Source organism: Erwinia sp. 198, assembly GCF_003937915.1.
GTDB classification, from domain to species: domain Bacteria; phylum Pseudomonadota; class Gammaproteobacteria; order Enterobacterales; family Enterobacteriaceae; genus Erwinia; species Erwinia aeris.
In genome coordinates this window covers 51,631-165,402 of the sequence record NZ_RHUM01000008.1, presented here as the reverse complement: position 1 = coordinate 165,402, position 113,772 = coordinate 51,631, and the positions used below count along the sequence as shown (strand labels likewise).

At 53.7% G+C, this 113,772-nt stretch carries 112 protein-coding genes, 1 other RNA gene and 4 pseudogenes (1 of these 117 only partly in view); 49 read left to right on the top strand and 68 right to left on the bottom strand.

The genetic code is table 11. The features are described from left to right. Window positions 1-29, bottom strand: the 5' end (the start) of a protein-coding gene (locus EGK14_RS13015; protein ID WP_125289524.1) for a bifunctional tRNA (adenosine(37)-C2)-methyltransferase TrmG/ribosomal RNA large subunit methyltransferase RlmN. The gene continues 1,132 nt to the left of window position 1, outside the view; only the first 29 of its 1,161 coding nucleotides appear in the window; the start codon lies at window positions 27-29; the stop codon falls past the left edge of the window. 180 nt (window positions 30-209) lie between these two features. Then, window positions 210-641, bottom strand: a complete 432-nt coding sequence (gene ndk, locus EGK14_RS13010; RefSeq protein WP_125289523.1) for a nucleoside-diphosphate kinase — start codon at window positions 639-641, stop codon at window positions 210-212. A 274-nt stretch (window positions 642-915) separates the two neighbouring features. On the opposite strand from ndk, the gene sseA reads away from it, so the two are divergent. Further along, window positions 916-1,761: a 3-mercaptopyruvate sulfurtransferase gene (sseA, locus tag EGK14_RS13005; protein WP_125289522.1), complete on the top strand. Its 846-nt coding sequence runs from the start codon at window positions 916-918 to the stop codon at window positions 1,759-1,761. 128 nt (window positions 1,762-1,889) lie between these two features. Here sseA and sseB read toward each other — a convergent pair whose 3' ends face one another. From sseB to trmJ, 5 genes are all read right to left on the bottom strand, one after another. Next, on the bottom strand, window positions 1,890-2,645 hold the full coding sequence (sseB, locus tag EGK14_RS13000; protein WP_125289521.1) for an enhanced serine sensitivity protein SseB: 756 nt from the start codon (window positions 2,643-2,645) through the stop codon (window positions 1,890-1,892). A 47-nt stretch (window positions 2,646-2,692) separates the two neighbouring features. Beyond that, window positions 2,693-3,976, bottom strand: coding sequence for an aminopeptidase PepB (gene pepB, locus EGK14_RS12995; RefSeq protein ID WP_125289520.1), 1,284 nt, complete (start codon window positions 3,974-3,976; stop codon window positions 2,693-2,695). 130 nt (window positions 3,977-4,106) lie between these two features. Continuing rightward, on the bottom strand, window positions 4,107-5,288 hold the full coding sequence (locus tag EGK14_RS12990; protein ID WP_125289519.1) for an IscS subfamily cysteine desulfurase: 1,182 nt from the start codon (window positions 5,286-5,288) through the stop codon (window positions 4,107-4,109). Window positions 5,289-5,400: 112 nt separating this feature from the next. Further along, window positions 5,401-5,898, bottom strand: a complete 498-nt coding sequence (gene iscR / locus EGK14_RS12985; RefSeq protein WP_125289518.1) for a Fe-S cluster assembly transcriptional regulator IscR — start codon at window positions 5,896-5,898, stop codon at window positions 5,401-5,403. 151 nt (window positions 5,899-6,049) lie between these two features. Continuing rightward, window positions 6,050-6,778 (bottom strand): tRNA (cytosine(32)/uridine(32)-2'-O)-methyltransferase TrmJ, encoded by a 729-nt coding sequence (gene trmJ, locus EGK14_RS12980; RefSeq protein WP_125289517.1) that lies wholly within the window; start codon window positions 6,776-6,778, stop codon window positions 6,050-6,052. A gap of 117 nt (window positions 6,779-6,895) precedes the next feature. On the opposite strand from trmJ, the gene suhB reads away from it, so the two are divergent. Beyond that, a complete protein-coding gene (gene suhB / locus EGK14_RS12975) occupies window positions 6,896-7,699 on the top strand; it encodes an inositol-1-monophosphatase (RefSeq protein ID WP_125289516.1) in 804 nt (267 codons plus the stop codon). Window positions 7,700-7,766: 67 nt separating this feature from the next. Here suhB and EGK14_RS12970 read toward each other — a convergent pair whose 3' ends face one another. Beyond that, complete coding sequence (locus EGK14_RS12970) at window positions 7,767-8,768, bottom strand: nickel/cobalt transporter (protein ID WP_125289515.1); 1,002 nt, start codon at window positions 8,766-8,768, stop codon at window positions 7,767-7,769. After that, on the bottom strand, window positions 8,759-9,355 hold the full coding sequence (locus EGK14_RS12965) for a DUF1007 family protein (RefSeq protein ID WP_233598499.1): 597 nt from the start codon (window positions 9,353-9,355) through the stop codon (window positions 8,759-8,761). The genes EGK14_RS12970 and EGK14_RS12965 overlap by 10 nt, the downstream gene beginning before the upstream one ends. 183 nt (window positions 9,356-9,538) lie before the next feature. Between EGK14_RS12965 and csiE the strand changes: the two genes are divergently transcribed. Further along, a complete protein-coding gene (csiE, locus tag EGK14_RS12960) occupies window positions 9,539-10,804 on the top strand; it encodes a stationary phase inducible protein CsiE (protein ID WP_125289513.1) in 1,266 nt (421 codons plus the stop codon). A gap of 346 nt (window positions 10,805-11,150) precedes the next feature. Here csiE and EGK14_RS12955 read toward each other — a convergent pair whose 3' ends face one another. Both EGK14_RS12955 and glyA read right to left on the bottom strand, forming a co-directional pair. After that, window positions 11,151-12,302 (bottom strand): 3-phenylpropionate MFS transporter, encoded by a 1,152-nt coding sequence (locus EGK14_RS12955; protein ID WP_125289512.1) that lies wholly within the window; start codon window positions 12,300-12,302, stop codon window positions 11,151-11,153. Window positions 12,303-12,420: 118 nt separating this feature from the next. Continuing rightward, window positions 12,421-13,674, bottom strand: a complete 1,254-nt coding sequence (gene glyA / locus EGK14_RS12950; protein ID WP_125289511.1) for a serine hydroxymethyltransferase — start codon at window positions 13,672-13,674, stop codon at window positions 12,421-12,423. Between the two features lie 333 nt (window positions 13,675-14,007). Between glyA and hmpA the strand changes: the two genes are divergently transcribed. After that, the gene (gene hmpA, locus EGK14_RS12945) at window positions 14,008-15,192 is read left to right on the top strand and encodes an NO-inducible flavohemoprotein (RefSeq protein ID WP_125289510.1); all 1,185 of its coding nucleotides are present in this window, start codon (window positions 14,008-14,010) and stop codon (window positions 15,190-15,192) included. A 49-nt stretch (window positions 15,193-15,241) separates the two neighbouring features. Here hmpA and glnB read toward each other — a convergent pair whose 3' ends face one another. From glnB to purL, 5 genes are all read right to left on the bottom strand, one after another. Further along, complete coding sequence (glnB, locus tag EGK14_RS12940; RefSeq protein WP_125289509.1) at window positions 15,242-15,580, bottom strand: nitrogen regulatory protein P-II; 339 nt, start codon at window positions 15,578-15,580, stop codon at window positions 15,242-15,244. Window positions 15,581-15,721: 141 nt separating this feature from the next. Then, window positions 15,722-17,056, bottom strand: a complete 1,335-nt coding sequence (gene glrR / locus EGK14_RS12935; protein WP_125289508.1) for a two-component system response regulator GlrR — start codon at window positions 17,054-17,056, stop codon at window positions 15,722-15,724. After that, on the bottom strand, window positions 17,053-17,718 hold the full coding sequence (gene qseG / locus EGK14_RS12930; protein WP_233598493.1) for a two-component system QseEF-associated lipoprotein QseG: 666 nt from the start codon (window positions 17,716-17,718) through the stop codon (window positions 17,053-17,055). The genes glrR and qseG overlap by 4 nt, the downstream gene beginning before the upstream one ends. A 38-nt stretch (window positions 17,719-17,756) precedes the next feature. Further along, entirely contained in the window at window positions 17,757-19,184 is a 1,428-nt protein-coding gene (locus EGK14_RS12925) for a HAMP domain-containing sensor histidine kinase (RefSeq protein WP_125289507.1), read from the bottom strand. 599 nt (window positions 19,185-19,783) lie between these two features. Then, window positions 19,784-23,671, bottom strand: a complete 3,888-nt coding sequence (purL, locus tag EGK14_RS12920) for a phosphoribosylformylglycinamidine synthase (RefSeq protein ID WP_125289506.1) — start codon at window positions 23,669-23,671, stop codon at window positions 19,784-19,786. Between the two features lie 268 nt (window positions 23,672-23,939). Here purL and mltF point away from each other — a divergent pair, with 268 nt between their 5' ends. After that, the gene (mltF, locus tag EGK14_RS12915) at window positions 23,940-25,397 is read left to right on the top strand and encodes a membrane-bound lytic murein transglycosylase MltF (RefSeq protein ID WP_125289505.1); all 1,458 of its coding nucleotides are present in this window, start codon (window positions 23,940-23,942) and stop codon (window positions 25,395-25,397) included. A 131-nt stretch (window positions 25,398-25,528) separates the two neighbouring features. Here mltF and tadA read toward each other — a convergent pair whose 3' ends face one another. The 3 genes from tadA to murQ all read right to left on the bottom strand — a co-directional run bounded on the left by tadA (window position 25,529) and on the right by murQ (window position 27,740). Continuing rightward, window positions 25,529-26,041 (bottom strand): tRNA adenosine(34) deaminase TadA, encoded by a 513-nt coding sequence (tadA, locus tag EGK14_RS12910; RefSeq protein WP_125289504.1) that lies wholly within the window; start codon window positions 26,039-26,041, stop codon window positions 25,529-25,531. A 39-nt stretch (window positions 26,042-26,080) separates the two neighbouring features. Then, entirely contained in the window at window positions 26,081-26,719 is a 639-nt protein-coding gene (gene yfhb, locus EGK14_RS12905) for a phosphatidylglycerophosphatase C (protein WP_199746432.1), read from the bottom strand. A 118-nt stretch (window positions 26,720-26,837) separates the two neighbouring features. Continuing rightward, the gene (gene murQ, locus EGK14_RS12900; protein ID WP_125289502.1) at window positions 26,838-27,740 is read right to left on the bottom strand and encodes an N-acetylmuramic acid 6-phosphate etherase; all 903 of its coding nucleotides are present in this window, start codon (window positions 27,738-27,740) and stop codon (window positions 26,838-26,840) included. Window positions 27,741-27,899: 159 nt separating this feature from the next. Between murQ and EGK14_RS12895 the strand changes: the two genes are divergently transcribed. The 3 genes from EGK14_RS12895 to EGK14_RS12885 all read left to right on the top strand — a co-directional run bounded on the left by EGK14_RS12895 (window position 27,900) and on the right by EGK14_RS12885 (window position 31,095). Beyond that, a complete protein-coding gene (locus EGK14_RS12895) occupies window positions 27,900-28,739 on the top strand; it encodes a MurR/RpiR family transcriptional regulator (protein ID WP_125289501.1) in 840 nt (279 codons plus the stop codon). 314 nt (window positions 28,740-29,053) lie between these two features. Continuing rightward, the gene (locus EGK14_RS12890) at window positions 29,054-30,337 is read left to right on the top strand and encodes an O-antigen ligase family protein (RefSeq protein WP_125289500.1); all 1,284 of its coding nucleotides are present in this window, start codon (window positions 29,054-29,056) and stop codon (window positions 30,335-30,337) included. Then, window positions 30,334-31,095, top strand: coding sequence for a glycosyltransferase family 25 protein (locus EGK14_RS12885; RefSeq protein ID WP_125289499.1), 762 nt, complete (start codon window positions 30,334-30,336; stop codon window positions 31,093-31,095). Before EGK14_RS12890 ends, EGK14_RS12885 begins: the two co-directional genes overlap by 4 nt. Window positions 31,096-31,419: 324 nt before the next feature. On the opposite strand, the gene EGK14_RS12880 is transcribed toward EGK14_RS12885, so the two are convergent. The 20 genes from EGK14_RS12880 to EGK14_RS12785 form a co-directional block, all read right to left on the bottom strand. Continuing rightward, the gene (locus EGK14_RS12880) at window positions 31,420-31,845 is read right to left on the bottom strand and encodes a tail fiber assembly protein (RefSeq protein WP_125289498.1); all 426 of its coding nucleotides are present in this window, start codon (window positions 31,843-31,845) and stop codon (window positions 31,420-31,422) included. 2 nt (window positions 31,846-31,847) lie between these two features. Then, window positions 31,848-32,828, bottom strand: coding sequence for a hypothetical protein (locus tag EGK14_RS12875; RefSeq protein ID WP_125289497.1), 981 nt, complete (start codon window positions 32,826-32,828; stop codon window positions 31,848-31,850). Between the two features lie 2 nt (window positions 32,829-32,830). Next, window positions 32,831-33,400 (bottom strand): DUF2612 domain-containing protein, encoded by a 570-nt coding sequence (locus EGK14_RS12870; RefSeq protein WP_125289496.1) that lies wholly within the window; start codon window positions 33,398-33,400, stop codon window positions 32,831-32,833. Next, entirely contained in the window at window positions 33,397-34,599 is a 1,203-nt protein-coding gene (locus EGK14_RS12865; protein ID WP_125289495.1) for a baseplate J/gp47 family protein, read from the bottom strand. The genes EGK14_RS12870 and EGK14_RS12865 overlap by 4 nt, the downstream gene beginning before the upstream one ends. Further along, the gene (locus EGK14_RS12860; RefSeq protein WP_125289494.1) at window positions 34,599-34,952 is read right to left on the bottom strand and encodes a hypothetical protein; all 354 of its coding nucleotides are present in this window, start codon (window positions 34,950-34,952) and stop codon (window positions 34,599-34,601) included. Before EGK14_RS12860 ends, EGK14_RS12865 begins: the two co-directional genes overlap by 1 nt. Further along, a complete protein-coding gene (locus EGK14_RS12855) occupies window positions 34,949-35,605 on the bottom strand; it encodes a Gp138 family membrane-puncturing spike protein (RefSeq protein WP_125289493.1) in 657 nt (218 codons plus the stop codon). Before EGK14_RS12855 ends, EGK14_RS12860 begins: the two co-directional genes overlap by 4 nt. A gap of 40 nt (window positions 35,606-35,645) precedes the next feature. Further along, window positions 35,646-36,755, bottom strand: coding sequence for a hypothetical protein (locus EGK14_RS12850; RefSeq protein ID WP_125289492.1), 1,110 nt, complete (start codon window positions 36,753-36,755; stop codon window positions 35,646-35,648). After that, complete coding sequence (locus EGK14_RS12845) at window positions 36,752-37,060, bottom strand: hypothetical protein (RefSeq protein ID WP_125289491.1); 309 nt, start codon at window positions 37,058-37,060, stop codon at window positions 36,752-36,754. Before EGK14_RS12845 ends, EGK14_RS12850 begins: the two co-directional genes overlap by 4 nt. Next, window positions 37,060-37,626: a phage baseplate protein gene (locus tag EGK14_RS12840; protein ID WP_233598492.1), complete on the bottom strand. Its 567-nt coding sequence runs from the start codon at window positions 37,624-37,626 to the stop codon at window positions 37,060-37,062. Before EGK14_RS12840 ends, EGK14_RS12845 begins: the two co-directional genes overlap by 1 nt. Beyond that, a complete protein-coding gene (locus EGK14_RS12835; RefSeq protein ID WP_125289490.1) occupies window positions 37,623-39,269 on the bottom strand; it encodes a hypothetical protein in 1,647 nt (548 codons plus the stop codon). Before EGK14_RS12835 ends, EGK14_RS12840 begins: the two co-directional genes overlap by 4 nt. Then, window positions 39,259-39,411, bottom strand: coding sequence for an NTP pyrophosphohydrolase (locus EGK14_RS12830; protein WP_125289489.1), 153 nt, complete (start codon window positions 39,409-39,411; stop codon window positions 39,259-39,261). Before EGK14_RS12830 ends, EGK14_RS12835 begins: the two co-directional genes overlap by 11 nt. Before the next feature lie 35 nt (window positions 39,412-39,446). After that, window positions 39,447-39,872, bottom strand: a complete 426-nt coding sequence (locus EGK14_RS12825; protein ID WP_125289488.1) for a phage tail assembly chaperone — start codon at window positions 39,870-39,872, stop codon at window positions 39,447-39,449. Window positions 39,873-39,875: 3 nt separating this feature from the next. Next, on the bottom strand, window positions 39,876-40,316 hold the full coding sequence (locus EGK14_RS12820) for a phage protein (protein WP_125289487.1): 441 nt from the start codon (window positions 40,314-40,316) through the stop codon (window positions 39,876-39,878). A 10-nt stretch (window positions 40,317-40,326) separates the two neighbouring features. Then, window positions 40,327-41,478, bottom strand: a complete 1,152-nt coding sequence (locus EGK14_RS12815; RefSeq protein ID WP_125289486.1) for a DUF3383 family protein — start codon at window positions 41,476-41,478, stop codon at window positions 40,327-40,329. Window positions 41,479-41,481: 3 nt separating this feature from the next. Next, the gene (locus EGK14_RS12810; protein ID WP_125289485.1) at window positions 41,482-42,027 is read right to left on the bottom strand and encodes a hypothetical protein; all 546 of its coding nucleotides are present in this window, start codon (window positions 42,025-42,027) and stop codon (window positions 41,482-41,484) included. Between the two features lie 156 nt (window positions 42,028-42,183). Further along, window positions 42,184-42,333: an Rz1 family lipoprotein gene (locus EGK14_RS21880; RefSeq protein WP_125289618.1), complete on the bottom strand. Its 150-nt coding sequence runs from the start codon at window positions 42,331-42,333 to the stop codon at window positions 42,184-42,186. Between the two features lie 255 nt (window positions 42,334-42,588). Continuing rightward, window positions 42,589-44,409: an amylovoran biosynthesis protein AmsF gene (locus EGK14_RS12800; protein WP_125289617.1), complete on the bottom strand. Its 1,821-nt coding sequence runs from the start codon at window positions 44,407-44,409 to the stop codon at window positions 42,589-42,591. A 94-nt stretch (window positions 44,410-44,503) separates the two neighbouring features. Beyond that, on the bottom strand, window positions 44,504-44,944 hold the full coding sequence (locus tag EGK14_RS12795; RefSeq protein ID WP_125289484.1) for a lysozyme: 441 nt from the start codon (window positions 44,942-44,944) through the stop codon (window positions 44,504-44,506). Further along, window positions 44,928-45,278 (bottom strand): phage holin, lambda family, encoded by a 351-nt coding sequence (locus tag EGK14_RS12790; protein ID WP_125289483.1) that lies wholly within the window; start codon window positions 45,276-45,278, stop codon window positions 44,928-44,930. Before EGK14_RS12790 ends, EGK14_RS12795 begins: the two co-directional genes overlap by 17 nt. Before the next feature lie 824 nt (window positions 45,279-46,102). Further along, entirely contained in the window at window positions 46,103-46,477 is a 375-nt protein-coding gene (locus EGK14_RS12785) for an antiterminator Q family protein (RefSeq protein WP_125289482.1), read from the bottom strand. A gap of 177 nt (window positions 46,478-46,654) precedes the next feature. Here EGK14_RS12785 and EGK14_RS12780 point away from each other — a divergent pair, with 177 nt between their 5' ends. Both EGK14_RS12780 and EGK14_RS12775 read left to right on the top strand, forming a co-directional pair. Further along, a complete protein-coding gene (locus tag EGK14_RS12780; RefSeq protein ID WP_125289481.1) occupies window positions 46,655-47,332 on the top strand; it encodes a S24 family peptidase in 678 nt (225 codons plus the stop codon). A 96-nt stretch (window positions 47,333-47,428) separates the two neighbouring features. Next, window positions 47,429-47,686 (top strand): YfhL family 4Fe-4S dicluster ferredoxin, encoded by a 258-nt coding sequence (locus tag EGK14_RS12775; RefSeq protein ID WP_125289480.1) that lies wholly within the window; start codon window positions 47,429-47,431, stop codon window positions 47,684-47,686. Between the two features lie 58 nt (window positions 47,687-47,744). On the opposite strand, the gene acpS is transcribed toward EGK14_RS12775, so the two are convergent. The 11 genes from acpS to rpoE all read right to left on the bottom strand — a co-directional run bounded on the left by acpS (window position 47,745) and on the right by rpoE (window position 57,071). Then, entirely contained in the window at window positions 47,745-48,125 is a 381-nt protein-coding gene (acpS, locus tag EGK14_RS12770; protein ID WP_125289479.1) for a holo-ACP synthase, read from the bottom strand. Then, window positions 48,125-48,856 (bottom strand): pyridoxine 5'-phosphate synthase, encoded by a 732-nt coding sequence (gene pdxJ / locus EGK14_RS12765; RefSeq protein WP_125289478.1) that lies wholly within the window; start codon window positions 48,854-48,856, stop codon window positions 48,125-48,127. The genes acpS and pdxJ overlap by 1 nt, the downstream gene beginning before the upstream one ends. A 71-nt stretch (window positions 48,857-48,927) precedes the next feature. Further along, window positions 48,928-49,653: a DNA repair protein RecO gene (gene recO, locus EGK14_RS12760; RefSeq protein WP_125289477.1), complete on the bottom strand. Its 726-nt coding sequence runs from the start codon at window positions 49,651-49,653 to the stop codon at window positions 48,928-48,930. A gap of 3 nt (window positions 49,654-49,656) precedes the next feature. Further along, entirely contained in the window at window positions 49,657-50,562 is a 906-nt protein-coding gene (era, locus tag EGK14_RS12755) for a GTPase Era (protein ID WP_125289476.1), read from the bottom strand. Then, entirely contained in the window at window positions 50,559-51,239 is a 681-nt protein-coding gene (gene rnc, locus EGK14_RS12750; protein ID WP_125289475.1) for a ribonuclease III, read from the bottom strand. The genes era and rnc overlap by 4 nt, the downstream gene beginning before the upstream one ends. A 130-nt stretch (window positions 51,240-51,369) precedes the next feature. Beyond that, window positions 51,370-52,329, bottom strand: coding sequence for a signal peptidase I (gene lepB / locus EGK14_RS12745; protein ID WP_125289474.1), 960 nt, complete (start codon window positions 52,327-52,329; stop codon window positions 51,370-51,372). 25 nt (window positions 52,330-52,354) lie between these two features. Further along, on the bottom strand, window positions 52,355-54,154 hold the full coding sequence (gene lepA, locus EGK14_RS12740; RefSeq protein WP_125289473.1) for a translation elongation factor 4: 1,800 nt from the start codon (window positions 54,152-54,154) through the stop codon (window positions 52,355-52,357). Between the two features lie 264 nt (window positions 54,155-54,418). Continuing rightward, window positions 54,419-54,880, bottom strand: a complete 462-nt coding sequence (gene rseC / locus EGK14_RS12735) for a SoxR-reducing system protein RseC (RefSeq protein ID WP_125289472.1) — start codon at window positions 54,878-54,880, stop codon at window positions 54,419-54,421. After that, entirely contained in the window at window positions 54,877-55,824 is a 948-nt protein-coding gene (gene rseB, locus EGK14_RS12730) for a sigma-E factor regulatory protein RseB (RefSeq protein ID WP_125289471.1), read from the bottom strand. Before rseB ends, rseC begins: the two co-directional genes overlap by 4 nt. Further along, complete coding sequence (gene rseA, locus EGK14_RS12725) at window positions 55,824-56,465, bottom strand: anti-sigma-E factor RseA (protein WP_125289470.1); 642 nt, start codon at window positions 56,463-56,465, stop codon at window positions 55,824-55,826. Before rseA ends, rseB begins: the two co-directional genes overlap by 1 nt. A gap of 30 nt (window positions 56,466-56,495) precedes the next feature. Further along, window positions 56,496-57,071 (bottom strand): RNA polymerase sigma factor RpoE, encoded by a 576-nt coding sequence (gene rpoE / locus EGK14_RS12720; RefSeq protein ID WP_125289469.1) that lies wholly within the window; start codon window positions 57,069-57,071, stop codon window positions 56,496-56,498. 361 nt (window positions 57,072-57,432) lie between these two features. Between rpoE and nadB the strand changes: the two genes are divergently transcribed. Continuing rightward, the gene (nadB, locus tag EGK14_RS12715; protein ID WP_125289468.1) at window positions 57,433-59,025 is read left to right on the top strand and encodes an L-aspartate oxidase; all 1,593 of its coding nucleotides are present in this window, start codon (window positions 57,433-57,435) and stop codon (window positions 59,023-59,025) included. On the opposite strand, the gene EGK14_RS12710 is transcribed toward nadB, so the two are convergent. Then, entirely contained in the window at window positions 59,026-59,763 is a 738-nt protein-coding gene (locus EGK14_RS12710; protein WP_125289467.1) for a tRNA1(Val) (adenine(37)-N6)-methyltransferase, read from the bottom strand. Window positions 59,764-59,895: 132 nt separating this feature from the next. On the opposite strand from EGK14_RS12710, the gene srmB reads away from it, so the two are divergent. After that, a complete protein-coding gene (srmB, locus tag EGK14_RS12705; RefSeq protein ID WP_125289466.1) occupies window positions 59,896-61,227 on the top strand; it encodes an ATP-dependent RNA helicase SrmB in 1,332 nt (443 codons plus the stop codon). Window positions 61,228-61,457: 230 nt separating this feature from the next. Here the strand turns inward: srmB and grcA are convergent, their stop codons facing one another. After that, window positions 61,458-61,841 (bottom strand): autonomous glycyl radical cofactor GrcA, encoded by a 384-nt coding sequence (gene grcA, locus EGK14_RS12700; RefSeq protein WP_125289465.1) that lies wholly within the window; start codon window positions 61,839-61,841, stop codon window positions 61,458-61,460. Between the two features lie 272 nt (window positions 61,842-62,113). Here grcA and ung point away from each other — a divergent pair, with 272 nt between their 5' ends. Continuing rightward, a complete protein-coding gene (gene ung, locus EGK14_RS12695; protein ID WP_125289464.1) occupies window positions 62,114-62,794 on the top strand; it encodes a uracil-DNA glycosylase in 681 nt (226 codons plus the stop codon). Between the two features lie 61 nt (window positions 62,795-62,855). On the opposite strand, the gene grpE is transcribed toward ung, so the two are convergent. Continuing rightward, window positions 62,856-63,434: a nucleotide exchange factor GrpE gene (grpE, locus tag EGK14_RS12690; RefSeq protein WP_125289463.1), complete on the bottom strand. Its 579-nt coding sequence runs from the start codon at window positions 63,432-63,434 to the stop codon at window positions 62,856-62,858. 124 nt (window positions 63,435-63,558) lie between these two features. Between grpE and nadK the strand changes: the two genes are divergently transcribed. The 3 genes from nadK to bamE all read left to right on the top strand — a co-directional run bounded on the left by nadK (window position 63,559) and on the right by bamE (window position 66,707). Next, window positions 63,559-64,437 carry an NAD(+) kinase gene (gene nadK / locus EGK14_RS12685; protein ID WP_125289462.1) on the top strand — a complete coding sequence of 293 codons (879 nt, stop codon included), beginning with the start codon at window positions 63,559-63,561 and terminating at the stop codon, window positions 64,435-64,437. Window positions 64,438-64,525: 88 nt separating this feature from the next. Continuing rightward, window positions 64,526-66,187 carry a DNA repair protein RecN gene (recN, locus tag EGK14_RS12680; protein ID WP_125289461.1) on the top strand — a complete coding sequence of 554 codons (1,662 nt, stop codon included), beginning with the start codon at window positions 64,526-64,528 and terminating at the stop codon, window positions 66,185-66,187. Window positions 66,188-66,359: 172 nt separating this feature from the next. Beyond that, entirely contained in the window at window positions 66,360-66,707 is a 348-nt protein-coding gene (gene bamE / locus EGK14_RS12675; protein ID WP_125289460.1) for an outer membrane protein assembly factor BamE, read from the top strand. Between the two features lie 91 nt (window positions 66,708-66,798). On the opposite strand, the gene EGK14_RS12670 is transcribed toward bamE, so the two are convergent. Further along, window positions 66,799-67,086 carry an RnfH family protein gene (locus tag EGK14_RS12670; RefSeq protein WP_125289459.1) on the bottom strand — a complete coding sequence of 96 codons (288 nt, stop codon included), beginning with the start codon at window positions 67,084-67,086 and terminating at the stop codon, window positions 66,799-66,801. Then, a complete protein-coding gene (locus tag EGK14_RS12665; protein WP_125289458.1) occupies window positions 67,079-67,513 on the bottom strand; it encodes a type II toxin-antitoxin system RatA family toxin in 435 nt (144 codons plus the stop codon). Before EGK14_RS12665 ends, EGK14_RS12670 begins: the two co-directional genes overlap by 8 nt. 158 nt (window positions 67,514-67,671) lie before the next feature. Here EGK14_RS12665 and smpB point away from each other — a divergent pair, with 158 nt between their 5' ends. The 4 genes from smpB to EGK14_RS12645 all read left to right on the top strand — a co-directional run bounded on the left by smpB (window position 67,672) and on the right by EGK14_RS12645 (window position 71,246). Continuing rightward, window positions 67,672-68,154, top strand: a complete 483-nt coding sequence (smpB, locus tag EGK14_RS12660; protein WP_125289457.1) for an SsrA-binding protein SmpB — start codon at window positions 67,672-67,674, stop codon at window positions 68,152-68,154. A gap of 49 nt (window positions 68,155-68,203) precedes the next feature. Then, window positions 68,204-68,567, top strand: a transfer-messenger RNA (tmRNA) gene (gene ssrA / locus EGK14_RS12655). 203 nt (window positions 68,568-68,770) lie between these two features. Beyond that, window positions 68,771-70,513, top strand: a complete 1,743-nt coding sequence (locus EGK14_RS21745) for an oxidoreductase (RefSeq protein ID WP_125289456.1) — start codon at window positions 68,771-68,773, stop codon at window positions 70,511-70,513. A 184-nt stretch (window positions 70,514-70,697) separates the two neighbouring features. Continuing rightward, complete coding sequence (locus EGK14_RS12645) at window positions 70,698-71,246, top strand: VOC family protein (RefSeq protein WP_233598490.1); 549 nt, start codon at window positions 70,698-70,700, stop codon at window positions 71,244-71,246. An 803-nt stretch (window positions 71,247-72,049) separates the two neighbouring features. On the opposite strand, the gene EGK14_RS12640 is transcribed toward EGK14_RS12645, so the two are convergent. The 3 genes from EGK14_RS12640 to EGK14_RS12630 form a co-directional block, all read right to left on the bottom strand. Beyond that, window positions 72,050-72,385: a helix-turn-helix domain-containing protein gene (locus tag EGK14_RS12640; RefSeq protein WP_199746430.1), complete on the bottom strand. Its 336-nt coding sequence runs from the start codon at window positions 72,383-72,385 to the stop codon at window positions 72,050-72,052. A gap of 87 nt (window positions 72,386-72,472) precedes the next feature. Beyond that, a complete protein-coding gene (locus EGK14_RS12635) occupies window positions 72,473-73,231 on the bottom strand; it encodes a MipA/OmpV family protein (RefSeq protein ID WP_125289455.1) in 759 nt (252 codons plus the stop codon). Window positions 73,232-73,308: 77 nt separating this feature from the next. Continuing rightward, window positions 73,309-73,905 (bottom strand): TetR family transcriptional regulator, encoded by a 597-nt coding sequence (locus EGK14_RS12630; RefSeq protein ID WP_125289454.1) that lies wholly within the window; start codon window positions 73,903-73,905, stop codon window positions 73,309-73,311. Window positions 73,906-74,014: 109 nt separating this feature from the next. On the opposite strand from EGK14_RS12630, the gene EGK14_RS12625 reads away from it, so the two are divergent. The 5 genes from EGK14_RS12625 to EGK14_RS12605 all read left to right on the top strand — a co-directional run bounded on the left by EGK14_RS12625 (window position 74,015) and on the right by EGK14_RS12605 (window position 82,837). After that, window positions 74,015-75,511, top strand: a complete 1,497-nt coding sequence (locus EGK14_RS12625; protein ID WP_125289453.1) for an MFS transporter — start codon at window positions 74,015-74,017, stop codon at window positions 75,509-75,511. A gap of 45 nt (window positions 75,512-75,556) precedes the next feature. Further along, complete coding sequence (locus EGK14_RS12620; RefSeq protein WP_125289452.1) at window positions 75,557-76,693, top strand: efflux RND transporter periplasmic adaptor subunit; 1,137 nt, start codon at window positions 75,557-75,559, stop codon at window positions 76,691-76,693. Between the two features lie 25 nt (window positions 76,694-76,718). Continuing rightward, a complete protein-coding gene (locus tag EGK14_RS12615; protein WP_125289451.1) occupies window positions 76,719-79,823 on the top strand; it encodes an efflux RND transporter permease subunit in 3,105 nt (1,034 codons plus the stop codon). A gap of 201 nt (window positions 79,824-80,024) precedes the next feature. Then, window positions 80,025-81,386: an FAD-dependent oxidoreductase gene (locus EGK14_RS12610; protein WP_125289450.1), complete on the top strand. Its 1,362-nt coding sequence runs from the start codon at window positions 80,025-80,027 to the stop codon at window positions 81,384-81,386. A gap of 557 nt (window positions 81,387-81,943) precedes the next feature. Next, a complete protein-coding gene (locus EGK14_RS12605; RefSeq protein WP_110024443.1) occupies window positions 81,944-82,837 on the top strand; it encodes a GntR family transcriptional regulator in 894 nt (297 codons plus the stop codon). Window positions 82,838-82,882: 45 nt separating this feature from the next. Here EGK14_RS12605 and EGK14_RS12600 read toward each other — a convergent pair whose 3' ends face one another. Both EGK14_RS12600 and phbB read right to left on the bottom strand, forming a co-directional pair. Next, window positions 82,883-84,220 carry a CitMHS family transporter gene (locus EGK14_RS12600; protein WP_103792978.1) on the bottom strand — a complete coding sequence of 446 codons (1,338 nt, stop codon included), beginning with the start codon at window positions 84,218-84,220 and terminating at the stop codon, window positions 82,883-82,885. A gap of 73 nt (window positions 84,221-84,293) precedes the next feature. Further along, on the bottom strand, window positions 84,294-85,037 hold the full coding sequence (phbB, locus tag EGK14_RS12595; RefSeq protein ID WP_125289449.1) for an acetoacetyl-CoA reductase: 744 nt from the start codon (window positions 85,035-85,037) through the stop codon (window positions 84,294-84,296). 378 nt (window positions 85,038-85,415) lie between these two features. Between phbB and EGK14_RS12590 the strand changes: the two genes are divergently transcribed. Next, complete coding sequence (locus EGK14_RS12590) at window positions 85,416-86,438, top strand: beta-propeller fold lactonase family protein (RefSeq protein WP_233598489.1); 1,023 nt, start codon at window positions 85,416-85,418, stop codon at window positions 86,436-86,438. On the opposite strand, the gene EGK14_RS12585 is transcribed toward EGK14_RS12590, so the two are convergent. From EGK14_RS12585 to EGK14_RS12555, 7 genes are all read right to left on the bottom strand, one after another. Next, on the bottom strand, window positions 86,397-87,347 hold the full coding sequence (locus EGK14_RS12585; RefSeq protein WP_125289447.1) for a LysR substrate-binding domain-containing protein: 951 nt from the start codon (window positions 87,345-87,347) through the stop codon (window positions 86,397-86,399). The genes EGK14_RS12590 and EGK14_RS12585 overlap by 42 nt on opposite strands. A gap of 2 nt (window positions 87,348-87,349) precedes the next feature. Next, entirely contained in the window at window positions 87,350-89,998 is a 2,649-nt protein-coding gene (locus EGK14_RS12580; protein ID WP_125289446.1) for an aconitate hydratase, read from the bottom strand. 124 nt (window positions 89,999-90,122) lie between these two features. Further along, window positions 90,123-90,800 carry a transporter substrate-binding domain-containing protein gene (locus EGK14_RS12575; RefSeq protein ID WP_125289445.1) on the bottom strand — a complete coding sequence of 226 codons (678 nt, stop codon included), beginning with the start codon at window positions 90,798-90,800 and terminating at the stop codon, window positions 90,123-90,125. Beyond that, complete coding sequence (locus EGK14_RS12570; RefSeq protein WP_125289444.1) at window positions 90,787-92,166, bottom strand: MFS transporter; 1,380 nt, start codon at window positions 92,164-92,166, stop codon at window positions 90,787-90,789. Before EGK14_RS12570 ends, EGK14_RS12575 begins: the two co-directional genes overlap by 14 nt. Window positions 92,167-92,180: 14 nt before the next feature. Next, window positions 92,181-93,068: an amidohydrolase family protein gene (locus tag EGK14_RS12565; protein WP_125289443.1), complete on the bottom strand. Its 888-nt coding sequence runs from the start codon at window positions 93,066-93,068 to the stop codon at window positions 92,181-92,183. Window position 93,069: 1 nt separating this feature from the next. After that, window positions 93,070-93,723: an arylsulfatase gene (locus tag EGK14_RS12560; protein ID WP_103792986.1), complete on the bottom strand. Its 654-nt coding sequence runs from the start codon at window positions 93,721-93,723 to the stop codon at window positions 93,070-93,072. 51 nt (window positions 93,724-93,774) lie between these two features. Then, window positions 93,775-94,845 carry an isocitrate/isopropylmalate dehydrogenase family protein gene (locus tag EGK14_RS12555; RefSeq protein ID WP_110024452.1) on the bottom strand — a complete coding sequence of 357 codons (1,071 nt, stop codon included), beginning with the start codon at window positions 94,843-94,845 and terminating at the stop codon, window positions 93,775-93,777. Between the two features lie 324 nt (window positions 94,846-95,169). Here EGK14_RS12555 and otnK point away from each other — a divergent pair, with 324 nt between their 5' ends. The 20 genes and pseudogenes from otnK (at window position 95,170) to EGK14_RS12445 (ending at window position 110,146) form a co-directional block, all read left to right on the top strand. After that, window positions 95,170-96,429, top strand: coding sequence for a 3-oxo-tetronate kinase (gene otnK, locus EGK14_RS12550; protein ID WP_125289442.1), 1,260 nt, complete (start codon window positions 95,170-95,172; stop codon window positions 96,427-96,429). Next, entirely contained in the window at window positions 96,422-97,060 is a 639-nt protein-coding gene (locus EGK14_RS12545; RefSeq protein ID WP_103792989.1) for an aldolase, read from the top strand. The genes otnK and EGK14_RS12545 overlap by 8 nt, the downstream gene beginning before the upstream one ends. 17 nt (window positions 97,061-97,077) lie before the next feature. Then, window positions 97,078-98,442, top strand: a complete 1,365-nt coding sequence (locus tag EGK14_RS12540; protein WP_370256377.1) for an SLC13 family permease — start codon at window positions 97,078-97,080, stop codon at window positions 98,440-98,442. A gap of 323 nt (window positions 98,443-98,765) precedes the next feature. Beyond that, window positions 98,766-98,875: pseudogene (locus tag EGK14_RS12535) on the top strand (DUF905 family protein); the annotation flags it as partial. Window positions 98,876-99,052: 177 nt separating this feature from the next. After that, window positions 99,053-99,511, top strand: a complete 459-nt coding sequence (locus tag EGK14_RS12530; RefSeq protein ID WP_125289440.1) for an antirestriction protein — start codon at window positions 99,053-99,055, stop codon at window positions 99,509-99,511. Between the two features lie 8 nt (window positions 99,512-99,519). After that, a complete protein-coding gene (locus EGK14_RS12525) occupies window positions 99,520-100,002 on the top strand; it encodes a RadC family protein (protein ID WP_125289439.1) in 483 nt (160 codons plus the stop codon). Window positions 100,003-100,010: 8 nt separating this feature from the next. After that, a pseudogene (locus EGK14_RS12520) lies at window positions 100,011-100,232 on the top strand (DUF987 domain-containing protein). Window positions 100,233-100,249: 17 nt separating this feature from the next. Further along, entirely contained in the window at window positions 100,250-100,567 is a 318-nt protein-coding gene (locus EGK14_RS12515) for a type IV toxin-antitoxin system YeeU family antitoxin (protein ID WP_125289438.1), read from the top strand. A gap of 20 nt (window positions 100,568-100,587) precedes the next feature. Beyond that, window positions 100,588-100,917: pseudogene (locus tag EGK14_RS12510) on the top strand (TA system toxin CbtA family protein). A gap of 336 nt (window positions 100,918-101,253) precedes the next feature. After that, window positions 101,254-102,003: pseudogene (locus EGK14_RS12505) on the top strand (primase-like DNA-binding domain-containing protein); the annotation flags it as partial. 278 nt (window positions 102,004-102,281) lie between these two features. Continuing rightward, the gene (locus EGK14_RS12500) at window positions 102,282-103,247 is read left to right on the top strand and encodes a hypothetical protein (RefSeq protein ID WP_006326560.1); all 966 of its coding nucleotides are present in this window, start codon (window positions 102,282-102,284) and stop codon (window positions 103,245-103,247) included. A gap of 181 nt (window positions 103,248-103,428) precedes the next feature. Next, a complete protein-coding gene (locus tag EGK14_RS12495; protein ID WP_125289437.1) occupies window positions 103,429-104,031 on the top strand; it encodes a site-specific integrase in 603 nt (200 codons plus the stop codon). 124 nt (window positions 104,032-104,155) lie between these two features. Beyond that, window positions 104,156-104,374 carry a ParD-like family protein gene (locus EGK14_RS12490; RefSeq protein ID WP_125289436.1) on the top strand — a complete coding sequence of 73 codons (219 nt, stop codon included), beginning with the start codon at window positions 104,156-104,158 and terminating at the stop codon, window positions 104,372-104,374. Beyond that, window positions 104,355-105,134: a type I methionyl aminopeptidase gene (map, locus tag EGK14_RS12485; protein ID WP_125289435.1), complete on the top strand. Its 780-nt coding sequence runs from the start codon at window positions 104,355-104,357 to the stop codon at window positions 105,132-105,134. The genes EGK14_RS12490 and map overlap by 20 nt, the downstream gene beginning before the upstream one ends. Before the next feature lie 269 nt (window positions 105,135-105,403). Next, window positions 105,404-105,727 (top strand): antibiotic biosynthesis monooxygenase, encoded by a 324-nt coding sequence (locus EGK14_RS12480; protein WP_125289434.1) that lies wholly within the window; start codon window positions 105,404-105,406, stop codon window positions 105,725-105,727. Next, window positions 105,720-106,112, top strand: coding sequence for an amino acid-binding protein (locus EGK14_RS12475; protein WP_125289433.1), 393 nt, complete (start codon window positions 105,720-105,722; stop codon window positions 106,110-106,112). Before EGK14_RS12480 ends, EGK14_RS12475 begins: the two co-directional genes overlap by 8 nt. Continuing rightward, window positions 106,109-106,819, top strand: a complete 711-nt coding sequence (locus EGK14_RS12470; protein ID WP_125289432.1) for a helix-turn-helix transcriptional regulator — start codon at window positions 106,109-106,111, stop codon at window positions 106,817-106,819. Before EGK14_RS12475 ends, EGK14_RS12470 begins: the two co-directional genes overlap by 4 nt. A 435-nt stretch (window positions 106,820-107,254) precedes the next feature. After that, window positions 107,255-107,722 carry a DUF2778 domain-containing protein gene (locus EGK14_RS12465; protein WP_233598487.1) on the top strand — a complete coding sequence of 156 codons (468 nt, stop codon included), beginning with the start codon at window positions 107,255-107,257 and terminating at the stop codon, window positions 107,720-107,722. A 39-nt stretch (window positions 107,723-107,761) separates the two neighbouring features. After that, on the top strand, window positions 107,762-108,034 hold the full coding sequence (locus tag EGK14_RS12460; protein ID WP_125289431.1) for a hypothetical protein: 273 nt from the start codon (window positions 107,762-107,764) through the stop codon (window positions 108,032-108,034). A gap of 1,212 nt (window positions 108,035-109,246) precedes the next feature. Next, window positions 109,247-110,146, top strand: a complete 900-nt coding sequence (locus EGK14_RS12445; protein ID WP_125289429.1) for a GGDEF domain-containing protein — start codon at window positions 109,247-109,249, stop codon at window positions 110,144-110,146. Window positions 110,147-110,793: 647 nt separating this feature from the next. Here the strand turns inward: EGK14_RS12445 and EGK14_RS12440 are convergent. Then, window positions 110,794-111,009: a hypothetical protein gene (locus tag EGK14_RS12440; RefSeq protein ID WP_125289428.1), complete on the bottom strand. Its 216-nt coding sequence runs from the start codon at window positions 111,007-111,009 to the stop codon at window positions 110,794-110,796. Window positions 111,010-111,763: 754 nt separating this feature from the next. On the opposite strand from EGK14_RS12440, the gene EGK14_RS12435 reads away from it, so the two are divergent. From EGK14_RS12435 to EGK14_RS12425, 3 genes are all read left to right on the top strand, one after another. Further along, window positions 111,764-112,540 carry a YPO3983 family protein gene (locus tag EGK14_RS12435; RefSeq protein WP_370256352.1) on the top strand — a complete coding sequence of 259 codons (777 nt, stop codon included), beginning with the start codon at window positions 111,764-111,766 and terminating at the stop codon, window positions 112,538-112,540. 61 nt (window positions 112,541-112,601) lie between these two features. Next, window positions 112,602-113,066, top strand: a complete 465-nt coding sequence (locus EGK14_RS12430; protein WP_125289427.1) for a DUF943 family protein — start codon at window positions 112,602-112,604, stop codon at window positions 113,064-113,066. A gap of 370 nt (window positions 113,067-113,436) precedes the next feature. Continuing rightward, window positions 113,437-113,772: DUF3289 family protein (locus EGK14_RS12425; RefSeq protein WP_370256350.1), on the top strand; the 336-nt coding region annotated here is incomplete at its 3' end.

The window sequence follows — 113,772 nt, the reverse complement described above, 5'->3', positions numbered from 1 at the left end:
GATGACGGGGTGACGATTTGTTCAGACATAATATTCTCTGGCCTCGTTGTTACACGTTATGGCGCTGGGGAGGTTAATAAGAAGTATAAATGAAACGCCCCCGCTGAGCAGGGGCGCATTATTGTACAGGCAGAGCGTCTGCGGATTAAAGGGCGTTATGAAAATAAATTGTAAACGCGCCGCATTCTTCTGCCATCAATAATCAATAATTAACGAGTGCGTGGGCACACTTCGCCTTCGCCAAAGAAGAAAGCGATTTCGCGAGCGGCAGACTCGGCAGAGTCAGAACCGTGGGTCGCGTTCTCGGTGAAGCTGTCCGCGTAGTCGGCACGCAGCGTACCAGCCAGCGCATTGTCCGGGTTAGTTGCGCCCATCAGATCGCGGTGACGCTGTACGGCGTTTTCGCCTTCCAGCACGGAAACCACTACCGGGCCAGAGGTCATGAATTCAACCAGACCGTCGAAGAAAGGACGACCCTGGTGTTCTGCGTAGAAGCCTTCAGCCTGCTCTTTGGTCAGGTGCAGCATTTTGGTGCCAACGATTTTGAAGCCAGCGCTTTCAAAACGGTTAAAAATGGCACCAATTACGTTTTTTGCCACCGCGTTTGGTTTTACGATAGAAAAAGTACGTTCGATAGTCATAGTGACCCCTGTTTGATGTCGAGTTTAGCCGGTGAAAAGGCTCCCCGGCCGGGAAAATGGCGCCGATTATAGGGGGCATAAGCCCGCATTCCTATCGGATATTCAACAAATCGCTAAAAAAGTCGCTTAAGCGCCTACAGATTGGCAACCTTAGTCCGCAATCGCGCAAAAATGCTTCAGCTCGCCGCCCGGCGTGGAGAAAACCCGAGAAGATCTTGAGATGCCCGTCAGGATAACCGACACTCAGGGCAACTATTCCTGTTGCGAGGCCGCTATGACTTGCTCTTTGTTTGTGACCGCCGACTGGCTGGCGGAACACTATGCCGATGATGATATTCAGGTACTGGACGCGCGTATGCTGCCGCCGGGCCAGGAGAAGGTTCGTGATATTCAGGCGGAGTACCGTGCGGGCCATCTGCCGGACGCGCCTTTTTTCAATATCGAAGCGCTTTCCGACCCTGCCAGCCCTTATCCGCATATGCTGCCGCGAGCGGAGGCTTTTGCCGTGGCAATGCGCGAGCTGGGCGTCAGCAGCGAAAAACATCTGGTGGTTTACGATGAGGGTAATCTCTTTTCCGCGCCGCGCGCCTGGTGGATGCTGCGTCAGTTCGGCGTAGCCTCGGTTTCCATTCTGGCCGGCGGGCTGAGCGGCTGGCGCGTAGCCGGTTACGAGGTGGCTACCGGCGACGTCGCGCTGCCGGAAGCGGAATTTGAGGCCAGTTTCGATCCGGCCGTGGTGAAGCGGATCACCGACGTAATGGTCATCAGCCACGAAGGCGGCGCGCAGATTGTCGACGCCAGAGCCGCCAACAGATTTTATGGTGAGGTGGACGAGCCGCGTCCGGGCCTGCATCGCGGTCATATTCCCGGCAGCCTGAACGTGCCGTGGAACGAGCTGGTGGAAAACGGCCGGCTGAAGTCGGCGGAGGCGCTGACGGCCATTTTCCAGCGTCAGGGCGTGAAGCTCGACGAACCGGTGGTGGCCAGCTGCGGCTCCGGCGTGACGGCGGTCGTGCTGATCCTGGCGCTGACCTCGCTGGGCGTGGAGAACGTCACGCTCTATGACGGCTCCTGGGGCGAATGGGGCAGCCGCGACGATTTGCCGATCGCTACCCGCTAAACAACCGCGCTGGCGGCCGGCAAGAAACGCCCTGTTACGGCAGGCGGCGGCGATCGGTACTCAGCGCGGCTATTTACAGTGGCCGCGCTGTTTTAACGCCATCAATAAAGCAGAAGTCGCCTGGCGGTTTACAGGATCCTGTCCTGCTTAAGCGAGCGCAGGAAGCTGCCCCACCGCCGTTCATAAAAGGGCGTGAGATGCGCGGTAAAGAAGTGGCTGATATTGTCATTATCCACTACTTCGCAAATATCTACCGGCTCATCCTCTAACAGCGTATCGGTCGCTACGCTGCCCGCCGCCTGAATGATGTTTTCGATATCACCGTCGGCTTCAATACCAATTAACAAATTAGGCTTCGCGTCCGCCGCTTCTTTAATATGCGCAACCCATGCGCGCCGCACCTGCTTATGTTTAGCAAACAGCTCCGTCAGCGAGGCGATGGTTTGCGCAGGCGGCTCGGCAATTTCCGACAGCAGCAGCGAAGCGCCGCCTTCCAGCACCGTTTGCTGGCTCAGGGCGTTGCCCTCTTTCCCCAACAGGCTGCTGATTTCTCCCGGCGAAAACTCCTTGCCGACGGGCAGTTTGGGATTCAGGAACAGCGTTTCGCCCTGGGTCATGGCTAACAGCGTGCGTACCGGCATCACCAGGAAAGGCTGTTCTTCGGTGACGGCCTGCTGTAACGCCTGCTCTGAGGTGAAAAAGGGAATAATGCTGGTGCCGTCCTCTTTTTCCCAGTGCTGCAGCTCCGCATCGGCCTGATCCACGCTTGCGCCAGGCACCCAGACGCTGGCTTCCATCAGTAACCTAAAGAACTCCGGGCGGTGCGCAGGCTCGGTCGCCGCCAGTTTCAACACCTCTTCCAGGCGCTGGTTGATTTCGTTCATTGCTTGCTTCCAGTCAAAGCGCCGGGCGCAGCGCCCGGCTACACGTTCTATTTCAGCAGCAGATTCGCCACGGTACGTACGCCCAGTCCGGTCGCGCCGGCAGACCACTGCTCGACGGCGCCTTTACGGTAGGTCGCTGAGCAGTCGATATGCAGCCAGCCCTGCTGATAATGCTTCACGAAGTGCGACAGAAACGCGGCGGCCGTGCTGGCGCCTGCCGTATGTGAAGGCGCGGCAATATTGTTTAAATCGGCAAAGTTAGAAGGCAGATAACCGCGGTGGAACTCGGCCAGCGGCAGTCGCCAGAAAGGTTCGTTTTCGCTGGCGGCGCTCTCCAGCAGCGACTGCGCCAGCGCGTCATCAAAGCTGAACAGCGCGTGATAATCGTTGCCCAGCGCCGTTTTGGCCGCGCCGGTCAGCGTCGCCGCATCGATCATCAGCTGCGGGTTCTGCTCGCTGGCGTCGATCAGGCCGTCCGCCAGCACCAGGCGTCCTTCCGCATCGGTGTTCATCACCTCTACGCTTTTACCGTTGCGGTAACGAATAATATCGCCCAGACGAAAAGCGTTACCGCTGACCATGTTATCGGCGCAGCAGAGATACAGCTTCACGCGCTTATCCAGCCCGCGATCGATAGCCAGCGCCAGCGCGCCGGTCAGCGTGGCGGCGCCGCCCATATCCGACTTCATTGAATCCATCGAGCCGCTGGGTTTCAGGCTGTAGCCGCCGGTATCAAAGGTGATGCCTTTGCCCACCAGACAGGCGAAAACCGGCGCTTTCTCATCGCCGGTCGGGTTATAGTCCAGCGCCAGCAGCGCCGGGCTGCGCGTTGAGCCACGCCCTACCGTATGCAGACCGCTATAGCCCTGAAGACGCAGATCCTCGCCTTTGGTAATGCGGTAGCTGGCCTTTTCGCCCGCCACGCCGCAGAGCAAATCGACCGCGCGCTGCGCCAGCTGCTCCGGGCTAAGCTCTTCCGCCGGAAGATTGATGGTGTCGCGCACCCAGTCGATGATTTTCAGACGACGATCGAACTCGGCCCGATCCTCCTCGCTCAGCGCGGCCCATTCGACTTTTCTTTCGCCTTTCGGCCCGCGATAGCCCTGCCAGAAGGCCCAGCTTTTTTCCAGGTCCCAGTCGCCCTGCAGGCTGACGTGACGAATGCCCTGCCCGTCGATTTTGCGCGCCGCGCGCTGAATGGTGGTCAGCACATCGCCGCCGTTAAGGTGGATGGTCATGCCGTTGTCGTTGCTGGTCAGGGTCGCTTTTTCGCCCCAGCGCGCATCCGCCGCTGTCGTCGACAGCGTAATGATCATTGGCGTGGTTGTCATAACCTGGCTCCTTGTTAAAAATTTGTTATATCGACCTTGCAACGGCCGACGGCAGCGATAACGCTGCCTGTTCATTTTAAGATTAACAGATTAAGCATAACGGGCTAAACAGCCCGTAGAACGGAAAAGATTAGCGCGAAGATGCCGCCCGCCATTGCGGAGATAAGTCACGCAGACGGGTAATACTTTTACGCACCAGCTCGATAGCGTATTCGATCTCCTCGCCCGTGGTAAAGCGCCCCAGCGAAAAGCGCAGCGAACTGTGCGCCAGCTCTTCGCTCAGGCCCAGCGCGCGCAGGACGTAGGAAGGTTCAAGGCTGGCCGAGGTGCAGGCCGAGCCGGAGGAGAGCGCCAGATCTTTCAGCGCCATAATCAGCGATTCGCCGTCCACGTGCGCAAAGCTGACGTTAAGAATATTCGGCGCGCTCTGCTCCAGGCTGCCGTTAAGATACACCTCATCGATTTCGCTCAGGCCCGCCCACAGGGTTCTGCGCAGCAGATTGAGCCGGGCGCTTTCGCTGCTCATCTCTTCCTTTGCGATACGGTAGGCCTCGCCCATGCCGACGATTTGGTGCACGGGCAGCGTGCCGGAACGCATTCCACGCTCGTGGCCGCCGCCGTGGATCTGCGCGGCGATACGGATACGGGGTTTTCTGCGCACGTAAAGCCCGCCGATGCCTTTCGGGCCGTAAAGCTTATGCGCGGAAAAAGACATCAGGTCGACTTTCAGCTCGCTGAGATCCACCGGCAGCTTGCCGACGCTCTGCGTGGCGTCAACGTGGAAGAGAACGCCGCGCGACTGGCACAGCTCGCCGATAGCCGCAATATCCTGCACCACGCCGGTTTCGTTATTGACGTGCATAATGGAAACCAGGATGGTGTCGTCGCGCATCGCCGCCTGCAGCTGTTGCAGCGTGATGATCCCGTCGGCCTGCGGGGCCAGGTAAGTTACCTCGAACCCTTCGCGCTCCAGCTGGATACAGGTATCCAGCACGGCTTTGTGCTCGGTCTGGCTGGTGATGATGTGTTTGCCTTTCTCCTGCTGGAGTTCGGCAGCGCCTTTGATGGCCAGATTATCGGATTCGGTTGCGCCAGAGGTAAAAACAATTTCGCGGGGATCGGCACCAATCAGTTCGGCAACCTGGTTGCGGGCGACGTCGACCGCTTCTTCAGCCTGCCAGCCGAAGCGATGGGAGCGGGAAGCCGGATTGCCAAAAGTCCCGTCCAGCGTGAGAAACTGCACCATTTTTTGCGCTACGCGGGGATCGGCGGGCGTAGTGGCGGCGTAATCAAGGTAAATCGGGACTTTCATTGCGTTGAACTCCGTACAGTTAAGTATGTCATTCAATGCGGTCTGCCGCGTCGGTGACCATCGTCCCCGACACAGAGTGGTATGAGGACGACGGCTTTCGCCGCCGCTTTAATCAGGCTCGCAGATTGACGTTAATCGTTTCATGCAGGCGGCCGGCCGGCACGCGCGCTTTTTCAGTGTTGTTCTGACGATCGGCCACATCCAGGATTTCCTGGTTGTTCACCAGTTCCGCCAGCGTAATGTTGTTCAGGAAGTCGCTGATGCGCTCGCTCAGGTCGCGCCACAGCACGTGGGTCAGACAGCGCTCGCCGCCCTGACAGCCTTCTTTGCCCTGACACCTGGTCGCATCCACGGACTCATCCACGGCGGTGATCACCGCGCCAACCGCAATCTCGCCGGACGCTTTGCCCAGCAGATAGCCGCCGCCTGGCCCACGGACGCTGGCCACCAGACCGTTTTTACGCAGGCGAGAGAAAAGCTGCTCCAGGTAGGACAGCGAAATGCCCTGACGCTCTGAAATATCAGCTAAAGGTACTGGCCCTTCGTGCGAGTGCAGCGCAACATCAAGCATAGCGGTAACGGCATAACGGCCTTTGGATGTCAGTCTCATGGCGTAAACGACCTCGGTTGTTCGTGAACATTTGATGGTCGAAGTCTGCCATTCCTGAGTGTTTTGGTCAACTATTTAACCGAGTAATTCACTCAAGTATTTAACCTGGTAATTTACTCAACTATTACCGCCGTTTTTTTGCGCGCCTCGACTACTTCTCGCTCTTTGGCTTTTCCAGCGAAGAGAGCATGCCGCGCAGAATATTCAGCTCGTCGCGCTCCGGACGCGCCCGCGTATAAAGGCGGCGCATCTTGCTCATCACCTGGCCCGGATTGCCTTCGCGTATAAAGCCGCTTCTCACCATCATCTGTTCCATGTGCTGGTAAAAGCGTTCAAGATCGTCAACCAGCGGATAAGGCGACTCTTCGTAGTCGGGCTGCGCGGTTTCCTGCGATTGCAAAAACGCCATGCGCACTTCATAAGCGATGATCTGTACCGCCATCGCCAGATTGAGCGAGCTGTACTCCGGGTTAGCGGCAATGGCTACGTGATAGTGGCACTTTTGCAGCTCTTCGTTGGTCAGGCCCACGCGCTCGCGGCCAAACACCAGCGCAACCGGCGCCTGCTGCCCTTCCTGTACGCTCTTAATGCCGCACTCGCGCGGATCGAGCATCGGCCACGGTAGCGAACGCGAACGGGCGCTGGTGCCAACCACCAGGCTGCAACCGGCCAGCGCTTCATCAAGCGTGTCAACAATGTGCGCTTCGCCAATCACGTCGCTGGCACCAGCGGCCAGTGCGATAGCCTGCGAGTCAGGTTTGACCAGCGGATTGACCAGGTAAAGGTTGGTCAGGCCCATGGTTTTCATCGCGCGAGCGACGGATCCCATATTGCCGGTGTGAGAAGTTTCCACCAGCACGATTCGGATGTTATGCAGCATAGGAGTTCAGGTCTGTGAGATAATTTGCCAATGTTAACATATTTTCAGGACTTTTACCGAGCCCCCTGCTATAATCCGCGCCGTTTTCCGTTCTTTAACATCCAGTGAGAGAGACCGATGCATCCGATGCTCAACATCGCCGTGCGCGCTGCGCGCAAGGCCGGTAATTTAATTGCCAAGAATTATGAAACGCCAGACGCCGTTGAAGCCAGCCAGAAAGGCAGCAACGACTTCGTTACCAATGTTGACCGCGACGCCGAGCGCCTGATTATTGAGGTGATCCGCAAGTCTTATCCTAAGCACACCATTATTTGTGAAGAAAGCGGTGAGCTGGCTGGAGAAGACCAGGATGTGCAATGGGTTATCGATCCACTGGATGGCACTACTAACTTCATTAAGCGCCTGCCACATTTCTGCATTTCTATCGCCGTACGTATCAAAGGCCGCACCGAAGTGGCAGTGGTTTACGATCCAATGCGCAACGAACTGTTCAGTGCCGTACGCGGTCAGGGCACCCAGCTGAATGGCTATCGCCTGCGCGGCTCCACCGCTCGCGATCTGGATGGCACCATCCTGGCGACCGGTTTCCCGTTCAAGCTGAAGCAGCACGCCACGCCGTATATCAATATTGTGGGTAAACTCTTTGCCCAGTGCGCGGATTTCCGTCGCACCGGTTCTGCCGCGCTGGATCTGGCTTACGTTGCCGCCGGCCGCGTGGACGGCTACTTTGAAATCGGCCTGAAGCCATGGGATTTCGCCGCGGGCGAGCTGCTGGTACGTGAAGCCGGCGGCCTGGTGACCGACTTCGTTGGCGCGCATGGCTATATGCACTCCGGCAACATCGTCGCCGGTAACCCACGTGTGGTAAAAGCTATGTTGGCGACCATGCGCGACGAGCTGAGCGAAGCGCTGAAGCGCTAGGTCTGTCTCTCGCCAAAAAAGGGCAAAGGGCTGAACGTCTGTTCAGCCCTTTTTTATTGGCGCGCATTTAAAAAAGCGGCCGGATCCCGCCGGATAACGCAGGCTGCGCGCTCAGCCACAGCATCACGCCGGTTGCCAGCAGCAGCAGGCCGCCCGCCAGCGACAGCGTTGCCCGGATAAAAGCGCCATCGCCCTGCGCGTTTTCTCGTCGACTCAGCTTCAGCGCCAGCGCGCGCGAAACCTGCACCAGCACGGCCATAGCCGTTACCGTAACTGCCGTTCCCACCGCCATCGCCAGTGCAGACACCACACCCCATGCGTAAACGCCGATCACCTTAGAAAACAGCAGCATCATAATCGCGCCGGAGCACGGCCGCAGCCCCATCGACAGCACCACCAGCGCTTTGGTTTTACCGCTGACCGCCCTGTCCAGCATCCCGCTGTCCGGTACGTGCTGATGCCCGCAGCCGCAGTGCGGGCCGTGCTGATGGCCCTGTTCTACAGGCACCATGCGGCGAACGGCAAGCCGGGGCTTTTTCAGCAGGCGCACAATTCTGCCGCCCGCTCGCCAGCACAACCACAGCCCCAGCCCGACGACCAGCAAATAACTGCCTTTTTCCAGCCAGTAGCTGCCCACGTGCAGCTGGCGGGAAGAGAGCTGTAGCGCCACCAGCACGCTCGTCACCAGCGCAACCGCCACGCCGCCCTGTAAGAGGGCAGCGGCCAGGGTCAGCCGGATGCTGGTTTTCATTTTCGTGGGATGCGTAGCCAGAAACGTCGCGATCACTACTTTGCCGTGGCCCGGCCCAAGCGCGTGCAGAATGCCATAAATCACACTGAACCCCACCAGCGTCAGGCCGACCTGATGCGGTCGGCTTGCCACCTGTTGAAGCAGCGCCGTCATCTCAACATGCAAATTGCGCTGCCAGACCACGCTTTGCAGTAAAATATGTGGCCAGTACCGCCAGGCCGCCGCGCCCGCTGCGATAAATATCAGCAGCAGCAGGTAAAGCGGCCAGGCCTGAAGCCAGCGGCTACGGGCTCGTTGTGCTACGGGCATCACTGACATAATAAAGTCACCGTTTGGGCAAACTGGCGGCCAAGATCCATATCGGCAGGCGGCGCATCGGCTTTATCCAACGACAGCGCGTAGGCCTGTAACGAAGCGTTAGGCTTGGGCGTTTTAAGCGTAAACCGGCAGCGCTGCGCCAGCGCCTGCGGCATATGCAGTGATTTTTCAGACGCAAAAGTCATATCGACAAACCAGGTCGGATCGAAAATGGAAAAGGTGTAGCGCTGTCCGGCCAGCGGCTGCGGTTCGTCCAGCGGCAGAATAAACTCCAGCACGGCTTTGTTTCCCTCTCGCGACAGCCGGTATTCCGGCGGTAAATTGCCAAATTTCACCGGTTTGCCTTTATGCCAAAACTCGGCGAAGTAATGCTGCGCCATCACGTTGGCCATCACTTCCGCAGCCAGTTTTTTCCAGACCACCGAATCCGGTTTGGCTGTGCCCGCGTCGTACAATAAATCGGCGGAGGTGATTTCATCCATTACCCAGTGCATTTTCAGACCGGTCAGCCGATCGTCCTGATGCACCAGCGTGGCCTGCATAGCGATAAAGCTATGAGGATGGCTCCATGCCTGCGGCATTACCATCAGCAGCGATATGCACAGCAGTTTAATGAAAATGTTATAACGTAACAATACCTGCTCCTTATCCAACCGGTGAAAAAATCTGTGACCTGCCTTAAAAGCTACAAAAAAATCTGCTGGCTGTCGGTTTAGTCCGGCCGTGTCACGCTATTCTTAGCGGGGTGACTTTTATCGGGACAGCAGATCATGACTCAACCTCTAATCGGGCCAGCTGCTTTCTCCAGTCCGCAGCGACGCTGCCATCTGCTATTACTGCTTTATCTGCCAGGCAGCGTCACGCTGGAGCTATTGTGCCAGCTCAACAGTGTGGATCCTTCCGTTGTCCGGCAAGATATAGCGGAGGTCACGGCAGAAATCCAGCGCTATCACCGGCTGACGCTGCTACAGCACGCCACTGACGGCTATCGGATTGACGGTGCGGAACTGGATCGACGGCTGTGCCTGCTGCACTGGCTCAAACGCGCACTGCGGCTAAGCCCTGATTTTGTTCAACAGCATTTTTCTCCGGCGCTGAAGCAACAGCTGCAAACGCTGCAAATAGAAAAAGCCCTTTATGATGACCATAACCTGAATGCGCTGGTTCACCACTGCGCGCAGGGTTTGTCACGAGAGTTTACGCCGCGCGACCGTCAGTTTCTGGCGCTGTTTTTACAGCACGCGCTGGGTCGCCAGGCGCCCCTGTTATTTAATGAAGCTCAGCAGGCCTGGCTGGCAAAGCGCAGAGAATACCAGGTCGCGCAGGAGATTGTGCAGCACTGGCAGAAACGCTGTAAGGACGCGCCAGAGGCAAATGTCGCCTGCCTGCTTGCCCTGCTGTTCAGCCAGCTTCATACGCCTACGCTCGCCGGGATCCGCCATGACTATGAGCAGCAGCTGCTTACTGATATTTATCGGCTGATTGAGCAATTTCAGGTACTTTCCGGTCACCGTATCGGCAACGTGCAGGGCCTGTGCGAACAGCTCTATACGCACATGGCGCAGGCGCTGGAGCGATCTCTGTTTGGTATCGGCATTGATAACAGCCTGGCGGAAGAGGTTCTCCAGCTTTATCCACGGCTGTTGCGTACCACCCAGGCGGCAATAGTCGGCTTTGAACAGCGCTATTCACTGCGCTTTTCTGAAGAAGAGATGGGGCTTATTGCTATTATTTTCGGCGCGTGGCTGATGCAGGAAAACGTGCTGCAGGAAAAGCAGGTGCTGCTGCTAACCGGAAAAGATGCCGCGCTGGAAAAAGAGATCGAACAGCAGCTTCGCGAATTGACGCTGCTACCGCTGAACATCAAATATCTGGACGTGGCGGAATACCAGCGCAGCAGCGCCCCCAAGGGTATTGCATTGGTGATTACGCCCTATGCCACGCCGCTGCCGCTCTACTCTCCACCGTTGATCCATGCGGAACTGCCGCTACAGCCGCACCAGCAGGATCGCATCAGGCTGCTGCTGGAATCCTGACCCGGGCCCGTAAAAGCAGGTTAAAACTTGCGGGCACAGCGCCTGTTTCGCTGGTTGGCACAGCGGCACGCGGAATTAAGGTTTGCGGACTGAAAATCCCATCGTGGCCTGTAAATACGTCTGTTTTATATAAAACCAATGCCCAATTGATGCGGATGCTTCGCCGCCAGATTGTTACTTTTTGCCTGTTGAGAGGCCGTTGCCGGTGCGGTGAACCGTGTCGGCTTTTGTGAATGATAATGTCGCCGTAAGGTTTAACGGCTTTATCGTTAAGCGTGAGTTCTGATGTACTTCCCCCAATGCGCCAGGCGCAAAGAGGGAGTATTTTAGCAAGGCCGCAGTGCGATTAGGTTGTTGCCGCAATGCGAGCGCTCTTTTCCGGCCGCAGAAACAGCGCCGGCACCACCAGCAGCGCCATCACCCAAAATATATTGCCGTGCAGATGCTGGAACAGCGCCCCGCAGACTATCGTCATTACCGCAATGCCGCCGCCCATCGCCAGCGCCGAATAAACGGACTGCAGACGAATCACCTCGGCGCCTTCCCTGGCGGCGATAAAGCGCATCGCCGCCAGGTGACAAATGGTAAAGCTGCCGCAGTGCAGGATTTGCGCCACGATCAGTAGCGGCAGCGCCGTGGTTGAGGCCATCAGGCTCCAGCGGATCAGCGCGCATACGCCGGAGAGCAGCAGCAGGTCCCGTGCGGCCCAGCGCCCAAAAAGCCGGTTGCTGGAGGCAAACACGATAATCTCTGCCACCACGCCCAGCGACCAGAGGTAGCCCACCACGCTCGCCGAATAGCCTGCATCCTGCCACCAGATAGCGCTAAAGCCATAATAGGCGGCGTGCGCGCCCTGCATCAGCGTGACGCAGAGCAGAAAGCGCCAGGATGATTTCAGCAGCCGCTGCCAGTCCTGCCAGCCCGCACGTTCGACAACCTTGTCGCTCCCCTGCGGCGGGGTCGCCGGACGAAGCAGCATCCCGCCGAGCATCGCCGCCGTTCCTGCACAGAGCAGCCACAGGATCGCCTGGTAAGAGAAAGCGTTAACCAGCACGCCGGTCAGCGCCGAGCTGATAACAAACGCCAGCGAGCCCCACAGCCTGACCGGGCCGTAAGCCATTGCAATCTGCCGTTGCCAGGTGGCGGCCAGCGCGTCGCTCAGCGGCACCAGCGGCGAGAAAAACAGGTTGAAGCCAATCATGACCAGCAGCAGCCAGACCCAGAACGCGCTAAACCAAAAACCCAGGGCAAACAGCAGCGACAGCCCCGCCAGCAGACGCAGCACGCTAATCAGGCGCGAGGGCGTCGTCACGCGGGAGGCGATAAGCAGGCTGCCGGTAAAGCGGGAAACCATACCGACGCCTAATAAAAGGCCGATTTTTTCCGCATCAAGCCCGATGCCTTTCAGCCAGACGGCCCAGAACGGCAGCCAGACGCCGTAGGTAAAGAAGTAGGTGAAGTAGCCCAGCCCCAGCCACCACGCAGAACGAATTGCCATTTTTCCTCCGGCAACGTACAGACGAAAAAAACGGGACGTAGCGTCCCGTTTCGTTATCGCACCGGAAAACTCTCCGGTGTTCTGAAGCGGGATGCAGCATCCCGCAGGCGTAGGGCTTTTACGCGTACACCGGGAAGCGGGCGCACAGTTCCAGCACCTGCTTTTTCACGCGTTCGATGGTCGCTTCATCGTTGATATCGTCAAGGATGTCGCTGATCCAGCCGGCCAGCTGGCGCACTTCCTCTTCCTTAAAGCCGCGACGAGTTACTGCTGGCGAGCCGATACGGATGCCGGAAGTCACAAACGGGCTTTTCGGATCGTTCGGCACGCTGTTTTTGTTAACGGTAATGTTGGCACGGCCCAGCGCAGCATCAGCTTCTTTACCGGTCAGGCCTTTGCTCACCAGATCGATCAGGAACAGATGGTTATAGGTGCCGCCGGAAACGATGTCGTAACCGCGCTCCAGCAGCACTTCCACCATCGCTTTGGCGTTTTTGGCAACCTGCTGCTGATAGACCTTGAACTCCGGCTCCATCGCTTCTTTCAGCGCTACCGCTTTACCGGCAATCACGTGCATCAGCGGGCCGCCCTGGCCGCCAGGGAATACGGCGGAGTTCAGCTTTTTATAAAAATCTTCATCGCCGCCCTTCGCCAGGATCAGGCCGCCGCGCGGACCCGCCAGGGTTTTATGGGTAGTGGTGGTCACAATGTGCGCGTGCGGAACCGGGTTCGGGTAAACGCCTGCGGCAATCAGACCGGCGACGTGCGCCATATCGACAAACAGGTAAGCGCCGATGCTGTCAGCGATTTCACGCATTTTCGCCCAGTCGCAGATACCGGAGTAGGCAGAGAAACCGCCGATAATCATTTTTGGCTTGTGCTTCTGCGCCTGCGCGGCCAGATCGTCGTAATCGATTTTGCCGGTCTCGTCGATGCCGTAAGGCACCACGTTATACAGCTTGCCGGAGAGGTTAACCGGGGAACCGTGGGTCAGATGGCCGCCGTGCGCCAGATTCATGCCCAGAATGGTGTCGCCCGGCTGCAGCAGCGCGGTATAAACGGCAAAGTTAGCCTGAGAACCGGAGTGCGGCTGCACGTTGGCGTAATCGGCACCGAACAGCTCTTTAGCGCGATCGATCGCCAGCTGCTCTATGATATCAACATACTCACAGCCGCCGTAGTAGCGCTTGCCGGGATAGCCTTCCGCATATTTGTTGGTCAGCTGAGATCCCTGCGCCTGCATGACGCGCGGACTGGTGTAGTTTTCCGAAGCAATCAGTTCAATATGCTCTTCCTGACGCACTTTCTCCTGCTCCATTGCCTGCCACAACTCGGCATCATAATCGGCAATATTCATATCACGCTTTAACATCCGCTTCTCCTGACTCAGCTAACAATCTATTCGGCATTGAACGGCCCTTTTGGGCGAAGGCCAACAGTGTAAACCGTTTTGCCTGCTCAGGGATAGCCGGAAAGCAGGGTTTTTACGCAAACGATTGGCTCCAGAGCTGGCAAGGGTTAGTTCTTTTTTTGTCTGGCGTGGCGGCCCGTATATTTCATCATCATCTATGTGCAGACTTTTCAACATCGTCCTTTTTTTAAGGTAATAAATGCCCTTATTTGATTAGAGGTTATTTACAGCGTGACGCGTTTCGCTATAAGATTCATTTAATATGCATCTTATAGGAATCCTCAGGAGTTCGCCATGTTAGACGCCCGTACCATCAGCACCATCAAAGCGACCATCCCGGCTTTGCTGGCGACCGGCCCCGCCCTTACCGCCCACTTTTACGATCGGCTGTTCAGCCATCATCCGGAGCTGAAAGACATCTTCAATATGAGCAACCAGCGCAATGGTAACCAGCGTGAAGCGCTGTTCAACGCTATCTGCGCCTATGCGGGCAATATCGAAAATCTGCCCGCTATTCTGCCGGCGGTTGAGAAAATTGCGCAAAAGCACACCAGCTTTGCCGTGCAGCCTGAACATTACCAGGTAGTGGGCGAACACCTGCTGGCCACGCTGGATGAAATGCTCAGCCCCGGTCAGGAAGTGCTGGATGCCTGGGGAAAAGCCTATGGCGTGCTGGCCGATGTGTTTATTAAGCGTGAAGAAGAGCTGTATGAGGCGTCGGAACAAAAAGTGGGCGGCTGGCGGACGCCGCGCGCGTTCCGCATCAGCGAGATTACGCCGCAAAGCGAAGTAATAAAAAGTATTGTCTTCAGCCCGGTTGATGGCAAGCCGGTAGCCGCTTATCAGGCCGGGCAGTATCTGGGCGTCTGGCTGCGGGAAAAAAGCTTTGCTAATCAGGAGATCCGCCAGTACTCCCTGACGCGTTCGCCAAACGGCAAAGATTACCGGATTGCCGTGCGGCATGAGACGGGCGGAACGGTTTCCGGCTGGCTGCACGATCACGCCAAAGTGGGCGACGAGGTGCGCCTGGCAGCGCCTGCCGGGGATTTCTTCCTGAATGTTATGCCGCAAACGCCGGTCACGCTGATTTCAGCGGGCGTCGGTCAGACGCCGATGCTGGCGATGCTGCACGTGCTGGCGGAACAGCGCCACCCTGCGCCGGTACGCTGGCTGCACGCGGCGGATAACGGCAAAACCCACGCTTTTGCTGATGAGGTTGCCGCGACGGGCCAGCAGCTGGCGCAGTTTTCACAGCATATCTGGTATCGGGATCCGCAGCCCGACGATAGCGATCGCTATCAGACGCCGGGCCTGATGGATCTGCTGCCGATCGCAGGACAGCTCAGCGATCCGGCCATGCACTTCTATCTTTGTGGCCCGATCGGCTTTATGCAGCATATCGCTGAACAGCTGGTGAGCATGGGCGTAGCGGTCGAACGCGTACACTATGAGGTATTCGGCCCGCATAAAGTGCTTTAATACGCAAAAGGCCGGCTAGTCCGGCCTTTTTTACCTGCAGACAGGCGATTCAGATCGCTTCTTCATCTTCTTCGCCGGTACGGATACGCACCACGCGCGCCACGTCGAAGACAAAAATTTTGCCATCGCCGATTTTCCCGGTCTGTGCGGTGCGCATAATAGTTTCCACGCAGGTATCCACAATATCGTCGGCGATAACAATCTCGATTTTAACTTTCGGCAGAAAATCGACCATGTATTCCGCGCCGCGATAAAGTTCGGTGTGCCCTTTCTGGCGACCAAATCCCTTCACTTCGGTCACGGTCATCCCGGTGATGCCGACTTCAGCGAGCGCCTCGCGCACATCATCCAGCTTGAACGGTTTGATAATTGCATCGATCTTTTTCATGGCAGACCCTTGTTGTTCCCTCGCCAGCCGGAGGGTAAGCGTATTCAGTATATGTGCAGCAGACAGGATCCGCCGCGCGGTCTGTCACTTTTGCCGGGCAGATAAACTATCATATCTGCGCCGCGATGCGGCACAAAAAAACTACTCTTTAAAATCAGAGGCATCCAGCTCATGGCGCGACAGCAGCTTGTAGAATTCCGTGCGGTTGCGTCCGGCCAGGCGCGCCGCGTGCGTCACGTTGCCTTTGGTCATTTGCAGCAGCTTGCGCAGGTAGTTCAGCTCGAACTGGTTTCTGGCCTCGACAAAGGTTGGCAGCGCCGTGTTTTCGCCTGCCAGCGCCTGCTCCACCAGCGCTTCGCCTATTACCGGCGCGGAGCTTAACGCCACGCACTGCTCTATGACGTTTACCAGCTGGCGCACATTGCCTGGCCAGCTTGCGGCGATCAGGCGCTTCATCGCATCGGTAGAAAAGCTGCGAACAAAGGGCTTATGCCTTTCGGCGGACTGCTTCAGCAAATGGTTCGCCAGCAACGGAATATCTTCCGCGCGCTCGTGCAGCGCCGGCAGGCGCAGCGTCACTACGTTCAGACGATAATAGAGATCCTCGCGAAACTCTTTCTTCTCCATGGCCTTCGGCAGATCGCGATGCGTGGCGGAAATGATGCGCACGTTAATATCCAGATCGCGATTGCTGCCCAGCGGCCGCACCTTGCGCTCCTGCAGCACGCGCAGCAGCTTGACCTGGAGCGCCTGTGGCATATCGCCGATTTCGTCTAAAAACAGCGTGCCGCCTTCTGCGGCCTGAAACAGCCCTTCGCGCTGGCTCACCGCGCCGGTAAAAGCACCTTTTGCATGGCCGAACAGCTCGGATTCCAACAGCTGCTCCGGCAGCGCGCCGCAGTTAATCGCGATAAAAGCCTTGCCGGCTCTCGGACTGGCGGCATGGATCGCCTGCGCCAGGATCTCTTTTCCGGTTCCGCTCTGGCCGTTGATCAGCACGCTGACGTCGGACTGCGCCACCATCCTGGCCTGGTCCAGCAGCCGCAGCATAACCGAACTGCGGGTAACAATACTTTCCCGCCAGGCGTCGTCGCTGGCCGGCGCGCGGTGTGCCAGAGCCTGGTCGATGGCGCTATAGAGCGCGTCGCGATCCACCGGCTTGGTTAAAAAGCTGAATACGCCCTGCTGCGTGGCGGAAACGGCTTCGGGGATCGAGCCGTGAGCGGTAAGAATAATCACCGGCATGCCGGGATGGCTTTTCTGCACTTCGGCAAACAGCGCCAGACCGTTCATTTCATCCATGCGCAGGTCGCTAATTACCAAATCAATGCGCTCGTTTTGCAGCGTGCGTAGCGCCTCCGGCCCGCTTTCGGCGGTGGATACGCTAAACCCTTCGCTGCCCAGACGCATCCCTAACAGCTTTAACAGGCCGGGATCGTCATCCACCAGCAGCAGGTTTGCCGATTTTTTTATCATCGCTGCGCTCCTTTTTCCGCGTCGTTTTTCTCGCTGTGGCCGTCGCTGCCGTCGGGCGAACGGCGCGTGGAGAGCTGGCGTTCAATATCCGTTAGCGTGTCCAGCTTGCGTCGGGTGACTTTAAGCTCGCTGTTCAGCGTCGCCTGCTGCTGGCGCAGCGCGTCCAGTTGGGCATCGCTGGTCTGCTGCAAATGGTGGTAGCGGGTGCGCTCCTCGGAGAGCTGCAGCTGCGCCATCTGGTTATCGCGCCACAGCTGAAGCAGCGGGCGTACGGCGGCGGGATAGTCGCGGCTGAAGGCGTCCAGCTGGAGCATATACTGACGCCGCTCGACGGGCGTGACGTTGCCGTTGGCCATCAGCACCGCCTCTTTGAAAGCACCCTGCCAGCTGTCGCCGCCCTGCTGGCGTGCCTGAGCGCGCGCCTCAGCGGCAGAAAGCCGCGCCGCGCAGTCTGTCGCCCGCAGCCAGTAAAGCGGATTGCTGGTTTTGCTCTCTTCCACGTCCCAGATGCGGGCGCAGTCTACCAGACGGTAGTCCACTATCTTTGCTTCCGGCTCTACGGGCGCGCTATGACCCACGATTTTAGCGCCGGGCGCGTCGCTCGCGCAGGCGGTCAGCAGGCCAGTCAGCAGCGCGGCCGCCGTGTATTTGCCCAGCCGCATAACCGATCCCGCAGCCGGAAAAAAGAAGGATAATCGCATTATTTGTTCTCGCCAATGGAGTTAAGTTCGATGCGAAAGCAGACGTCGGCCTCTTTACTGGCGGTCAGCTGTAGATCGCCCAGCAGGCGATGCACGCAGTCTTTGGCAATGCTCAGGCCCAGACCGCTGCCTTTTACCGCGCCTTTGCGCTGCTGGCTTCCCTGAAAGAAAGGCTCAAAAATCATCGCCCGCTCCGCATCCGGTATCGGCGTGCCGCTGTTGGCGACCTCGATGATGACCTTGCGGCCCTGCGGCCAGCTGCGGATCCAGATGGTACCGGATTCATCGCCGTAGTGTATCGCATTCGAATAGAGATTATCGATCGCCCTTGTCAGCAGGGCTTCATCCGCCCGGCAGGCGGTGGCGGTCAGAGCAATATCGGTCTGGATCAGGCGTTTGCGTGCCGTAAGGTTGTGGCTGCTGACGATGCGCTCGATCAGCGGCTGCAGCTCTACCGGCTTCAGCACCACCTGCGCCTCTGAAAGCTTGCGGTTGTAGTCCAGCAGCTGCTCAATCAGCCGTTGCAGATGGCGACTGCTTTCGTCGAGGATGGCGACCACTTCACGCTGATCGGTGGTCAGCGGGCCGGCGACTTCGTCCGCCAGCAGCGCCGTTCCTTCACGCATGCTGGCCAGCGGCGTTTTCAGCTCGTGAGAGATATGGCGCAGAAATTCATGCCGCTGCGATTCTAGCCAGGCCAGGCGCTCGCTAAGCCATAAGATCCGCTGGCCGAGAGAACGCAGTTCGCGCGGGCCTTTCAGCGCAAGATTGTGCCCGGCCGAGCGCCCTTCGCCCAGCCGGTTGATCATGCGCTCGACCGCCTTAACCGGCCCGATGATCATACGGGTAAACAGCACTACCAGCCCTAAACTGAGCAGAAACAGGATCAGCGCCTGCCAGCCGAAATACTGGCCGCGTTCGGCTATTTCGCGCTGCAGCTGTAGCCCTCGTGAAAATACCGCGTTACGCGTGGACTGCACCAGCTGGCCGTTGACGGCGGAAAAACGTTCCAGATTGTCGGAAGCCGCCTTAACGGGACTGCTGTTGTCGCACGCTATTTTCGCCAGGCCGGACAGCAGCTGCTGCAACGACTGCGTTAGCCTATCGTCGGGCACCGCTGCCGCCTGCTCTTCCAGCATGCGGGCATATTTGGTGCGCTGAGTCTGATAGAGGTTCGCCAGCATCGGATCGTCCAGCACGCAGTACTGGCGGTAGCTTCGTTCCAGTTCAAGCGCGGTGCGCGCCATCGCCTCGCTGCGGCGCACATCGGTCAGCGTATTGCGATTGATATCGGCCGCCTGATTGCTCAGCGCGGAGAGGCTTTCCCACGCCTGCCAGGCCAGCACCAGCAGCGGCAGCAGCACCAGCAGAAACGCCATCAGCACCAGCTGGCGCAGCGATCGGGGAAACAGACGCCATTTTTTCACGGGAAGCTCTCCTGTTTTTAGTCAGCCCGATGCTAACGGAGTGTGCTGCGAGAGGAAAGCCTTAGCGTAAAACGAAAAACGGCAGGCTCAGGGAGCCTGCCGTCATGCGATGCGATGCCGGTACCCCGACATGCCTGAATAGGTGGTGCCTAACTCAACGTTGCGCCCTGAGTGTGATAGAGCCGGAGCTGTATCGGTCTCGCTGGACGGCAGGCACCGTATTGTGCATCATTCGGAACGTTATGAAGCGCTTGACCGCTTGCGCAGGGCTGTCATAACCAGGTGAATGAGCCGCTGGTCCTAGTATAGCAAATCCCATGCCATGTTTTAAATTAAATTATAACACTTTATTTTAAAAAGCTTTTTAATAACGGGACGGCGCAACAACGTCAAAAGAGCTCGCCCACGGGCAAAAAAGTGTCGCCGTTCGGGAACAGGGTCAGGATTATCCTCAGGAACTTAACATAATCAATAAGTTAAATGTCGCCATTAAGAGACACCTGATTTACGGCCTGTCGCTATTTTGCAACGGTTGTTCACCACTGGCTTAAAAACATTAAAAAAGGCAGCCGAAGCTGCCTTTGAAGTTAAGGAAAAACTTAACCAAGCTGCTTGCGCGCGTTGCGGAAAATCCGCATCCACGGGCTGTCTTCGCCCCACTCTGCCGGATGCCAGGAGTTACTGACAGTGCGGAAAACGCGTTCCGGATGCGGCATCATAATGGTGACGCGGCCGCTTTCGTTGGTCACCGCTGTAATCCCGTTTGGCGAGCCGTTTGGATTAGCCGGATACTGCTCGGTCACCTTGCCGAAGTTGTCGACAAAGCGCAGCGCCACCAGGCCTTTATGCTCCAGCGTGGCCAGATGAGCCTCGTCGCGCACTTCCACAAAGCCTTCGCCATGTGAAACGGCAATCGGCATCTGCGATCCTGCCATCCCGGCCAGCAGCAGCGACGGGCTGGCCGCCACTTCCACCAGGCTGAAACGAGCCTCGAAGCGCTCCGACTGGTTACGTACAAAGCGCGGCCAGGCTTCGCTTCCGGGGATTAGCTCGCGCAGGTTGGACATCATCTGGCAGCCGTTGCAGACGCCCAGCGCCAGCGTTTGCGGGCGATGGAAGAAGGTTTCAAACTCGTCGCGCACGCGATTGTTGAACAGGATGGATTTGGCCCAGCCTTCGCCCGCGCCCAGCACGTCGCCGTAGGAGAAGCCGCCGCAGGCCACCAGCGTCTGAAAATCCGCCAGATCGCGGCGGCCAGCCAGCAGATCGCTCATATGCACGTCGACCGCATCAAAGCCGGCGCGATGGAAAGCCGCCGCCATCTCGACGTGGGAGTTAACGCCCTGCTCGCGCAACACGGCCACTTTTGGCCGCGCGCCCGTCGCGATGTAAGGCGCCGCGATATCTTCTTCCGGCCGGAAGGTCAGCTTCACGTTCAGGCCCGGATCGGCGTTCTTCTTCGCTTCGTGTTCCTGATCGGCGCACGCCGGGTTATCGCGCAGGCGCTGCATCTGCCAGGTGGTTTCTGCCCACCAGGTACGCAGGGTGCTGCGGCTTTCGCTATAGACTGCCGAATGGCCGGAGGAGATCACAAAACGATCGCCAGGCAGCGCGCGGCCCAGCATATGCACGCAGTCCGCCAGTCCCTGAGCGGCAAAAACCTGCTCTACGTATTCACGATCGGCCGCCGCGATCTGAATGACGGCGCCCAGCTCTTCGTTAAACAGCGCAGCCAGCGCATCGCTGCCCAGCGCGGCGATATCCGCTTCGATGCCGCAGTGGCCGGCAAAAGCCATTTCCGCCAGCGTTACCAGCAGCCCGCCGTCGGAGCGGTCGTGATAGGCCAGCAGCTTCTCTTCCGCCACCAGCGTCTGCACGGCCGTGAAGAAGCCCGCCAGCCGCTGCACGTCGCGCACGTCGGCAGGCTTGTCGCCCAGCTGACGATACACCTGCGACAGCGCCGTCGCGCCTAGCGCGTTCACACCCTGGCCAAGGTCGATCAGCAGCAGCGCATTGTCAGGATTGGCCGTTTGCAGCTGCGGCGTCACGGTGCGGCGCACGTCTTCCACGCGGGCAAAAGCGGTGATCACCAGCGAAAGCGGCGACGTCATTTCGCGCTGCTCGGTGCCCTGCTGCCAGCGGGTTTTCATCGACATGGAGTCTTTGCCGACCGGGATAGTGATGCCCAGCGCCGGACAAAGCTCCTCGCCCACCGCTTTAACGGCTTCATAAAGCCCGGCGTCTTCGCCCGGGTGGCCTGCCGCCGCCATCCAGTTAGCGGAAAGCTTGATGCGCTTTAACGAACCTATCTGCGTGGCGGCGATATTAGTCAGCGCCTCGCCTACCGCCAGGCGACCGGAAGCGGCAAAATCCAGCAGGGCTACCGGCGCGCGCTCGCCCAGCGCCATCGCCTCGCCGTAATAGCTGTCGAAGCTGGCGGTGGTCACGGCGCAGTTAGCAACCGGGATCTGCCACGGCCCCACCATCTGATCGCGTGCAACCATGCCGGTAACGGTACGATCGCCGATGGTGATCAGGAAGGTTTTTTCCGCCACGCTCGGTAAATGCAGCACGCGTTTAACGGCATCGGCAATAGTGATTGCCTCCCGCGCCAGCGGCTCGCCTTTGGCTTTCAGCGTGACGGCTTCACGGGTCATCTTCGGCGTTTTGCCCAGCAGCACGTCCAGCGGCATATCGATCGGCTTGTTATCGAAATGGCTGTCGCTCAGCGACAGATGCATCTCTTCCGTGGCTTCGCCGATCACGGCGTAAGGTGCGCGTTCACGCTGGCAAAGCGCAGCGAACTGCGCCAGTTTATCCGGCGACACGGCCAGCACGTAACGCTCCTGCGACTCGTTACACCAGACTTCCAGCGGGCTCATGCCCGGCTCATCGCTGAGGATATCGCGCAGGTTGAAGCGGCCGCCGCGTTCGCCGTCGCTGACCAGCTCCGGCATGGCGTTAGACAGACCGCCCGCGCCCACGTCGTGGATAAACAGGATCGGGTTCTCTTCGCCCAGCTGCCAGCAGCGGTCGATCACTTCCTGACAGCGGCGTTCCATCTCCGGGTTGTCGCGCTGTACCGAGGCAAAGTCGAGATCCGCATCCGACTGGCCGGAAGCCATAGAAGAAGCCGCGCCGCCACCCAGGCCGATATTCATTGCCGGGCCGCCCAGCACGATCAGTTTGGCGCCCACCGTGATTTCACCTTTCTGCACGTGATCGGCGCGAATATTGCCGATACCGCCGGCCAGCATAATCGGCTTATGGTAGCCGCGCAGCTCGACGCCGTTATGGCTGTTAACTTCTTCTTCATAGGTACGGAAGTAGCCGGTCAGCGCGGGACGGCCGAACTCGTTGTTAAACGCCGCGCCGCCCAGCGGGCCTTCGGTCATGATATCCAGCGCGGTAACGATGCGATCGGGCTTGCCGAAATCCTCTTCCCACGGCTGTTCAAAACCGGGAATACGCAGGTTGGACACCGAGAAGCCCACCAGACCCGCTTTGGGCTTCGCGCCGCGTCCGGTGGCGCCTTCATCGCGGATTTCACCGCCGGAACCGGTTGCCGCGCCGGGCCACGGCGAAATTGCCGTCGGGTGGTTATGGGTTTCCACTTTCATCAGGATGTGCGCCTCTTCCTGATGGAAATCATATCGGCTTTCCGCATCGGCATAGAAACGGCCAACCTGCGAGCCTTCCATTACCGCCGCGTTATCTTTATAGGCGGACAGCACGTGATCCGGCGTTTTCTCAAAGGTGTTTTTGATCATTTTGAACAGCGATTTTGGCTGCTGTTCGCCGTTGATGATCCAGTCGGCGTTAAAGATTTTATGACGACAGTGCTCTGAGTTCGCCTGAGCGAACATATACAGCTCAATGTCGTTCGGGTTGCGCCCGAGTTTTTCAAAAGCCTGCTGCAGATAGTCGATTTCGTCTTCCGCCAGCGCCAGACCCAGCCTGCGGTTGGCCTGTTCCAGCGCCGTGCGGCCTTCGCCCAGCACGTCCACGCTGGTGAGCGGAGCCGGTTCATGATGCGCGAACAGCCGTTCGGCCTGCGACAGATCGCTGAGCACCACTTCCATCATGCGGTCATGCAGCAGCGCGCCCAGCTGTGCCCACTGCGCTTCCGTCAGCTGCGGCGCTTTGATGTAGAAGGCCAGCCCGCGCTCCAGGCGCGTCACCTGCGGCAGATCGCAGTTGTGGGCGATATCGGTCGCCTTGGAAGACCACGGGGAAATCGTTCCCGGACGAGGCGTCACCAACAGCAGGCGACCTTCGGGGGTATGTTCGGCGAGAGAAGGACCATATTTCAGCAGGCGCTGTAAACGGGCTTTTTCAGCCTCGTCAAGCGGCGTGCTGACATCGGCGAAATGGACGTACTCGGCGTAAATGTCACTCACCGGCAGGTGAGCGTCCTGAAAGCGGGCCAGCAGTTTGTTAATACGAAATGCCGACAGAGCGGGCGAACCACGCAGAATTTCCATCATTAAAGATCTCTCGTCAGAGCGCCAGGCGGCGCTTCTTTGGGCGCAACAGGGGAAAACGGGCGCCATTATAAAGAATCCCCACCTGTTACGAAACCGTTTGCGCAGAATTAATCGGCACAGGGAATTGCCTGAAAAGCGCACAATTCCGCACAAATCTGGTTGCGCCGCCGCAGGGAGTTGCGCAAAATGCCCCACGCTCAGGGACCATTAAAGACCACAAATACTGCCGTTACAGACAGAATCCTGAGAGAAATCGAGAGATAACCATTTGAAACGCCTGAAAATTAATTATCTGTTCATCGGGCTGGTGACGGTACTGCTCGCGCTTGCGCTGTGGCCGTCGATCCCGTGGCACAGCAGCGGGCTGGACCGAACGGAACAGATAAAAGCACGGGGAGTTTTGCGCGTCAGCACGCTCAATTCGCCCCTGACTTACTACACAGTGAATAAAGCACCGGCCGGTATGGATTACGAGTTGGCGAAACGCTTCGCCGATTATCTGGGCGTAAAGCTGCAAATCACGGTGCGTCAAAACCTCAGCGAGCTGTTTGACGACCTGGAAGAGGATAAAGCGGACGTGCTGGCGGCCGGGCTAATCTATAACAGCGATCGTCAGTCGCGCTTTCGTACCGGCCCGACCTACTATTCCGTTTCCCAGCAGCTGGTTTACCGGATGGGCAAGCCGCGTCCGCCGAATTTGGGTGCGCTGAAGGGACGTCTGACGGTTGCGTCCGATTCCGCCTTCGCTTCGACGCTGCGCGATATCCGCCAGAATCAGTATCCCGATCTGGACTGGGCCATCTCGACCGATCAGAGCCCGAATGCGCTGCTGGAAGCGGTGGCAGACGGCAAGCTCGACTATACGGTGGGCGATTCGGTGTCGATCGCGCTGCTACAGCGGATCCATCCGCAGCTGGCGGTGGCTTTTGATATCACGGATGAAGAGCCGGTGACCTGGTATATGGCGCGCGACGAAGATGACAGCCTGTATGCGGCGATGCTGGACTACTTTAACCAGATGGCGGAAGAAGGCGCGATGGCGCGGCTGGATGAAAAGTATCTGGGCCACGTCGGCACCTTCGACTACGTCGATACCCGCACTTTTCTGCGTGCCATCGACAGTATGCTGCCGGCTATCCGCCCGCTGTTTCAAAAATACGCCAGCGAAATCGACTGGCGGCTGCTGGCGGCTATTTCCTGGCAGGAGTCGCACTGGAACCCGCAGGCCACTTCGCCTACCGGCGTGCGCGGCATGATGATGCTGACCCGCAATACGGCGGACAGCGTCAACGTCAGCGACAGAACCGATCCGGAACAGAGCATTCGCGGCGGCAGCGCGTATCTGGTGAAAATGATGGAGAAGGTGCCGCCGACCATCCCGGAGGATGAGCGCATCTGGTTCGCGCTGGCGGCGTATAACATGGGCTACGCGCATATGCTGGACGCGCGCAGGCTGACCGAAAAGCAGAAAGGCAATCCGGACAGCTGGGCCGACGTCAAGCAACGGCTACCGATGCTGAGTCAGAAACGCTATTACAGCCAGACCACCTACGGCTACGCGCGCGGCCAGGAAGCCTACAACTATGTGGAAAACATCCGCATTTATCAGCTAAGCCTGGTGGGCTATTTACAGGAGCAGGAAAGGAAGCTGGCGCAGCAGGCAGCGATGGAAGCGCAGCTGGGTAAAGACTATCCGGCCGTAGCGCCGCAGGTGGCAATGAACTGAACATGGGCGCGGCGGACGGCGATGAAGTGAAAACACCCGGAGCATGGCACGGGCGACACGTTATGCGTTTTTAAGACTGACCGCGCGCTCTGCTCTTTGCTGCAAAAGGGCGCTGTTATCCAGCGCCCTGCTTATTCTCCTTTCAGCAGCTCGGCGCGCAGCCTGTCGCGCAGCGCCTTTTTCTCCGCCCGACGTTGGCGGAAGAAATTGCTTAGCATCGCCGCGCACTCTGCCGCCAGCACGCCCTGTTCCACGCTGACCTGATGATTCATGCCCGCATGGCCCAGGATATCCAGCAACGACCCGGCCGCGCCGGTTTTCTCATCCCGCGCGCCAAACACCAGCCGCCCCACCCTGCCGTGCACCATCGCGCCCGCGCACATCACGCACGGCTCCAGCGTAACATACAGCGTGGTATCCAGTAACCGATAGTTTTCCAGCACCTTGCCGCCCTGCCGCAGCGCCATAATCTCCGCATGTGCGGTCGGATCGTGATAGCCGATAGGCCGGTTCCAGCCTTCGCCGATAACGGTATCGCCCTGCACCAGCACGGCGCCAACGGGCACTTCGCCTTCTTCCCAGGCACGGCGCGCCAGCGTTAAAGCATGGCGCATCCATTTTTCATCAATTTGGGTATCGCTCACCTGAGCCTCCAGCAAAAAATCGCGGGGCAGTATACCCGTTTACTCCAGCTGTTGCAGTTCGCCCTGCGGCGTTACCCGCCAGCGATGCTGGCAGAAGAAAAGCAGCGGGTTATCTTGCTTGCTGTCGCTGTAGCCGCTGTAAAGCTGCAAAGGCGTGCCGATACGCTTTTCCAGCTGCGCCACCTTTTCATGTCCCAGACAGCGCATCGTCAGTATTCGTCCACCGTAGCCGCGTGACATCTGGCTGGCGATCAGTTTGACCTTCGGCAGAAAAGCGGAGTCGAAATAGACCAGATCCACCAGCGGCTGTGGCGAGCCGGTGATCAGCCAGACGTCGGCGTCAACGCTGTTCAGGTAGTCGGTCAGCCGCTGCTGCACCACCGGGAAAGCGGTGACCCGTTGCCGGAACCACTGCGCAAAGGCTTCTTCGCGCACCAGCAGTTTCTTTTCGCTGTGGCCGAACGTAATTGCCCACAGCAGCAGACTCATTGGCCAGCGCGCAGCGCGCCCCCTGAGAAGCAGGCCGGCGCCGACCACGGGCAGCAAAGGCGCCACCAGCAACAGGTTGATCGGCTGACGCCATAGCAAATAGCGCATAAAAGTGCCGAACATATCCTGCTGATGCAGCGTGCCGTCGAGATCGAAAAACACCACACGTCGTTCCTGACCAGTTATCAAACCTTTCTCCTCGGGGAAAACCCATAAACCAGACGCGTTTCGCGTCGTCATAACGCTGTTAATAATAGTGGACGCTGAGACAACAATGTCAAAACCGTGCGGCGCAGGTAAATCCGCTTCAGCGCATACTCGCCTGTAATGCCGCGCGTAAGAAGCCGCCGTGTTCGGCAAGCAGCGTAGCGGCTTTCGTTGCGTCAACGCCGCTCAGCACCATCAGGATAGCGGTTTTTACTTCATATGCCGTTTGCCGGAGCGCCCGTTCCGCCTCTTCCCGCTCGCAGCCCGTCGCCTGGCAAACCATCCGGCAGGCGCGATCGACCAGTTTGATGTTGGTCGCCTGCATGTCCACCATCAGGTTCTGATAGACCTTGCCGATTTTCACCATGGCGCCCGTTGAGATCATATTCAGCACCAGCTTCTGCGCCGTTCCCGATTTCAACCGCGTCGATCCGGTGAGCGCCTCCGGCCCCACGACCGGCGAAATGGCGATGGCCGCTTCATGCGCGATGGGCGAGTCCGGGTTACAGGAGATCGCTGCCGTGCGGCAGCCGGACTGGCGGGCGAAACGCAATGCGCCAATAACATAAGGCGTGCGTCCGGAAGCGGCCAGGCCGACCACCATATCCTGCGGCGTCAGCTTTAGCGCCTGCAAATCGCTTACGCCCAGCTGTTCATCATCCTCGGCGCCCTCGACCGCTTTCAGCAGCGCGCCCGGCCCGCCCGCGATTACGCCTACCACCAGCCCATGCGGCACGCCAAAGGTAGGTGGACATTCGGAAGCGTCCAGCACGCCGAGCCGGCCGCTGGTGCCCGCCCCCATATAGATAAGCCTGCCGCCTTCCTGTAACGAAGCGGCCGCCGCGTCTACCGCCTGCGCCACCTGCGGCAGCGTCCTGCGCACTGCTGCTGCAACGGTGGCGTCCTGATCGTTAAATTTCGTCACCATCTCCAGCGTGGAGAGGCTATCAAGGTCTATCGTGTCCGCATTACGTGTTTCTGAAATCAGTGCGCCAAGATCCATGCTATCCTCACAAATGAATTTTTAATTCTGTATTCTGATTAATTACTGAATATTATATTCATAACCGTTTTCCGAAGAGTTATTTTTAATACACAAGCCGCCTTTTCTAAGGGTAGCTGACGTGCTGAAGCGTGTTCAGGCCGTTTTAAGGAGGAGCCAATGAGCTCACTATTACGTATTCGCCAACTCTATCCCACTCTGGCGCTGAACGAGCGACGCCTCGCTGATTTTTTACTGTCGCAGCCGGATAAGGCGCGGCATCTCAGCTCGCAGAAGCTGGCAGAAGAAGCGGGCGTCAGCCAGTCCAGCGTGGTGAAGTTTGCGCAGAAGCTGGGCTACAAGGGATTTCCGGCATTGAAGCTGGCGCTGAGCGAATCGCTGGCGAAAAAAGATGCTGTTACCGTGCATAACCTGATCTTAAGCGACGATCCGTTAAAAGTCGTGGGCGAGAAACTGCTGGCGGAAAAACAATCCGCTATCCGCGCCACGCTGGATATCAATAGCGAGGAAAAACTAACGGAAACGTTGCAGCTGTTGAAGGAAGCGAATCGCATTGTTCTGGTAGGTATCGGCGCGTCGGGGCTGGTGGCGAAAGATTTTTCGTGGAAGCTGATGAAAATTGGTATTCACGCCGTGGCCGAGCAGGATATGCATGCTCTGTTGGCCAGCGTGCAGGCGTTAAATCCGGGCGATGTGCTGCTGGCAATTTCCTATACCGGCGAACGACGCGAAATCAACCTTGCCGCTCAGGAAGCGCGGCGTGCCGGGGCCAACGTGCTGGCCTTCACCGGCTTTACGCCGAACACGCTGCAACAGTGCGCCACGCATTGCCTTTATACGGTGGCCGAAGAGCAAACTACCAGCAGCGCGGCTATCTCCTCAACGTCCGCCCAGCTGACGCTGACTGACCTGCTGTTTATGGCGCTGGTGCAGCACGATCCCGAACGCGCTTCCAGCCATATCCGCCACAGCGAGGCGCTGGTGAAGAAGCTGGTTTGAGGCTCGCGCCAGCGGCGTGCCGTCTGGATGGTTCAAATGCACGACAATGAAGTTTATCATTTCTTTCAAAGAGATAGGTAAGACCCCGCGCTTACCTTTAAGCGGGCTATTTTGATTTTTCTTTATAGATCAGTTATAAACGAAGGCTAATTTTCTCAGTCGGCAGTACTAAAATTACTCCCCTGAAGGCAGGCGCAATGATTACCCATAAAGGAAGTGGCGGCAGTATCCCCAGCAAATGTTATCAGGTATTTATTCAGTTAACCTCCATTCGTAACGGTTTAACCTCCCTTGTGCCAAGGACTCGATTCTAAATGAGCGAATTACCTTCCTCCCGGAAATATACAAAAAATGAGCAAGTCACCAGGGTAATATTTTTTAGTTCTCTGGCCTTACTTTTACTGATATTGCCTTTCGGATTTTTCCATGAAAAGGCCAGCAGAGTTTCATTCTATTTTTGTAGCTATCTTTGCGCCGCTGGGATTTTACTGAACTTTAAAGATATTCGCTCAACGCTTTTTACTTCTAAAATAATCCTTCCCGGTCTGCTTCTGGCAATTATGTTTACCGTATGGTCACTGGTTGTATCGTACAATAAAATTCCCGGAGTGGACAACGGCCTCTTATTCACTCCGGCTAAACGCTGGTTTTTAGCTGCTCTTATCGCTTTATTTACCTTGTGGGGCGTAAAAAAAGAGCTAATCAGTAAGACGCTACTTTATAAATTAACATGGATTTCTTTATCTTTTGCCTTTATCCTTTCCAGCATTTACGGCATCTGGCAGCATATAAACGGCGTTGACAGGATCGTTCTTGGTATAAATCGTGCAACGCTTACCGCCTATGCTTACAGCGCGCTGGCGTTGGCTATGATGACGATGCTTAATCAAATAAATTCACTATCCGTCAAGTTTACCGCCATCATTTTTACCTGTCTGCTTTCTATATATATCATTCTACTGACTGAAACCCGTTCTGCTATGTTTATTCATACGCTTCTGTCAGTGGCGATTATGGTTAGTGCGCTCTGGCGAGGAAAACTCATCAAACCTTTACCGGTGATAGCCATTATTATAGCTTTTGCGATCATCGCAACTTTTGGTAAGGGCATCATTTATTCACGCGTTGATACCACGCAGCAGGAAATAACACGATTCAGTCAGGGTGATGACCACACATCCCTGGGATCTCGTTTTACCCTTTGGCAATCGGGCCTTGTGGCTATTCAGGAAAATCCACTGGGCCAAACACAGGTCACCAGAAACAACATAATTCGCAACTGGATAACTACAAACCATCCTGATTCATTTGCTTTGGAATATATTGATGTACATCTGCATAATGAATTCCTTCAGTACACCTCGCTGTTTGGCATTTTTGGCTTCCTTGTTCTTTTATTCTTCTTTATAAAATTGATTTTTGATAATGGCATAAAAGGTGTCTTTAGTAACCCTGTCTCGATTATGGTAATCTCTGCGTTGCTGTATGGCATGACAGATGTACTGTTAACCTCTATAGAGTATATAGTACTGCTCAGTACACTGATTTTGTTGGCCAGCCTCAACAGCGATAAAAAAGTAATAGTGGATAAAAGATGAGTAATATAGCCATTTTCGTAATCAATTTGCCTGTCTCTACAGACAGGCTTCAATCTATGCAGAAACAGCTGGCTGCTGTAGGTAAAGAATTTATTACTATTAAAGCTGTGGACGGTTCTAAAATAGCCGATGACGAGTTCTTTTTCTATAAAAGGGAGGTGAGCTACGCCATCACTAAAGGAGAAGTAGGCTGCGCAATGAGCCACCTGAAGGCTTATAAGCAGCTGCTGGACTCTGACTATGATTTAGCCTTGATTCTGGAGGATGACGTGACCGTTCCCGCTGATATCGGGAAACATTTGCAGAGTATTGCTGAAAATAATAACAGGCAGTGTAATGTCACTCTGCTTTCTGATGTTAATCATTATCAGAGCAAGAAGCTTTATTCTACGGATGATAATCATCACGTTCATAAAGTCCTTAACGCAGCTTTCTCACACGGCTATGTTATCAATAAACCGGCAGCAAAAAAGATGCTGGCGAACCTCTTCCCGATCTGGTGCGTAGCCGATCAATGGACGACGTTTAAAGAATTTGGTTTAATTGATATACATGGCGTAGTTCCATCATTGATAAACACCTATGAACCGCTGGAGAAAGTAACAACTATTGGGGACAGAAGCTCAGAATTAGTAAGGCAGGAGAAAAAAATAATATGGAGCAGGATAAGGGATTCACGCCCTGTAACGTTAAAGATGAAGAAGAGTTTGTGGTTGGCTTTTGTCAGGCCGTTTATTTCTATTAAGAAAGAAAATTAAAAATAGCACAGGAGGCAGAAAAAAATTCACCTCCTGATGCATATTTATTTATAACTAAAAGCGACCTCATCGAATAAATTAAAAAAAATAAAACCAGGATAAGGCGAGGTTACTTATTAATCAGCATGGGTTTTACTGTCAGGGCGGTAATGTCAATTGGCCCTGTTTCCTTTTTATCTTCTATGTAGTATACGGTTCCTTAGCGAGGTAAGCTTTACTGAATAAAGCATTCAGTATTTCTTCCATGGAAATTACCAACCTTAATAAGCAAGATAAGTCCCAGTAAAAAACGCCATAGAGTCGCTTCACTGGGCTTAATACCATTCAGGGTTTCTCCGGCCAGATAATATCAGGAGCAGTATTAACATTAAGCCTGTTTAACAGGATCCGATATTTTTTCCATGCCGCGAGCTGAACTTTTTCTTCATCAGTCGCTTCATCCAGTTCAACTGCATCCTGCAATGGGGCGATTGCGATTGTTGCTTCTGCCAATAAGTTACCTCGCTGCTCCTCAGCGAGGGCAATCAGCTGTCCTGTTGTGGGGCCTGGTGGATCAATTAAAATCGGATTACCATCATTATCAGCAGTGATAATTTTCCCATGGGCCTGCCCCTCGTAAAGCTTGTTGTAAGACTCCTCACTGACCACCACGGCATCATCGGGCCATCCATCTGGAGATGACTCGTAATCCGCTTTCATTATCTCCGGATAGAAACCATTAGTTTTTTTGCTGTAAAAATAGTTATTCATAATTAATATCCTAGTGCGATCCAACAAAAACCAATGCCACTACTTGTAGTACGGGATGAAAAAACAGAATTGTTAGCCACTTGTAGATAAACCACGCGACCTAAATCCTGGTTTGTACCTAAACTTCCGATAACAACCAGAGCTGCTCGTGGAAAGGCAATATTATAATTATGGTTTTCAATATTACTTGAGCCATTTGATGTAACGCCCCACTGAATGATAAAACCTGTGGCTATATCTTTAAACCAGCCCGCGCCGCTAAATTGTGTGGCCGGATTATTCGGGCTAAAAACCCGCTGTCCCATTTCTGTCAGATAGCGAGAAGTATTCAGATCGCCATTGCCATTGATTGTAACTCTACCTGTTTCGACAGAGTTATCTGAATTAACGGTACGTAGAACGAACCCACCTGAACCAGTGCCTCGGTTACAAATTAATGCACCTTCTCCTATACCGTTACTTTCATTCCATTGCATATACATGCCCTGAGAACTTCCAGGCATAGTATGGTTGTCAACAAAAATACCGGGCGCTTTTATGCCTCGGGAGCCAATAGTGCCGCCCTCGGCGGGAAAAGCCCCCACCTCTGCCGCGCTAAGCCCATTTTTTAACGCCAGGCTGCCCAAACCAAGATTGCCGCGCGCCTGCGCTACGTTATTCAGATCCGCAAGATTCTTGCCGCTCTGCAAATAACGGCCATCCAGCTGAGAGGTCGAGTTATTTAACAAGGCTTTTAACAGCGTGGCCTGTAATGCCGCTGTGTCACCATCGTCCAGTACATTATTACCGGATTTATCCGCCATAAAGCTCGCCACGACGGAAGCAATCGTTGATGCCTGTCGCCAGACCTTATTCAGCTGTTCGCTTCTGGCGATGCCGGTTTGAAAGCCGTTTGCCGTAGCATCCAGCGCTTCATAATCCGCCTGTGACAGCACGTTTGCGCTTTCGCCCGTAGCAAAAGGTTTAAAGTCATTTTTTGCCATCGTTATTCTCCATTAATTTCATAATTTACCGTGACGCCGGCAGGCTTGATCGCCAGATAGCCCTGCTTAATAATTTCTTTGGTAATAGTGGACAGGTTTTTTGCCGTTACATACACCGTTACGGTCATATCCTGATTATCGGTAAAGGTGATATCAATATCCTGCTTCGTATAGATTTCCTGCAGAATTGCGGGCAGCGTGTTAGCCGTGCCGTCCCACTTATTGGCGCCGATTTTTGCACGCAGCATCGTGCGATAATCTTCATCATCCACGTTGATAATGCCTGAGTCAGGTTCGTACCTGTCTTTCCAGCTGCCGAGATCGAAGCCCAGCGAGGCTTTATCAAAGGTAAAAAAGTAATCCTCAATCGGCGCATTAATACTTCTGGCCCGCCCGATCCACTCGCCTAAAATATCAAGCTGCGCGCCGGTAGCGTTGTCGATATCTAACGCCGTTACGATTTCGCTAAAGAGATCGATGATTTCTTTTTGCGGCCGCGTGGTTAAATCAACGTGCTCGACGTATTTCGCTTTTCCGCGATGGTAGTTGGTGATCAGATCGGTATAGTTCATGAGGTCACCGATATCTTAATATTATCCGCCTCGCAGCTGGCAAATTCGTTATAGCCGATAGCAATATTGCCTGAGGAAAGCGCGGCTTCGCTTTTTCCTGCCAGCAGGCTCAGGATGTCGTAGTACTGACTGTCCGTACTGTCCTGCCCTGTCGTCAGGTTAGCGGGCGAATAAAGACGGCTGAGCAGAACGCTGTTGCCGATCCCCAGACTATTGATATAGGCCGCCAGCGCCTTTTTGATTTTCTCTGCAACGGGGCTGGTATAGCCCGTTAGCGCTTTCAGCTCCAGCGACAGATAAACCGGCACCGGCACCGGCCGTGAAAAGCGGATCGCCTGGGGCGTGCCATAGCTGTCGGCAAGCGTTATGGTGGTGTTGCCAAACGTGCCTACGCCCAGAGATTTCTTTTTGCGAATAACGTCGGCAATCGTATTCGCGTCACCGCCCTGCACCACTGCCGAAATAGTATGGCCGGGCAGCCCATTCGTATCCTTATCATCACTGTCGTTCTGGTAAAGCTTATGCCCAACAACGCCTGCGATATTTGAAATCGCGCCATCCAGCGCGTCAAAAGTGGTCAATGCCGTCAATGAAACGCTTTGCGCCTGGCGCAGTCGCAGTTCTGCATCCGTTTCGGCAACGCTGCCCGTGGCCGCCGCATTCAGGTTGGTCACCGTCTGCCAGCCGCGCGTCGGCGTGTTGATTTGATTAACGGAACCGCTTACCGCCGCTATCGGCCCGGTTTCCGCGCAGGTGGCCGTCACGGTGACCGTTCCCGTGGTGGCAATCGTTACGCTTGCAGGCAGGTTCCAGATAACGTTATTACCGTCCCTGACCGAGCCGTTAACGATGGTGGTGCCCGGCATGCCGCCCAGCTGCACATCTACCGTTGAGTTGGTCGCGGGTTTACGCACGATACCGTTGATTTTTACATTGCGCGTCAGCGCGTCGCCCACCGCGGTAGAGGGCGAAAACGAGTTGTAGCAGGTTATCGCCATGTTATTGGCATCGTGGATCGCCAGCGCCATAATCGCTATCATCTGGCCGTCTTTGCTGTCCGGTTCCAGATATGCGTCGGTGCCATAAATCTGGCGGAAATAGTCGGTCAGCGCGCTGAGGATTGTCTGGTAATCAGGCGCGCCGATCCCCTGGGCCGTTATCGTTGCCGATAACCCCAGCCTGTCTGTCTTAAGAGCCATTATGCCTCGCTTGTTACTGTCGTCGTGCCGTACAGCGTTTCCACGCTTACCGTGAAAATTGCCCGGCGGGATGAAGAGTCGAACGTGGTATTAAAAGAGAGAATGGACTTAACGCCCTGGGTAGCAAGGATGCGCTGGCGCAGAACCATTTCTGCCGCCGCGCTGTTCTGCTTGCCGGTAAGCGATTGCAGCCAGGGCGTGCCTTCCGTGGTATCCAGAAACCATTGCCCATACCATAATTGCAGCCGCGTTTTAATCGCCTGCGCCACGCACGCCGGCGAGTTAACCAGGAAAGCGCTGTCCCCTTGACCAAAGGCGTAATCGCCGTCCTGCTCTTCTCTGCGATATCTCATTGCGGCCCCCTTGTGTAGCTGCTGCCGCTCTGGATGCCGCCATGGACGTGATCGATCTGGCTGACGCCACCAGCGGTCTGATCGCCGGTTGAGGTAATGTCCCCCCTGACATGCAGATTGCCGTTAAGCGTTAGCCGCGTAGTGGTGATATTGACCTCGCCGCTCTGTTTCAGCTCGATAAAGGCCTGACCTTCATCCGTGCGGATTTGCAAAGCTTCCGTGCTGATGGCGCTGATTTTTTCCTTCTGTGACTGCGGGCCGACCAGCGCGAAAGCGTCGGACAGATCGTGCTGACGCGGATCGACCGGTTCCTGCACGTCGCCGTTTTGCCACCAGAAGTCGATGCAGCGATCGCTGAAGATCACCAGGCATTCATCGCCCTTTTTAACGGGAAAGGTGATGGTACAGCCGCCGCCGCGTGGAAAAACGATGGGAACGTCGACCAGCAGGGGCAGCGCCTGAGAAACCGGCTGGCCGCTGGCATTGCGCACGCTGCCCTTAATGGCCGGCTGCACCACACAGGTTACGGTATCGGGATCGAAAGATTGAATAATGCCGGGTAAGGCTACGCGTAGCGTTGTGGACACCATGTCCGCTAAAGCCCGATACGCCTGAGCTTCCCCGCCAATCACTGACTGGATAGAAACGGGCATAAAAAACTCCAAAAAAAACCGCCTCGGGCGGATGGTTGAATTAGCGCGGCGCGGCGGCCGCCTTAAGCGCGGTCTGTTTATCCCGCACGACGCAGGTCAGGGTCATATACCACTTGCTATCGCGGGTCTGGCCCTCGTAAGTGATGCCTTTAACGATATAGACGCCATCGGCCGCGATATCGGCAGGCGGCAGCGCTTTCTTTTGCTCGTCCTGAGGCGCCGCCTGCGGCTGCGCTTTGCTTCCTTTTGCCGCCGCCTCTCTTTCTTCGGCGGCCGCACGGTTGACCGATTCCATGGCATTACGCATGCTGTTAAGCGCAGCCTGATTGATATGCACCAGACCATGCAGACGAAGCGTTGGGTCGATCAGGCATTTGATGTTGACCCCTTCCGTGGTCAGTTCGGGCGCGCCGATCATGCCGGTCTGGCTGTTCAGGACCACAATGCGATCGAGATAGCTTTCCTCCGGCACCATTTGCAGCTTGCCATCGACAAACTGCCAGGTCGCGCGACACTGCGCAGCCACGTTATCCATTACCCGACTGGCCGTTTGATAAAGCACCCGCCCCCTGGGAAAACGCGTGGGCGGCATGGTGCCGGTGGCGCCAGCGGTCACGCCGTAGGGATTAAAGCTGCGCAGGGTTAACCTGTGGATGGCGCTGGTATCGTAACCTGCGGCGACGGTAGTGTTGACCGTAGCCTCCATTGCGGCCTGGTGACCATCGATAGCCTGAATTTTCAATACGCTTTCCGGACTGGCCTGCGTAGATTCTTTGGTGCCGATTTTATCAATAAACGCATAGCGGATTTCGCCGCTAAAAATTTCGCCGTAGCTGGGGCCGCCTGGCTTAAGCGGCGGGTTTTCCACTACTTTCCCTACCATATAGTCAGGTATAACCGGCTCCTCTTCATTGTTATCCGGCAAGATGCCTGTATAGCCCGCGATAAGGCGCAGCTTTTTATATTTGCCGCTCACGATCGCGTTGCGGGTTTCCGCACTCAGGTTATAAATGCTGATAGTTGCCGTGCTGCCGCTGCTTTGCACATGCGTATTAATCACAAATTCGATGCTCAGATCGCCCAGCATAATCGACGCTTTACCGGCATCTTCCAGCAGCAGTTCGCAGTAGCGCATCCAGTTAACGCTCATGCCGCCTCCGTGATAATGCAAAGATGCGCGGTGTAACCGAGATCGTACTGACCCGGGGCGGTATTGCCGCTGCTGTCGGAAAACAGCCACAGGCCAAAGCCCAGCTGCAGATAAGCATACTGCGCCACCAGGTCGGCGCCGGTCACCAGCGGAATGCCCGCGATAATATCCGCGCCGTCGCTGTTTTGCAGATCGAGAAACCAGCCGCTTTCCCGCCAGATAATACGCATTTTGTAATCGATATTATTGATGGAAATATCGAACAGCTGATTATCGGGCGTCAGCGGAATTTCGGTAATAGTCATCAGCTGCTCCCCGTCCTGAGAACCGCATTCGCCGGGCCGGGCCTCGCGACTTTCTTGCCGCTATTCCGCACGGCAGAGGTCTTCGCGCCCTGCGCCATGTTTTCCTTTTCCGCACTGCTGACCGTTCGCGTCTGCGTAATCATCAGCTCGGTCAGGCCTAACGAGGCGAACAGCACGTGTTCCGTAGAAGGCTCTGTTGTCACGATAATCGAGGTAATCAGCATGTTGTTGTACAACCGCTTGCCGGTCACCACGGTCAGCGGCTGCCTGTTGGTCATCAGCTCCCGCAGATTTTGGTAGCTTTCTGCCGGGCTTAACGATGCCTGGATACCAAATTGTGTCGTATCCATAAAGTCCACCAGCGAACCGCCGCCGGAAAAGCCTACCTCCATAGTCAGCTGCGCAGGCGAGAGATAAGCATGATCGGCGATGGTGGCGCCCGCTTCGACAGGATGCGTGGTGACGGTCAGTTTGTCGGTGTGGCTCTCTTTCATCACCACATTGGGAATAAGTAAACCGATTTTACGTTTGCTTTGCATTAATAGCGTGGGGAAACCTTTTATCATACCGGCATATTCCTTACGGTCTGGACGAATTGCGAGTTCACATCGAACTGACTGTCCGCCACTCTCTGGGCCGTCAGGTGTGGCTCGCCACCCTGCACATAAATATTGGTTTCCTGCTGGATGCCCACGGTGCTGTCCGTTCGGCTCTGCGCTATTTCACTTTGCCAGGGTAAACGGCCGCCCATGCTGAAAGGCAGCGCGCCTGTCAGACTGTCATTGGCAGACCACGTCATCACGTTCGCCAGCATCCGGGCCTGCTGCGGGTTCAACGGGCTGTTTGGATCCGCCAAACCTGGCAATGAGATGTCCGACACGGCGGCCTGTGTCTCTCCGGCCATTTTTTTCACAAAGCGCCAGATTGGACTGTTGGCCAGCTTATTAGTGATATCGGTAAAGAAGTTATCGAAATAGTTCTTCACCTTATCCACGGCGGCGGTCATGCCCGCCGACCAGTTACCCGTCACAAAATCGGTAATAGCCTGTAGCCCACCCTTCCAGTCAAGCGTGCCTGCCGTAAGCCGGCCGAATTTCTCCAGCAGCCAGTCCAGCGCCTTTTTGGCCGCGTTGATGCCTGGCGCCCACTGATCCCAGTCAATCAGGGTTTTTCCGCCCTCCTGCCAGGTTTTATAACTGTCGTAAAGCGTGAAAAGCAGCGCCACCAGCGCCACGACTATTCCTATGGGCGAGAGTAAAAAAGCGCTGTTCAGCGCCAGCCAGGCCGCCGTCAATACGCCAAGCGTGACGATCAGCTCCTGCGAACTGCTATCCAGCGAGTCCCACCAGCCGCTTAAATCGGCCACCGCCTGGATCAGACGCAGCATGACCCTTTCCCCCACTTCAGCAAGCAGCAGCAGCAGGCTTACCGCGCCATCAAGCACGCGCTCGACGTCAGGCGCGTTGTCGGTCAGCTTCTTCGTGAAGTCGTCAAAGATGCTTCCCAGCCCCTCGTTTAGCCGGGTGCTGCTGTTGGTTTGCAGCAGTTCGACAACCTCATCAAACTTGCGCCTGGCCGTCATAAAGTGGTCGGCGCCGGAGACGGCCTGCGTCATATTGACGCCGAGAGAGTCGGAAAGCTGGTTATAGTCGCCGATAAATTTCCCCAGCCCTCTTTGCATGGCGGCCAGGATATCGGGCGCAAGTCCCAGACTATTGGCAGTCGCCAGCGCCTGCTCTTCCGGCATAGCGCCAAGCCTGCTGCTGGCCTCGCTGAAGAGTTCGCTGTCCGTTTTTTTCTGGCCGCTGGCGTCGCGCGTTGCCACGCCCAGCTTATTCAGGCGCGCTTCCGCGCCCGGCTTATTAATGAGGGTCTGGAAAGCTTTCGCTATGGCATCGTTGCTGAGGCCGGTCTGGGCCGCGCCGTATTCCAGCGCGTTGAGATCGCCCGCTGGCGTACCGGCATTCTGCGCACGGACGCCAAGCTGCTCCAGACGACTGGCGAAGCGGTTGATGTAGTCCACCAGCGCTTTACCCGCCTGCTCTACCGTCTGTTTGATCTTTTGCAGATCGAGCGCCTTTGCCGCCTGTTCGTTGTTTTGCCAGCCCGGCGCCTCAACAAACTGCCTGACTTTTTGCCAGCTGGCGGCCTCCGCCGCCAGCTGTGTATCCAGCACCATCAGAAAATTTTTTGTATTTTCAGCGTTCATTGGCCTGTTTCCATTGCTCAATGCGGTGTTGATTATCCGCTTTCAGATCCAGCCAGTCGTTCAGGCGAGCAATATCCGCCAGATCCACTGAGCCATCCTTGAGCGCGGTGTAGCTGATAAGCCCGGCATCCACCGGGCGCATCAGAAAATCTTCCCCGTCAGGAAGCGTTTCCAGCGTCAGCCCGCTGCCGGGACCTCGCTCCTGCTGACGGGGAGTTCGGGCAAAAAACTGCCCAGCGAATCCTCCACTACCCGCAGCACCAGCTTCAGCATGGTGATCAGATCGAGGTCATCGAACATCAGCACACCCTGAGAGAAGATCGGCACCCAGCTTTTTGCCTGCTGGCGCGAGACTACTGCCAGGCAGGGATGCAAAATCGCATTGGTGTCTTCCTCGCTCATGTCGGCCAGAGAGTGCGCAATAGCGGGCAGAGCTTTTTCCAGCACCTGGAAATAGTCGCCCTGCGCCGCCGCCGATTTCACCGTGTTGATATCGGAGAGCAGCCCGGCCAGCAGCGGCAGCAGCTTTCGCGAGACTTTAAGCTGTTGAAAAACGTCCAGCTTAGCGATACGGAACGTGGTTTCGTTGAGTGTGAATTCCATCGATTAATATTCCCCCATCACCACATCGATTTTGATGCAGTCGAAGATCCAGGCTGTGGTGCCGCCCTCTTTGGCGAATTTACGATCTGGCAGCTTCTGAAAAGCCACGCCGCGCGCGGTGATGACTTCACCCGAGGCGCTGTTGCGGATCACGATAATATTTTTCCCCCAGCTGGCAGAGCTTGCGCTCTGCGCGTTATAGGCCAGCGAAAGCTTTTTATTCACCGGCGAGGTTTCCAGCAGGTTAACGGTAATCTGGCCGGACGTGCCCGGCAGCAGGGTATTCATCCCTTCGCCGTCAATCCCCAGCTTCATGCTGTTTTTATTTTCCTTCATGGAAACGGTAATGCCCTCTTCCGAGCTACCGGAACCGCTTCCCAAATCAAATACCGCGCCCGGGCCAATAAAAGAGGCGGTAACATCCATAAATGAATAGGCAGACATATTTTTTTCCTTAGCGAACAACGTTAATTTGGACATCGGCGTAGTGCACGGCACCGGCCAGTTTGCAGGCAACCTGCATCAGTGGCGCTTTACGCGCTTCGCGATCGGCCTGCGACTGCAGCGCCAGCGGCTGGGCATAGACGTAATAGCCTTTGGTAAGCATGTCGCCGGCAGCCAGCTGACCAATCTCGCCACCGTTCCAGACGCCCGGCGCGATCAGCCCGTTGGTCACGGCCTGATCCATCGATGCCTCCACGTTGCCCATCAGCCGGGTAATGCCCGCTTCGGTCTGCGGAATTTTGCTGGCAGAGGTGTAGAGCAGGTTATACAGGTTGGTCTGCACGAAGTTTTGCAGCCAGTCCAGCCCGTGGCGCTCATCAAAGAAGTCGCCGTTAGCCATGACGCCCTGTTGCAGAATGGCGCTGTCGTTGGCGAAAAGGACATAGACGTTGGCCCTTTTGCTTTCCAGCGCGGCGGCCTGCCTGGCGTTCAGGGTTTCATAAGCGATGCCCGGCTCCTGCTTAAATTTCAGCGTCAGCGTGGTGTTGCTGCCGTTGAAATTAACGGTAAAGGCACGGGCGAACGCGGAAATCGCGGCAAAGCGGCTGCGGGTGGAATACTGCACGAAGGTGCGCGCATAGCCTGCCGCTTTCAGCCGGGCGGCGACGTCCGTGGTGGAAGTCGCATCCAGCACCGCTGCGCTGCCGGTGGTAACGGCAAAGACGCGGCTTTGACCGGCCGATTCGATAGCCGCCGCCACGCCGAGTACATCTTCATCGCTGATAACGTCGTCTGCGGCAGTCGCCACGGCCAGGCCGTACCAGTTAGCATATTCCAGCGCGGCGTTGACGGCTTCGATCAGCGTTTCGGCCTTACCCTCCTCGCCCGTGGCGAGCGTTTTAGCCCAGCGGCCGATATAAAGCTGCTGCGGCTGCGGCGACTGCGCAAACCAGACGGCTGCCGCCTGGTACTCCGGGGAATCCAGGCCAAAGTCGGCCCCGATATCGGCGGCGGCGGTATAAAGACGTAGCCGTTCCGTAAGAGGGATCACCGTGGCGCTCCCCATAATCAGCATTGAGCCAAAGTTACGACCGGAAGCGGCAACGGGTGACATCAGGACGTCAACATTCACGATGCCGGATAAAGGCAATCCTTGAGGCATATTTTATTCTCCAAAAAATTGAACGGGTGTTTCCACCAGTGAGTAAATTCCGTAGAGACGGAATATTTTACGAACAACATTGACCGTTAATTCATAACGGCGGGTCTGAACGTTATTAACCGTTTCCAATAGGGTGGTAATATCGCTGCAATCGCTGACGCCAAGCGAAAGCTGTTTTAAAGCGGCAAGATTTTGCGTCAGCGTATTTCCGTCGCGAAAACGAGCGGCATAAAGCTGGGCGGAAGGGCCATAAAAATGCAGTCGGCATTCCATCAGCTCATCCCGCCACAGCTGGACATTGTCCTCCTGTTGGTTAGTCAACACGGGCGTGCCTTCGGCGGCGATTTTCATCACCATAAAAGCGCAGCCGCTTTCGCCGGTCGGCAGCCATGCAGGCGGCGATGCGCCGTCGTCAACCGCCACCCGATCGGCAGCCAGGCCGGTAAGCCCCTGGATCCACGTGCTGAGTTGTTGTTCCAGCGCGGCGTCCCTGGCTGGTTCGTCATTAAGCGGCGTCAGCCAGCCGGCTGTTTTACTGGTATTCGTCACCAGCACACCTCCTGTTAGTTATTGCAATGAAAAGCAAATTGCAGGCAGCAGAAAAGCGGATGAAAAGATTTCATCCGTCGGGATATAACGCTTATTAAGGCTGACACTGCTGGCGAATATAATCCTGTAATCCCGCTATCTGAATGCGGGCCGTCGCTATTCTTTCTCTGAGAGTGAAATAATACCGTTGAGCGGCGTCAGTAAGTCGGGGGCCGGCTGCATCAGCCACGCCGACGGCGCGGGCCGTGGTGGCGCTGTGGCAGCTGGCGGCGAGCTGCAGCCTGCGCTGGCCAGCAGCAACATCATGCTCAAGCTGGCCAGCGTTTTCCCTGGCCTGTTGCAGTTGCGAAACATATTTTTTATCCATAGCGGCCGCGGCGTTAAGCCGTTGCTGTAGCGTATTAACCTGCTCCTGCTGCTGCCGAAGCTGATTACGGGTATCCACATAGTGGGAATGATAAAAAAGCGCGGTTTTTACTGCGGCTAACATAACAACCGACAGAAAAATAAAGATTAGCCATTTAGCGTTCATTCATTTCATCCGTTTTCTCCTTTTATTTATCAGAAATAAGCCAGCTTGCGGTTTACGCCGTTAATTTTAACGGTGATATAGCCTGCAGGCGTTGCGGTCGCCGCAGGCGCTTCCGCCACTGCCGTCGTCAGCGTCGCCAGGCTGCCGTCAAAGCCATAACCGGCAGTGCCGTTGTGAAAATTCATCACCGTAGAAAGCGTGACGCGTTTAGTGGTATCCAAATCTGTGACTTCTGAGAAGTCGGCGCTGAACAGCGAGCACTCTCCCGCCTCAAAGCGCGACGGGCCGGTCGTTTTCAGATTGACCATCACGTCGCCGCACTGCGCCTTGAGCTTGATCCAGACTTCGCCGTACAGGCCTTTGCTGTCGCTGGTTCTCACAATGCAGTCGACCACGCCCGAATCCCCTTCATAATGCAGGTTGCCGCCAACGGAGCTGGCGCCGCGATAGAGGTTCAGATAGGCCTTACCACAGACGTTGGTCAGCAGCGGCGCATCGGCAGGCTGCGTAACGGTGTCCCTTAGGGTTTTGCCGTGCATTTCCAGATGCCAGTGCTGGTTGGCATGAGGGAAAAAGAATTTGCCGACGCGGAACCATTTATCCTCATCCGTCGCGTTGCTGACGCGGTAGCCGGAATACCAGCCGGCCTTCAGGGAACCGGTCATCTCCGAGCCGTAGTTTTCATCACGGCGCCAGCCGTATTCAAAGCCTGACAGCCATGGCGTACCGGATCTGCTCAGGTCGACTTTGGCTCCGGACTGGAGGCTGAGGGCGCGCATCGTGGCCTTGGTGTAGTTCAGCTTCAGCGGGTTTTCAGAAGACTCGATGCTCAGCGCGTCAATAATCCACTGGCCGTTGCTCAAATCGCCGGGAAAACGCGTGTGTTCAATCCACACGTTGCGGATTAATCCCTGGGTGACGCGCGGCATATAAAGCGTGGCGTCGCTGTATCCTTTCTGGAAGTTACAGTTCGACAGCTCGACCGCCGTTGAGTGATCCCAGACGCCAATAACAGAATCCGACCACTGGATATCAAACACTCGCGCATAGGTGGTATTGCTGTAAATCTGATCCAGACGCGTATCCAGCGTATCGAGCAGTTTGAAAGCGGCGCCGCCGATATTCTCAATGCGGCAGCAGGTAATATTAACGAACTCGCCTTCAATCACGGTATTTTCAAAAAAGGGCTGCGTGTTGCTGACCATTTCCGGCGTAATCACGCCCGTATTGGTTTCGGTGTCGGCCGTAGCCTGACCGTCCCAGAAAATGCCGCGGATAGCGGTGCGGCGCGCTTTCACTTTAAATACCGTCGCAGCGGACTGGTCGGAAACAATAATGGTGCGCGGCGACACGCCGTATTCGCAGTCGTCACCGTACAGGCTGAAATAGTTGATTTCGCCTTCGCCGGTAAGATCGACCGGGTTTACCAGAAATTTCCCGGCCGGGAAGCGAATACCCACGCCGTGGATCGGATTTTTGCTGGTATCGCTAATCGGCGATGAAAAAGCCTGCCCCCATTTATACATATTGATGCAGGCGTCATGGTTGACTTTACCGTTGTCCGCATCGAAATTACTGTCGCCGCGCAGTCGCTTGCCGCCGAAATGGTAGATATTAATATCCTCGACGTTATCAATGATACGCTTCCAGTAATAGCCGCCGCCCGTCGCTACCGCCACGGAGCCGCCATCGTCCTTTGACGCTGCTATCGACGCATCAATAAAGCCAACGAAACGCCCGCCGCCCTGAAAGGTAGAGTCTTTATCGTAATAACGTTTCAGCATGGCGATATCGCCTGAGGCGGAAGGTTTTGTGGTGCGTAACTCTGCAAATGAATTAACTTCAATCATCATGATTTCCTTTGGTTGTTGGTTATTTATTTTTATGAATAGGGCATAGCGAAACATCGCGTTTTGTAGCGAGTTAAATAAAAACAGGACAGCCTTATTTTTTTAGAAAAAGAGCGACCTCTCTTTTTCTGCGTGGCAGCAGTATGTCAGCCAGCTGACCGGCTCTCTTCCATAACAGCATGGCTCCTGCAGCACCCTCATAATCGCCATCGTTTAATTTCCTCAGCACCGTCGACCCATTAAAAGCGCTGACGCCGATGTTAAACACCAGGCTACATAAAGCGTCATACTGATTTTGTGTCAGTCTGACGCTGACTTTTTCATTAATAAAACCCTCCACATGTGAAATATCCGCAAGCAGCAGATTATTACTTTGCTCTGGCGTAATGACCATGCCATCCGCTATCGTCTTATTAGCAACCAGGCCCGTATGTCCTACGCCGATAGTTAATATGCCGCGACTATCCCGATAGGCCTTGAGTTTTTCACCTTCTTCCTGCTTGATAAAGCTGATACCGTCAGGGCTGATTTCCATCTGGCTCTCCCGTTCTTTTGTTGATCCAGCGCTTTAACTTTTCGCTGATATAGTCATTACCCACGTAGCCAATATAAACGGCAAAAACCTGGGCGGCGGCCTCGGGCATATTCCAGTTCAGCAGCGCACCAATTACCTGCAGCGTCGGCGCAGCAAAGAAAGCCAGCGCGCTGCACGACACCGCGTCCAGCACACGCTTGCTCCAGGGGGTGCGGGCACAAGCGCTGCGCAGCAGGGAAAACATGGCGGCGATGCCGGCATAGCCCCATTCTGTTTTATGGCTGTAAAGCCAGAGTCCGACACTGGCCCAAAAGCCTGGCTCCTGAGGAAACATGCTTTATATCTGGCCTCCTGTATCATTACGGCGCAGGGAAAGCTTGCTCCCTACATCGTTTTTTGGGATGTATTTTAAAGTTTTTTTATCTTTTGATTATTTATATGTTGCCAGATTATTGCGGGCTATTCGTTACGAAAACCTTTTGATTTTTTATTTCTACCTGCCTGTCACTAATCCATACTGCTACATTAAGGGGTTTATTTCGTAACGAAAACCCTTTTCTTTAATATCTTTTACAGCCGGTTGTTTATATTCATGATGCTATATTACTGCGGGGGACTCGTTACGAAAACCTTTTCCTGCTTTATTTCTCCCTGCCTGTCACTAATCCATGCTGCTACATTAAAGGGTTTATTTCGTAACAAAAACCATTTTCTTTAATATCTTTTACAGCCGGTTGTTTATATCCATGATGCTATATTACTGCGGGAAACTCGTTACGAAAACCTTTTCCTGTTTTATTTCTCCCTGCCTGTCATTTGTCCATACTGCTACATTAAGGGGTTTATTTCGTAACGAAAACCCCCTGGCGCTAATTTTTTCTTTAAGAACTCAGGAAAGCTTCAGGCATAAAAAATGCACTCCTGCCTGCCAATAAGGCAGGCAACGGAGTGCATATAGAAGATATTCTCTTTGTGGTTCGTAATCGTTAAAGAACCATATTGCTAATTTATCCGTATAAATTCGTTACGAAAAGCCCTTATCAATATTATTTCTGCCGTGTATGCAAATTGCGTAACAACATAGACTTGCCTTACGACATCTGGTCATAATTAAATTATTCTTTGCTTTTATATTTTTATATTCGTAACGAAGAAATTTTATACCCAGGCATCCATTTCCAGCTCCGCATCGCTCATAATTATACAGGCGTCAATAAAGGTTTCGGCTATCATCAGCTGGTTCCTTACTTTGCCTTCCGAGCATTTCTTTTTTCGGGCAATGGCGGATTTGGAGATATTATAGAGGTAGTGCAGGATAATCAGCTCGACCTCGTCCGTACGCCCGACCTTGTGCAGTTTGGCGATGGCCGCATCGACAATCAGCCCGTCGCTGTCGCTACAGGAGAGCCGGCTTCTCCGCTCATCCGGCAGCAGCCCTTTAAAGCCCGCCGCAACTGGCGACCAGTCAAGCTGCGTGCCCTCTGCCACAGCCCAACCGCCCCAACGCTCCAGTACTTTTTGTATATTACGCATCAACCGACCTCCTTTTCTTACCTGATTCTTATGTGGCCTGCCCGATCGGGCAGGATGACTGTGGCGACGAATTATACTAAACTGCATTATCTGATGAAGCATAATCGCCTTAACAACACCTATTCTAATGCAAAAACGCATAATTGCAACGTTAGCGCGCAATAACAGGAAGATAAAATGATCTTTGATTTGGATGTATTCAACAGTAACATCAAGCACTTGATGGAAAGAGAGGGCATCGGCAGCGTGACGGAGCTCTCTAAAAAGGTCAGGCTGCAGCAGTCCACCCTGCACCGGCTGCTGACGGGAGAAGTGAAAGACCCAAAGTACACCACGCTGAAGTCTCTGGCGGATTATTTTCACGTTTCGCCCATCGATCTGATCGAGCGCGACTTACAGGCATCGGCTGCGCAACATGCGCCGGGTATGACAGGCGAACTTCACTCGCTGGTGCTGCATAAGGTGCCGGTACTGGGCAATACTCAACTTGGCCACAGCGGCTACTGGAGCGATATGCAATATCCTGTTGGCAATGGTGATGGGTTTCTACGCTGGCCTTCCTGCGATCGCGACGTCTACGCACTGAAATGCGTAGGGGATTCGATGATGCCAAGGATCAAAGAGGGTGAGTTTGTGATCGTGGAGCCGAATCAGAACTTTCATCCGGGCGATGAGGTGCTGGTGGTCACCAGCAGCGGCGAGGTGATGGTAAAAACCTTCCTGTTTAAACGCGACGGCTTTTACCATCTGCTGCCGGTTAATGAGGATCATGCACCGATCCGCCTGCCGGTTGAAGAGGTTACGCAGATGCAGTATGTCGCCGGCATTGCGAAATCTTCGCTCTGGCATCCATGAGCAACAACGGCTGGCTAAACCCGAAGACAGGCCGTGGGAAACGGTCGTTCGGTGTGGTAAATTACGCCCTTCTTCCGTTAAGGGTATTCGCTGAACATGGCTTTACTGATCACTAAACGCTGCATCAATTGCGATATGTGCGAGCCGGAGTGCCCGAACCAGGCGATTTCCATGGGCGAAAGCATTTACGAGATCGATGTGAACCGCTGTACGGAGTGCGTGGGTCATTACGACACGCCAACCTGTCAGCAGGTTTGCCCTATTGATAATACGATTATCAGCGATCCGGAATGTGTGGAAAGCAGCGACAGGCTGTGGGAAAAGTTTGTGCTCCTGCATCACGTCACCTCCTGAACGGGCGATCTCTGAGGCGCGCAGCGGTCGGACTGGCGATGCAACCAGCCCGACCGAATTAGCTTTCGATAATTACCGTAGCGCAGGCGTAGTGACGCTCGTCCGCCAGCGTCACATGAACGTGCGCGACGCCCAACTTTTGCGCCACCTCCGCCGCCTGCTGAAAGAAACGCAGCCCCGGCTTGCCCAGCTCGTCGTTGTAAACCTCAAACTGGTTAAAAGCCAGGCCGCCGCGTATACCGGTACCAAACGCCTTGGCCGCCGCCTCTTTTACCGCAAACCGCTTGGCAAGAAAGCGCACCGGCTGCTGATGCGCCTGATACTGCGCCCATTCGTTTTCGCTCAGCACGCGTTTCGCCAGCCTGTCGCCGGAGCGGGAAATCACGCCTTCGATACGGTCGATTTCCACGATATCCGTGCCCAGCCCCAGAATAGCCATTAGCGACGCGCTTCCCGCATCAACGCCTTCATCTCGCTTACCGCCTCGGCAAGCCCGCTCATCACTGCACGGCCGATAATAGCGTGTCCGATATTTAGCTCATGCATCTGCGGCAGCGCGGCGATCGGCTGCACGTTATGGTAGGTCAGCCCGTGTCCCGCATTCACCTTCAGGCCTTTATTGTGCGCATAGGCCGCCGCATCTTTAATACGGCGGAACTCCGCGTCGCGTACCGCGCCCTCCTCCGCTTCCGCATAGGCGCCGGTATGAATTTCGATATAGGGCGCACCCGAGGCCATGGCGGCATCAATCTGTCGATGGTCAGGATCGATAAACAGCGAGACCTGAATGCCCGCCTCTTTCAGGCGCGAAACGGCAAAGGTGATTTTTTCCTGCTGGCCCGCCACGTCCAGGCCGCCTTCGGTGGTGACTTCTTCGCGCTTTTCCGGCACCAGACAGCAGAAATGGGGTTTGATCTCGCAGGCGATGGCGACCATTTCATCGGTCACGGCCATTTCGAGGTTCATGCGCGTCTGAATGGTCTGACGAAGAATTCTGACGTCACGGTCGGTAATATGGCGACGATCTTCGCGCAGATGGACGGTGATGCCGTCTGCACCGGCCTGCTCGGAAACAAAAGCAGCCTGTACCGGATCGGGATAATGCGTGCCGCGAGCGTTGCGCACGGTGGCGATGTGGTCGATATTGACGCCTAACAGGAGTTCAGCCATAACAAACCTCAGAATAATGTACGAGGGCTACAGTGTACGTCCGCGCCGTTCCCCGGTACAGCCAGGCGACTTTACTCGGGCGCGTCCGCGCGTTTTTTCGGCACGAACTGTCGAAAAAGCTCCTGACTCTTCAGGGGTTTTCCGCCCAGATAGGGCTTGAGCGCCATGCGGGTGAAACGCTTGGCGGCCCTGAGCGCCTCGCTATCCGGAAAGCTGCGTTCATAAAGCGCCCGCAGCTCGCGTCCGGTAAAGCTTTTATGGCTTTTTACCAGGCTGGCGATAAACCCTTTTTCCTCGCGATAGATATAGGTCATATCATCCGTCACCTCTTCGCCGCTGCCCGCGCAGTGCAGGAAATCGACGCCGTAGCCAAGATGGCCCAGCATCGCCAGCTCGAAACGGCGTAGCGCCGGTTCCGGCGAGCCGACGCCCGCAGCCAGTGCCTGAATACAGTGCAGATAGTCGAAAAAAAGCTCGGTAAAGGCGGTTTCCTGCTCCAGCACGCGAGCTATCAGCTCGTTAACGTACAGGCCGCAGTAGAGGGAAATACCGCTCAGAGGAAGGGCAAGAGAGATGGGTTCGGCGCCGCGCAGGGTTTTCACCTCGCCGCGCCCGCCCCAGCGCACCAGCAGCGGCGTAAAAGGCTGTAAGGCGCCTTTCAGGCTGGAGCGCTTGCCGCGCGCGCCTTTGGCCAGTACGCGCACGCGACCGTAGTTTTCCGAAAAGAGATCGAGCATCAGGCTGGTTTCGCTGTAGGGACGTCCGTGCAGGACAAATGCGCGTTGCCAGCCTTCCATCAATTACAGATCGTCTACGTAACCCAGGCTACGCAGCGCACGTTCGTCGTCTGCCCAACCGGATTTAACCTTCACCCACAGCTCCAGGTGGACTTTGGCTTCAAACATTTCTTCCATGTCTTTGCGCGCTTCAATACCAATGGTTTTGATCTTCGCGCCTTTGTTGCCGATAACCATTTTCTTCTGGCCTTCGCGCTCGACCAGGATCAGGCCGTGGATGTCATAGCCGCCGCGCTCGTTGGTCACAAACTGCTCGATTTCCACCGTTACCGAATAAGGCAGCTCGGCGCCCAAAAAGCGCATCAGCTTTTCACGGATCATCTCGGAGGCCATAAAGCGCTGCGAGCGATCGGTGATGTACTCTTCCGGGAAGTGATGTTCCGCTTCCGGCAGGCGCTTGCGCACGATGCTGGCGATGGTATCAACGTTTTTACCGGTTTCGGCAGAGATCGGCACCACGTCCATAAAGTTCATCTGCTGGCTCAGGAACTGCATATGCGGCAGCAGAATGCTTTTATCGGTAACGTTGTCGACCTTGTTGATCGCCAGCAGCACCGGCACCTTGTTCTCTTTCAGCTTGTTCAGCACCATTTCGTCATCGGCCGTCCAGCGCGTGCCTTCCACGACGAAAATCACCAGCTCGACGTCGCCGATTGAGCTGCTGGCCGCACGGTTCATCAGGCGGTTGATCGCCCGCTTCTCTTCCATATGCAGGCCCGGCGTATCGACGTAGATCGCCTGATAGCCGTCTTCCGTATGGATGCCCATAATGCGATGGCGCGTGGTTTGCGGTTTACGCGAGGTAATGGAAACCTTCTGCCCCAGTAACTGGTTCAGCAGCGTGGATTTTCCAACGTTCGGGCGGCCTACGATAGCAATAAAGCCGCAATGGGTGGTTTGTTCGCTCATTCAAGTCCCAGCTTAATCAGCGCCTGTTCGGCCGCTGCCTGCTCAGCTTTGCGACGACTGGAGCCGGTTCCCACAACCGGATCCGTCATGCCGCTTACCTGGCAGTGGATAGTAAATTCCTGGTCATGCGCTTCGCCACGCACCTGCACCACCAGATAGGAGGGCAGCGGCAGATGGCGACCCTGCAGATACTCCTGCAGACGCGTTTTTGGATCTTTCTGTTTGTCGCCCGGGCTAATTTGATCGAGACGACTGGCGTACCAGTCGAGGATCAGCTGTTCCACCGTCTGGATATTACTGTCCAGGAACACGCCGCCAATCAGCGCTTCTACGGTATCTGCCAGGATCGACTCGCGACGATAGCCGCCGCTTTTCAGTTCGCCTGGCCCCAGACGCAGGCATTCGCCTAAATCGAATTCCCGGGCCATCTCCGCCAGGGTATTGCCCCGCACCAGCGTGGCGCGCATCCGGCTCATATCCCCTTCGTCCACGCGTGGAAAACGGTGATAGAGCGCGTTGGCAATGACGTAACTGAGGATAGAGTCGCCCAGAAACTCCAGTCTTTCATTGTGTTTACTGCTGGCGCTGCGATGGGTCAACGCCTGCTGCAACAGCTCCTGATGGGTAAAAGTGTAGCCCAACTTCCGCTGGAGCCTGTTAATTACGATGGGATTCATGCGTTACCAATATCTTAATGCGAAAATTTTCCTGCACAGGGAACAGGGCTGGACACGCCAACACGAGACTGTTTCGTGTGCAGTGGCTCCCCGAGGGAAGCCACCCTTTTGCAGCGGCGCCTGCGCACCGTCAGTGAATACCGCCAATACGGCTCAGGCGAACGCCGGTCGGCCATTGCCCTTCCTGCTTCTCAAAGCTCATCCAGATAGCGGTGGCTTTGCCGACCAGATTTCTTTCCGGCACGAAGCCCCAGTAGCGGCTGTCGGCGCTGTTGTCGCGATTATCGCCCATCATGAAATACATGCCGGCAGGCACGACCCACGTGGACTGCGGCTGGCCCGGCTGCTGATAGTAAGAGCTTGCCTGGCTTTGCGCCTGGGTAACCAGCAGTATGCGGTGCGTGACGTCGCCCAGCGTTTCGTTACGCGTAGCGAGACGCAGACCGCCGCGGATGGTTTCTCCCTGCGGCTTCTGCCAGAAACCGTTGCCGGTTTCGTTGCCGTCAAAGCCGCTGAAGGTCTGGATAAAATCGCTTGGCTCAACGTCGGAATAGGTGATCGGCAGCGCCGTATCGCAGGTTTTTTCTGGCGCGCAGGCCGGATTCACCGTCACGGTTTTGCTCTGCGGATCGTAGCTGACACGGTCGCCAGGCAGCCCTACCACGCGTTTAATATAATCCATGCTTGGATCTCTCGGGTACTTAAACACCGCGATATCGCCGCGCTTAGGGTGCCCGGTTGGGATTAGCGTGGTCTGCGTGATCGGATCTTTAATCCCATAGGCGAATTTCTCTACCAGGATAAAGTCGCCAATCAGCAGCGTCGGCATCATCGACCCTGACGGGATCTGGAAAGGCTCATAGATAAAAGAGCGCACCACAAACACCAGCAGCAGCACCGGGAAAACGGACGCGGCCGTCTCTATCCAGCCCGGCTGACCGGTTTTTTTCTCGCCCACATTGTCTGCTGAAGCCTCCGCAAGCGCCTGGCTGGCCCTGCGGGCCGGCGCCCACTTGTATCTGTCCACGCACCAGATAATACCGGTTACGAGCGTTGCTATCGCCAGTATCAGGGCGAACATATTAGCCATTCCAGTTCCCTCGTCGTCTTAGGCTTTACTTACTCTCTTTACCCACATGCAGAATGGCCAGGAAGGCTTCCTGAGGCAGTTCGACGTTACCGACCTGCTTCATACGCTTCTTACCGTCTTTCTGCTTCTGCAGCAGCTTTTTCTTACGGCTGACGTCGCCGCCGTAGCACTTCGCCAGCACGTTTTTACGCAGCTGTTTAACAGTAGAACGGGCAATAATGTGGTTGCCGATGGCCGCCTGGATCGCGATGTCAAACTGCTGACGCGGGATCAGATCTTTCATCTTCTCCACCAGCTCGCGGCCACGGTACGGCGCATTATCGTTGTGGGTAATCAGCGCCAGCGCGTCAACGCGCTCGGAGTTGATCAGCACATCAACGCGCACCATGTTGGAAGCCTGGAAGCGTTTAAAATTGTAATCCAGCGACGCGTAGCCACGGGAGGTAGATTTCAGACGGTCGAAGAAGTCCAGCACCACTTCCGCCATCGGGATGTCATAGGTCAGCGCCACTTGGTTACCGTGGTAAACCATGTTGGTCTGCACGCCGCGCTTTTCGATACACAGCGTAATAACGTTGCCCAGGTATTCCTGTGGCAGCAGCATATGACACTCCGCGATCGGCTCGCGCAGCTCTTCGATATTGTTCAGCGGCGGCAATTTGCCCGGGCTGTCGACATAGACGGTGTCGCCTGAGGTGGTCAGAACTTCATACACTACCGTCGGCGCCGTGGTGATCAGCTCGAGATCGTATTCACGCTCCAGACGCTCCTGGATGATCTCCATATGCAGCAGACCCAGGAAGCCGCAGCGGAAGCCGAAGCCCAGCGCGGTAGAGCTTTCCGGCTCGTAGAACAGCGAGGCGTCGTTAAGGCTCAGCTTGCCCAGCGCGTCGCGGAAAGCTTCATAGTCGTCAGAGCTGATCGGGAACAGGCCCGCATAGACCTGCGGCTTCACTTTCTTGAAGCCAGGCAGCGCTTTTTCCGCCGGGTTACGCGCCAGCGTCAGCGTATCGCCCACCGGCGCGCCCAGAATGTCCTTGATGGCGCAAACCAGCCAGCCTACTTCGCCGCAATGCAGCGCATCGCGATCGACTCGCTTCGGGGTGAAGATACCCAGACGGTCAGCGTTGTACGTCTGGCCAGTACTCATTACCTTGATTTTTTCGCCCTTGCGCAGCGTGCCGTTTTTGATACGCACCAGCGAGACAACGCCCAGATAGTTATCGAACCAGGAGTCGATAATCAGCGCCTGCAACGGGCCTTCCGGATCGCCTTCCGGCGGCGGGATATCGCGCACCAGACGTTCCAGCACGTCGGGCACGCCGACGCCGGTCTTGGCCGAACAGCGCACGGCGTCGGTGGCATCGATACCGACGATATCCTCGATTTCCTGCGAGACGCGATCGGGATCGGCGGCCGGCAGGTCAATCTTGTTCAGTACCGGTACCACTTCCAGATCCATTTCCATCGCGGTGTAGCAGTTGGCCAGCGTCTGCGCTTCCACACCCTGACCGGCATCCACCACCAGCAGCGCGCCTTCACAGGCCGCCAGCGAGCGGGAAACCTCATAGGAGAAGTCAACGTGACCCGGCGTGTCGATAAAATTGAGCTGGTAAGTTTCACCGTCAGGGGCGTGGTAGTCGAGCGTTACGCTCTGCGCCTTGATGGTAATGCCGCGCTCGCGCTCCAGATCCATAGAATCCAGTACCTGAGCCGCCATTTCGCGTTCGGTGAGGCCACCGCAGATCTGAATCAAACGGTCAGAGAGCGTCGATTTGCCGTGGTCGATATGAGCGATGACAGAAAAGTTTCTTATATGCTTCATTTATATGAATTTTTTCGCTTAAACGTTCGGTTTAGTTCTTGCGGTGGACAGAGCCGTAGAGACCGACTGCAATGTACCCGCCATCAATGAGCACGCATCTTACACTGTTAGCCCCCGCCACGAAAGAATTCACATGCATAGCGTATGATTTCCCTGCGGGCCGCGCGTCTACTGCTGTAATCGTGACCGCAGCGCGGCAGGAGACGCGCCGGGACGCAGGATAGCGATAGGGGTAAAAGTGCCGACGGCCTGCCGGATTAAGCGTTAGTCGGTTTCAACGCGCAGCGCATCTGGCGGAAGCGCCACGCTCAAAATCACCGGATGAAAAGAGGCGGATTTACCTAAATAGCCGGAAATGCCTTTAGCAATGATAAACCCGCCGATGCCGCCAAGCAGCGCGCCCGCAGCGGCAGCCAGATCGCTGTGAAACAGCATCTGAAACAGGCCGGCCACGATAAACAGGCCCAGCAGCGGCGTCATATAGACCAGCAGCGCCGAGCTGAGCAGGCTCTTCTCTTCAATGCCCAGTTCAATACGCTGCCCCGGCGCCAGCGGCTCCGCGCTGGCTATTTTCATCACGTGCGCGTTCTTTGGCCCAAGCTTGTTCAGCATATGGCTGCCGCAGCCTTTACGGGCGGAACAGCCGCTGCAGGAGGTTTTCATTTCTGAATGCAGCGTCGCCACACCGTTGTGCCAGGAGACCACCGTGGCCCATTCTCTCATCATTTTGCGCTACCTATGCTGTCAGCGATACGCTTGGCGGTTGAAGGAGGAAGCTCGCCAACCACCGTGATCTCTTTATTATTGCGTATTTCTGTATGCACCGTACGTCGTCCCGTGCGCAATTGTTGCGATGCGCTGTTTTTGTCCGCCGCGCTGACGTTGATCGAGAAGCTGAATAGTCCGTCAGAATAGAGGCGCGACTCGACCGGCTTGTTCAGCGAAGGGATCTGTCTGCGGCTTTGCGTAACCTCTTTCATGCCGTTCGGCAACCACGACGGTTTCCATGCGAAGGTGGCTTTATCGCTGGCCGGTACCGAAAGCGACGGCGGCAGGCTGGCTTTATCCAGCCCCTGCATCATTTTTCTGACGCCGTCATCCACCGCGAAGCTAACTACGCGATATTGCTCCAGCGTTTCGCCGTCCCGATCGAGCAGATCGACCCTCAGCGGCAGCCGGGTATCGCTGTCCAGCCAGACAATATAGCTATAGCGGGTGCCGTCGCGCGCCACGATGCGGATCACTTCACAAAGCTGATCGGCAATACGCGTCCGCCCCACCGGCACAAAATCGTAATACTCGGACAGCTTCTGAAAATCCGCGAACACCAGCGACGGCAGCGAATCAACGATATGTTTGCCGGGCAGGGTAAAAGGCTCCAGCCCTGGTTCGAAATAGCTGATCTCGTTACCGCGTTGAACGATCTCGCGGCGCGGCCCATCCATCTGCAGCAGCTGTGCGTAGGTTTTACTGTCCAGAACGGCATGGCGAAAACGCAGCGACTCAATGCCCAGCCGCGAGACGTTGATATAGGCGAGTTCGTAATTGAGGGACTGGCTGGCCTGCTCCATCTGTTGCAACAGCGCCCCGGACGTGGTTTGCGCCGGGGCGAAGGAGGAATAAAACAGGCTGCCAGCCATAAGGCTGACGGCGCACCAAAGCTGCTTCATTACTGCTGCTGAATTCCTAACGACTGGTTACCCGGCACCTGAACAGCAGCCTGCTGGGCAGGCGTCTGCTCGAACTGCATGCTCTCCGAATGCAGACGGCGCTGCAGCTCGTAATCCTGCAGCATCGCGTTAACGCGACGACGCTTATCCTGCACCTGCTGCGGCGCATTGCTGTTGGTTTCCGACGGCACGCCCAGGCTGACCGGCGACGCCTGCCCCATCATCGGCAGCGTATTGAATACCGGTGACTCTGACTGCGACTGCCCTTCAGCAGGCTGGTTATAGTGCTGTACGCCTACGATTACCGCGAGCGACACGCACGCCGCCACGCCGACCTGCGTAAGCTGCGCAGCCCATGGACGCACCTTGTGCCAGAACGGCAGCTTGTCATAGCTCTGCGGTTCGGGCTGCGCCTCCGGTATCGCTCTCTTCAACGGCAGCGGTTCTTTTTCGATAGCCGCCGCGACTTTCGCCGCGATATCGAAATGCATTACCGGCGCAACGTCGCCACGCAGGGTATCGCGGATAAGATGATGGCTTTCCCACTGTTTTTGCAGCACAGCGTCTTCAGACAATGCGGACAAAACTTCATTATCTAAAGTTTCACCATCCATTAAAGCGGAAAGTTGTTCTTTCTGCATGCCTCAGTACCCTTCCTGTGTCCGCTATCGCTAGCGTTGGATAAGTGGTTGAATTTTATTGTCGATGGCTTCACGCGCCCGGAAAATACGGGAACGAACCGTGCCCACCGGACACGCCATGATGGCGGCTATCTCTTCATAGCTCAGCCCATCCAGTTCCCGAAGCGTGATCGCCATACGAAGATCTTCGGGCAGCGTCTCAATGGTACGGAAAACCATCTGCCTTAATTCTTCCGACAACATTAAGTTCTCAGGGTTCGATATTTCTTTCAGCGCGCCAGCGCTTTCAAAGTTTTCCGCATCAATAGCGTCTACATCGCTGGCGGGCGGCCGACGTCCCTGAGCAACCAGGTAATTTTTGGCCGTATTGACGGCTATCCGATAGAGCCAGGTATAAAAAGCGCTATCCCCGCGAAACGACTCCAGCGCGCGATAGGCTTTAATAAATGATTCCTGCACTACGTCAGGCACATCTCCAGAGGGCACGTAGCGGGAAACCAGGCTCGCCACTTTATGCTGATAGCGCACTACCAGTAAATTGAATGACCGCTGATCTCCCTTCTGCACTCGCTCTACGAGAGCCTGATCCGTTAACTGCTCGCTCATCCGAGGTAATGTCTCCCCAAATCTTTTTCCACGCGTATTTGAACTACCCGTAACTCATAATTTTCGAGCAAGCATCCGCTTAGAGTAATGGTCATGAGTAAAGTTCCGTTGCGCCGTTATATTTGTGGTGTCATGTGCATCATCGCCGCAGAGTACTCTAAGAAAGCCGCTTTTTCATCTTTAAATCTTGCAGGTTCATCATAATAAACCGGCCCGGCGGGATGTACAGGAAGGCCGCCATTTTTCAGGCCAGTCCGAACGGTCCGGGGCGCTGTTTTTTGCGCTGTACAGAAAAAAACCTTTTTTGCTTCTGCGAACGGCGCTATGCTCAGCAAACAACCTGTTTAGTAAATTAAACACTATGACTCTGGCATCCGATTACAGTTGTGACGTGTTAATTATTGGCAGCGGTGCGGCAGGCCTGTCGCTGGCGCTGCGTCTGGCCGACCAGCAGCGGGTAACCGTATTAAGCAAGGGGCCGATCAACGAAGGCTCGACGCTGTACGCCCAGGGCGGGATAGCGGCCGTTTTCGATGAAACCGACAGCGTGGCCTCGCATGTGGAAGACACGCTGATTGCGGGCGACGGCCTCTGCGATAGGGAGGCAGTGTCCTTTATCGCCAGTAATGCCCGCCACTGTGTGCAGTGGCTAATCGATAACGGCATGATGTTTGATAAAGCGGACACGGACAGCAGCTATCATCTGACGCGTGAAGGCGGCCACAGCCATCGTCGTATCCTGCACAGCGCCGACGCCACCGGCCGCGCAGTGGAAACCACGCTGGTCAGCCAGGCGCTCAGCCATCCCGGCATTACCATCCTTGAGCGCAGCAACGCGGTGGATTTGATCGTCTCAGATAAAATCGGCCTGCCGGGCGAGCGCCGCGTCGTGGGCGCCTGGATCTGGAACCGCAAACGCGAAAAGGTGGAAACCTGCCGCGCCCGGGCGGTGGTGCTGGCGACCGGCGGCGCCGCCAAAGTTTACCAGTACACCACCAATCCCGATGTGGCCTCCGGCGACGGCATTGCCATGGCCTGGCGCGCGGGCTGTCGCGTGGCTAACCTGGAGTTTAATCAGTTTCATCCGACCTGCCTGTACCATCCCGAGGCGAGAAACTTTTTGCTGACTGAAGCGTTACGGGGCGAAGGCGCGCTGCTGAAACGCCCCGACGGCACGCGCTTTATGCCTGACTTCGACGAGCGCGCAGAGCTGGCGCCAAGGGATATCGTCGCCCGCGCCATCGATCATGAGATGAAACGGCTGGGCGCGGACTGCATGTATCTGGATATCAGCCATAAACCGCCGGAATTTGTCAGGGCGCACTTCCCGACCATTGCCGAAAAGCTGAAGACGCTGGGTTTCGATCTGACGAAGGAGCCGATCCCGATTGTCCCGGCGGCGCACTATACCTGCGGCGGCGTGATGGTGGATCACTATGGCCGCACCGATTTGAACGGCCTGTATGCCATAGGCGAAGTCAGCTATACCGGGCTGCACGGTGCCAATCGTCTTGCTTCCAACTCGTTGCTGGAATGCCTGGTTTACGGCTGGTCGGCGGCAGAGAATATCGCCACCTGGCTTAAGCGCGTGGGGCCGGTAGATAATTTGCCCGCGTGGGACGAAAGCCGCGTGGATGACTCGGACGAGCAGGTCATCCTTCAGCATAACTGGCACGAGCTGCGGCTTTTTATGTGGGACTACATGGGGATAGTGCGCACCACCCGACGGCTGGAAAGAGCGCTGCGCCGGATCAACCTGCTTCAGCAGGAAATTGATGAGTATTACGCCAATTTCCGTATTTCCAATAATCTGCTGGAGCTGCGTAACCTGGTGCAGGTGGCGGAACTGATGGTGCGCTGCGCGATGGCAAGAAAAGAGAGTCGCGGCCTGCACTATACGCTGGATTATCCCCAGCGGCTGGCGGAAGCCAGGCCGACCATCCTGACGCCCTGATTAACGGAAAAGATAAAAGTCGCGGGTCAGGCTGCAATGTGCTTCTGAATAATGCTGATCCGGCCCGCGTATCGTCATTCTGTCCAGAAAAAGCTCGCCCGATTCAGGCGACATCGCCAGCAGCACGCGGTTAGGCGGCCGGTTATCATTGTCGGCAACGTCGGTACGAAAACGCAGATGCCAGCCGCGCTGCACCGCCAGCTCCACCAGCTTATCGCCTGCCGCTGTTGGCAGCACCACGCAAAAAAAACCGTCTTCGGTGATCAGCTCTTCGGCGCAGGCCAGCAGAACATCATGTGTCAGATCGGTAGTAGAGCGCGCCGAGGCACGTTCCGGCGTGGCGCATTCGCTGCCCGGTACAAAATAGGGCGGATTGCTGACAATCAGCGAGTAGCGACGCTCGCACCGTTTGGTCCAGTGGCGAATATCGTCCTGATGGATGCGGATACGACCGGCCCAGGGGGATGCCGCCGCGTTTTCCTGCGCCTGTCGCGCGGCCTGCTCATCCAGCTCGACCGCTTCCACGCCGACGCGTTCGCCGGTACGCTGCGCCAGCATCAGCGCAATCAGGCCGCTGCCCGTGCCAATATCCAGCACGGCGGTGGCTTCCGCCACCGGCGCCCAGGCGCCCAGCAGCACGCCGTCGGTGCCGACCTTCATGGCGCAGCGATCGTGCGCGATAAAAAATTGTTTAAAGGTAAAGCCGTTAGGGCGTAATACCGCTTTTTGTTGTGACATTTAAGCGACCTGAAAGGGAAACGGCGCTAGCATAGGACAATTAAGATGCAAGGAAAAGCCATTCATTCCACACAAATAGATGAAGATCGCGCGCAATCTGTCTATAATCAGCGCCCCAAACTGAGGTAGACCATGACTGTAACCACTTTTTCCGAACTCGAACTTGATGAAAGCCTGCTGGACGCCCTGCAGGAAAAGGGCTTCACGCGCCCCACGGCAATCCAGGCCGCTGCGATCCCGCCTGCACTGGAGGGTCGCGACGTTCTGGGTTCGGCACCAACAGGTACAGGCAAAACCGCGGCTTACCTGCTGCCTGCGCTCCAGCATCTGCTGGACTTCCCGCGCAAAAAATCCGGCCCGCCGCGCATTCTGATCCTGACACCGACTCGCGAACTGGCGATGCAGGTGGCCGATCAGGCTCGCGAGCTGGCGAAAAACACGCATCTGGATATCGCGACCATCACCGGCGGCGTGGCTTATATGAACCATGCGGAAGTGTTCAGCGAAAACCAGGACGTGGTGGTCGCTACCACCGGCCGTCTGCTTCAATACATCAAAGAAGAGAACTTTGACTGCCGCGCGGTAGAGACGCTGATCCTGGATGAAGCCGACCGGATGCTGGATATGGGCTTCGCGCAGGATATCGAAACTATCGCGGCGGAAACCCGCTGGCGTAAACAGACGCTGCTTTTCTCCGCCACGCTGGAAGGCGAAGCGATTAAAGATTTTTCCGAGCGTCTGCTTAACGAGCCGGTCGAAATTGAAGCCGATCCCGCCCGCCGCGAGCGTAAGAAGATCCTGCAATGGTATTACCGCGCCGATGACGTTAAGCATAAAACCGCCCTGCTGCTTCACCTGCTGAAACAGCCGGAAGTGACCCGTTCGGTGATCTTCGTGCGCAAGCGCGAGCGTGTGCATGAGCTGTGCGGCTGGCTGCGCGACGCCGGTATCAATTCCAGCTATCTGGAAGGTGAACTGGAGCAGTTCAAGCGTAACGAAGCAATTAAGCGTGTCGTCGATGGCCGTGTCAACGTGCTGGTGGCTACCGACGTCGCGGCGCGCGGCATCGATATTGACGATGTCAGCCACGTCTTTAACTTCGATTTGCCCCGCACGGCCGATACCTATCTGCACCGCATCGGTCGTACCGGCCGCGCGGGCAAAAAAGGCACCGCGATTTCGCTGGTAGAGGCGCATGACTTTTTGTTGCTGGGTAAAATCAGCCGCTACGTCAACGAGCCGCTGAAGGCCCGCACCATCGATGAGCTGCGTCCAACCACGCGTGCGCCAAGCGAAAAACTGAACGGCAAGCCGTCGAAAAAAGTGCTGGCAAAGCGCGAAGAGCAGAAAAAGAAGAAAAATAGCGAAGAGAAGCCGCGCGTGAAAAAACGCCATCGCGACGCCAAAAACGTCGGCAAGCGTCGCAAGCCAAGCTCTGCGCCAAAAACCGACAGCGCTGAATAAACAGGCTGCACAACAAAAAACCGCCCTGATAAGGGCGGTTTTTTTACGGCTGTTCTTTTATTTATTACTAGTTAACGCTGTTTTCAGCCTGAAATACTGTTTTCTGGCTACGCATTGGCAAACGCCTTCCTTAATTTTTATTTATCCCTTATATTTCAGCATATTAAGATAAATCCTCCCTGCTGTTCTTTTCAGCGCCTGCCTTATTATCTCAGCCAGCGTTTTCCCTGTTACAGGCTTGCGGTAAAGGTTCGAGCAATCACATCGCGCTGCTGTTCAGGCGTTAACGCGTTGAAACGCACGGCATAGCCTGACACGCGGATCGTCAGCTGCGGATATTTTTCCGGATGTTTAACAGCATCTTCCAGCGTTTCACGGCGCAGCACGTTAACGTTCAGGTGTTGCCCCCCCTCTACACGTACCTGTGGCTGGATATCCACCGGTACGTCGCGGCATTCAAACTGGCCTAACTCGCTTACCGGCACAATCTGGTCTTCTTTATAGCTGGCTTTGGCGCAAACGCAGCGAGCCTCTTCTTTTTCATTATCAAGCAGCCAGAAAGAGTTAACTAGCGCTGGATTAGTTGCTTTGGTGATTTGAATTCCGGAAATCATTGTTGCCTCCCAGGCGGTTGGTGGCCGATGAAATATCAGCAGAGAAAATTGATCTGTATCCGACCTATATAACAGCCTGGAAACCAGGCAGCTTTGACCGAAATCAAAAAGTGAGCGCCCATCAGCGTGCGTATAAGGTCAACTTTATGATTTAGCTCAACTTTACCGTACCGCATCTTCCTGCTTTTTTTGTATTTTTAAAATTTATTTTAAGTTTGTGTCGGTAGCGATCCGCGCTAAGCTACACCCTGATTACCCTAAAGGAGGCGGACATGGTCAATACGCTGACCTGGCACGATGTGCTGGCAGAGGAAAAAGAGAAACCTTACTTCATCGAGACGTTATCGATGGTGGCTAAAGAACGTGCGGCCGGAAAAACCGTTTATCCGCCGCAAAAGGACGTGTTCAATGCTTTTCGCCTGACGGAGCTGGGCGATGTCAAAGTGGTGATCCTCGGTCAGGATCCGTATCACGGCCCCAATCAGGCCCATGGTCTTGCCTTCTCGGTGCAGCCCGGCGTGGCCGTGCCGCCGTCGCTGGTGAATATGTATAAGGAGCTGGTCACCGATATTCCGGGCTTCCAGCGTCCTAATCATGGTTTTCTCGAGAGCTGGGCGCGTCAGGGCGTGCTGCTGTTGAATACGGTCTTAACCGTGGAGGCGGGACAGGCGCATTCACATGCCCGTTTCGGCTGGGAAACCTTTACCGACCGCGTGATTGCCGTTATTAACGAGCATCGCGAAAACGTGGTGTTTTTGCTATGGGGATCGCACGCGCAGAAAAAAGGCAGCATTATCGATCGCCAGCGCCATCATGTTTTACAGGCGCCCCACCCTTCTCCGCTTTCTGCCCATCGCGGCTTCTTTGGCTGCGGACACTTTTCCAAAACCAATGAATGGCTGGAACAGCACGGTGAGCAGCCTATAGACTGGACGCCGGTGCTGCCGGACTAGCTTCTCTGGCCGCGGCCGCAGACACAAAAAGCACCCGGAGGTGCTTTTTTTATTATGGCTATCAGCCTTTGGCTTTTGCTACCGCAACCATCGCCGGGCGCAGCAGGCGACCGTTCAGGGTGTAACCACGCTGCATGACCATCAGCACGTGATTCGGCGCCACGTCTTCGGATTCAATCATCGACATCGCCTGATGGATTTCCGGGTTGAACGGCACGTTGACATCGCCAACCACTTCCACGCCGAACTTACGCACGGCGCCAAGCAGGGATTTCAGCGTCAGATCGATACCTTCGATCATCGCGGTCAGCTCGCTGTTCTCTTTATCGGCCAGTTCCAGCGCGCGCTCCAGGCTGTCGATAACCGGCAGCAGCTCGTTGGCGAATTTTTCCAGCGCAAATTTATGCGCTTTTTCCACATCCAGTTCGGTGCGACGACGAATATTTTCGATTTCGGCCTGAGCACGCAGCTGCGCTTCACGAACGCCACCTTGCGCCTGTGCCAGCTGGGCTTCCAGCTCGGCAATGCGCTCATCACGCGGATCCACGCCTTCTGCTGTCTCCGCGTCCTGGGTTGCCTGTTCCATCTCGATATCGTCTGAGACTTGCTCGTTTGGTGTGTTCTGTTCTTTACTACTCATGAATTTCTCCGCGTTTGTGCACATTCATCTCGCTGGTTCGCTTATTATGGGGATCAGAATTGCGGTTTCAAGGGAACCCGTTACATTGTCTGAGGTAGTTTACCTCATGAGGAACGCCAGCATCATGAACAACCATTTTAACTGCATCGGTATTGTGGGCCATCCGCGCCATCCTACCGCGCTGACCACTCACGAAATGCTCTGTCGCTGGCTTACGGCGAAAGGCTATCAGGTGATCATCGAAGAGCAGATCGCGCGCGAACTGAATCTGGCCGATGTCGAAACCGGCTCGCTGTCAGAAATCGGGCAAAAGGCCGATCTGGCGGTGGTGGTAGGCGGCGATGGCAATATGCTTGGCGCGGCGCGGGTGCTGGCTCGCTACGATATCAAGGTCATTGGCATCAACCGCGGTAACCTGGGTTTCCTGACCGACCTCGATCCTGATAACGCACAGCAGCAGCTGGCCGACGTGCTGGAAGGCAAGTACATTACGGAGAGCCGCTTTTTGCTGGAGGCGCGGGTTTGCCGCCAGGGCCGCGAGCCGCGCGTCGGTACGGCAATTAACGAAGTGGTGCTGCACCCCGGAAAAGTCGCGCATATGATTGAATTTGAAGTGTATATCGATGAGACCTTCGCCTTTTCGCAGCGTTCCGACGGCCTGATTATCTCTACGCCGACCGGGTCGACCGCCTATTCGCTTTCCGCTGGCGGCCCTATCCTGACGCCCTCGCTGGATGCGATTGCTATTGTGCCCATGTTCCCGCATACGCTTTCGGCCAGGCCGCTGGTGATCAACAGCAACAGTACGATTCGGCTACGCTTTTCCCATATGCGCAGCGACCTGGAAGTCAGCTGCGACAGCCAGATCGCCCTGCCTATCCAGGAAGGCGAAGACGTGCTGATCCGCCGCAATGACGATCACCTTAATCTTATTCACCCACAAAACTATAACTATTTCAATACTTTAAGTTCAAAGCTTGGCTGGTCGAAAAAATTGTTTTAAAATCCGTTGCCAGCTACTTTACTGGTTATAGAACCAGTATATACTGTATGAAAAACCATATCTGTGTTTTCATACAGGAACGCTTTCTATGCTGGCACAACTGACCATCAGTAATTTTGCGATTGTTCGTGAACTTGAAATCGATTTTCAGCGTGGCATGACCGCAATCACCGGCGAAACCGGCGCGGGTAAATCTATTGCTATCGATGCCCTCGGCCTTTGCCTGGGCGGTCGCGCTGAAGCCGATATGGTGCGTCAGGGCGCAAATCGCGCCGACCTTTGTGCCCGCTTCTCCCTGAAAGATACCCCTTCTGCCCTCGCCTGGCTGGTGGAAAACCAGCTGGACGAAGGCAGCGAATGCCTGCTGCGCCGCGTGATCAGCAGCGACGGCCGCTCTCGTGGCTTTATCAACGGCACCTCCGTTCCGCTTTCCCAGCTGCGCGATCTCGGCCAGCTGCTGATTCAGATCCACGGTCAACACGCCCATCAGCTGCTGCTGAAGCCGGAACATCAGAAAACGCTGCTGGATGGCTACGCGGGCGAGAACGGCCTGATGCAGGAAGTGGCGCAGAGCTATCGCCAGTGGAACCAGAGCTGTCGCGTGCTGGCGCAGCATCAGCAGCTGTCGCAGGAGCGTGAAGCCCGCCGCGAGCTGCTGCAGTATCAGCTAAAAGAGCTGAATGAGTTTGCGCCGGTCGCAGGCGAATATGAAGCTATCGACGAAGAGTACAAGCGCCTGGCGAACAGCGGTCAGCTGCTGTCTACCAGCCAGCAGGCGTTAATGCTGCTGGCCGACGGTGAACATACTACGTTGCAGAACCAGCTTTATACCGCACAGCAGCTGTTGAGCGAACTGGTGGCAATGGATGATAAACTCAACGGCGTTTGCGTCATGCTGGACGAGGCGGCCATTCAGATCAGCGAAGCCAGTGACGAACTGCGTCATTACTGCGAACGTTTAGATCTTGACCCAAATCGTCTTTACGAGCTGGAGCAGCGTCTGTCGCGCTATATCTCGCTGTCACGCAAGCATCGCATCTCCGCGGACGAGCTGGCCGGCTATCACCAGCAGCTGCTGGAAGAGCAGGCCCAGCTCGATCAGCAGGAAAGTAATCAGGAAGAGCTGGCGCTGGCCGTGGCAAAACATCACAAAACCGCCGTGGAATGCGCCGAACGTTTGCATGAGCGCCGTATGCACTATGCGCAGGAGCTGAGCCAGCTGATTGGCGAAAGTATGCACGCGCTGTCAATGCCGCACGGCCGCCTGGCTATTGAAGTCCAATTTAATCCCGATCATCTGACCGCAGAAGGCGCGGATCGTATTGAGTTTCGCGTGACCACGAACCCGGGGCAGCCGCTACAGCCGCTGTCCAAAGTCGCCTCCGGCGGCGAGTTATCGCGTATCGCGCTGGCGATTCAGGTGATTACCGCACGTAAGATGGATACCCCAGCCTTGATTTTCGATGAGGTGGATGTAGGTATCAGCGGCCCAACCGCTGCGGTCGTCGGTAAAATGCTACGCCAGCTGGGCGAATCCACCCAGGTCATGTGCGTAACCCACCTTCCGCAGGTGGCGGGCTGTGGTAATCACCATTTCTTTGTCAGCAAGGAAACGGACGGCGAGATGACCGAAACGCATATGCAGCCGCTGGACAAGCGCGCGCGTCTGCAGGAGCTGGCACGTCTGCTGGGTGGCAGCGAGGTTACGCGCAACACGTTGGCGAACGCAAAAGAGCTTTTGGCGGCCTGAAACGGCACTTTTTTGGCATCCGGCGGTCATAACCTTGCTTCGTAGAGGTTTCCAACTGCGGAAAGGTTTATTATCATCGGCTTCTGACGCTGTGATCGAAGCGATAAACCGATACAGAATATAAAATAGCCTGATGCCCAAGGTGTTGGCCCGAAAAGGAATAAAGATACTTATGCGCTGTAAAACGCTGACTGCTGCGGCGGTGGTTCTGCTGATGACGACCGCCGGATGTTCCACTCTGGAGCGAGTGGTTTACCGGCCGGACATCAACCAGGGCAACTACCTGGTTGCGAATGACGTCTCTAAACTCCATACCGGCATGACCCAACAGCAGGTGGCTTACACCCTGGGCACGCCGATGATGCACGATCCTTTCGGCAGCAACGTCTGGTATTACGTTTTCCGTCAGGAGCCGGGCCATCAGCCTGTGACCCAGCAGACGCTGACGCTGACCTTTGACAGCAACGGCGTACTGACCAATATCGATAATAAGCCTCAGCTGGCGTCCAATAAGCGCTAAGGCAGAGGCTGACCAAACTGTCGGTCCGACTGCGGTCGTCTGGATTGGGAATGCGACGGGAAGAAAAACAGATAAGGCGCTGAAGAGCGCCTTATTTTTTTGCGGCTCGCTCTGCGCGCTGGCGGCGCAGCTCTTTGGGATCGGCCAGCAGCGGACGATAGATTTCAATCCTGTCGCCGCTGTGCACTTCATCGCTCAGCTTAACCGGACGGCTGAAAATGCCCACTTTGTTGCTGGCAAGATCGATATCGTTGCGCAGCTCCAGCAGCCCGGAAGCTTTAATCGCCTGTTCGACAGTGGCGCCCTCTTCCACGTTAACCGTATAAAGATACTGTTTTTCAGGAAGCGCATAGACCACTTCAACCGCGATATCAGGCACTGTAGACCTCTTTTGCGCGCTTAGTGAAAGCCTGCACCATGCTGCTGGCCAGCTCTTTAAAGATGCGGCCAAAGGCCATCTCTACCAGCATGTTGGTGAATTCAAACTCCAGATTCAGTTCAACTTTACAGGCATCTTCGCTCAGTTCGGTAAACTGCCAGCCGCCGGTCAATTTGCGGAAAGGCCCGTCAACCAGCTGCATCTGGATGCTCTTGTTGTTGTTCAGCGTGTTGCGCGTGACGAAGGTTTTGCTGATGCCGGCTTTGGAAACATCTACCGACGCCGTCATCTGCTGCTCACTGGAATCCAGCACGCGACTGCCGGTACACCCTGGTAGAAACTCCGGATAGGCATCCACATCGTTTACCAACCGGAACATTTGCTCAGCACTGTAGGGCACCAGCGCAGAACGACTAATCTGGGACATAACGTTTCCTGTTAATCTTAAACTTTACAATAATAACATCGACGGCCTGTAAACAAAAATTCTCAGCCGCCAGCGTTCTGCTAAAATAGCGCTTTTCCCCGCGCTTGTTGTTACAGGGGATGCCATCATTCACCGCTTCATGTACACTAAGTTGCACTATGACAAAGAAAAAAGCACATAAACCCGGTTCTGCCACCATTGCCATGAACAAGCGGGCGCGCCACGAATACTTCATTGAGGAAGAGTTCGAAGCGGGTCTGTCGCTCCAGGGATGGGAGGTCAAATCTCTCCGTGCAGGTAAGGCCAACATCAGCGAAAGCTACATTATGCTGCGCGATGGTGAGGCGTTCCTGTTCGGCGCAACTTTTCAGGCGCTGACCGGCGCATCCTCTCACGTGGTTTGCGATCCTACGCGCACCCGTAAGCTTCTGTTGAAGGAACGAGAGCTGGATACGCTGTTTGGCAAAGCCAATCGCGACGGTTACACCATCGTGCCGCTGTCGCTGTACTGGAAAAACGCCTGGGCCAAGCTGAAAATCGGCGTGGCAAGAGGCAAGAAAGAGCACGACAAGCGTGACGACATCAAAGAGCGCGAGTGGAAGACAGACAAAGCACGTATAATGAAGCACGCAAATCGCTAAGGTACTGGCATTGCGTAAGGTTTTTCTGTTATACTGCTAAACAGTACTTGGGGCTGATTCTGGATTCGACGGGATTTGCGAAGCCCTAGGAGCATGCCGAGGGGCGGTTTGCCTCGTAAAAAGCCGCAAAAAAATAGTCGCAAACGACGAAAACTACGCCCTAGCAGCTTAATAACCTGCTAAGAGCCCTCTCTCCCTAGCCTCCGCTCTTAGGACGGGGATCAAGAGAGGTCAAACCCAAAAGAGATCGCGTGGATGCCCTGCCTGGGGTTGAAGCGTTAAATCCAATCAGGCTAGTTTGTTAGTAGCGTGTCCGTTCGCAGCTAACCGGCGAATGTAAAGACTGGACTAAGCATGTAGTGCCGACGGTGTAGTAATTTCGGACGCGGGTTCAACTCCCGCCAGCTCCACCAAAATTCTCCATCGGTGATTACCAGAGTCATCCGATGAAGTCCTAAGAGCCCGCACGGCGCAAGCCCTGCGGGCTTTTTTGTGCCCTCAATTTGTCCCGCGAAGTCCGAAGAGAACTAATTAAATCCGAACCTTTTAGGCCCATTGATAGGCCCAACGAAAAGCTCTATTGTTTTCGTTGGGCCTAAACGCATGGAGACTCCCCATGGCAAGAAAAACTAAGCCGTTAACCGATACGGAAATCAAAGCCGCCAAACCTAAAGATGCCGATTACCAGCTGTATGACGGCGACGGGCTTACTCTGCTAATCAAGGCCAGCGGTAGTAAGCTCTGGCAGTTCCGTTACTATCGCCCTCTGACCAAGCAGCGAACCAAACAGAGCTTCGGTGCCTACCCTGCAGTCTCACTTTCTGTTGCGCGTAAACTCAAAGCTGAATCTCGAGTTTTGTTGGCGAAAGACATTGATTCTCAGGAACATCAGAAAGAACAGATGAGAAATTCTCAAGAGGCCAAAACCAACACTTTCCTGTTAGTTGCTGAGCGTTGGTGGAATGTGAAGAAAGCCAGCGTAACAGAGGACTATGCCGACGACATCTGGCGTTCGCTTGAGAGAGATGTTTTCCCAGCAATCGGTGATATCAGTGTCACTGAGATTAAGGCTCATACTCTGGTTAAAGCAGTGCAGCCGGTTCAGGCCAGAGGGGCATTAGAGACAGTTCGACGCCTTTGTCAGCGAATTAATGAAGTCATGATTTATGCGCAGAACACGGGCCTGATTGATGCGGTTCCCAGCGTAAACATCGGGAAAGCATTCGAGAAACCGCAAAAGAAAAACATGCCAAGCATCCGCCCGGATCAACTTCCACAGCTAATGCAGACTATGCGTACGGCTAGTATCAGCTTGTCTACAAGATGTCTGTTCATGTGGCAACTTCTCACCATCACCCGCCCTGCCGAAGCTGCTGAAGCTCGATGGGATGAGATCGATTTTGATGTTAACGAATGGAAAATTCCTGCAGCTCGAATGAAGATGAACCGGGATCATACGGTTCCATTATCTGATGGGGCTCTTGCTATTCTGGAAATGATGAAGTCTCTTAGCGGTGGTCGAGAATTTATCTTTCCCAGTCGCATCAAACCAACCCAGCCAATGAACAGCCAAACAGTTAATGCAGCACTCAAGCGTGCTGGCTTAGGAGGCGTACTCGTTACCGCAGGTACCAAAGGGATCGGCAAAGCGGTTGTCGTGCTATTAAAACAGCACGGCGCTACCGTGTTAACAACCGCGCGCCACACGCCCACAGATTGTATCGCAGACGCTTTCGTTGCGGCGGATTTGACCACAATCAAAGGGTGTGACTTAGTAGTGAAAGCCGTTCAGGAGCACCTGGGCGGTGTCGATATCATCGTCCACATAGCAGGCGGTTCTACCGCGTCAGGCGGTGGCTTTGCAGCGCTAGGTGAAGATGAGTGGCAACAGGAACTCAATCTTAACCTGTTGCCTGCGGTACGCTTAGATCGTGCCTTGCTACCCCAGATGCTGGTGCAGCAGGACGGAGTGATCATTCACGTCACTTCTATTCAGCGTGAACTGCCGTTACCGGAATCGACCACTGGATATGCGGCGGCGAAAGCGGCGTTGTCAACGTATAGCAAAAGCCTGTCGAAAGAAGTATCCCCTAAGGGAATACGGGTGGTTCGTGTTGCGCCTGGCTGGGTAGAAACCGAAGCATCGGTAGCGATGGCGGAACGACTGGCGCAGCAGGCAGGAACAAATTACGAAGGCGGTAAGCAAATCATTATGAACGCACTCGGCGGTATTCCGCTGGGTCGTCCTTCAAAGCCCATCGAAGTGGCCAACCTCATCGTTTTCCTCGCGTCGTCCTGTGCTGCCACTATCACGGGTACGGAATATGTGACAGATGGCGGCACCATCCCAACGGTGTAGGCATGTCTCTTAAACAGCTGATGATGTCGGCCGTTTAAGTATCCTAAGAACAATCAAGTAAGGAGTTACGTCTGCTTCTGGCAGAAGTCTGGAGAGATTACTTCATTTGTAAAAGACCTCTAAACCACTTTATGTGACAAACACGACATTTCTGCCATGCTTAAATACCTGTGAAATCAATCTAATGAAAAACACCGAAGGGAGGATTTTGATGATTCGCGGTATAGAACATATTGGCATTACGGTTTCAAATCTTGCACAAGCTGAAGCATTTTTCTGCCAGGCGCTGGGTGCCTCAGTCCTTTATCGTTTGGTGGCATCTGACCATCAGAATCAAACCATAACGGGAGATAAGATGTCCCGTCTGAATGGTTTTCCCGCTGAAATGAACCTTACAGGGTTAGCCATGTTACGTCTGGCGAACGGTTGTAACGTCGAACTGTTTCAGACTTCTCCCGCTGTTCAGGAGCATCATGCCAGTCCTGGCCAGCCGGGAATTAATCATTTCTCACTGTATACAGATGATATCCATAAGACTGCTGCCGACATGCGTTTACACGGAGCCGAAATGTTTGACGGGCCGTCAGACTGTTTCGCGCAGGAAGAGGGAGAAGGTAACCAGACGTGGTTTGGCATGACGCCATTTGGCATACTAGTTGAGTTAATATCCCTCCCCTCCGGTGTTCGTTACGATGAAGGGGCAACAGAACGTCGTTGGATACCTAAGGGCTGATTTACCTGATTCATGCCAGGTTATGTAAGCGGTAAGAAAACATAGACATGGCTAATCATTATCGATAAGTATTTAACTGGCAACTAGATGCTCAAAGAGAGACGCTTTGACTCAGTTGCCACCTCAGCAATATATTTATAAACCAGCACCCTGAATTTCCATATACGCAATGGATATTTATCCCGTTGGAAACTATCTTCCTGCTGCGATAGATACCGCATTGCCTTCATTCGCTGCGACGATATGCTCTGCATCTTCATTGGTGTGAGCCTCCTCAGTTATCTTAATGAATCCTGCGAGAACACATGTTTAAAAAATGCAACCAGCCTACAAAATCGACTGGAATAAAGCGGTTCATTTTATCTTCATAATGAACCTTCATATTATGATGAAACTCTTACTCTAAACACGCCGCAAGCGTCGATTTTGAATGGTGCCGACCGAATCTGGTTGGCGCCTACTAACATTCATTATCTACAATTCCTGTTTAAACAGGCGACATCAACTCTGAAGATAAGAAGGCTTCGACAACCATATTTTTAAAGGGTTACCGCATTTCTGAAGAAGTCATCTTTCCTTTGTTTTTCAGGCACACTCTGGTTTTCCGGACAAAACGTTTGCTGCGTAACAACATTTGCCACTTCAGCCTGGGAGCTTGCTTGATTACAGGAAAAATTTTTTCAGAAAATTTGCCGTCTATAAGATCAGCATAAAAAGCGGGGCGAACCTGTGTTCTCAAATACGAATTCTCGCCTGTGATTTTTGATGGAGCGAAACGTTCATTATAAGGTCAACTTAATTTTTCATTTATTTTCAATACGTTTTTTACTTATCCTCGAAGGAGGAAACCTGTAATGCCTTGTAAAAGCCCGTGAGAAAGCCTGCAATGAGTCAAAACCATACTTTAATGCAATGTCAGTAATTGACTCTTCTTTTACCATGATATCATGGTAAGCAAACTCGAGCTTTCTCCGTTTGATAAAAAACCCCAGAGAAATGCCTGTGTTTTTTTTGAACACTCGTTGCAGATGCCATTTTGAGTAGCCGGATTTTATCGCAACATCATCGAGAAGGAGTCTTTCAGTAATATTATCTTCAATCCACATTTTTAATTCAGAACAGAACAGGACTTCATTCATAATATTACCTACAGACACAACTGGTTATTATGCATTACCACCAAAGTGAGTGATTATTAAAACCGGGCTACCAAACCCGGCTCGTAATCAAAATGTATAAGCAACCCCGGTCCACAAGGAAAGAAGCGAATCTTTTTCTATCATTGGACTCTTTTTGACGTCATCCGGTAACAGGGTGTAACGAGCCCCCCCGTAGATGTTCCATTTTTCAGTCAGCGTATAATTCAGGTTGATTTCTGCATAGGGAGTTACACTTTCACCCGGCGTATATTTTCGTAACCCACTTCTCCCGACTTCATCGGCGCTAATGCCGTAGTAATACTTATTAAATTTCCGATCATTCCAGTTGAAACCTAAAGCGGGTTCTATACCAAGTGAACCCATCTGTACCGGGTAACTCCAGGCGTTGTTCCAGTGAAACCCATTGCTCGTACCAAGGGCATCAGTAGCAAGCGTGGTTTCAAATTTACCCATACTAAGAGATTCATGCTCATACCTGATACCTGTCATCAACGTACTGCGACGGTTTTTTAGCTGTCGCATTGCATGGGAATGACTGTCACTTGCTTTAAAAGAAAGTGGGAAATAATATCCGACTAAAGAGATGTTATCCGCAGGTGTATGAAGAATATCAAATCCAGCGCTAAGCCCATGGAACCAGAAGCGACCCGCATCATAATCGACATTGGGAAATATGAGACTGTTTTTGTTCGGATTAACATCTTTATACAGTTTTGAAGACCATCCCGCAGTAAGACCTAACGAGAAGTCATCAGCCTGTGCAGAGTGTAAAGACGTTCCCAACAGAAGAGCCAGAGACACGCCCGATACAATTTTATATGTCATACCTTACCTTGCCAAAAATTTAAATAATTCTTAAAGCGCATTTACTTACCCGGAAATTTTCTCTGAAATCTTCCAGGCTACTTAACCATAACAATCTGACTTCTGATAAATGACTCCGTACTTTCTTTATATTCTTGATGACCAAAACCCTCAATCCCGAGACTGAATATACCGTCCAGACCATGAGAATAAGCAATAAAATTCCATGCTATCAATTCTTTCGGTCTGTCATAGGTAAATTCATTATTTAAAGCGCCTTTTTCAAGGAGATCGACAATCGCCGTATGCCACTGCCTGGTAACCAGCCGAAATGCGTCACGCATATTTTCATCATGAAATGAAATGACCTCAGCTTCTTTCCACAGTTTACTGTACTTATGTGCCTCTTCATGATCCTCAATAAACAGACACCAGCTAAGCATCTCCAGGCAACTTGCGTTTTCTTTTTTTCCCACATCAGTCAGCAGATTAAGGGCTTGCTCGACCGAAAGCTTAAACGCCTCGGACCTCAACTCGCCAGCAGATGAAAAATGGTGATGAATCTGTCCAATGGCAGTTTGCGCTTCCTGTGCAATTCGCCTTACTGTCATAGCCGATAATCCCTCCTGGTAGGCAATGCTTACGGCTGTTTCCAGGATCATCTGCCGTCTCACCTCACGACTGTAATAAGACATTCCGCTTCGACTCCTTTTTCAAACTCAATATGGACATGCGTTCAAGTTCACTATAAATTTAACTTGAACACATGTCCACTTCTTACTGTTTCAACAAGGCATCTACAGCATGAAAAGCAAATGGTATGTACTTTTAGTAATAATATTCATGTACTTACCCGTATCTATTGACGCAACGATTCTCTATGTTGTAGCGCCGGTTTTGAGTACGCAGCTTCAGGCTTCTCATCAACAGTTACTGTGGATTATGGACATCTACCCTCTGATTATGGCTGCACTTTTGCTGCCCATGGGTTCATTTGGAGACCGTATTGGTTACAAAAAAATGGCGATCGCAGGAAGCATGGTTTTCGGCATAGCTTCTGCAGCGGCTGCCTGCGCCCGATCGCCGGAACTCCTGATAGCGGCGCGTGCGCTTCTGGCAGTCGGTGCGGCAATGATTGTGCCTGCGACGCTTGCGGCTGTAAGAAAGAATTTTACGGATGATAAAGACAGAAATATGGCTTTGGGGATCTGGACAACAATAGGTACAGGCGGCGCTCTGGCAGGTCCACTGGTGGGAGGGGCTTTGCTGAGCCAATTTTACTGGGGATCTGTTTTTCTTATAAATGTACCGGTTGTGCTGATTGTCATTATGTTAATTCAGCGGTTGATACCTGAGGATGAAAACCTTATCCGCCAACCAGTAAACCTCTCTCAGGGTCTTCTGCTTATGAGTGCAATACTGATAACTATTTATGGCGCCAAGAGCCTCATAAATCATGGCAACCCCACCCTGATGTCTGTTTATCTCTTACTGGTCGGTCTGGTTTTACTGGGCATTTTCATCACTCTCCAGATGGTGAGCCGATCGCCTCTTCTGGATACGGGGTTATTGAAGCAACGCAATATCCTCGCCGGCATCGTTCTGGCGCTGACCTCGATGATTACCTTGGTTGGTTTTGAGCTTGTCATTTCTCAGGAGTTACAGTACGTCCACCGCTTCACGCCTGCACAGGCCGGGCTGTATATCATGCCGCTGATGCTTGCAGGTTGTCTGGCTGGCCCTCTTGCCGGTTATCTTATTAATAGCTTCGGTATCAGAATGGTTGCTGCGTCAGGCCTTGCCGTATCAGCCCTGAGTCTTTATATGCTGTCAGACATTAACTTTGGTGTTCAGGCCACGAAAGCATGGCTATGGATGACACTTCTTGGGGCCGGGGATACCATCGCTTTGATGGCTTCTTCCTCAGCCATCATGTCTGCAGCACCTGCGCATAAAGCCAGTTCTGCTGGCTCCATTGAGGGTATGTCTTACGAACTGGGGACCGGGCTGGGAATAACTATTTTCGGTTCGGTTCTCGCTAGTGTTTATTCCACTACGGTTCGTCTGCCGGCGCACCTGCCTGAATCAGTTCGCGCTTCTGCAGGCGCCTCACTTAGCGAAGCCGTTGAGGCTGCGCGCCATCTTGATGAAGTAGCCCGTGAGGAGCTTCTTACTTCCGCATCGTCTGCTTTTATGCAGTCGCACAATGTCATGCTTGAATCAGCCTCATTAATTCTGATGGTGTTGATGATTCTGACTTTTTTTATTTTCAAACAGGGTAATACCGTCAGCCACAGCTGATGGCAGTGCCACACTTCTTACATTTATAAATTCGGAAATTGCCCCATGAATATCAGGAAGCTGGCTATCAGCACAACGCTATGCTTATTCTTTATTACAGGTTGTGATTCGGCAGAGATGGCTGAAACGCCCTCCACGCCAGCAAAAACCAAAGTCGTCATTAAAACGCTTGGCACTGAAGATATCTATTCCGTTCGTGATTTTCCTGCACGAATCACTGCGGTGAAGACGGCGCAAATTCGCCCTCAGGTAGGGGGAATCATTCAAAAGCGACTGTTCCGCCAGGGTTCTGAAATACGTGAAGGACAGGCACTTTTTCAGATTGATGCAGCGCCTTTTGAGGCAGATGTCGAAATGGCTAACGCAGCGGTTGCAAAGGCCAAAGCCACCTATCAACAGATGAGTAGCCGTGCTTATCGTTTCTCCCAATTGCAAAAAAACGCTGCAATAAGCCAGCAGGATCTTGACGATGCAAAAGCGGCAAGTGCTCAGGCCGCAGCTGAACTTGCCGAAGCGACAGCATCTCTAAACCGGAAAAAGCTGGATTTAAATTATGCAACCGTTAAGGCTCCCATCAGCGGGCGAGTGGATCAGGAGTTCGTTACCGAAGGCGCGCTGGTCAGTCCTGGCGATACGCAGGCTATGGCTGTCATACAACAACTCGATCGTGTTTATGTAGACGCACGCGTCCCATCTCAGGCTCTTCGCTCTCTGTACCAGCTCAATGACGCCGCACCGGCAGGCCAGTCTGGCGTAACCGCTGTCGTGCTTGATGATGAAGGCCGGCCCTATGACACGCCTGCGCGTTTGCTGTTTTCAGGCATGAGCGTTAACGATGAAACCGGTGATGTTGTTCTTCGGGCTGAAGTCGAAAATCCTCAACGGACCCTGCTTCCCGGAATGTTTGTGAAGCTACAAATCACACGCCTTATCGAAAAAGAGGGTATGGCCATTCCTGAGCAGGCTATTAACAGAGCAGAAGACAAGACCACAGTATGGATTGTTGGTCAGGATAATAAAGCGAAACGCGTTGAAATACAGACCGGCGAACAAACGGCGAAAGGGATCACGGTAACAGCCGGCCTGAAAGCTGGCGACAAGATAGTCATTGAAGGTCAGGACAAGCTACAGGAAGGCGCTGACGTTACCGCACGTCCTGATGAAACCCAGTTAGCTTCGTAATGACTTATACTCACAGGAAATTCTGATGTCACAGTTCTTTATCCGCAGACCTGTATTTGCCTGGGTTATTGCGCTTTTTATTATTCTTTTAGGCGTGATCGCTATCCCGCAACTTCCGGTCGCTCAGTATCCGTCGGTTGCGCCGCCGAGCCTGTCTATTACGGTGACCTATCCCGGTGCAACGCCTCAGACCATGAACGAATCGGTCATTTCACTCATTGAACGTGAGTTATCAGGTGTTGACGATCTGCTTTATTACGAGTCAACCAGCGATACGTCTGGCGTTGCGACCATCACTGTCACTTTTAAACCGGGTACAGATATCCGGCTTGCCCAGGTTGATGTGCAGAATCAGATTAAAGTCGTGGAGCCGCGGCTACCGCAGGCTGTCCGTCAGAATGGATTAAGCGTTGAGGCCGCCTCCTCAGGATTTCTGATGATGGTGGGTCTGAACTCCCCTGACGGAAAGTTCAGCGAGGCCGACCTGAGCGATTACTTTGCGCGAAAAATTACAGATGAGCTTCGTCGTATTGATGGCGTCGGCAAAGTACAGGCGTTTGGCTCGGAGAAAGCCATGCGCATCTGGGTCGATCCTTCAAAACTCATTGCCTACAAGCTCTCAATCAGCGATATCAATACGGCTATTACAGAACAAAATGCGCAGGTCTCCCCCGGTAAACTGGGTGATTCGCCTGCAACGACGAATCAGTTGACAGCCTATCCATTAGACGTCAACGGTCAGCTCGGTACGCCAGAAGAGTTCCGTAAAATCGTCCTCAGGGCGAATCCGGACGGCTCGCGGGTAATCCTAGGTGATGTGGCCCGGGTTGAACTTGGATTACAGTCTTATTCGTTTGCCATCAGGGAAAACGGGCATGGTTCAACCGCCGCTGCCATTCAGCTCTCTCCCGGCGCGAACGCTGTTCGTACGTCTGACGCGGTTAAGGCCAGGATGCAGGATCTCGCCAAATCCTTCCCGTCAGGCATGGAATATTCTATTCCTTTTGATACCTCGCCTTTCGTAAAAATCTCGATTGAAAAGGTAGTCCATACGTTTATCGAAGCGATGGTGCTCGTTTTCCTGGTGATGTATCTCTTTCTGCAAAATGTGCGCTACACCTTCATACCGGCGATCGTGGCGCCGGTTGCGTTGCTGGGTACCTTCACGGTCATGATGCTGGCCGGTTTTTCCATCAACGTTCTGACGATGTACGGCATGGTTCTGGCCATAGGGATAATTGTGGATGATGCAATTGTCGTGGTGGAAAACGTTGAGCGTTTAATGGCGGAAGAAGGATTATCGCCTAAAGAGGCTACGGTTAAGGCCATGAAGGAGATCACCGGCGCGGTCGTGGGTATTACATTAGTTCTGACCGCCGTCTTCCTGCCAATGGGGCTTGCCTCTGGCTCGGTGGGTGTGATTTATCGTCAGTTTACACTCTCGATGGCGGTTTCCATTCTGTTTTCCGCGTTTCTGGCGTTAACGCTGACTCCCGCGCTATGCGCAACCCTCCTGAAACCCGTTACGGCTGACTCCCATAAAAAGAACCGATTTTTCACGTGGTTCAACACATCATTTGATCGGCTGACAGGCCGTTACGAAAATGGCGTCACCCGGGTCATACGTAAGACAGGCAGGATGACCTTCATCTATCTGGCCTTGTGCGGTGTTCTCTATTTCACCTTTAAATTCTTACCTTCGTCATTCCTGCCAGAAGAGGATCAGGGTTATTTCATCACCTCAATACAGCTGCCAGCCGATGCCACGATGAAACGTACCGAGGCGGTGGTGAAGGAGTATGAAAAACAGGTGATGGAACGTCCAGGGGTGGAACGTAACGTTTCAATTCTGGGGTTCAGTTTCTCTGGCGCGGGTACAAACTCCGCGATGGCGTTTACCACGCTTAAAGACTGGGATCAGCGTAACGGCGCGACAGCGCAAAATGAAGTGACCCATATCCAGAATGCCCTGGGCGATATACCAGAAGCCACTGTCACCAGCCTTCTTCCTCCTGCGATCTCTGAGCTGAGCACCTCATCCGGTTTCACCCTGCGTCTGGAAGACCGTTCCGGGCACGGTTATCCGGGGCTGGTGAAAGCCCTCAATATGCTTCTGGAAAAAGCCGGACAAAGCGAAGCGCTGTATGGCGTGTATATGGACGGCCTGCCTGATGGTATGGGGCTGAGCCTGAAGGTTGACAGACAAAAAGCTGAAGCGATGGGGGTATCCTTCAATGAGATCAATCAGACGCTTTCCGGCGCACTTGGATCGAGTTATGTCAATGACTTCCCTAATGAAGGCCGCATACAGCAGGTCATAGTGCAGGCTGAAGCGGAATCACGCATGCAGCTGCCCGAAATTTTGTCCCTCAATGTTCGTAATAAAAATGGCGGTATGGTACCGCTGTCAGAGTTCGTTCGTCCGGTATGGCAGGTTTCACCGGTGCAGATGGTCCGCTATCAGGGATATCCGGCTTTCAGGATAACAGGCTGGCCAAACTGGGGTTATTCGAGCGGGGATGCAATGGCGGAAATGGAAAAAATTGCCGCAGATTTACCGGCGGGTTTTGCCATCGAATGGACGGGTCAGTCACTCCAGGAACAGCAGTCCGCTTCCGAGGCGCCGATGTTAATGCTGCTCTCAATGCTGGTCATTTTCCTCGTGCTGGCTGCTCTCTATGAAAGCTGGTCCATCCCGGTTTCAGTCATGCTCGTGGTCCCGCTTGGCCTTATCGGGGCGATGATTGCAGTCTACCTGAGAGGGATGCCGAATGACGCCTTCTTCAAGGTGGGGATGATCACCATCATTGGTCTTTCTGCTAAAAACGCCATCCTGATCGTTGAGTTTGCCCGCCAGTTGCAACGCGAAGGCGAAAGCCTTCTGAATGCTACGGTCAAGGCTGCGCGGATGCGTTTGAGGCCGATAATGATGACCTCGCTGGCATTTACGCTGGGCGTCGTTCCGCTAATGCTCGCCTCTGGAGCAAGTGCCACAACGCAGCAGGCGATTGGGACCGGCGTGTTTGGCGGCATGGTCACCGGAACCTTACTGGCCATCTTTTTCGTGCCCGTTTTCTTCGTAACGGTGTTAACGCTGGTAGATAAGTTCAGAAAGAAAGCGCGCGCCTGATCGATTATTTACAGGAGAGGTAATACCTCTCCTGTAGCCCGTGGCATATCAATATACGGAAATGAATAAAGGCTCTGAACGCTGTCCGATTATTTTCACCTTTATTTTAAATTAATAAATTTCAGAGAGTTATGTGACATTCAATTCTGGATGAATGTTGATAGCAGTAATCCTTTCAGTCAAATGTAAAAGGAGTATGAAATGAGCGATAAACTGAATTTGTCATCGGATGTGGTTATTATCGGTGCAGGACTTGCCGGGCTTGCAGCTGCAGAGCAGCTGACCCGCTCAGGCTATGATGTCATCATCGTCGAGGGCCGGGACAGAGTCGGTGGAAGGGTTAAGACGATCAATGTTGCCGACACAGAGGTCGATGCGGGAGCGACCTGGGTCGGGCCGCATCATACTGCTGTACGCGGGCTCGCCAGCAGAATGGGTGTCCGGTTAATTCCTCAATATCATTCCGGAAAAAGTATTTTATCGTTTGACGGCAAGCGACAGGATGAAAATGAATCTGCTTTCGCATCCGGGCTGGCCAATGACTTGTCGCGCGTTGCCCTCAGTCTGGAGACACTGGCTGATGCGGTTCCCGTTGCAGCTCCGTGGGAGCATCCGAACGTCGATTACCTGGAGTCGATGTCCTTCGGTGAATGGCTTGCCACCGTTAAGGCAGCAGAGGAAACTCGCGCGTTTTTCAATGTGCTCAGCCTTGTGCATTGGGGGGCGCCCGTTACAGACGTCTCGCTGTTGAATGTCATTCGCTACATCAAATGTTTCGGCAGTTTAGAGGTTATGCTCAAGGTCGAGGGTGGCGATCAACAGGACAGAATTGAAGGTACCGCTCAGGGGCTGATTAAACGATTTGCCGACAGTCTCGATGCCCGGATACTCCTCAACGCTCCTGTGGAGCACATCATCACGAATGACAACGGTTTGACTGTCCAGACACCTCGTGAAGAAATAAATGCCCAATTCGCGATAATAACGGCCTCTCCCGCACATCGCTCCTTTATCAATTTTACGCCACCGCTTCCCGAGCAGTATTACGGGCTTGCGCGCGCCTGGCGACTGGGTGCGCTCAGCAAGGCGTTCGTCGCTTATGAAAAACCTTTCTGGCGGGAGGATGGGCTTTCTGGTGAATCAGTATCCGACAATGAAACCGTTTTTCTTACTTTCGACGTTTCCCCGCAGGACAAAAGTACAGGGATTTTAATGGCATTCTGCGATGCGCGAGGATTCGACGGTTTTAATCAGGAAGAACGTCAGCGTCGGGTCGTGGAGCAACTTGTTCATTTATATGGGGAGCGGGCCAGAGAGATAACAGATTACGCTGATTTCTCGTGGGGAAATGATACCTTTGCCGCTGGCGGTCCTAATCCTGCTGTCGGTCCGGGTGCGTGGCGCTCATTTGGCCGGTATCTCAGTGAGCCAGTAGGTCGTGTACACTGGGCTGGCACGGAGACAGCTCATGACACAAGCGGAACAATGAACGGGGCTATTTTGTCGGGGCTGCGCGCTGCAGAAGAAGTTACGAAGCGCCTTGGCCCGGTGAATCCCCGTTGATCATTATTAAAATCTCTCCTCAATACGGCAAACATGGAAGTGAGGCGCTGATAAAGGCCACCTGACTATTTTTACGGCACGGGTATTCAGGGGCTGATACAGCGAAACCAGACTTGCCGGATTAAGCGTTATCATTGCGTATATTAACGTGGAGCCTAAGGCTCCACGCTGTTTTATTAATCGCCCTGTAAAAGGTTCTTCCGGCAGCGCATACACCACAACCTGATCGCCCGGCGCCTGGACACCGCCTGTCACCAGTGCCGACACCTCATGCGGCGTTCCCCTGAATCTGGCCCACTTGTAATAGCTCATCATCGTCGCGGACCCCAGCAATAAACCGTTGCTTGATGATCTTGCCCGTTGCCTACTCCTCAGGCACCACGCCGTGTTTCAACATTCTTTACCGATCAGTATGACAACCTGTTCTATATGATTGAAAACAGTGAGTTCAGTCGAGGGAATATCTTCTTTGAACTCAATGCCTTCAACATTGCTTTTAATAAATTATAAATGCAATAATAATCGTTAGATTTGCATTTCATACTCAGGGCGCTTAGATGAAGATTAGTGCACTAACCGAAAGAATTTCACAAAAAGTCATGGGGTTAATCGATGCTGGCGATATTACTCTGGGTTCACATCTGAGTGTACCTAAGCTGGCCGAAATCTTCGATGTCTCCCGCTCTCCTGTTCGCGAAGCCTTAGTTTACCTGGAACAGAAAGGGGTTCTGCAGCAAAAGCCAAACCGCGGCTTTTTTGTTAAAGATGACTACACCCCGCAAGCTGATACTAAGCAGGAGCTGTCGGAAGAGCTTGATCTACCGGAGTATTACCAGCTTGCTGAAGACTGGCTGCGGGACGAGATCGAGTCAGAAGTGACCGAGCTATTCCTGATGAAGCGCTATAACCTCACTAAGAGCCAACTGTCGACTGTCCTTGCCAGGGGGATCAGTGAAGGCTGGGTGGAACGTAAACAGGGCTACGGCTGGCGTTTTTTACCTGTGGCAAAAACCAAGACCGCACTGGAGCAGATTTTCAGCTTCCGTATGGTTATTGAGCCGATGGCCATTCTGGAGCCCACCTTCAACGCGCCTCAGGAAAAGATTAACGAGATCCGCCGTGAGCTGGAGATGCTGTTGGAGAGTGGGATTGAACGCCTCTCCCCTACCCAGCTACAGCTGGCAGGCTACCGCTTCCACGAAACCATTATCGCTTTTTCCAATAATCCCTTTTTTGAAATCTCGCTGCGCAATGTCAACCGCATGCGTCGGCTGATGGATTACCGGATCATGGATGACCGCAACCGTTACTACGCTGAGGTAAAAGATCATATGCGCATCCTCGCCCTGATCGAATCCGGGCAGCGCATAGAGGCGTCCTACACTATGAAGCAGCACCTTTCCGTCGCCCTCGATAATAAAAAAATGCGCCGAATCAGCGCGGAAAGTTAAAGCCAGCCCCAAAAAAATCGGCTCACATCGTGAGCCGATTTTCGGTTAACTGGCGACAGAATAGAGGGGATAAAGCCCCAGCAGTAAGCCCGATCCCAGGAAGACCATGCAAAGCAGGAATGCCCACTTGAAGGTGTATTTTTGATGGTCGCTGAACTCTACCCCTGCCAGCCCCACCAGCAAATAGGTTGAGGCCACAAGTGGACTTAACAAATGTACCGGTTGCCCCACCAGCGACGCCCGGCCAATCTCAACCGGATCGATGCCATAGGCTTTTGCCGCCTCAGCCAGAACGGGTAGCACGCCATAATAGAAGGCATCGTTGGACATAAAGAACGTGCCCGGCAGGCTGATGAGCGCGGTAATCGGCGCCAGATAAGGCCCCCAGGACTGCGGCAGGATGTCCAGCAGCGTGTTGGACATGGCGTTAACCATCCCCGTCCCCGACAAAATCCCTGCGAAGATCCCGGCCGCGAGGAAAATCGAGGTCTGGTTCAGCGCGGCGGGCGCATGTGCCGCAATACGCTGACGCTGCGCATCCAGATGCGGATAGTTAATCAACAGCGCGATGGCAAACGCCACCATAAACAGCACCGACAGCGGGAGAAGCTCCATCACCAGCGAAGCCATCAGCGCCAGCGTCAGCGCTGCATTTAACCAGAACATTTTTGGCCGACGCAGCTCATCATTGACTTCATTGATGGCAGGCAGATAGCTCTCGGCATCTTCTTCAATCACCGAGCCATGCCCATTGGTTTGAATACTCAGTTTGCCCAAACGACGACGTTCGCGGATGCCGATATACCAGGAGAGCACCAGTACCCCCACCAGGCCGCAGATCATCGAGGGGATCAACGGTATAAACAGCTCACTCGACTCCACCTTTAACGACGCCGAAACGCGCGCCAGCGGGCCGCCCCATGGCAGCAGGTTGGTTACACTCCCGGAAAGGAACACCACACAGGTCAGGGCAAGCGGGTCGAGACGAATACGTTTAAACAGCGGAAGCATTGCCGTAACGCAGATCATGTAGGTGGTTGAACCGTCGCCGTCGAGGGAGACCATCGCCGCCAGTAGCGCCGTACACATCACCGCTTTAACCGGGTCACCATCAATAATGCGCAGGAAGAAACGTATTATCGGGTCGAACAAACCGGTGTCGAACATGGTACAAAAATAGAGGATCGCGAAAATAACCATAATCGCGGTGGGCGCGACCTTCTTTAATCCCTCAATCATCATATCGCCCATCTCACCACCGAAACCGGCAATAAGCGCAAACAGAATGGGAATAATAGTCAGGGCGGTCAGAGCGGATAATTTTTTGGTCATGATAAGGATCATAAAGACCACAATCATGCCGTAACCCAGTAACGAGAGCATAAGAGTCTCCGACGCAGATATTGCTAACTGCGTAATGAAGGAATGTACGTTATTAAATGTTTGGGAGAAGCGATTAACTCATGTGCATACCGCCATTGACGGAGAAATTGGCCCCGGTGGCATAACCTGCTTCATCGGAAGCCAGCCAGGCGCAAATGGAGGCGATCTCTTTTGGCGATCCCAGACGCCTGACCGGTATCTCCTGAACAATTTTATCAATGACCTGAACGGGGGTGACTGTCTTCAGCTTGCTGGTGGCCAGATAGCCGGGAGAGACGGTATTCACCGTCACGCCGCGCGCCGAAACCTCGCGCGCCAGGGCGCGCGTAAAACCCCGCACGGCATATTTTGCGGTAGAGTAGTTGACCTGCCCGACGGTACCAATCTGCGCATTCAGGGAGGAGATATTAATAATGCGGCCCCAACCACGCGCCATCATGCTATCCACCACCTGACGCGTTACGTTAAATAAGGAGTTCATGTTGGTGTCAATAACCGCCCGCCACTCCTGGGGCTGCATGTCGCGAAACAGGACATTACGCGCAGTCCCGGAATTATTAATCAGTACATCCACCTCACCCACCTCGGCGCGGATCTTTGCGAAGGCTTTTACCGTTGAATCCCAGTCTGCAACGTTTCCCTCAGACGCGATAAAATCGAAACCTAACTTCCTGTTATCTTCCAGCCAGACGTCCTTCCTTTTTGAATTGGGTCCGCAACCGGCCACGACAATAAAGCCATCCTGAGCTAACCGACGACAAATAGCCGTACCGAGACTACCCATTCCCGATGTGACATACGCGATACGTTGGGTCATACCCCTCTCCCGTTGCAGTTTATTAACATTCGCTCACTTCTTATTAACATTAAGCGGGGAGCATTATGATTCCGCAACCTGACCTTGTTGGAAATGTGAGCAGGATCGTTCAATTTATGCATTTAAAGTTAATCAAATGCAATTTAAACGAAAACTCAAAATCAGCGCTTTTGCTTCTCACCCCCATGAACATCGGTAAAACGCACTAAAATCCAGGAGAAGAGGGATAAGGCAAGGAGAATTGGGATAAGCATCACAACATAGCATGTGCATTTATAATATAAAAAATGCAAAATAACAGGAGTAATCATGACAACCTATGCTTATGTTGGCTGCCGGACTTCAGCGTGGCGCGGTGCGCGTGGTAAGGGAATCAGCGTGTACCGGATTGAGAGTTCAGGTCATTGGGAGCTATTACAATGCATTGCTTCCGTGCAGGACAACCCTTCGTGGCTGACGCTCGATCTGCCGCGTAATCGGCTCTACGTTTTGCACGGTGATGGCGATCGCGTTGCGGTGTTTAACCGCGACCCTGACACAGGACTGCTGAGTCTGTACCAAGATCAAACCACCGGCCCCCGACACGGTAATCCCGATCTCGATCCCGCCCGCAGGAATAACCCGGTAGGGGCCTCGCTGACGCCCGACGGCAACACCCTACTCATCGCTAATCACGAGGGAGGCAACATTGCCGCCCTGCCCGTCAGCGATCGTGGTCTGGAGCCGCCGGCGCACCTGGCCGCCATCGAAGGCGATACCGCCGCGCATGACACGCTGTCGCGTCCGCATGAAATTGTTTTTGCCCCGGAAAGCAACCTTTTTGCCGTGCCGGTTCAGGGCCGAAAGGCCGGTAACGGCATCGATATGATCCGCCTTTATCACTGGAAGCGGACCCGCTCATGCATGGCGGATGAGATTCAACTTCCGGAAGGCAGCTGGCCGCGTCACGTCGATTTTCATCCCAGCGGGAAGTGGCTGTACGGCATTAGCGAGCTTAGCAGCACCGTCACGGTATACCATCTCGATCGGGAAAAGAGCGTGTTCTCACTCCAGCAAACCCTCAGCGCGCTGCCTGCGGACTATGCGAGCCGCAGCGATGCCAGTGAGATAGAGGTGCATCCGTCCGGGCGTTTTGTCTATGCCGCGAATCGGGGGCATGACTCCATCGCCGTGTTCAGCATTAATCAGCAGGATGGCTCGCTGACGCCCACGGGATGGGTTCCCTGCGGCGGAAAAACGCCCCGTTTCACCACCCTGTCACCCGATGGCTCACGCTTCTTCAGCGCAAATGAAGATTCCGACACCATTCAGGTGTTCGACGTCGACGATGAAACAGGAATGCTATCAGCAACAGCGATTTCAATTCCCTCCGCCAGCCCAACCTGCATCTGTTTTGTCTGATCCCGCAGCCGGCTCGGTCGGTAGCAGGCTGCCGATAAGCGTTTTCACCGAAGGAGAAGCCTGCCCGTAGCCCCGGACGCCGACAAGCAGATCCCGTTTCGCCCAAGGCTCCGCCAACGGAATGACCCTGACACCGCTGTGCAGGGTTGAGGATGCCACTTCATTCACCGGCAGCACGGCAATCCCCAGCTGCTGCGCCACCAGCTCGGCCATGGAGATAAAGCTGCTCACGCGCAGCCCCACGTTCAGGGTTTTACCCAAGGCGCGCGCCTGCCGCTCCAGGATATGGCTCACGGCGCTGTTGCGGTGCGAACCGATCAGTTTCTCATTGACGATGTCGGCAAAGGTCAGCTCGCGGCGGACGGCCAGGGGGTGAGCGGGCCACACCAGCACCGACAGCAGATCGTGCTGCCAGGGCCAGAATTCAATCCCTGCCGCGGGTGTCCAGCTGGAGAAGAAGCCGATATCGGCCTCTCCTGCCAGTAATCCCTGAACCACGCTCATCCCGGTTTGTTCTTCGATCTCAATGTCGGTCTGAGGGTAGAGCGAAAGATAGTCGCTCACCACCCGCGGGAGATGATTCATCAGCGCCGCAGAGATGGTGTAAATACGGATATGGCCGCGGATACCCGCGGCATAATCACTCAGCTCCTCTTCCATCTTCTCAAGATTGCGGAACACCTGACGCGCATGATAGAGCAGTGAATGACCCGCCGGGGTCAGGGTGATACCCCTTGGCAGACGCAGCATCAGTTGGGTACCCACCTGCTGCTCCAGTTCGGCAATACGCTTGCTGACCGCGGATACAGCCGTATGCTTCCTGCGGGCTGCATGGGTGAGATTTTGCGTCTCCGCAACCGCCACAAATAGAGATAAAGAGACCAGATCAAAGCGCATCGTTTTATCCATAGTTAGAGCTGCAGTGTTTGCTGAATAACATAAGGCAGAATGCCCCCGTGCCGAAGATAACGCAGCTCCTGCTGCGAATCGAGGGTCAGCGTCAGCCTGAATTCGCCCAGCAGCGCCGCGCCGCGCCGAATACGCATCCTCAGGGACGTGCTGCCCGTCTGTACATTATCCAGCCCGTCAACGTCAATCTCCTCACGCCCATCCATCTCTGGTAAACCCGCCGCATCCTCAGGGGCGATATGCAAAGGCAAAATCCCCATCCCGATCAGGTTGGTACGATGGATACGCTCAAAACTGTGCGCCACCACCGCTTTAACGCCGAGCAGCGCCTGGGCTTTGGCGGCCCAGTCCCTGCTGGAGCCAGCCCCATAACGCTCCCCGGCGAAGATCACCAGCGGCGTCTCGCGCTGGAGCCAGCTTTGCGCCGCTTCATACGCCGGCAGAATCTGCTGATGCTGCGCATCCCAGGCCTTGCCGCCGCCGCTGCGCTGCGCTGCCGGGAGCAGACGATTGACCAGCGCGGTATTGGTGAAGGCCCCGCGAACCATTACCTCGTGATTGCTACGGCGCGTCGAGTATAAGTTCAGGTCCTGCGGATCCTCATGATGTTCAATCAGCCACTGCCCCGCCAGACTCGCGAGCGGAATTGCCCCGGCTGGAGAGATGTGGTCGGTGGTGACATCATCCCCTAACCACAGGAAGGGATGCGCGCCAGAGAGGGTTAGCGGCGCGGCGGGATCGCGGGGTAAGCGTTCCAGGTAACCCGGACGGCGCAAATAGGTGGACGTCGCCTCCCAGGGATAATGCACGCTGCCCGGGGCTTCAATCTGCTGCCAGTGTGGAGTTCCCTGCCAGATAATGTCCCGGCGTTTTATGTAGTGTTCCGGTTTCATTACCCGGCCGAGCCACATTTCTACCTCCTCCCGGGAGGGCATTAAATCGCGCATGGTGAGTGGACGTCCGGCCTCGTCAACGCCCAACGGGTCATTTACCAGGTCATGGGCGATATGCCCGGCGAGTGCCCAGGCAATCACCAGCGCCGGAGAGGTCAGATAACCGTGTCCGAGAGAGGGATTGACGCGACGGGGGAAGTTACGGTTGCCGGACAGAACGCATACCGCCTGCAGCCCCTCACTGACCAGCGCCTCCATGGCCGGTTGCAGAGCGCCGGAGCTGCCAATACAGGTCATGCAGCCGTAGCCGGTGACGTCGAAACCCACTTTTTCCAGTTCGGGCAGTAAACCCGACGCGCTAAGGTAGTCGGTGACCGCCCGGGAACCCGGCGAGAACGAGGTTTTGACCCACGGCTTTGGCCTCAGACCGTGTTGCGCGGCATTACGCGCAAAGAGTGCCGCCTGAATGATAAGCCAGGGGTTGGCGGTGGTGGTGCAGCTGGTAATGGCGGCGATGGCTACGGCGCCCTGATGGATGGGCTCCGGGTATTCAGGCCGATTCCAGTGGCGATCCCTCGCTTGCGGGCTGAGCGTGTCGTCGAAACTGCTGGCCGCCTGGCCCAGCGGGATCTGTTGATGGGGGTTAACCGGCCCGGCCATGCATGACTCGATGGTGGAGAGATCGAGCGCAATGAGCTGGCTGAATACAGGCTGCGGCGCATCTGTCGTGCGCCACAGGTGTTGCGCCTGCATGTATGCCCTGATTAAGGCCTGTTTCTCTTCGCTACGCCCGGTTAAGGCTACGTATTCCGCGCTGCGTTCGTCAAACGGAAAGAACACTACCGTTGCGCCGTATTCCGGGGCCATGTTGGCGATAGTGGCCCGGGATTCAACGGACATGTTGGCTAACGCCGGTCCTGTAAACTCAACGAATTTACCGACCACGCCGGTTTCGCGCAGCAGGCGGGTGATATGCAGGGCCAGATCGCTGTCGCTGACGTCAGGTGAAAGCGCGCCTGATACCGAAATGCCAATCACCTCGGGGAATCTCAGGGTGACGGGTTCCCCCACCAGCGCGGCCTGCCCTTCAAGCCCGCCCACGCCCCACCCCAGAATGCCCAGGGCGTTGATCATCGGGGTATGGCTATCGGTGGCGATCATGCAGTCCGCATGCAGAAGCGGTACCGACGCGGTCGTATCCACCGTCACCACCTCGGCAATGGCCTCAAGGTTCATCAGATGGATGATCCCGGTGCCCGGCGGGATGACGCGGAAATTGTCCAGACTCTTTTCAGCCCAGCGGATAAAGCGGTAGCGCTCCGCATTGCGGCGAAAATCAAACTGCAGGTTGTCTTCCAGCGCCGAGGCGGTGGCATAGCTTTCGACTATCACCGAGTGATCGATGGTCAGCACCGCCGGAATACGCGGGTTAATCGCCGTGGCGTCACCGCCCAACTCGGTCGTGAGATCGCGCATCGCCGCGAAATCCGCCAGCGCCGGCAGACAGGTGGTGTCATGGAACATCAGCCGATCGGGATAGAACTCCACCTCGCCTTTGTCCGCCGCGCCGGCCAGCATCTGCAAAAACCGCGGGAGTGCGTGCGGAGAACGTAGGGCAACGTTTTCCAGCAGCACGCGCAGGCTGAAAGGAAGGGTCTGCAACTGCTCCAAGGGCAGCAGTCGGGTGAGATCCACAAAATGATAGCGCTGATGATCAATCATCAGGTCTGAACGTTCGAGAGCCAGGGGTGATGTCATAGAACCTTCCGTCACAGCAGTATTGTTATGTTCCTGAGTGGATAACGTTGCCATGCCCGGGATGGGGTGAAAATTGAACTTTTGATAAGATAGCGTTCTCGTATCGAGAACGCTAAAAAGGGCATCACGAAACGGCTAATTCTCTGTCAATAATCTGCTGCACGCTGCCGTCCGCCTGCCATCGGGTCAGGAGCGCAACGAGATCCTGGTAACGTTTTTCATTACCCCGCGGAACGCAGATAGCCTGGTTTATCTGCCCAAAATTGTCCGGCAACACCCGGTATCCGGGATGTTCCGCGGCTGCTCGTTCCAGTGGCTGTCGAATACCGGCAGCCATATCCCCTTCGCCATTCAGAAACGCATCGATAGCGGCCTGAGATGAGGCGAGCCGGTTCAGCGTGGCGTTTTTTAGCTGCCGCGTCAGATGAAGGTCGTAGGCCGCCCCTTTACCGACGTTGATCACCACTCCGATGTTGTCCATCTCCGCCACGCTCTGCCACGGGCTGTTGTCGTTAACCAGAACGGTTCCCTGGATCTGGATATACGGCTGGGTAAAGTGCAGCACCTCTTCACGCTGAGGATCGACCGCCAGGAACGCGATATCCCATAGCCCTTTCTGCGCGTCATCCACCACCTTTCCGGCGGTCGGATAGGTTTTGAACTGCGCCTCTCTGCCCCATTCCGCCGTGACTTTATGCGCCAGTTCAACGGTAATACCGCCCGGACTGCCGTCCGGCAATACTTTCGCCAGTACGGCATTGCCCAGATTAATAGCGAAACGTAGGGGTTCAATGCGTGACATGCGGCTCCTCCGGAAGACGGTTGTGGTCAGGCTGGTTGGTGTCAAAACTCAGGCGCTGGATTTTACCGGCGACGAATAAATAACAGCACAAATTCAGGAAAGCGCAGACCCCAACGAAAATCAGCGCGCCATTAAAGGAGCCGGTGTCTTTAATAATGTAGGCAATGATAATCGGCGTGAAGATCCCCGAAATATTACCGATCATATTAAACAGCCCGCCGCTTAAGCCGATCGCCTCTTTCGGGGAGAAGTCGGACACCACGCACCATCCCATCGCCCCGAATCCTTTGCCGAAGAAGGCCAGAGACATGATCGCCACCACAATCCAGGCCGAGTCCACGTAGTTACAGATCACCATACTGACGGCCAGCAGCATACCAATCACAATCGGCGTTTTGCGGGCCGCGGAGAGGCTAAAGCCACGGGAAAGCATATAATCGGACAGCACGCCCCCCAGCAGCGCCCCGGCGCAGCCGCACAGCGCAGGTAACGAGGCGACGAACCCGGCTTTCAGAATGGTCATCCCGCGATCGTGAACCAGATAGACCGGGAACCAGGTCAGGAAGAAGTACGAGAGCACGGTAAAGAAGAACTGCCCCATATAGACCCCAAGCGCCAGCCGGTTGGTCAGTAATTTTCGGGTGTAGCCCTTGCCCGCAGTGTCGCCCTTTTTGCTGGCCTTCAGGTTGGTCAGGCCGCCGCCCGACTGGATGTAATCCAGCTCTTGACTGTTGACCAGCGGATGGACCTTCGGGGTATCGGCAAGCACCTTGTGCATCAGGAGTGAGACCAGGATCCCCAGCCCGCCCATAAACCAGAACACCGATTCCCAACCGTAGCTGTAGGAGAACCATCCCATCAGAGGTAAAAAGACCACCAGCGCGAAGTACTGCGCGGCCGTAGTAAAGCCGGACGCTTTGCCGCGTTCGCGCGCCGGGAACCAGGCGGCAAGAAAGCGCGAGTTAGCAGGCAGGGTCGGTGCTTCAATCAACCCCATCATAAAAATAAACCCGAAAATCATGACGCGGGTAACCCAGACGTTGTCAAAAGAGGTGCTGAACCCCACCAGAAAGACAAAAAGTGACCACGTAAAGACCCCGGTAACCAGCACCCTTTTTGAACCAAAACGATCGAGTAACCAGCCGCCCGGATACTGCCCAAGCACGTACGCCCAGGTAAAGGTGGAAATCAGATAACCCAGCGCCACAATGTCCAGGCCAGCGGCTTTGACCATATCGGTTCCGGCAATGGAGAACGTGGCGCGATCGCCGTGGTTTAAGGCGATACTGAAGAACACCATCAGCAAAATCATATAGCGATAATGTGTGGGTCTCTTTTTTGTTGGAGCAGAGTCAGGAGTTGTCATTCTTTTCAGCCTTATCATGAAGACGAAGAGTTAAATCCATAGAGTTCAGACGGGTTATCGACAAATAATCTCTGCCGGACCCGGTCATTACTTGCCCAGTGAAAGATCCTGGAGAGAATCAGGGCATCATCTGGCATGTTCTTATTTGCGCTAATAAGGTTTGGGTGCGGCCAGTCGCTTCCCCACAGCACGCGTTCGGTGGCTTCATGCAAAAAACCTTTCATCACATCAGCCATATCAAACACATCATCCCGTTGCGACTGATGGTAAAGGGCTGACAATTTTACCCAGCAGCGCCCTGTCCCTATTAAGTCCCAGGCAAGTTGCCAGGCGGCATGGGACATCGGTTCCGGCTGCGGCAGTCGAAAGAAATGGTCGACGACCAGCCTGCCGGGGATCTGTTTCAACAAGGCGCGCAGGGCCCACAACTGGTCAGCAGTGGCATGGATCTGCACATGCCATCCACGTTCAGCCACCCGGGATGCCAGCGGTAGCAGCATCTCTTTCGTGGTGATACTGCCCGCGCCAAAATTGAAGCGGATCCCGGTCACCCCCGCTGCCGCGAGGCTGTCCAGCTCAGCGTCACTGACGGTATCGGTGACCACGGCTTCGCCGCGCGCCACCGGACCAAAAGACTGCAGCGCATCGATCAAACAGCGGTTATCTGCACCGTACGAGGAAGGCTGAACCAGCACGTGACGCGTAAAACCCAGCCAGTGTTTAAACACGCGATAATCACTGACAGTGGCATCGGGTAAATTGCGCTTATCGTCCGGCGCATAGGGAAAACGCCGGTCAAAAATATGATGGTGGCAGTCACAACTATTCGCGGGTAATACGACTTCGGGCAGAGACGCCACATGGCTGTATTTACACTCTGCCCCTGGTTTCTCACGCAACACGTTAATTCATCACCCGCTTTAACTTATTTACCGCGGACTGCGGGCTACTTAACACCGCACAGGAGACGGCGGAACTGACCTGCGGGTAAGCGATCTCCATCGAGAAATGCGCCAGCAGAATGGCGTCGGCGTGCTGGTGCTGCATGGCCGCTTCGACAATCAGCTGGTTATGCAGGTGGGCGTTACCGGCATTCAGGGCATCACGGGCGCCCGGCACCACGTAGCTGGTCAGCGTGGCATCAACCTGACGCGCCGCAGCCAGCTCCCTGAACTCCTCCTCCATTCCTTTCACGGCAGGCCCAAAGGTGGCGAGCATGACGATATTGCGCCCTTTTCCAAGCGCATCCTCGAACATGGCTTCATTAGGCTTGAGCACAGGTAAGGTTTTACCTTGCGCGCTGGCCTCTATAGCGGCACCGAAGGCCGAACAGGTAAACAGCACCGCGGCGGCATCAATGCTGAGGGCATAGTCCACTAAGGCATCGATACGCTGATACAGACGCGGGGTAAGCGTGGCCTCTTTCGCGCGATCCACGCTCAGGGCGCCGTCCAGCAGATTGCTGACTTCAACTTCCGGCCACAGCAGTTTAAAAGTGTCATTGATCGGTGCCACAGCCAGCGGGGTGGCGTGGATCAGGACGATACGTTGGCTCATGGCTCTCTCCAGATAACAGGCTGCCCGTATTCGGGCAGCCACAACCCCAACTCAGGAGCGAATAGCCGCTGCCACTTTTTCCGCAAATGCCTTAGTGCCGCAGGTGCCGCCCAGATCTGGAGTGCGGGTAGCCGGGTTCTCCAGCACTTCATCCACCGCACGGTTGATTTCATCGGCTGCTTTCAGGAATTTCGGCTGGTTATGCTTTTCGGCATACCAGGCCAGCATCATCGCTGCAGAGAGGATCATTGAGACCGGGTTGGCTTTGTCCTGATTCTGGATATCCGGCGCGGAACCGTGCTGCGCCTGGGCACAGCAGTGGGTGTCACTGGCCATAATGGAGCCCGCCAGGCCCAGGCTGCCGGAGAGTTCGCTTGCCAGATCGCTGATGATGTCGCCGTAGAAGTTGGTGGCTACCAGCACGTCGAAACGTTCCGGGTTACGCACCAGGTGCGCGGTGGAGGCATCCACCAGCAGGTCATCCAGCTGCACTTCCGGGAACTCTTTCGCCACAGTGCGCACGGCTTCGAGGAACAGACCATCCGTCATATGGAAGCTGTTGGCTTTGTGGATAGCCGTCACTTTTTTCTTGCGCTGCATCGCCAGCTCAAAGGCTTTACGCGCGATACGCTCGGAGCAATGGCGGGTGATTTTGCGGGTGGACAGCGCCATATCCGGGCTCGGCATCACTTCGCCCCAGCCGCGGGTCATATTACGATCCGGATAAAAACCTTCCGTGGCTTCACGCATGATCACCAGATCCATGGTTTTGCCCTCTTTCATGTTCGACGTCAGGAACGGACGCGTGCGTGCCGGACGCACGTTCGCATAAAGATCCAGACCGATACGGAAGCCCGCCGAGACGTTACGGCCACCCTTTTCAGGAACGGGATAGTCCGCGTGGGACTGAGTGCCGAGGATGATGCCATCATAGGTTTTCGCTTTGTCTAAAGACTCCTGACGAAGCGTGGTGCCATATTTTTCCAGGCTCTTAAAGCCTACGTCTTCGTAATCAAACTCAAAACCCAGTCCGAAGGCTTTATCCAGTGAATTCAGCACCGTTACTGCTGCTGAGGTGATTTCAGGACCGATACCGTCACATGGAAGAACCAGAATGCGCATAAAAACTCCAATAGGTTGTTTGCTTTAGATTGCATTTTTATATCAATAAATGCATATAAGGTAAGGTGATGGAGATCACATTTATCTGATAAATCTTTTTGGATTTAGCATTTCGTTTACCTTTCATGCACTTGCAAATAGCAAATTCTTACGTCTTAAATCGTCTGAAACTGCTAACTCAGGGCCATTCACGCCACAGGCGGATGGGCTTTTTAATTAGCGGCAAAAAATGTGATCTTAACCACGTTTTAACAAACCGCGCATTTGCATTTATAGATGTATAAAAGCAGTATAGCGGCATCAACGGGTTTGTGAGGAGTGAACATGACTAAGTTAGGTGTTATCGCCGATGACTTTACCGGAGCCACCGACATTGCCAGTTTTATGGTCAATGCAGGCTGGAAAGTGGTGCTTTTTAATGGCGTGCCTTCGGAAGCATTCGACGCGCAGGATACCGATGCCATTGTGATTGCCCTGAAAAGCCGTTCCATCCCGGTCAATGAGGCGGTGGAACTGTCTTTATCGGCTTCGGCGTGGCTGCAGGCACAGGGATGCCAGCGACAGCTTTTTAAATATTGCTCAACCTTTGACTCGACTGCTCAGGGCAACATCGGCCCGGTGACCGATGCGCTGATGAAGTTCCTGAATACCCCTGCAACCCTCGTCTGCCCGGCGGTTCCGGATAATGGCCGCACCATTGTGCATGGCCATCTGTTCGTTAAGGGAGAACTGCTTAATGAAAGCGGCATGGAGCACCATCCCGTCACGCCAATGAAGCATTCTTCCCTGAAAAAGCTGATGGAGGCGCAGTCGGTGGGGCTGTGCGGTATGATTAATCTCGATAAAGTGAAAAACCACCCGGACGAGCTAGCGCGTGAGATTGAAACTCAGCTGGCGAACAAGGCCCGTTATTTCATCTTCGACGTTCTTGATAATCAGGATCTGTTGACTGTCGCCCGGGTTACGGCGAACTTCCCGCTGGTGACCGGTGCCGCCGGACTGGGTTACGCCATCGCCGCTCTGGACGAACACCGCGCGCTGTCCGGAAAACAGGCCATGCACATTGATGCCCGCGGGGCCAGCGTCGTGCTCTCAGGCAGCTGCTCGGCTATGACCAATCAGCAGGTCGATTTCTATCAGCAGCGCGCCTCCTCGCTGGCGCTGGACGTGGAAAAAATCATTCAGGATCCCGCTTACCTGGAGTTTGTGTCGCAATGGGTGATCGCCCACGCCAGTGATCACCTGGCGCCGATGGTTTATGCCACCCAGCCACCGCAAATCATCGAGCTGATTCAGAAGCACTACGGCGCTGAATACATCAGCGACCGGATCGAGACCTTCTTCTCTTCGCTGGCCAAGTCGCTGACCCGGGCAGGTTTTAATAAGTTTATTGTCGCGGGAGGCGAAACCTCCGGCGCGGTAACGCAGGGTTTAAACATTGAGGGGATGGTCATTGGCGAGCCGGTCGCGCCGGGCGTGCCCTGGACCCAGGTTCTCAACAAACAGCAGTGGGTCATTCTCAAATCCGGGAACTTTGGTAGCCAGGATTTCTTCCAGAAAGCACAGGAACATTATCATGAGTGAAAAACAGTTTAGAGAGGATATGGTTCGCTATGCACGTTCCATGTTTGAACGCGGATACAGCAGCGGCGGCGCGGGTAATATCAGTCTGAAGCTTCCGGACGGCAATATTCTGGCGACCCCAACGAACTCAAGCTTTGGCGATCTTGATGCGGACGCGCTGAGTAAAGTCACCATGCAGGGTGAGCTCCTGTCCGGGCAGAAAGCTTCAAAAGAGGTGCTGATGCATCTCGCCATGTACCGCCAGCGCCCGCAATGCGGCGGCATCGTTCACCTGCACTCTCCCTGGCTAACCGCCCTGTCGTGCCTGCCAGGTATCGATCCTGAAAATGCCCTACCCCCGATTACCCCCTATTACGTAATGCGCGTGGGTAAACTTCCCGTTGTGCCTTATATTCGTCCGGGTTCACCGCTGATTGCGGAGCATGTTGAAAAACTGGCGGCGGAACATAATTCCATTCTTCTGGCCAATCACGGCCCTATTATTTCTGGAAAAGATATCCGTGAGGCGGTATTTAATGCCGAAGAATTAGAGGAGACGGCAAAACTTTATTTCATGCTTAAGCCTTTTGGTATGAATACTCTGACCCAGGAAAATGTCGACGAGCTTAACGCCACGTTTAATATGAAGTAAATAATAATTGAAAGCCTCTGCGTAATATATTACGCAGGGTTTACCCTGCCTGTGTCACCCAAATTATAATAAGGTCGCCTATGTCTCTTATGCTTATCACCGGGATAGTTATGTTTGTCATATTAACCTGGTGTCTTCTGAAAAATATATTTCCTCCCAGCATCTTATTTATTCTCCTGCCTACTGCTGCGGCCTTAGTGTGTGGCTTCGGTTTTAAAGAGTTAGGCGACTATGTTGCCCAAGGATTGAAATCTGTGGTGGGCACCGCGACGCTCGTTGCCTTCAGCGCCATGTTTTTTACCCTGATGAAAGAAGCCGGGGTGTTCGACGTGATCGTTCGCTTTATCCTGCGCTTCATTACTCCCTCCACGTTTTCGGTGTTACTCGCGACCCTCGTAATCGCCTCCATTTGCAGTCTCGACGGTAACGCGTATGCCACCCTGCTGGTGACGGTACCCGCCCTGCTGCCCATCTATGAGAAGATGAACATCAGTAAAAAGACGCTGTTACTGTTGATCACTGTGGGTGTGGGCGTCACCGGGATCACCCCCTGGGGCGGATCGCTCAACAGAGCGATCGCGGTGACGCATCTGGATATTCTGGATGTCTATTACCGACTGATCCCGCTCCAGGCGATTCTGTTTGTCCTCGGCGTGATCCTGTGCTGGTTTATGGCGAAAGTCGAAAACAGAAGCGGCTCGGGCATTTCGCCGGATGAGTTTCATCATATGCGCGCCGATATGCTCACCTGCAAAACAGATCATAATCCTTGGTTGCTGAAACTGAACTTCGCATTAGTTATTGCCACCATTGTTATACTGGTATCAGGCCTGGTTGCTGGCAATTATCTGTTTATGATTGTTTTTTCGCTAGCGGTTATTATCAATTATCCTGACGCAAAGAAAGCCCAACAAAAAATAAAAGAGTATGCCCTGACAATATTTCCAGTGATCGTTATATTTTTAACCATCGGTGTGTTTGTTGGCATTCTGCAAAATACCGGCATTATTAAAGTATTAGTGAATGAGATCGCCGAAATCTTCCCCACCAGCCTGGGTCCCTATCTGTATCTTATTCTCGCGGCCTTCAGCGTGCCAATCGTTATTCTGATAGGTTCCGATGCTTTCTATTTTGCTCTGTTACCTCTCGCGGTCGGCCTTGGCCAGAGCTTCGGCGTGTCGCCTCTGCACGTTACGATTGCCATGCTCATTACTGAACAGATTGGCTTGCTGCTGAGTCCGGTTATACCGGCCACGCATCTCGGACTGAGTCTGCTCAATTTACGCGTTGATGAACATATCAGGCACTCTATGACGAAAGTCTGGATCATGAGCGTGTGCGCGCTTATCGCAGCACTGGTAATCGGAACTATCCCTGTGTGAGAGTAAGACAAAAACCTCACTTGAGGCAGTGAATAAGGTAAGGGCAGAATAATCTTCGACATAGGAGTGCGTTACCAGGCGCTAGCCCTTCTGCATACAAATGTCCGCTTTGGCACAGAATGTGCCTATCAGCAATATAAAAGCATTCAGATATATATCATTTCTATGAACATACCCGATTAACGGCAGAATCTCACGATTCTGCCGCTTTTTTATTATTTTTCTGGGAAGTAGTAATGAGCAACTCTGAAGGTTGGTAGTCATTTTAACAAACGCTTTCTGGTCTGCCGCAGTGGGCATCGGCTGATTGCGTAGCAGGGCCACTGGTATCTGCCGGTATCACCGGCATTAACATTGAAAACGACCAGGGCAGTCACGTCCGCCTGATAATTCGTGATGCCGAAGGTCGGATAGTTGACGGGCATGGAACTTTTAACCGGATGCCGGTGAAGGTCTTAGCCGCTATAACCGCAGGACAGGCATCCACACCGACGCCTTCCCTCCGCTGACTCCGAATCATTTAACAGCAACATTTCACCTTCCCAAACGCGCTTTATTACCTCATATGCCAGGCATCGCCGCTGGCGTTTTCTATTGACGGAGAAAATCCATGACGACACAAAAGCAATGCGAATTGGTGCCCGCTAATGAACCTCAATTTGACCTTACTGCAACACCAGTACCTGACGAACAGCGTCTCGATTTCTGGCCGCTGTACTTTGGCACTATCCCGCAGTGGATAACGCTGGAACCACGCATTTTCGCCTGGATGGACCGCTTCTGTGATGAGTACAACGGCGGTATCTGGTCCTTTTACACGCTCAGCAATGGCGGCGCGTTTATGGCTCCCGATGCTGGCAGTGATGATAAATGGCATCTGCTCAACAGCATGAACGGCAATGATGCGGAAATGAGCACGGAAGCCGCCGGTATCGCTGCCTGCCTGATTGAATACAGCCATCACGCCTGTCGCACCGAATGCGATGCCATGACTGAGCATTATTACCGACTGCGGGATTACGCCCTGCAGCACCCTGAATCCAGCACCATTCTGCGCATTATTGATTGAGGACACTCATGATGGAACAGTCAATCTCCCCACTGGCTCCGGTACTCCCACTAAGCGCACAACGCACTGTGCAACATGCCCTGGCCCTGCTTGACCGCCACCTGCGCGAAACTGGCGTGGCGTTCACCTCCACACAGGCCGCCCGCGACTGGCTGCGGTTGAAAATGGCCGGGCTTGAGCGAGAGGAGTTTATGGTGCTTTATCTCAATCAACAGAACCAGTTGATTGCCCACGAAACCCTGTTTGCCGGTTCCATTAGCAGCACCGAGGTACATCCCCGTGAGGTGGTCAAGCGGGCTCTGTACTTCAATGCGGCAGCAGTGATACTGGCGCATAACCATCCCTCAGGTGACATCACACCCAGCCAGGCAGATAAAACCATCACGCAGCGTCTGGTACAGGCGCTTCAGCTCGTTGATATCCGTGTGCCTGACCATCTCATTGTCGGTGGCACGCAGATATTGTCGTTCGCTGAACATGGTCTGCTTTGAGGTATTACATGAAAATTATCAGTAAACGCCGGGCGATGACGATATACCGTCAGCATCCGGCCTCCCGCATTGTTTGATTCTGTACTGGCAGATACCAGTGGCATGGCAGTGTCTGTCATTACACCGTTAAGGTGGTTCCTGACATTTCCGGTGTGCTGGCGGTATACGCCGAACGCCGCCAGGACTGCAACGGACCTTATACTTGTCTGATGAGTATCACCCTGAACTGACAATAAAGAGGTTATAAATGAGCAACCCCACATGGGGCCTGCAGCGGGATATCACGCCGTGCCTGGGAGCACGTCTGGTGCAGGAGGGCAACCGGCTGCACTATCTGGCTGACCGGGCCAGTATCACCGGTAAGTTTAGTGATGCCGAAAGCCTGAAGTTGGATGTCGTATTTCCACATTTTATCAGTCAGATGGAATCGATGCTGACCACTGGTGAAATGAATCCCCGCCATGCCCATTGTGTCACCCTGTACCACAACGGTTTCACTTGCGAAGCCGATACCCTTGGTAGTTGCGGCTACGTATACATCGCCATTTATCCCACTCAACGCTAACAAATTTCACGAGAGCAAACATGAAAAATCTACCTGCAACAATTTCGCGGGCGACGAAGCCCTGTCTGTCGCCCGTGGCTGTCTGGCAAATGTTACTGACACGACTGCTGGAACAACACTAAGGCCTGACGCTAAACGACACACCCTTCAGTAATGAAACCACCATACGAGAGCATATTGATGCTGGAGTATCGCTCAGCGATGCGGTGAACTTTCTTGTCGAAAAATACGGGCTTGTCCGTATCGACCGGAAGGGATTTTCATGGCAAGAACAAACCCCGTATATTTCCGTAGTGGATATTCTGCGAGCAAGGCGCTCTACCGGCTTGCTAAAAACTAATGTGAAATAAACGCTTAAATACAGAGCAGACTAAAGGAAAGCAAAATGCTAATCTCACAGACGAAGAGACTTCTACTGTAACCTCCCCTCCCCTGCAAAAAACCTGACATTTTCTTTTAGGGCCAACAATGGGACCAAAATGAAAATTGAACTGAAGGTTATCAGCTATTAAACAACAAGTTACACAACCAATTCAGACTCCGCCAGCTATGGTTCCAGAGCCATCCGTAGAAGTCCTGGAAGCCCGCACGGCACAAGCCCTGCGGGCTTTTTTGTGCCCTGAGTTCGTGCTTCATCGGTGCGAGCAGGAAGATTTCTACTGCCGGTCGGAGAAAACCACACCATAACTGCTTCCATCGATAAGCTGGAACTTTCGAGGGAACGCGCCAGCGTGGTTTGCTACTCATTCATTATCCTGCCCGACCAGGAAAAATGGAGCGGCGACGGCGCGGGCATCAAGGCCATTACCGGCGGCGACGCCGTGGCGATTGACCCGAAATACCGTGATGCCTACTCAACTCACATCCCGGCGGTAATACTGGCGGTGAACAACAACACGATGCGCTTCTGCGACCGCAGCGGCGGCGTGTCGCGTCGCCGGGTAATCCTGCCTTTCCCGGACGTGATACCGGCGAACGAGCGCGACCCGCAGCTGCTGGAGAAGATTGCCGGTGAGCTGGCGGTTATCGTGCGCCACCTGATACAGCGCTTCACCCGCCCTGACGATGCCCGCGAGCTGCTTCAGGCGCAGCAGTCGTCAGAGGAGACGCTGGAAATCAAGCGCAGCGCCGATTCGCTGGTCGACTTCTGCGGCTATCTGACGCCGCTGAGTACGCCGAACGGGCTGTTTATCGGCAACGCCAATATCCGGCCGATGAACCCGCGTCGCTATCTCTATCACGCCTACCTGTCATTTATGGAGGCCAGAGGGCATCAGTACCCCATGAGCCTGACCGCGTTCGGCCAGGCGGTGCCGCAGACGCTGAAGGAGTATGAGATTGAGCTGCTGAAGAGCAAAACAAAGAACGGCATCCGGCCCAGCCTGAAGCTGAGCGAAGACTGCGAGGCCGACTGGTCGCCGCGCTGTGATACATAAATTATACGAAAAGACCAAACCGGCTCCGGCCGGTTTGTGCCAATTGCAGACGTTGTTGCACTGCAAAAATATCTTGTCCGGATCAAGGTATCGCCACCACTTGTTAGGTGGATTAATCCGTATTTATAACAAATACAATTCCCGGCTGTACCTATAAGCTGTTGTCAGTTATACAAAAGCGATGTAGTGTTCCACACATTAAATTTACAAACGTGGAAAAGTCCGTGTTTAGATACAGATTTTTCCGCTGAATAACCGCATATTTCCAAAGGTTTATCATGAGTAAGTGGCTATTAGACAGGCTATTTGAAGCCGGTGATCAGGCAGAGCCCCGGTTTGCGTTTCAGGGGACTGTAAATTGGATGAGGGCCCTTGCCGAAGTCGTTAACGGTGGCGCTTGTGCTGATGATAAACTAAATGATTTATATGCTCGGGTACAACGTAGACCTGTCAATCGTGAAGCTGATACGCTTGTGTTTGAGAACACAATGATGGCCTTACATAATCTGTCATCTTTGAAAAGTATGAATAAAGATGTCGAAGATAAATATGACATATGTCGTTCAGCTATTATTTCTTGGTATTACAGTATCTATTTTTCCGCTAGCGCGATGGTTGCAGCATCTTCTGGTTCTATTCAAGAGACACATACAGCCACAGCAAAAGTTTGGCAGTCAGATATCGCGGAAAAAGAACTTATCCCATATCCATTTAATCTTCTTCTAACTAGTTTAGTTTCAAACACTGCTGATGCCGAGATTGCTGCATATAGAGGTGCTAACCGTTTCGACCTGAATGATAGAGCTTATGATAATGAAACTGCTCATGGTGCACTGGTTTCCTATCTAAAGGGGACTCATGGCTACAAAAAGTGGGAAACAGAAGAGAGGGTGAGAACTTCTCGTGATTTCAAAGCTCTTGGTGTTGACAACTTTCGCACGAAAGCTGCTCGCGAAGTTCGCGATCACGCACTAGAAAAAGGACAAGTTAATTTCCTTATTCAGGCATTTAGATACCGTGGTAAAGCGAACTATCGTGACTCTATATTTTTATCCTACGGTGACAACAACGAAGCTATTATAGAAGAATTTATCCAAGATTTGTATGACGTCGCTATTGGCTTCATTAGGGCTACTTCGCATTATTGCAGTCGAAGAGTCGAGAGAGGTACGTGGGCTGAGTTTGTCGAGGATATTTCTGATAACTCAAGGTTGTCTATTGACTCTGTCGTGCTTGAAATATAACAAACAATTTAAGAATGGCTCAGCACGCTTGGCATTTTCAGTTTGGTTCAAATTTAGTGATTAAGGTATTCAAATTGAGTATGGTGAATACGTGCTTCACACTTTAATTGGGCGTTAATGCCCGCTTTTCGCTCATACGGGACACTCATAATCACATCTCCTAACCCAATGGAGATTGAACATGAAAACATCCCCCTGGAACAAAAGCCGCATTATTGGCCAGAAACGGCCTCTTCAGATCTCTCATATCTGGGGAATTCGTATACGTCTTGAGCTGGAAGGAAAAGTTCGTGATCTGGCTCTTTTTAACATGGCTCTGGACAGTAAACTTCGGGGCTGTGATTTGGTTAAGCTAAAAGTTTCTGATGTGGCCTATGGACACTCTGTTTCGGGCAGAGCGACAGTGCTGCAGCAGAAAACGGGCAGCCCTGTTCAGTTTGAACTGACTAAGGGAACCAGAGAGGCTGTAGCCGCATGGATCAAAATGGCCCAACTACGTAATAACGACTATCTTTTCCAGTCCGGCGTTGGTTCTTCACGACACATCTCAACCAGGCAATATAACCGTATTTTTCATGGATGGATTGGGAAGCTGGGTCTCGACGAGACGCTCTACAGTACGCATTCAATGCGCAGAACTAAGCCATATCTGATCTATAAAAAAACGAAGAACCTTCGAGTAATCCAGTTACTTTTGGGTCACAAAAAACTTGAAAGCACAGTTCGTTACCTTGGCATTGAAGTAGATGATGCTCTGGAGATATCAGAGTCAATTGAAGTCTAGCCTGTGAGGGCTGCAACAGCAGTCCTGTGCCAGAAGCGGACCTCTGTTTAATGACAAAATCCCAGTGACATCTGCCTGTGAAAGATATACGATTTATATATATATTATTACAGAGTATATGTTTGTGGGTATTGTCAAAATTTCAGATTTGCTACATGAAGACGTTCGCGATGCCAGTAAAGCCATGTCACGTTCAGTTAACGCGCAAGCCGAATACTGGATCCGCCTCGGTATGATGAGTGAACTTTACCCGGAGCTTAATTATCAACAAATCAAAATTATGATGCTGAAATCAGGCTCTGACCGTTTAATGGAGGTGATCAATGCCATCAATTCCCATTAAAACCGCAGATGAACTTGCCCGGCAGCGTCATGCAGGAGCATTGCTTGCCTCCGTATTTGAGATGTTAGATACGTTTATTGTTCCGGGAGTGTCCACCCTGGATATCAATAATTGCGCAGAAGCATTTATTGTCGAGCAGTTGCAGTCCCGTCCTGCCAGTAAAGGACAATATGATTATCCTTACGTGCTGAATACTTCTGTGAATGAAGTAGTTTGTCACGGTGTCCCTAAGGCTCACGAACACCTGAAATCCGGCGCTATCGTTAACGTAGATATCACCCTGGAGAAAGAGGGCCTGATTGCCGATTCCAGCAAAATGTATCTGATCGGAGACGTCTCTCCGCTCGCCCGCCGATTGGTGGAAATAAGCCGGGAAGCCATGTGGCTGGGCATAAAAACGGTAAAACCGGGCGCAACACTGGGGGACATCGGTCATGCCATCCAGACGCATGTTGAAAACAGTGGCTATAGCGTTGTCAGGGAATATTGCGGGCACGGTATCGGCAAAGAAATGCATGAAGAACCGCAGGTGCTGCACTATGGTAAACCCGGTACAGGCGAAGCGTTACAGGCGGGGATGGTTTTTACCATCGAACCTATGGTAAATCAGGGGAGCAGCAAAATAAAAACCAAAAAAGACGGTTGGACAGTGGTAACCCGGGATAAAAAACTCTCGGCTCAGTGGGAACACACCATCGCTGTGACCGCAGACGGTTTTGAAGTGTTAACACTTCGTCAAGACGAAATCATTCCAGAATAAGTTATTCAATTCCTTATTGTTCTTTAGAGAAAAACCGGGTGAACAAGCCAGGGTTTATGCCTGCCCGTGTCAGGCAGCTATGTGCCAGAAGCGGACATTGGCCAGGAACCCATACTTCTATGTTGTCCCGCTTTTCAACTTATGAATTTGCTGTTCATCGCTTATCCATGTCGATGGCTTCGCTAACGCACAGGCATACTTCGGTGCCGACCGAAGCAGCATGCCCTCATCATCATTAAACTGTCCGTAAATTAACAACGGAGCGGATCATGATTGCAGTACTTTTTGAGGCAGATGCCCTGCCAGAGGCTCAGGAAAGATATCTTCAGCTCGCTTCGGATCTGAAGCCTCTCTTATCCGACACGCCCGGCTTTATTTCAATTGAGCGTTTCCAAAGCCTGACTACGCCCGGAAAGATTCTTTCTTTGTCGTGGTGGGAAAATGAGGAGTCTGTAGCCGGATGGAAGCGAAATGTAATGCATCAGGCCGCTCAGAAAGAAGGTAAGCAGTCGATTTTTTCATTCTACAGAATACGGGTAGCTAGCGTATTCCGTGATTACTCTTCTGATAAGGGAACAAATCAGCATGTATGACATTCACGTTATTCTCAAAAACAGCCCGGGCTCACTTGGTTTACTGGGTAGTGTACTGGGTGAAAACGGAGTGGGACTTGAAGGCGGTGGCGTATTTACAGGACCTGAAGGCGGGCACGCACACTTCCTGGTTGAAGACGGCTATAAAGCACGCAAGGTGTTGACTGAAGCCGGTTTTGACGTGTGCAACGTGTGTCGTCCCCTGGTAAGAAAATTACCTCAGGAACGGCCCGGAAAGCTGGGAGAAATAGCTGACACAATTGCCCGGAACGGCATCAATATTCTGGTACAGTACAGCGATCACAGTAACCGGCTCATTCTCATTACGGATGATGATGCCCGGGCAGCTGAAGTAACCCGAAAATGGGCAATACCTTCTGAATGAACCTCGTTAAAACAAAGCGCGACAGTAAGCCAGATGATGACCTTGAAACATCAATGGCAATGGTGGCTTCTGCGCTGTCTGACCCGTCAAGGGTAAGTATTCTGTGCGCCCTGATGGACGGGCGCGCATGGACAGCTACCGAACTTAGCGTAGTGGCTGGCATAGCAGCCTCGACAACCAGCGGGCATCTGAAACGGCTTCTCAGCAACGGTCTGGTCATTTGCCTGACGCAGGGGCGTCATCGCTATTACAGCCTTGCGGGCTATCATATCGCCGGACTGCTGGAAAACCTGATGGGAGTTTCCATGGGTACTTCCAAAGCCCCCATGTCCAGTACACCGGTCTATCTGCGTTACGCACGCACCTGCTATGATCATCTGGCAGGCGAGCTTGCTGTCAATATTTATGAATTTATGCTGCAGGAAAAATGGCTTGAAGCAGATGGCTCGGAACTGACATCAGCCGGCAAAATGCATTTTGAGAAAATGGGCGTTTTGCTTAACTCTCGCACACGACGCAAACCCTGTTGCGGCTGTCTGGACTGGAGTGAAAGACGTTTCCATCTCGGCGGTGACGCTGGCTCAGCCCTGTTTACACTTTTCCTGCAAAAAGAATGGGTAACGCGTACACAGGGGTACCGTGAAGTGAACGTAACCAATTCAGGCCGAGTTGCAATATATCGGCTGTTTAAGCTAAAGATCACCTGATTTTAAGTCATATACCGGTTGATTTGATCGGGTGGCTCAAGATGCCCTCATCTGACTCTTCCATTTTACGTAAAACGTCCGCTTTTCGCTCAAAACTGCCTGTAATTTTCTGCCGCGCCTGCCTGCTTGGCCAACATCCGCGCGAAATCCCGGCCATTCACTTTCATGCATGCCTATGCAGGCTTGTAAAAATCATCTGGGGCGTTTTCCGGAGTTTCGGGCAGGGAAAGGCCTGTCTTTTGCCTGTCTTGCCGCAGAATGGTGTCCAGGGCGTTTTCGCGGTGCGCGGAACAGATGCTATGGTAAACACGGGTGCCTGGCAGGTATGGAAGAGCTTTGGCCGTCAGGTACCTGTCGGCCCGTTAACTTTACTCTGCAGGAGTGATAGTATCGCCCGGTTTACTGGCATGCCTGATAACTTACAGGGAGCGTTTAATGCAATTAATGAGAATGACCTACGACGATCTGACAAAGGGCGGCGGCGAGGCAAAGCTGCACGTTTACGGCGTGGGTACCTTTCCGGTCTTTTCCGGCCAGAAGCCTTATACCAACGATCCAAACTGTACCTACAGGCCTAACAGCGCCATTCCGGTCGGGCGCTACTGGATTGTTCCGCGCCCTGAAGGCAGTATCGCAAACCGGATAAGAGGATGGGCCGTCGACACTTGGAACAGTTCAAATCATTCAGAGTGGTTTGCGCTCTTTAATTCGGAAACGATGAATGATTCCATCCTGATCAACGGTGTTGCCCGCGGCGGTTTCCGCCTGCATCCCCTCCGGCCAGATGGCTCCGGAGAAAGTGAAGGGTGTATCACCTTCGTGCGGCGTGCTGATTTCTACACAGTAAGGCAGGCGCTCCTCCGAAGAAAAAAGTTCGCGTACCGGGTTCGCGAAACGGTTTGATGGCATACGGCTACGTTGAGGTTCAGGGGGAAAGTAACTTTGCAAACTGCAAAATTCGTTAGAAAAATAGCGGGATTTTTCGTCTGCTTTATTGTGGCCTTTATGGTTTCACGTTACGGGATGCCGCTCTATCCGCTGACAGCTTGGCTTGTTGAACATTCTTATCAAATTTTCAGCGGGTATCAGGATGACGTATACGAAGCCGGTACGGATCCAGTGACGTTTTTTTCTCTTATGGCTGTTATCGCGTTTTACGCTCTGGCCATGTATTGGCTGGTAAAAGCGGCAGTTAAAAAAGTAAAAGGTGGATAGGCTGATTGCAGTAAAAGCCGGGGCGCTCTGTTGGTTTCTGATTTTAACCCAATAACAGGTCAACAATACCAGGCGCTTTACGGCAGTTCATAAGAAAGTTCTTTTCAGCATCCCGCATGGGGTGCTTTTTTATCCTTCCCTGCAGTCCTGTCTGAAAAATCAACGCAAGAAAATGTCAAAACTCATTAGATTTGTCTAATCAGCGGCTCGTTAGAAATTTCCTGATGGCGAAGAAGCCGCTGCGACAATCTCTTCCGCAGCGGCCTGTTTAGCATAATGGCATTATGCTAAACAGTTTTTTATGACGTTTTCATATAGTATTGATGCAATGACTAAACTTATCCCTCCAAATAAAACAACTGAAATCAGTGATATTAATAGTGATATTATAGGGTGAGCCTTTATAAAGTCCATCCATCTATAATATCTAGACTTCCTTACTCTTTTTAATTCCTTCTTGACTGTTTCAATCAAATTTGTAGGAACTTTTCTTGTTGATAACTTATGTTCGCAATCTTTGCATATTATCGGTTTGTCACAAGACTCTATTAAGTCTGTTTTCAACACATTCATATCAAAAAAATGGGATTAAGGAAATACATCGATATCTCCGCTAACCCTGCTCCGGCCAGGGCTGACAGCAGCCGATAAGCAGGCTACATCCTTTATACTATATCGCCAGAACAGACGATAAAACTGTGAGACGAAACGGCATGGGTATACTAACCAAAGTCAAATTGGTAAAAAGCACTTAAAAACATGAAGTTGATGAAAAAATTCATATTCCGCCAGCTCGATGGCTACCAGAACCATTCGATGAAGTTCTGAAAGCCCGCAGAGCGGAAGTTTTGCGGCTTTTTTGTGTCCTGAATTTGTCGCGCAGCGATACAAGCGAGATGACCGCGATTGCTGGCCGGAGAGGACTTAACCCCTATCCCGGCGGTGAGACTGGCGGCGCACCACAACCCGATGCGTTTTAGCGACGGCAGCGGAGGCGTCTCGCGTCGCCGGGTTACCCTGCCGTTCGGACGTGATACCGGCAAACGAGTGCGGCCCGCAGCTGCTGGAAAATATGCTAATCGCAGTAGCATTCCTCTCTAATTAATTTCTTCTTGTATAACAACCAGGTAGCAACCCTGACAGTAAAAATCATGACTTCTCTAAACAATCACGTGGTACTATTTCACGCCTAAACTAAATCAGGGTTACGTGATGAATTTCAAAATACACGACAAGCTTATTCATGAAGTTAAGTCCCCGGAAGGTCTGCTTTACAGAATGGTAATCATTTACACCTGCTTTATGGCTACGCTAATTATTATTCTTTTTTGGGCTATGGGTGATACATCAAGGCTGAATTTCTACTTCTTTATAAATTCTTGCACTGTAGCATTGATGGTATGGTTTATCAGAAAGTCGTTTAACATTTACTCTATAGATATACATCTACTGGTTTTCAGGATTAGCTTATTTTTACTCCTGAACTCATCTCTGGCTTCGATGGCTGGAGGTCTTAACTTAATTGAGAGAGATACGGCATCCGTAATAGCAGCCCTTCTTTACGTCCCAGCCATGCTGATGATTATTTACTCCTTTAATAAATTTATTTCATACGTGAACCATAATTATAAATCTGCGGTTAGCCTGTCGTTAACAGATGAATTAACAGGGTTACCTAACAGACGGCATCTGAACGTTAAACTCAGGGAGATGGAAAACAGAGTTGGAACAATTTGCATTGCGGACATTGACCACTTTAAAAAAATCAATGATACCTACGGCCATGAAACTGGAGACAAGGTATTAAGAAACGTGGGATTGAGGTTGAGCAATTTTGTAAGCGATGATATTTTTATCTCACGGTCAGGGGGTGAGGAATTTGTGTTTGTAATTTTTGACAACGCTGATGCTGAAGATATTGTCAGAAAGATAAAAACATCGATTTCAGATGGGTGCAACGGAAATATCAGCGTCACTATAAGCGTTGGAGTAGCCGTTAAACAGAAAAAGGACTCCTCTTCTGCTATTATTACTGCTGCTGACGATGCCCTTTATCAAGCCAAGAGGGCGGGAAGAAATTGCATCATATACGCTCATCATGCCTACAGTTAAGATAATATTTTTAAAGGGCGATCCTGCCCTTTAAAATTACTGGTTTATTCCTGGCGCCTGATTAAATCAAAAGGCTTATAGCGGCTAATATCAGCTGCAACTTCCTGTGGTCGCCTACTTAAACCCGTTCAGCCATTCTCTCCAGCGCCGTCCATGACCCAAGCGCTTACATCAACCTCAATAGCGGGCACCGGAAGTCAAAACGCCAGCGCGTCCAGTTTAACAACAGCCCGGAGATAGCATGAGCCAGCTCGCAGGCGTGAGCAAACGCAATAATTTGCGCTAATGCACCAAACGATAGCCATCGGTAACAGTCGCCAGCTACTCTGCACGTCGTTTAGTTTCAGCAAGGCCACCTCGCCTTGCGCTGACTCTGCGGCAAAACAAAGTCCATCACAGGTGATAATTCATTCACCTGTCTGCCACGTCGCCCGTATCCGGCTGACAGATATCGTTAACCGCCAGCCAAACCCGGCTACGCCAGAATAAGGTGGAAAATGCGCTATGTCGCCATATACGCAGCAGACAGCGACGCTGGCGCGGCATCCGGCTAAGCCGGCCTCATCTTGCCTGCGCCCCTCGCCAGTGCGCAAGGCGCCTGTTGGCGGGCAACCCAAGATGTCTGGCGGCGAAGAGCTTATTATTGCTTAACGCGCGCGAGCGGTCAGACGCAACACCAGACCAATAAAAAGTAGCGCAATACCCGAGGCATAAATCGGGAACCAGCGCGCCCACCAGTTCGTAGAGAACAGCGGCGCGCTGTTGACATGACTGACGGCATAGCTGCCGTAGAGGTTCACGGCAAAAGCTATCGCAAAGCTGACAAGGCCAATAAAAACCAGTAGATTCGAGACTCTATGCATTGTGCTTCTCCTGTTCAGGGCCGGATAAAAATTGTTGCCGGAAATCACCATTTCGGTATAAATTTCATTGATATAATTATTCTCTGCGTCTGTACCCAACTGATTTTCATCGAGGAAAGCGCTTCCCGGAAAATCATCCAGTCGACTTTCCGCACCAGCTGAAGCAGCAGGTCAAGACAGTGCGCATTGCCCGCTGGCCAGGCCGATTTTATCTCTGGCGGCGAATGGTGTTCACCTTCGGATGAAGAGTGGCGAACAATTCCCGCCTAATTAATCATCATTTCAAACACTGATAATAAATCACAAAAATTAAAAAGTGAACAAGGTGAATACTTTTCCCTAATATTTTTTCTTAAAGTCTTCAAAGAATTAGTTTAACAATTACTCTTTCATATTAAGGCATCGCGTCACTAACTTTGATAGCTTTAACCTGCTATAGCGAAAGGCAACCCGTGTAATGGTCTATGTCTGGATACTAACTATCGACCGGTTGAAAATCCGTAGACGAAACGGTATTGGTATACTACTCAAAGTTAAATTCACAAAAACCATTTAAAAACATAAAGGGCAGAAGATCCCGAAAATTAGAAAATTGCCAAATGGCGTTTTGATAAATCAGACCTTAGCGGTGCGTCCTCAGCACGAGAGCTTTAAAAAATTACAGGTAGTAATAATTGAAGATTTACATCACTGCCAGTCACCGCGTATTATCCCCTGTAAAGACTACACCGGACAATGACACAAGGAATGTATCATGATGGCGGCTCTACAGTTTCCCCGCACTATATTCAAAACTCAAAACCGGATGGATGACTACAGCGCTGAAGATATGCGCTGTGGCGATCTGACTGAAGCACAACTGAAATCCCATTACCGGCTGGACTATATCTCTGACCGTGTTGATCCTTACATGCTGACCCGGCGTTCCTCAATGGATCGGCCTCAATCCATGTTCTGTTGCAATCGGCGCGGAGCCGGAGAGAAAATTAGCCGGCAGCAGTGCGCTATAATGCTGTTTGATAAGTTCCGCTCGTTATCCCGTAATTTTTCCATTTATGGGCCGTACAGCCACCTGATCGAAAAGATGATCGTCCATATGCAGAACGGCAATGGTACGCCCTTCCATGATATGTCACTGGACACGGCTTTAAAGGAGCATGTTCGCAATGATAGAACGAAAAATAGTACGTACTTATTATTGCAAGAAGCCTTAAGCATAAATATTAATTGGGAAAATAAATGTTACCCCCGAGAAGGATCAGGCAAACTGAGAGATGCCGTACTTAGCGGAAAGCTTCCTAAATTCGACAGATTCCAGGATAATTATAATGGTATGGGTATCACTGTTCACGATACCTGGGCAACATGCATTACGATAAAGTCATTAAAAATTGATAATGACCGTTACCGGGCAGTGGCGCATTATCAGATCCAGGATCACTTTGGTCTGGACAGCGATGATATTCTGCAAACAAGATTCAACCAGTTTCATTTCTTCCGTATCTGGTTCGTGCTGCAGCGATACAGTTAGTTTGGCTTCAGGCCATACATAAGCGATATTGGAGCAACTGTAGAGATTACAGGTGAACGCAATGAAATCAAAAAATAAAAAATTGCTTTATGCATCATTACTGATTGGCTGTATTCTGCTGGGTTACTTACTTTGGTTGTCATTACGTCCCGTGGAGATCATAGCCATTCACCTAAGACATAACTATAGCGATATCCTGGTAAATAATTTCCCATTAACTGAACGAGGGAAAATTCATTGGTGGCTGACAAACAAGAAAAAGATAAGGGATATGTACAACATACCCAAGCCTGCCGAGGATGGTTTTTTTACCGTCATTTTTTGGGGTTTTGGTGATGGATATAAAGAAACTGATGGTTATGACAGACTCTGCTTTGACGATATGAAAGCAGTAAAAAACTGCATTGATAAAAACTCACTAATGATGGTGGTATACAGTAAAAATACAGGCTTGTATTTTCGAATGGATAGCGGAAAATATTATGTAAAGGAAAACGGTGAGATAGTGAAAAGAAAATACGAATAAATTCAGCCACCTGCCGCTAAGGCAGCAATAAAATTTCCGTTCTTTCTAAATTGCACTTGCCATGCGGGATAGCAAAAGACCAAAGGGCTATTTCGACGGAAAGAAAAGCGGCAACACCTGGCCACCTGCTACATCTGTGATACTACATCCTGGTCTGCCCAGATATATAGCGGCCTGTTTAACAGATATCGGGCCTTTTGCAGCACGGGCAGGAATTTACGCTTTACCCGCTCTTATCCAGGCCAGCGTACGTGGTTAACGCTTTTCTGTAAAAATTACGGTGAGTGATTGCACGGCATTTCATCACTGCCAGTCACCGCGTATTATCCCCTGAGAAGATCACACCGGACAATGACACAAGGAAAGTATCATGATGGCGGCTCTACGGTTTCCCTGCACTATATTCAAAACTCAAAACCGGATGGATGACTATGGCGCTGAGGGTATGCGCTGTGGCGATCTGACTGAAGCACAACTGAAATCCCATTACCGGCTGGACTATATCTCTGACCATGTTGATCCTTACATGCTGACCCGGCTTTCCTCAATGGATCGGCCTCAATCCATGTTCTGTTGCAATCGGCGCGGAGCCGGAGAGAAAATTAGTCGGCAGCAGTGCGCCATGATGCTGTTTGATAAGTTCCGCTCGTTATCCCGTAATTTTTCCATTTATGGGCCGTACAGCCACCTGATCGAAAAGATGATC

What these genes read in the sequence shown, in the direction of transcription:
- ndk (WP_125289523.1), bottom strand. Translation starts at nt 641, where the DNA reads ATGACTATCGAACGTACTTTTTCTATCGTAAAACCAAACGCGGTGGCA.
- sseA (WP_125289522.1), top strand. Translation starts at nt 916, where the DNA reads ATGACTTGCTCTTTGTTTGTGACCGCCGACTGGCTGGCGGAACACTAT.
- sseB (WP_125289521.1), bottom strand. Translation starts at nt 2,645, where the DNA reads ATGAACGAAATCAACCAGCGCCTGGAAGAGGTGTTGAAACTGGCGGCG.
- pepB (WP_125289520.1), bottom strand. Translation starts at nt 3,976, where the DNA reads ATGACAACCACGCCAATGATCATTACGCTGTCGACGACAGCGGCGGAT.
- EGK14_RS12990 (WP_125289519.1), bottom strand. Translation starts at nt 5,288, where the DNA reads ATGAAAGTCCCGATTTACCTTGATTACGCCGCCACTACGCCCGCCGAT.
- iscR (WP_125289518.1), bottom strand. Translation starts at nt 5,898, where the DNA reads ATGAGACTGACATCCAAAGGCCGTTATGCCGTTACCGCTATGCTTGAT.
- trmJ (WP_125289517.1), bottom strand. Translation starts at nt 6,778, where the DNA reads ATGCTGCATAACATCCGAATCGTGCTGGTGGAAACTTCTCACACCGGC.
- suhB (WP_125289516.1), top strand. Translation starts at nt 6,896, where the DNA reads ATGCATCCGATGCTCAACATCGCCGTGCGCGCTGCGCGCAAGGCCGGT.
- EGK14_RS12970 (WP_125289515.1), bottom strand. Translation starts at nt 8,768, where the DNA reads ATGTCAGTGATGCCCGTAGCACAACGAGCCCGTAGCCGCTGGCTTCAG.
- EGK14_RS12965 (WP_233598499.1), bottom strand. Translation starts at nt 9,355, where the DNA reads ATGGTAATGCCGCAGGCATGGAGCCATCCTCATAGCTTTATCGCTATG.
- csiE (WP_125289513.1), top strand. Translation starts at nt 9,539, where the DNA reads ATGACTCAACCTCTAATCGGGCCAGCTGCTTTCTCCAGTCCGCAGCGA.
- EGK14_RS12955 (WP_125289512.1), bottom strand. Translation starts at nt 12,302, where the DNA reads ATGGCAATTCGTTCTGCGTGGTGGCTGGGGCTGGGCTACTTCACCTAC.
- glyA (WP_125289511.1), bottom strand. Translation starts at nt 13,674, where the DNA reads ATGTTAAAGCGTGATATGAATATTGCCGATTATGATGCCGAGTTGTGG.
- hmpA (WP_125289510.1), top strand. Translation starts at nt 14,008, where the DNA reads ATGTTAGACGCCCGTACCATCAGCACCATCAAAGCGACCATCCCGGCT.
- glnB (WP_125289509.1), bottom strand. Translation starts at nt 15,580, where the DNA reads ATGAAAAAGATCGATGCAATTATCAAACCGTTCAAGCTGGATGATGTG.
- glrR (WP_125289508.1), bottom strand. Translation starts at nt 17,056, where the DNA reads ATGATAAAAAAATCGGCAAACCTGCTGCTGGTGGATGACGATCCCGGC.
- qseG (WP_233598493.1), bottom strand. Translation starts at nt 17,718, where the DNA reads ATGCGGCTGGGCAAATACACGGCGGCCGCGCTGCTGACTGGCCTGCTG.
- purL (WP_125289506.1), bottom strand. Translation starts at nt 23,671, where the DNA reads ATGATGGAAATTCTGCGTGGTTCGCCCGCTCTGTCGGCATTTCGTATT.
- murQ (WP_125289502.1), bottom strand. Translation starts at nt 27,740, where the DNA reads ATGGATCTTGGCGCACTGATTTCAGAAACACGTAATGCGGACACGATA.
- EGK14_RS12895 (WP_125289501.1), top strand. Translation starts at nt 27,900, where the DNA reads ATGAGCTCACTATTACGTATTCGCCAACTCTATCCCACTCTGGCGCTG.
- EGK14_RS12890 (WP_125289500.1), top strand. Translation starts at nt 29,054, where the DNA reads ATGAGCGAATTACCTTCCTCCCGGAAATATACAAAAAATGAGCAAGTC.
- EGK14_RS12885 (WP_125289499.1), top strand. Translation starts at nt 30,334, where the DNA reads ATGAGTAATATAGCCATTTTCGTAATCAATTTGCCTGTCTCTACAGAC.
- EGK14_RS12880 (WP_125289498.1), bottom strand. Translation starts at nt 31,845, where the DNA reads ATGAATAACTATTTTTACAGCAAAAAAACTAATGGTTTCTATCCGGAG.
- EGK14_RS12875 (WP_125289497.1), bottom strand. Translation starts at nt 32,828, where the DNA reads ATGGCAAAAAATGACTTTAAACCTTTTGCTACGGGCGAAAGCGCAAAC.
- EGK14_RS12870 (WP_125289496.1), bottom strand. Translation starts at nt 33,400, where the DNA reads ATGAACTATACCGATCTGATCACCAACTACCATCGCGGAAAAGCGAAA.
- EGK14_RS12865 (WP_125289495.1), bottom strand. Translation starts at nt 34,599, where the DNA reads ATGGCTCTTAAGACAGACAGGCTGGGGTTATCGGCAACGATAACGGCC.
- EGK14_RS12860 (WP_125289494.1), bottom strand. Translation starts at nt 34,952, where the DNA reads ATGAGATATCGCAGAGAAGAGCAGGACGGCGATTACGCCTTTGGTCAA.
- EGK14_RS12855 (WP_125289493.1), bottom strand. Translation starts at nt 35,605, where the DNA reads ATGCCCGTTTCTATCCAGTCAGTGATTGGCGGGGAAGCTCAGGCGTAT.
- EGK14_RS12850 (WP_125289492.1), bottom strand. Translation starts at nt 36,755, where the DNA reads ATGAGCGTTAACTGGATGCGCTACTGCGAACTGCTGCTGGAAGATGCC.
- EGK14_RS12845 (WP_125289491.1), bottom strand. Translation starts at nt 37,060, where the DNA reads ATGACTATTACCGAAATTCCGCTGACGCCCGATAATCAGCTGTTCGAT.
- EGK14_RS12840 (WP_233598492.1), bottom strand. Translation starts at nt 37,626, where the DNA reads ATGATAAAAGGTTTCCCCACGCTATTAATGCAAAGCAAACGTAAAATC.
- EGK14_RS12835 (WP_125289490.1), bottom strand. Translation starts at nt 39,269, where the DNA reads ATGAACGCTGAAAATACAAAAAATTTTCTGATGGTGCTGGATACACAG.
- EGK14_RS12830 (WP_125289489.1), bottom strand. Translation starts at nt 39,411, where the DNA reads ATGCGCCCGGTGGATGCCGGGCTTATCAGCTACACCGCGCTCAAGGAT.
- EGK14_RS12825 (WP_125289488.1), bottom strand. Translation starts at nt 39,872, where the DNA reads ATGGAATTCACACTCAACGAAACCACGTTCCGTATCGCTAAGCTGGAC.
- EGK14_RS12820 (WP_125289487.1), bottom strand. Translation starts at nt 40,316, where the DNA reads ATGTCTGCCTATTCATTTATGGATGTTACCGCCTCTTTTATTGGCCCG.
- EGK14_RS12815 (WP_125289486.1), bottom strand. Translation starts at nt 41,478, where the DNA reads ATGCCTCAAGGATTGCCTTTATCCGGCATCGTGAATGTTGACGTCCTG.
- EGK14_RS21880 (WP_125289618.1), bottom strand. Translation starts at nt 42,333, where the DNA reads ATGATGTTGCTGCTGGCCAGCGCAGGCTGCAGCTCGCCGCCAGCTGCC.
- EGK14_RS12800 (WP_125289617.1), bottom strand. Translation starts at nt 44,409, where the DNA reads ATGATTGAAGTTAATTCATTTGCAGAGTTACGCACCACAAAACCTTCC.
- EGK14_RS12795 (WP_125289484.1), bottom strand. Translation starts at nt 44,944, where the DNA reads ATGGAAATCAGCCCTGACGGTATCAGCTTTATCAAGCAGGAAGAAGGT.
- EGK14_RS12790 (WP_125289483.1), bottom strand. Translation starts at nt 45,278, where the DNA reads ATGTTTCCTCAGGAGCCAGGCTTTTGGGCCAGTGTCGGACTCTGGCTT.
- EGK14_RS12785 (WP_125289482.1), bottom strand. Translation starts at nt 46,477, where the DNA reads ATGCGTAATATACAAAAAGTACTGGAGCGTTGGGGCGGTTGGGCTGTG.
- EGK14_RS12780 (WP_125289481.1), top strand. Translation starts at nt 46,655, where the DNA reads ATGATCTTTGATTTGGATGTATTCAACAGTAACATCAAGCACTTGATG.
- EGK14_RS12775 (WP_125289480.1), top strand. Translation starts at nt 47,429, where the DNA reads ATGGCTTTACTGATCACTAAACGCTGCATCAATTGCGATATGTGCGAG.
- acpS (WP_125289479.1), bottom strand. Translation starts at nt 48,125, where the DNA reads ATGGCTATTCTGGGGCTGGGCACGGATATCGTGGAAATCGACCGTATC.
- pdxJ (WP_125289478.1), bottom strand. Translation starts at nt 48,856, where the DNA reads ATGGCTGAACTCCTGTTAGGCGTCAATATCGACCACATCGCCACCGTG.
- recO (WP_125289477.1), bottom strand. Translation starts at nt 49,653, where the DNA reads ATGGAAGGCTGGCAACGCGCATTTGTCCTGCACGGACGTCCCTACAGC.
- era (WP_125289476.1), bottom strand. Translation starts at nt 50,562, where the DNA reads ATGAGCGAACAAACCACCCATTGCGGCTTTATTGCTATCGTAGGCCGC.
- rnc (WP_125289475.1), bottom strand. Translation starts at nt 51,239, where the DNA reads ATGAATCCCATCGTAATTAACAGGCTCCAGCGGAAGTTGGGCTACACT.
- lepB (WP_125289474.1), bottom strand. Translation starts at nt 52,329, where the DNA reads ATGGCTAATATGTTCGCCCTGATACTGGCGATAGCAACGCTCGTAACC.
- lepA (WP_125289473.1), bottom strand. Translation starts at nt 54,154, where the DNA reads ATGAAGCATATAAGAAACTTTTCTGTCATCGCTCATATCGACCACGGC.
- rseC (WP_125289472.1), bottom strand. Translation starts at nt 54,880, where the DNA reads ATGATGAGAGAATGGGCCACGGTGGTCTCCTGGCACAACGGTGTGGCG.
- rseB (WP_125289471.1), bottom strand. Translation starts at nt 55,824, where the DNA reads ATGAAGCAGCTTTGGTGCGCCGTCAGCCTTATGGCTGGCAGCCTGTTT.
- rseA (WP_125289470.1), bottom strand. Translation starts at nt 56,465, where the DNA reads ATGCAGAAAGAACAACTTTCCGCTTTAATGGATGGTGAAACTTTAGAT.
- rpoE (WP_125289469.1), bottom strand. Translation starts at nt 57,071, where the DNA reads ATGAGCGAGCAGTTAACGGATCAGGCTCTCGTAGAGCGAGTGCAGAAG.
- nadB (WP_125289468.1), top strand. Translation starts at nt 57,433, where the DNA reads ATGACTCTGGCATCCGATTACAGTTGTGACGTGTTAATTATTGGCAGC.
- EGK14_RS12710 (WP_125289467.1), bottom strand. Translation starts at nt 59,763, where the DNA reads ATGTCACAACAAAAAGCGGTATTACGCCCTAACGGCTTTACCTTTAAA.
- srmB (WP_125289466.1), top strand. Translation starts at nt 59,896, where the DNA reads ATGACTGTAACCACTTTTTCCGAACTCGAACTTGATGAAAGCCTGCTG.
- grcA (WP_125289465.1), bottom strand. Translation starts at nt 61,841, where the DNA reads ATGATTTCCGGAATTCAAATCACCAAAGCAACTAATCCAGCGCTAGTT.
- ung (WP_125289464.1), top strand. Translation starts at nt 62,114, where the DNA reads ATGGTCAATACGCTGACCTGGCACGATGTGCTGGCAGAGGAAAAAGAG.
- grpE (WP_125289463.1), bottom strand. Translation starts at nt 63,434, where the DNA reads ATGAGTAGTAAAGAACAGAACACACCAAACGAGCAAGTCTCAGACGAT.
- nadK (WP_125289462.1), top strand. Translation starts at nt 63,559, where the DNA reads ATGAACAACCATTTTAACTGCATCGGTATTGTGGGCCATCCGCGCCAT.
- recN (WP_125289461.1), top strand. Translation starts at nt 64,526, where the DNA reads ATGCTGGCACAACTGACCATCAGTAATTTTGCGATTGTTCGTGAACTT.
- bamE (WP_125289460.1), top strand. Translation starts at nt 66,360, where the DNA reads ATGCGCTGTAAAACGCTGACTGCTGCGGCGGTGGTTCTGCTGATGACG.
- EGK14_RS12665 (WP_125289458.1), bottom strand. Translation starts at nt 67,513, where the DNA reads ATGTCCCAGATTAGTCGTTCTGCGCTGGTGCCCTACAGTGCTGAGCAA.
- smpB (WP_125289457.1), top strand. Translation starts at nt 67,672, where the DNA reads ATGACAAAGAAAAAAGCACATAAACCCGGTTCTGCCACCATTGCCATG.
- EGK14_RS21745 (WP_125289456.1), top strand. Translation starts at nt 68,771, where the DNA reads ATGGCAAGAAAAACTAAGCCGTTAACCGATACGGAAATCAAAGCCGCC.
- EGK14_RS12645 (WP_233598490.1), top strand. Translation starts at nt 70,698, where the DNA reads ATGAAAAACACCGAAGGGAGGATTTTGATGATTCGCGGTATAGAACAT.
- EGK14_RS12640 (WP_199746430.1), bottom strand. Translation starts at nt 72,385, where the DNA reads ATGAATGAAGTCCTGTTCTGTTCTGAATTAAAAATGTGGATTGAAGAT.
- EGK14_RS12635 (WP_125289455.1), bottom strand. Translation starts at nt 73,231, where the DNA reads ATGACATATAAAATTGTATCGGGCGTGTCTCTGGCTCTTCTGTTGGGA.
- EGK14_RS12630 (WP_125289454.1), bottom strand. Translation starts at nt 73,905, where the DNA reads ATGTCTTATTACAGTCGTGAGGTGAGACGGCAGATGATCCTGGAAACA.
- EGK14_RS12625 (WP_125289453.1), top strand. Translation starts at nt 74,015, where the DNA reads ATGAAAAGCAAATGGTATGTACTTTTAGTAATAATATTCATGTACTTA.
- EGK14_RS12620 (WP_125289452.1), top strand. Translation starts at nt 75,557, where the DNA reads ATGAATATCAGGAAGCTGGCTATCAGCACAACGCTATGCTTATTCTTT.
- EGK14_RS12615 (WP_125289451.1), top strand. Translation starts at nt 76,719, where the DNA reads ATGTCACAGTTCTTTATCCGCAGACCTGTATTTGCCTGGGTTATTGCG.
- EGK14_RS12610 (WP_125289450.1), top strand. Translation starts at nt 80,025, where the DNA reads ATGAGCGATAAACTGAATTTGTCATCGGATGTGGTTATTATCGGTGCA.
- EGK14_RS12605 (WP_110024443.1), top strand. Translation starts at nt 81,944, where the DNA reads ATGAAGATTAGTGCACTAACCGAAAGAATTTCACAAAAAGTCATGGGG.
- EGK14_RS12600 (WP_103792978.1), bottom strand. Translation starts at nt 84,220, where the DNA reads ATGCTCTCGTTACTGGGTTACGGCATGATTGTGGTCTTTATGATCCTT.
- phbB (WP_125289449.1), bottom strand. Translation starts at nt 85,037, where the DNA reads ATGACCCAACGTATCGCGTATGTCACATCGGGAATGGGTAGTCTCGGT.
- EGK14_RS12585 (WP_125289447.1), bottom strand. Translation starts at nt 87,347, where the DNA reads ATGGATAAAACGATGCGCTTTGATCTGGTCTCTTTATCTCTATTTGTG.
- EGK14_RS12580 (WP_125289446.1), bottom strand. Translation starts at nt 89,998, where the DNA reads ATGACATCACCCCTGGCTCTCGAACGTTCAGACCTGATGATTGATCAT.
- EGK14_RS12575 (WP_125289445.1), bottom strand. Translation starts at nt 90,800, where the DNA reads ATGTCACGCATTGAACCCCTACGTTTCGCTATTAATCTGGGCAATGCC.
- EGK14_RS12570 (WP_125289444.1), bottom strand. Translation starts at nt 92,166, where the DNA reads ATGACAACTCCTGACTCTGCTCCAACAAAAAAGAGACCCACACATTAT.
- EGK14_RS12560 (WP_103792986.1), bottom strand. Translation starts at nt 93,723, where the DNA reads ATGAGCCAACGTATCGTCCTGATCCACGCCACCCCGCTGGCTGTGGCA.
- EGK14_RS12555 (WP_110024452.1), bottom strand. Translation starts at nt 94,845, where the DNA reads ATGCGCATTCTGGTTCTTCCATGTGACGGTATCGGTCCTGAAATCACC.
- otnK (WP_125289442.1), top strand. Translation starts at nt 95,170, where the DNA reads ATGACTAAGTTAGGTGTTATCGCCGATGACTTTACCGGAGCCACCGAC.
- EGK14_RS12545 (WP_103792989.1), top strand. Translation starts at nt 96,422, where the DNA reads ATGAGTGAAAAACAGTTTAGAGAGGATATGGTTCGCTATGCACGTTCC.
- EGK14_RS12530 (WP_125289440.1), top strand. Translation starts at nt 99,053, where the DNA reads ATGACGACACAAAAGCAATGCGAATTGGTGCCCGCTAATGAACCTCAA.
- EGK14_RS12525 (WP_125289439.1), top strand. Translation starts at nt 99,520, where the DNA reads ATGATGGAACAGTCAATCTCCCCACTGGCTCCGGTACTCCCACTAAGC.
- EGK14_RS12515 (WP_125289438.1), top strand. Translation starts at nt 100,250, where the DNA reads ATGAGCAACCCCACATGGGGCCTGCAGCGGGATATCACGCCGTGCCTG.
- EGK14_RS12500 (WP_006326560.1), top strand. Translation starts at nt 102,282, where the DNA reads ATGAGTAAGTGGCTATTAGACAGGCTATTTGAAGCCGGTGATCAGGCA.
- EGK14_RS12495 (WP_125289437.1), top strand. Translation starts at nt 103,429, where the DNA reads ATGAAAACATCCCCCTGGAACAAAAGCCGCATTATTGGCCAGAAACGG.
- map (WP_125289435.1), top strand. Translation starts at nt 104,355, where the DNA reads ATGCCATCAATTCCCATTAAAACCGCAGATGAACTTGCCCGGCAGCGT.
- EGK14_RS12480 (WP_125289434.1), top strand. Translation starts at nt 105,404, where the DNA reads ATGATTGCAGTACTTTTTGAGGCAGATGCCCTGCCAGAGGCTCAGGAA.
- EGK14_RS12475 (WP_125289433.1), top strand. Translation starts at nt 105,720, where the DNA reads ATGTATGACATTCACGTTATTCTCAAAAACAGCCCGGGCTCACTTGGT.
- EGK14_RS12470 (WP_125289432.1), top strand. Translation starts at nt 106,109, where the DNA reads ATGAACCTCGTTAAAACAAAGCGCGACAGTAAGCCAGATGATGACCTT.
- EGK14_RS12465 (WP_233598487.1), top strand. Translation starts at nt 107,255, where the DNA reads ATGCAATTAATGAGAATGACCTACGACGATCTGACAAAGGGCGGCGGC.
- EGK14_RS12445 (WP_125289429.1), top strand. Translation starts at nt 109,247, where the DNA reads ATGAATTTCAAAATACACGACAAGCTTATTCATGAAGTTAAGTCCCCG.
- EGK14_RS12440 (WP_125289428.1), bottom strand. Translation starts at nt 111,009, where the DNA reads ATGCATAGAGTCTCGAATCTACTGGTTTTTATTGGCCTTGTCAGCTTT.
- EGK14_RS12435 (WP_370256352.1), top strand. Translation starts at nt 111,764, where the DNA reads ATGATGGCGGCTCTACAGTTTCCCCGCACTATATTCAAAACTCAAAAC.
- EGK14_RS12430 (WP_125289427.1), top strand. Translation starts at nt 112,602, where the DNA reads ATGAAATCAAAAAATAAAAAATTGCTTTATGCATCATTACTGATTGGC.